Below are 115343 nucleotides of genomic sequence, written 5' to 3'. Positions count from 1 at the left end.
TAGATGATGCCATTCATTTGGCGGCATAATTTCTTCAGATGTTGCCGTCATTTGGTTACCTCAATATTGATTACCCAAGCAGCAACATTATGAAAAATAAATGTGATAGAAAAGTGACTAAGGATTTATAGGCACATCGCTGCTATAGTACCTAAAAGTTTTCGTTGATCTATTATGTTGACGTTTACCCAACGTAAACCGCCCAATCCTGATGCTGTAGTTAGCTTTACCCTTCCTCTAACTGCGGAAGAACGCACCCGCAGTCGTCACCGCTTTGAAACAGAAGATGGGAAAGTTGTATTTTTGCGTTTACCGAGAGGTACGGTATTGCAAGATGGGGATATTCTCGAAGATGAAAGCCAAAGTCATTTAATTAAAATTACGGCGAAACCCGAACCGGTTTTGACAGTTTTCGCCCAAACACCACAGTTACTACTCAGGGCAGCTTACCATTTAGGCAATCGTCATGTCCCTGTAGAAATCACAATTAACTATTTACGCTTATCCACAGACTCAGTTTTACAAACAATGTTAGAACAACTGGGGCTGGAAATTAAAGCAGAAATTTTACCTTTTCAGCCAGAACAGGGAGCTTATGGACATCATGCTCACTGATAGTTCTTTTTTATCAATTTTACAGTTAACTAGTCCCGCTTTACCTGTGGGAGCATATAGTTATTCTGAGGGTTTAGAAACTCTGGTTGAACAAGGTATCATTGTCAATCAGCAAAATCTTCAAGGATGGTTAACTTCACAACTGCGTTATGGTGCTATCAAAATAGAGGCGGCGGTGATGGTTCGCGCTTATAAATCGGTGAAAATGGGTGATTTAGAGGCTTTAGCATATTGGAATCGCTGGTTATCTGCGGCTAGGGAAACCGAAGAGTTACGCACCTCTAGCTGGCAAATGGGGCGATCGCTGATCCAATTACTTGGTAAACTACAACCAGAGATTTTATCTATTACTAATAATATTGGTAATCAGTGCAATTATGCGATCGCTTTTGGCATTGCTGCGGCTCATTGGCAAATAGATATCAAAGCTGCTTTACTAGGATATCTGCATAGTTGGGCTAGTAATTTAATTACTGCTGGTGTAAAAATTATACCTTTAGGGCAAACTGCGGGACAGATGTTATTACTGGATTTGCAAGAATTACTGAGTGTTGTGGGGGTAGAAATTTTAGCTTTAGAGGATGATGATCTTGCCTGTTGTACTTGGGGCTTGTCTTTAGCTAGTATGCAACATGAAACGCAGTATACAAGGTTATTTAGGAGTTAGTGAACCGCCAAGACGCCAAGGACGCCAAGGAAGAGAGGGGACAAGGAGGAAAGATACCCCATGCCCAATGCCCAATGCCCAATGCCCAATGCCCAATGAATGACAAATGACAAACAATACATTTAGAGTAGGGGTTGCTGGCCCTGTAGGTTCTGGGAAGACTGCGTTAGTAGATGCTTTGTGTAAGGCGCTACGGGAGCAGTATCAGATTGCGGTGGTGACGAATGATATATATACTCAGGAGGATGCACAGTTTTTGGTGCGTTCCCAGGCTTTAGCAAGCGATCGCATTTTGGGTGTCGAGACTGGCGGTTGTCCCCACACCGCAATCCGCGAAGATGCATCGATGAATTTAGCTGCAATTGAACAGTTAGAACAGCGATTTTCTAACTTAGATTTAGTCTTTTTAGAAAGTGGCGGCGATAATTTAGCAGCTACATTCAGCCCAGAATTAGTAGATTTAACAATTTACGTTATTGATGTCGCGGCTGGTGATAAAATTCCTCGCAAAGGCGGGCCGGGAATTACTAAATCTGATTTATTAGTAATTAACAAAATCGACCTTGCACCCTACGTTGGCGCAGATTTAAATGTCATGGAACGCGATGCAAAAAAAATGCGCGGCGATAAACCCTTTATTTTCACAAACTTAAAAACCCAACAAGGACTCACAGAAGTAATCGAATTTGTTAGCAAACATATTTAAAACCCAATACAGTTACAGTATTTTTCATATATTTAGACCACATTCTGAAGTATTCCATTCCTTATCTAAAATTATTTTCTTCCTATCTATTTCTTCGTGTACTTCGTGTCTTCGTGGTTCCTTTCCCTTAAAATTGCTGTAAGTTAAGCATCGATTTTTTCTACTATTTCTTCTCTCTGCGTTCTTGGCGTCTTGGCGGTTCAATAAATTAAGGATTTAGGAAATTTTTGCGTAAGTTTTGACATTGAATAACAGATAAATATTTACTCCTCCACTCTTCTCTGCGCCTCTGCGCCTCTGCGTGAGCAAAAAATTAATTTGACATAAAAAACCGGGGTAGCCCCCGGTAGTTATAAATTGATTACGGTTGAATTCTAATTGTCAAAATCACCGTAGTTGTCAGCGTCTTTGGTGCTACCCAAGTCAAGAGCGATCGCCTGATCGTATCAATGATTGTTTCTTCCTTAAAAGTAGACAACTGCTCATCAAGCACCACCTGTCTGACTCGTCCTTTATTTACTTGTAAATCAAAAACTAAATCACCATTAAAACTAGTCACAAACTGCACAGATTGTAAATGTTGAGTCAGTAGAGCAATCATCTGTTGATCCAATCCTGACACACTCAAAATTTGCGGATGACAAACAGGAGCAATTGCTGATAGTTTGCCTTTTAAATCTTCTAACTCTGCATCATAATTTGCTCCACCGGGAACCGCAGATTCAGCTTCCTTTTTAGCCCTTTTTCTTTCTACTTTTGGTAACTCTGTTTGCTCAAAATAAGGCATCGCTGTTGTTGGCATTGCAGCCATTGGCGGAGGAGGAGACATCGGCGCTGGAGATGGTAGCGCCACAGGTTGCATTCTTGCTTGTGTTAAAAACTCAGCTGCATCAGACTGAACACTCAACATTGTTGGCGCAGCGCTACCAAATATTCCCTCATAGCTGATACCTTCCGGCATTTCCACAGGTACTTGCACAGATATAGAAGCCTCAGCAGGATTAACTCGGACATCATCACTCACAGCAATAAAAGCGGTGTACTGCGATAAAAGTTGATAAGTCAGCGCAGTATCCGTCACTGCTTCCACCCCGGATTTAGTTTCCCCATTCATCATCTGATTCATCAAATCCTTGATGCGGGAACGTCCCCAAAGTTGAGCAACAGCAGGATTACCCGTTTCAAAATTCACATTAAAAGTTTGTTGATAGCGCGTACCACCCGCAACAATCCCGCTAACATGCAGTTTACCCGCACGACTATCTGATTTGCGCCCAAATAGTACTAACGGCTGTTCCGCAAATAAATCAGGAGGTGTAGAAGGATACATTACTGGCGCTACACCATCACCTTCCCATTGCAAATTAATGTTGGCGAGAACCGGATTATTAATAGCATGGAAGAATTTGTTCACCACTTCATCAACTGGTTCATCGTGGCGAATCACGCGAGAAATACCCCTTCCTAATTCCGCAATGCGATTGAGTAAGAAGCGATTCACTGAACTACCAGCACCAAAGCTGTGGAGGCGAGTTCCTGGTTTCAGATGACGTTGTACTTCTGCTAATATGTGGTTTTCGTTGCCAATATAGCCATCAGTCAACAGTACAATACTGCGCAACCGTCCGGGATCTGTTACTGGGAAGTTTAACACAGTGCGTATACCGCGTAACATTTCCGTTCCGCCACCTGCGTTTAATCGATTGATGTAATTAATAGCTAAAGTGCGATTCTGTGAAGTATTGGGGAGAGGAACAGGCGAAAGTTGCTGAGTGGTATCAGAGAAATCAATAATACTAAAAGTGTCATGAGGATTGAGTCCATTGATAAATCGCCGCATCAATTCCTGACATTGCATTAATGGTGCGCCACTTTGAGAACCAGATCTATCAATCAAAAACACCATATCCTTAGGAACCAGCTGTTCTGGACGATACTGGAGAGCCGGAATCAGGTATAGTGCAAAGTGTCCCCCACGTTCATCCGCTTGGGTGAGAATGCTTGCTTGAGTGCGATCGCCTGCGACTTGGTAACGTAAAATCAAGTCTTTATTGGGAATTGTATCGCCACCCCCCAGTTTTACCAGTACGCGCTGTTGTGCGTAGGAAATTTGGATTTGATGAGAAGGCGACTTCACATCGTGAATTTCCACACCTGCATCAATTTCTACCGTCACATTAATATCATGACGCGATCGCATCCCCGCAGGCAAAATCGGCGCATTCAACCGCGAAGCATCTGGTACTAAATCCGTATCTTGATTAGACATCATCGGGAAAGAAGCCGAACCACCGCCAACTGCATTTTCCTCAATAGTCGTTCCTGGAATATAACGCGGCCCCACCACCATCGGAAAGACAAATTCGTAATTCCCACCCTCAAATTTCAGACTATCCGAGTAGCGAATAATCACATCAATTTGCTCACCAGGTTTAATATTAGCCAGAGATTGAGTAAAAATATTGTCCCGTTCCTGTTCCAGTAACCCCGCAGTGCGTCCTTGTTGCTTCGCTTGTTCGTAAATTTGCTGTGCTTCTTGGCGCTTTTTGATACTGCCTTTAATAGTTTTATCGCCAATGCGAATCAACATATCATCAACAGCCGCTTCATCCGGTAACGGGAAAATATAAACAGCTTCTAGGGTAGTCGTAAAAGGATTTTCAAAACTTTGGGTAACTTCCACCCGCGAGATATTACCTGTAACCTTAGCTTGTACTTCCGTGTGCTTCAGGGGAAAAGCAATTTGCTGTTGGTTAGCAGTTTGAACATATAAGCCACCAGCTTGGCGTTCTAGAATTTGAGTCATATTAGTAACCTTACGCTATTGTTTTCTACATTCAGCGTAGGTCTGTTTCTCTAGCAGAAGTGCTCAGTTTTGTGCTCACCTCATGCTCAGTCATTAGTTCAGTGTGAAATTCTGCTGTTCCCTGATGTATAGCAATCCTAAATCATTGGTGAAATTTACTAATGCTCTGTTTTTTCTCTTATCCTTGGCGTCCTTGGCGTCTTCTCTGCGAGACGCTACGCGAAGGCGGTTCATTAAAAAAATATTTTCACAACTCAGATAAGATTGCTATATAAATTTCAAAATTAGCTAGATTCATGCCAATTTTTCGGAGAAAATATATTAAATATCCTGCGTATAAAATTAAGTAGAATTTAGTTATGAAAATTGTTCAAGAAGTTTCTTTAATTAGTGTAGGAAGTTTTGAAGAATCAAATGATTGGTCAATTATTCGTAGTGAAATCCGTGATGCTATTTCTTTAATTGTGCATCCTCCTGGTACATCCAGTTTTACAATCAATCCCACAAAGCATGGTAATGGTGTAAAACCCATTAAAGAAGCTTGCACGATCGCATTAAAAGATAGATATGCATGGAATCTAGAAACTCGCATTCAATATGCGACTAAATCACCAGGAAAGGTTGATGCTACTAAAGTAATTGATAATCATCTGTTTGCTCTTGAGTGGGAAACTGGCAATATTTCTTCTAGCCATCGCTCAATCAATAAAATGCTGCTTGGATTAATACGGGGTGTTTTTCTTGGCGCTGCTTTAGTACTCCCAAGTAGGAAACTTTATCCTTACTTAACAGATAGAATTGGTAATTACGAAGAATTAGAACCTTACTTTGATGTTTGGCGTGCAGTGCAGCTACAAGAAGGGTTTTTGGCAATCTTTGTCATTGAACACGATCTCGTGGATAGCAATGTACCAACACTTGCTAAAGGCACAGATGGCCGTGCATTGATTTAGCTATGTTGAGAAGGGAATTGTTAATTGTTTTGATACAGTTGTTTTGCGTTGCTTTGATTTTTTGCTTCCCCTTGCAGATTCCCATTGTTCTACAATTCCGTTAGCCAAATCGGTCAATCGTTCTACTGCTGGATCTGTATCTCCAATTTCACAACCAATCCAGTAACGTTGTAGTTTTTCTGCTGCATAAAATGTAGTCCCAGATCCGCCAAATGGATCGACTACAATTTGTCCGGGATTAGAGACCATTGCAATAATTCGCTCTAACATAATGGGTGCAAGTTCGTTGGGAACTCGTTTTTTGTGCTGGCGATGGCGAACTGGTGGAATATCTGTCCACATTTCTTCTGTTAATGTCCATAAAATTTCATTGGAGTCAGCTTCCGAAGCCTCTTCCCAAACATCTTCTGGCGCATCCCAAACATCCATTAAATTAATACCCTGTTCGTTAAGTTTTTTGCGATGTCCGCCATAGTCACGAATTTCTCCACCGCAATGTCGGCAAACTTGAATGGGTGTGTAAACTTTATTAAAAACTGCTGGTTCCCCTTTGGTGTAATAAAGTAGTCCGTAGTGAGCAGGTGACATCTTCTTACCTCTGGGAAAGGCTTTCGGCATTCTACAAGCAATCCAATGGCGAAACCACATTCCCTGACGATTCAGGTATGCACCATACTCTATGCACCATTTGGGCAAGTTGAAGATAAATAAACTACCACCGGGTTTCAGTACTCTAATGCTTTCACTCAGCCACTTTTGTGACCAGATTAAATATTGATCGGGAGCAATGCGATCGCTTACTCCTTCACCATATTCTTTCCCCAAATTAAAAGGTGGATCGGCAAATACAACATCTACAGACTCATTAGGTAATGCTGACAAAAGTTTCAAACAATCGCCCTGATACAGGATTCCATACTCACTCTTGTACACCTGTTGCAATCCTTGTTGAGTAGCAACATCAGTCGCAATCAGTTGAAAAGGGAGCATCGATTTCACCTTTAGTACGTTTGTATAGTTTGAGTGTAAAAACTCTGTTGTCAATTGTCAACAGAGTTTATTTTCATAGTGGTACTGCGGGGTTGATAAGGTTTTCCCGTAGGCTGATTTTTATATCTGTCTACTTCCGCAGTTTCTATGTAGTAATAACGCCCCAGTTTACAAGCTATGATCTGACCATTTTTAATTAACTCGTGTACTCGCTGACGAGTTACACCAAGTAACTGCGCAGTTTCGGCTACAGAGAGTAAATCAGAACTGTTGTTATCAGCAGAATCCGTCATAAGGTAAAGTCTAAAATAATTAACAACAGTGTTGCAGACTCCTACCAATTTGAAAAATAATGCGCCGCCTTTGATATCAAACCACACCCACCTGAAACACCTTACCAATCACCTCTTCTACAGGCGGTTCAGTTACCTTTAAATCCACAACTTCCAAATCCGCCAAAATCCGCGACACTGTTTGCGTCAGCACCTCTTGCGGAACTAAAAAACTCACACTCCGCCCTTCTAAAAGCTGAACTTCACCATAAATTGCGAGTTTTTCTGGCGGTAAACATTGGGCTAACTCAACATGAATTTCTCGGTAAGGTGCGAAACGTTCTAAAAGTTCATCCAAACTGCCATCGTACATCAGCGTTCCTTGATGAATCAACAACACCCGTTGACATAAAGCCGTAATGTCAGCCATGTAATGACTAGTCAACAGTACAGTTGCTTGATAACGCTGATTGTACTCCCGTAAAAAATCCCGGACTCCCGCTTGCGCATTCACATCTAATCCTAAGGTAGGTTCATCCAAAAACAATACCTGGGGACGGTGTAAAAGTGCGGCTAAAAGTTCCGCTTTCATCCGTTCGCCTAAAGACAGTTTTCGCACTGGTTGGTTAAGCTTTCCTCCCAGAGACAGCATTTCGGATAATTCGCCAACTCGCTGTTTAAATTCGCGCTCTGGGATATTGTAAACAGCAGCGTTAATTCTCAAAGAATCTAAAGCAGGTAAATCCCAAATCAACTGCTGCTTTTGTCCCATCACCAAAGTAATCTTTTGTAAAAAAGCTTCTTGGCGATGAAAGGGAATTTGTCCCGCGACTCTCACCTTCCCGCTAGAAGGGTGAATCAATCCCGTCAGCATTTTTAGGGTGGTAGTTTTCCCTGCACCATTCGGCCCTAAAAAACCGACTACTTCCCCAGTAGCGATTTCAAAGGAAACATCTTGAACTGCTTTAATAGAACGGTAGGTGCGGCGGAAAAAGTGGGTAAGAGTTCCTTTAATTCCCGGTTCTTTTACCGCTACAGGATAAAATTTGCTGAGGTTTTCAGCCACAATTATCGGCATAAGCCTTATTTTAAACGACCCGATCGCAAAATACTCACAATTAGCCACAACCCCAACAAACTAGCTACAGCAAACAGAACGGTACTTAAAAAAGATAGCTGGCTTGTTTGCGCATGATTAGATATAATTGCTGCTCCCATTATCAGTGAACCTACGAGAATGCTAAAAGATAGGCGATTGGCTGCATCATCTACTGTGCGGCGCATACCATCTAAACCCCGCAGGGATAAATTCCACTGTAATGTTTCCGATGTTACTCTATCTAATAACAGTTCAATTTGTCGGGGAGATTGTAATGATAGACTTTTGATATCCAATGCGGTTCTTAAGAGCGATCGCACTGGATTTTCCCCAACCAATTGACGGCGGAACAAATCTGTTAATAACGGCTGAATTTCCTCAACAAAATTCAATTCTGGGTTAAATCCCCGTGCTAGCCCTTCCAAATTCGCTAAGGTTTTAGCATACAAGCCCATATTACTCGGCAAGCGAATTTTATTATTCCGGGCAACTTGTAAAATTTCGTAAATTACTTGACTAAAATTAATTTCCGACAAATTCACATTCAGATATTTGCGCAGCATCCGGTCATAATCATTTTCTAGCCGCGCTAAAATCACTGGTTGGCTAGAATCTGCTAACTGTAAAGTTAACTGGGCACATCGCTGGGCATCTAAATCTACAATCGCTAACAGCATTTCTGTTAAAATCTGCTGGGTGCGGGGATCGAGTCTGCCCACCATGCCACAATCTAACAGCGCTATCCGCCCATCTGTAAGGTAAAATAAATTTCCCGGATGGGGATCGGCATGAAAAAATCCATCTATATATAGTTGTTGAAAAAATACTCTAAATAATAAACTCGTGATCGCTTTGCGTTCTGTAACGGGATCTTTACCATTGTTATTACTATTTAAGCTGGCTGAAAGTATAGGCATACCTTCTAGCCATTCCATCACCATTAATTTTTCTGTAGTTAATTCCCAATAGATTTGCGCTACTACTATTTGCTGGGGATCGTACCATTTACTCTTAGATAAATTCCGCCGCAGTTGGTCTGTATATCCCGCTTCCCGCGTAAAATCTAATTCAGCTTCTAGGGCTTTGGTGAATTCTTCCGCAATCGATTTAATTTCATTATTTCGCCCAAAATCCGTCCTGGCGACTAAATCGGCAATTCCTTGAATTAAAGCAATATCTTGAGCAACTGTTAAGTCGATCCCCGGACGTTGCACTTTTAAAGCGACTTCTCTACCATCAATTAATGTAGCGCGATGGGTTTGGGCAATTGATCCCGCCGCTACTGGTACGGGATTCACCGTTCTAAAAGTTTGTTCCAGTGGCGCTTTTAACTGTTGGCGTAACAGAATTTCAATTTCCGTCCAAGGAACTGGGGGTACTTCATCTTGCAGCGTTGAAAGTTCCTCAATATAGCCAGCACTCAGTAAATCTGGACGGGTAGATAATAGCTGACCGAGTTTGACATAAACTGGCCCCAAATCCACCAGAATATTTTTTAATACTGCCGGTGTAGGTAACTGTGGTTCATCAGCTTTACCACCAGTTAGTAGCCTGCGCATATAGTCCCAGCCATTACGCAGCACTACTTCAATAATTTCTCGTTGACGCGGAACAGTTTGAGTGAGGAACATTTTTTTGGCGATTGGGGAGTAATGAGGCAAAAGAAGATGAGGGAGACGCGAGGAATCTAAAAAAGACAACTAATTATTAAATACTTATAAATGCACCTGATAAATGCACCTAGCCTCTAGCTCTTACCCCTCACCCTAGTTATAATAAAATAAGCAGAATATTAACCTCTGCCAAGGGTTTTAACTTTTACAGCTATAGCAAGTCGGTAAATCGGGGATCGCTTTGGATTGTTTTGAGTATCTGCTTAATTTCCTGGGTACGGTCTTTTTTGACTATGAGGGTGACATTGCGATCGCGCACAATCACAACATCCTCTAAGCCTATGGTAACAATTACATCATCGTCATCGGTGGCGTAAAGCAGTGACCCTTTGGTATCCAGACCTACATGGGTAGCTAGTTCCACATTGGGAGTCTCTTCTGTTTTTAGTAAGCGCTCAATTGCATTCCAATCGCCGAGATCGTCCCAACCAAATGACACTGGTAAGACGTATGCTAAATTGGTTTTTTCCATAAGAGCATAGTCTATACTTTTTTTAGGTAATTGCGGGTAAATATCAGGCCCATTTTGTGCTAGAGGTTCAATAATTTCCGGTGCATGGGTGTAAAGTTCTTTTAGAACTACCCCAGCGCGAAAAAAGAACATGCCACTATTCCAGCTAAAACGTCCCGTTGCTAAAAAAGATTCCGCCGTTTCGCGGTTGGGCTTTTCAGTAAAGCGGTTCACGTGATAAGCTGGCAACTCATTAAAGCTACCAATTTTTGCGCCTTGTTCGATATAACCGTAACCAGTTGAGGGAAAAGTTGGCTTGATTCCCAGTGTGACAATCGCTTCTGTACTTGCCGCTAATGAGGTTGCAGCATGTAATGTGTCTGCAAATGCTTGTTGGTCGTCAATCCAGTGGTCAGCAGGGAAAAAGCCGATAACAGCGTCTTCACCATAGCGCTGTTTGATTTCTAAACTTGTCCAAGCAACGGCGGCGGCGGTGTCTCTTCCCTCAGACTCGATTAATAAATTTTGTGACGGCAATTGCGGTAGTTGTTGTCGCACACCTTCAGCTATCAAAGCAGAAGTAACGACAAACAACGAATCCCATGCGCCGACCACATTTATCAGTCGATCGGCTGTTGCTTGTAGTAGGCTCCTAGAGCTACCATCAAGGCTTAAAAACTGCTTGGGTCGCCTATAACGACTCAATGGCCAAAAACGCTCACCTTTACCACCAGCAAGGATTACGGGGAACAATGGATTAGTCATTTTGTCATACACACCTACTAAAGAACACTACAAGTTTACAGTGGGCTGATCTACTGGCAATATTTGTAGCTTGCATTAACATAACTTTTAGGGAGTGGTTGAGTGGGGAGATAATTGTGATTAAACAAATGCAATGGGCGGAAAATCAAATCACGCCGCAACAAGTAGCAGAATTAGAGTTAAATGGGGTTAAACCTCAACAATTGGCGCGTTCAGAACATCAGGTATCATCGCCAGAAGTACCAGCACCAGCACCAGCAACAGCACCAGCAGCAGAACCAGAAGTTCAACCAGAGGAACAAACTCATGTTTCTCGGGGTGTAGTTGAGTCTGTAGGTGAAATTCCCAACCAGCTTTATGAACGGTTGGGTTTAACAATGCCGAAATGGCTGTTGTGGGTATTAACAGTTGTTTTGGGAATTGTTTTATCTGGGTTACTAGTATCTACTTTGGCGTTGTGGACTCCTTTATGGAGTAATCTCGACCAAACGGAAGAAGATACAGGTCTGGGAGTTAAAGAACAGCAAAAAATTCCTTTACCTGGGGAGCTATGGGGTAAAATCTCCGAATATCAGCTTTCAAGACCCATGAATATTTTAATTATGGGGATTGAACCAGTTAAAGGTACTGTTGATGGCTCACCGGAAAGTTTCGCTGGTAAAAGCGACACTATGCTGATGGCGCGACTTAACCCCAGCGATAAGTCAATTAAAGTGCTTTCCATTCCTAAGGATACTATGATTGCTATCCCCGAAGAAAAGGGATTAACCAAAGTATCCGATGCCAATGCTCAAGGCGGCCCTGTGTTAGCAGCGCGGGTAATCAGCCGGACTTTGAGTAATGCACCAATCGATCGCTATATCCGCATCTCGACTAGTGGCTTACGTCAATTAGTCGATCAATTGGGTGGGGTAGAAGTTTTCGTTCCCCAAGCCATGTCATATCAAGATGCGGCTGGTAAATCTGTGAGTTTGGTTAGTGGTTGGCAAACCCTCAACGGCGAACAAGCAGAACTATTTGTACGTTACCGCGATCCAGGCTTAGGGGATCTTCCCAGAGTCCAACGCCAGCAAGCACTAATCAAAGCCTTGCTAGAACGTTTGAATAGTCCGACTGTGTTACCGAGGTTGCCGCAATTAACCCGAATTATGCGGAAGTATTTTGATACCAACCTGAAAATTGAAGAAATGATGGCATTGGTAAATTTCTCGCTCAATCAAGACCGAGACAATTTCCAAATGACTGTGTTACCTGGTGGCTTCAGCCGTTTCAGCCAAGATCCTAATAGTTATTGGTTGAATATGACTGGACAACAAAGCCTATTGAATGATTATGTTGGGGTAAATGTACCTGGTCTTAAAGCTGATGCGCGACCAGTACCTAAACTCAAAATTGCTATTCAAAATGCTTCTAATCAACCGCAGTTAACTGAAAAAGTTATCAATTATCTCAAACAAAAAGGCTTCACCAGTGTTTACGCAGTGCCAGATTGGCCTGATACCCAACGTCAAACACAAATTATTGTCCAAAAAGGTAACCGAGAAATAGGAGATAACCTACAACAAATAGTTGGTTTAGGTCAAGTTGAAGTTTCCGCTACTGGAGATTTAGAATCTGACCTGACAATTCGTATTGGTAAGGATTGGAAGTAGTCATGAGTTAAGAGTCATGAGTTAAGAGTCATTAGTCAATGGTCAATAGTCAATAGTTAATGGTTCAAAATATATTAAGTAGAACTTTTGATTGTGACTTGGCACTTTTGACTCGGTAAAAATTTATGAGAAATTTCTGGCTACGCCTTTGGAGTTTAATACTTATTTTACTATTAGCTGGTTTATGGGTGATTTTTACTCCTAAACCAGCTTTTGCACAAGAAAAGACGATTAATTACAACAATACTCATTTAGAAAAACGCGATTTTTCTTATACTGATTTAGCTGGTGCTAAATTTGTCGCTGCAGAAATGCGAGAAGCAAATTTTCAAGGTGCTAATTTAAAAAATGCTATTCTCACAAAAGGCGTTTTATTAAAAGCTAATTTACAAGATGCAAACCTGACTGGTGCTTTAGTTGACCGCGTAACTTTTGATAGTGCAAATTTAAAAAATGCGATTTTCATAGAAGCAACTTTGACCAATAGTCGCTTTTATGAGGCGGAGATTACTGGTGCTGATTTTACAGACGCATTAATTGACCGCTATCAAGTATCTTTATTATGCGATCGCGCTGATGGCATTAACTCTGTGACCGGCGTTTCTACACGGGAAAGTTTAGGTTGTAGATAAATATGGGCATGGGGCATGGGGCATGGGGCATTGAGATTTGTCGAAGAACCACATCTTTCGTAGGGGCACGGCACCGATAAAATATCGGTAATACCGAAAGTTTGTAGATGCCGTGCCCCTACAAGTTGGATAATTTATTTTTTGGAGTTCCCATAAAAATCGGTCTTTTCCATGCCCAATGCCCTATGCCCAATTAGAAAAATCTTGACCAAACTGAGACAGTGATATTAGCTGAATACGCTCGCTATTTTGCGCTGCGTCTCTCTCAGCTTGGGTATTATAGCCCCAATCTGCTAAAAATAATTTCACATCTGCTAGGTCTGATTGCTGCTGGACTAACTCCAAAGTTTTCAATCTATCTTCGACAAACCACAAACTTACGGGTTTATATTCAGCATTTTGGATTAATTCCCGAATAATTTCGTATTTAGGGCGCTTCTCTTCCTTACCAAATATGACTATGGGCGCTAAATCTACACCTGCTTGCTGTAATAACTGCTGCACAAAACGCCCTTCTTTTGTGGTGATGATATATAACTTAACTTTACTAGCAACAGTGGCTTTGATTTTATCAATTACGCCAGGATAAAATCTATGCAAGCTTAACCAACCATCTAAATCGTTAGCAATCCAGCGATCGCGAGAATTATCTAAAATGGCTGCAATTTCTCTGGCTTGTAGCTTATAGTCTAATAAAATTTGTGGGGCAATAGTTACCCATTCGTGAAGAATCTTGTCATCATCAATACCATCAACTAAAGCTTTAATTAAAACAGGCATTTCCCAACCTGTTTCAATTACTGGCCTGAGGCGATAAAATCTTGCAGCTAAGTTATCGGCTGGTATTTTATTAGCAGGCGACCAAATTTGACAATAGGTACGCCATGCTACTTCAAAATATTCAATTAATCCATCGCAAATCACTCCATCAAAGTCTAGGGCTAAAATTGTGGGACTACTTGCGGTCATGGGTTTGAGGATGAAAACTGCTTTGGTTAGCTTATCCCATCCAGCCAGAATTTTTCTGTATCATGCTAGTTTGCAGATTCTGCGGAAGAGTCTAACGCTTGTTGATCAGCATCCCTGGAATGAAGAATATCTAACGCATCTTGGTCAGCCATTTCGATAATTGCTGCTACATATTGCTTGACTTGTTCAGCAACATCAGGCTTCCACTGACGCAATTTTGTCTCTAGGGTTTCCACTAAAGCGTCCATTGATACCTCTACCATTAACGATTGTGGTGTTTCTTAATATGTTAGAGTATCCGCGCTAGAGGTTGCTGATAAATTTCTCTGGGCAAGGTTAAATTATACTGCATCTCAGCCGCAAAGCCCTATGGCTGCAAGGTTATACAGCTATTTATGAATTTCTACTAATTTAAATATTGTTTGCAGGACATCAATATATTTTAGAGGGCATGGCAATGCCATGCCCCTACCATTTGTGTTATTACTAATTTTCAAAATAATTAAGTATATTTTATAACTAATTTAATGTATTTTTTCGTAATGCTGTGGATATGCGATCGCAATTTGAAACCCAGATTATCTCTACCTTAATTAAAGGTGAGCAAATGGGGCAAGACTACCTCATCGAAACTTCCTGTAGCATTTTTTCTCGTCAAGGTGACGGTGACATAATTACTTGGGAAGATATTAGTTTTCCAAAACTGTCCAAGTGTGGCTCGTTTTTTGACGGTGCGTACAATGTACCGAAAGCAACTTATGATGATTGGGTATTGATGAATAGGGAAAGATACTCATTAAAAAATGCGATCGCTCATTCTCAAGTCACCCTAATTTCTGACGCAGAAGCTAACCGATTGTGCGCTGACTACAATTATCGCTGGGCTAATTTTTATTGGTTAACTCGACCAGGATTTTCTCCCGATTTTTCCCAAGCATTGATTCAATTAGCAGTATATTGTCCATCCAGTCCAAATTATGCCAGTATTCTCTATCTGGAAAGAAACAATAATCAATGGGAAACCAAGTCATCTTTCGGTTTATACAATCAATAATCAATAGTCAACAGTCAACAGTCAACAGTCAACAGTCAAAACCGATATTTTTTGCCACCCCACTAGGATGCTGTATGTCAGAGAACTCGGATAAACAACTCCGGTTTGCCTATCGGCATAATGGCTAATTAAAAAAAAATTAAGTATACTTTTCTTAATGGTGAATTAGCGTTTCTGTTATGGCTACCCTATTGCTGGATGACGGTACAATCGAGAGCGATTTAAGCGAAATAGTCCGTGAATTGTCTCCTTTGGGCATTCACTTGAAACACTACGATCCAGGAACATCGCTGCTTTTTCCGCACTTAATCGATCAAGACGTAGTTACCGAATCCGAGAAGCGCTACATCTTAGAACTGCATAATGGAGTGTTTGAATTTCTCCAGCAAGAAACAGGCTATCTTTGGTGTGACTTACTGAATATACACCCAGGTTCCCCGCATATTGAGACATTAATAGCCACTTACAGCCGTTATCATACTCATACTGCGGCTGAACCTATCTACGTTTTAGCGGGAGAGATGATTTTTGGCTTTGTCAAACCAGATGGTAGCCAGATTCAGTTATTAGTTCAAGCGCAAGATTATCTGGTGATTCCTGCGGGTGTAGAGCATTGGTGTAGTCCGAATGCATCCTTGAATTTTAAAGCAGTACGCTATTTTATCACCGCAGAAGGTTGGTTACCAAATTACACAGGAACTCAGTTAAGCGACTCGATGAACAAGCCGCGATAATAGTAATAGGGGACTTACAAAAAATAAATTACCTATATTCTCTAGTAGTGCGAGCATCTTGCTCGCTGATGTTTAAAAGCGAGCAAGATGCTCGCACTACAAATTTATTGGGTATTTAAAAAATTGGATGTCCCTAGCTATTCTGGTAATTCCAACGGCTTGGTAAAATTAGCAGCAGCACGTACTACTCGATTACCATCTTTGGTAAGAATTTGACGTATTTGTGTAGGTGTGTTGGGATTTTGCGCGATCGCATAGCGTTCTAGCCAAGAAAAAGAGCGAGCAATTTTGGCTAAAATTCCCTTTGGTGCTTGTGGATTTAATAAAACTGTGAGGCGAGTAGATAGAGGAATTTGTTCCCATTTGCTGAGGAGTTCTCTTTCAGGATAAAGGCTTGATTCTAACTCACCTGGCTGATAATTAGGTGAAGATTCCCAAGATGCTAAAATTGCATCGTCAATACAGGGATTGCTGGCTGCTGCTTTGCGTACATTAGGATGTTCATGGTTAACTAAGACTGCTAAAAGTTCCTGGTTAGCGTAGAGAGAAGCCGCTATTCTTTTCAAGACTGCTAAATTAACTATTCCTTCGTTTAAGTCTTTGAGAATATCTAGTCCCCATATTTGCACAATAAAATTTGGTGTATTAGGATTTTCGCAAGCAGCGTAACGGATAAAGTCTTGTTCGTGTTCTAAAAGTAGCTTTTTTAAAGACTTTTCAGCTAAGTTAGGATGACGAGCAATGGCTGCTAAATTAGAATTAGCAGCATCTTTAAACTGTTTGTGCGATGCTGTCTTTAAAGTATTTTCTTGGCATTCTAATGATTTTTCCAAAAAATTACCTGAAACATGGGGATTCATCATACCAAATTCTTCAACACCAGAATTTAAACTGTATCCGCCGAGATATCTTTGTTCAAACAGGTATAGTAAGCTGAGAACAAGTTGCTTCGGTGTTTTGGGATTGTTTGCAATTCTATTGAGAACAACGTAATCATCGCCGCGATCGCGTGCTAATTTTTCTAGTAAGCTGACTGGTGTATTCGGGTTATAAACTATTGCTTGATGAACATAACCCTTCAAACCTTGATTACTAGCGAGTTTTTCCAGAATATACACAGGTGTTCGAGGGTTAGCTGCGATCGCTTCATGAACTGCATTATGACGATCCGAATCAGCCATCTCTTCTAGCAATTCCAACGGTAGGTTGGGATTCCACGCTATGCGTCTACCTAATTCATAAAGATCCGGTTTCTCAAGAAGTTTTTTTAAGAAATGAACAGGAGCATTAGGATTACTAGCCAGTGCATAGAAGATACTACCATCAGCAGATTCTAGTAATTGTTCCAGAATATAACCAGGGGTATTAGGATGTTCAGCAGCTATTAAGCGTTCTTTTGAGTTAGCTGACTGTGCTAGCTTTTCTAATTCATCAACAGTCTTTTCTAGATATGCTGCGCTTCTGTAATCTACAAATCGTGAAATATGTTTAGGAATATCCGATCGCAATTCCTTAATTTTGGCGATTGGCTGAATTGCATCTTTAAATTTTTCTGAGCAATCTTTTAATATCCTATCTATTGCTGTTTGGGCGATTTCTTGCCAATCTCCACAATTAGCATCATCATTCCAATTAACATGCATTTGCGCCGCTTCTACCACAAGCTGATTGTTACTAGATGCTAAATATTCAAGGGTAGCTTTTGGTGTTTGGCTATTTACCGTGATTGCTAATTTTACTGTTTCCGATGAAGATTTGGCGACATATTCTAAAAGCGAAACTGGCACAAGCTTCCGCTTAATTAAATTAGGTAAAACTGTATCAAAAGCTGTAGCTAGTAAATTGGGATTTTCTAAAATTAATAAATCAATAGCTGGGTTTCTAAATAAATGTCTAGGAAACAGCTTGGCTAAAAACATTAGTCGAGATGGCGGAATGTTAGGATTCATCAGCAAATTCTGTCGCACTTTTGCGTCAGCGTATGAGCCTAATTCATGTAAAATATCCGCATCAGTGCCAGGATTTTGTGCAACTATCCTGGCTAACTCTATACTAAGTTTCGCAAGCTCTCGCAAACGCTCAGAAGGGGTATTTTCATTCGCAGCTTCTTGCAATGCTGTTTCTTGCTGTTGACTCATGGGTAGATGCTTCATAGGTAGTTAATCTCAAGCAAATTCAAAAATTATGCTTCCCTTATTGTTCCCTTTAATGATTTGAGATTTGCTACCCTTGATTAACGATTAGTTAACGATTAGTAAATATTAATAAAAAACAACTACCATTTAATAAAGCCGTAATTACTGCACCAATAATTACCCCTTTCATCATTGCTAGGCGCTGTTGTCTTCTCAGCCAAATACAAACAGGAATTACATATAACATTTGCCAAATAAAAAATCCCCAAGCGCCTACTAACCATATACCTAAATAGTAATAATTATTAGAACCAAATATCTGCACAGAAAGCCAACCCAAGCCAAATATGATCAGTATTGCTAATGAATGTAAACCAACTATCAGAAATAATCCTAATAAAATTTGGAAAATTTCATTTCTTTGAGACATTAATTTAACCCTTTAGATGACACCGTTCGCTCAAATTCAATCAGTACGGTTATTAACCAACTGATATCCAGCACTTCCTGCACGATAAAACATATTGAATGTATCAAATGGAATTATCCTACCATCTGGATGTACAATATGAATACAAGAGCGCTTGACTGAGCGGACATCAAAGTTAAAAGGGTCGAGAAATTGAACTATCATTACTCGAAATACATTTGAGTAATTAATACCTTCTGGTACAGCTATCATGGGTAAACAACATAAAAGCTGCTTGAGTGATAAAGCCGCAGAATTGGGTGAATGGCTGGTAGAAAATAGTTGAAAAATTTGCTGTTTTAGTTCTTCATTTTGTTCATAAAGTACACTATTAGGCATAATTTTTACAAACACATCTGGATTAATTAACCCAGTTAGCGGGATAACTTTACCATTTAATTTCAATGCGTAAGCCATCGCCAAGCAATCAGGATGACAGGGAACTGGAAGAATATCTTCCGGTTTAAAATAAGGACTTTGTTCTAAAATTGAGCGACGAACTTCTGTTAAGGTGTACCTGTCTCGTTTGGGGTTAAATCCTGCTAATCTTCCGGCTGCTTGTATAGGTTGAAAAGTCACACCCCGGATACATTTTTGCTGTAAAGCGTATTCGATGATTTTACCAATTTCGCTGTCATTTAACCCTTTCTTGAGGGTGACAACTAATGTAGTCGAAATATTATATTCATTGAGATTAGCAATTGCTTGTTCTCTGATATGGCGTAAATCTGCACCGCGTAACTCTTTTAAAGCTGCGGCTTCAAAGCTATCAAATTGTAAATATATCTCAATTCCGGGCATGTATTGACTCAAGCGATCGCAAAACGATTTATCCTTAGCGATCGTTACGCCATTGGTATTGATCATTAAATGCTTAATCGGCTTGGTTTTGACAATATCTAAGATTTGAAAAAACTCAGGATGAATCGTAGGTTCGCCACCACTGAGTTGTACTATTTGCGGTTCGCCTTCATTAGCAACTACCGCATCAATCATGCTTTCAATTTGTGCTAAACTGCGATGCAGTCTTGGTTGCTGGGATAATTGAGAAACTTCTTCTGCGCCAGAGTCAGCATAACAAATTGGGCAGGAAAGATTGCATTTATCTGTAACTTCAATTAATGTTAAACAACTATGTTGTTCGTGATCGGGGCAAAGTCCACAATCATAAGGACAACCATATTTAATTGGCGTATTAAACTTGAGAGGCATATCTCCAGGTTTAATAAATTCTAGAGATTTTTTATAATATTCAATATCATCAGCAATTAAAACTTCTTCTTTTCCGTGAGTAGGACAATGTTTAACTAAATAAACACAATCGTCTTGAAAAATAATTTTCGCTTCTACCTTAACTAAACATTTTGAGCAAACACTATTAGTTAAGGCGTAAAATAAATAATCGCGAGTAGGCATGGTATTAAATAAGGCAGAGGGCAGATGGCAGATGGCAGAAGGGAATGATGAAGAAGTTTTGTAGGGTGAGCAATGTCTAGCTGAAAATTATGGAAAATTATGTAAATTATTTATTGAATTGAAACATTTGGGAAATACTGCGGTGATAGTAGAGGATAGTTAGTAAACAAGTAATTTGAATAGCACTCAAGCCCAAAAAGGGATGAAAATCTGGTTTAATGAAATCTATCAGGAAACGAAACCCAAAATAAGAAATTAAATAAAATTTAAATAATTCGCCATTTTCATATTGAAAACGGCTGCGCCAGCTTAAGAATATAATTAACAATAATAAAAATAAGATTTCATACAATTGTGTGGGATGTCGGGGAACACCATCGCCAAAATCTACACCCCAAGGTAATGTGGTGGCGATTCCATAAGTGCGATCGCTCAAACCGGTGAGAAAGCAGCCAATTCTCCCGATGCCTGTTCCCACAATTAAGGGAAATACAAATACATCACCTGTAGACTGATGAATTCCCAGAATTTTTTTGGTAATTTCTACGCCAATTAATCCCCCCAAAAGTGCGCCGACAACTGTTTTACCTTGCAGTAAGAGTAAAAGTAATTGCTGTTGATTTTGCCAAATTAAATCAATATGTTGCAACCAAACCAACATTTTGGCACCAATTAAAGCACCTATCAGCCCCCCAACAATTACAGAAGTACGTTGACTAGGTGTAATTGAATCTTTACGCACGCGGCGGATTAATAAACGAAAAGCAGTAGCATAAGCTAAAGATTCAAATAAAATATGTGGATGAATTCGTAAGGAACCTATCCCGATATAAACAGGGAAAGTCAACATAATTTGTAATTTATAAAGTATCAAGTTGTATTAATAAGTAGTTAAACATAATTAAGTAAGGCGTAGGTTGGGTTGAGGGACGAAACCCAACATTTTCCGCGCTTTGTTGGGTTTCACTTCGTTCAAACGCCAGTTGCTACAACGGTGGGAACCCCCGCAACTCACTGGCTCCCCAACCTAATTTATCCTTAACTGAACGGTATCGTTCTACAAAGTACCCAAAGGCGATCGCTATAATTGTGCAGGCACATATTTTCACCTTGGTAGAGTTGCAGAAGAATTAGGCGAACTGGAATCAGCGAAAGCTTATTATCTGCAAGATTTACAGATTACGGCTGAGTTTAATGATGAGTATGGTTTAGGAATTTCTCGGCGTAATCTTGCCCGTTTCTACCAAGTTACTCAGGATGAGAGTTTATTAGCCGCCGTATCCGAGATTTTGGGGGTGTCGGTTGAGGAATTGCGGCAGAGTTTTGATGAAAATCGTGATTCGTAATTAAGAAAGTAATAAAAAATCGACTTTTATCATAAATATCGTAATGTTTGTTATAAAGATTGTCTTATCCATAGAAAACATCAAGGTTTTTTCGTAAATATTGCGATTTTTATTATAAAGATTGTATTTTCCATAGAAAACATCAAGGTTTTTTCGTAAATATTGCAATGTTTATTATGAATATTGTATTTTTCATAGAAAACATCGCGATTTTTTCGTAAATATTGCGATTTTTATTATGAATATCACAATTTTTATCATAAATTATCGTGATATTCGTTATTCACATCGTCTCATACAGCAAATTGCAATTTGGTAAGGTACAGATAATTATTAGGGCATGGTGAGGTACAGATAATTATCAGGGCATGGCAGTGCCAGTGCCCCTACAATCAACGATAATCTGTACTTCATTGGCTTGCAATCTGCTGTATATTCTAAGAGACATTACTGATGGAATTGTATCAGGCGATCGCACAACGAGCGCAAGCTCATGGGCATTCGGTGAGTCGAGAGACTGTAACATGATGAGAGATAAAGTGTTACGGAAATCTGTGGTGTTATGAGAAATGAAAATTCCCCCTGATGCGATTATTGCAGACGAAAAAATTACCCGCTACTTATTAGTACCAAGAGAACAAGACGATAAATCAAAGTTTCTTGCCCAAGCTGGATTTACCCTCAAACCTAACAAGGAGTCTGCAAATGAACTTTGAACTATACCAACGTGTTGCTTTAAATCGTGACTTGGATGAATATCAATTTAAAAAAGGTGATTTAGCAACTTTAATTGATTTTGTTCCTCATCCCAGCAATGGCGAACAAGGATGTGTTCTAGAAGTATTCAATGCAAGTGGTGAATCAATAGCTGTTGTCATTGTTCCCCTATCTGATATTAAACCACTGCGAAATCATGAAATTTTAAGTGTTCGCTCTTTGGTGGAAATTTAGGTTGTTTAAGTGACAGGAATCATTTATATTGCGATGCCTATGTCAGCATATTAGTTCGCTGGCGGGCGAGTGCCATTATTATCTATATTATCCATAGTTATTCTGGGTTGTTATGGTCATTTGTCAGAGACGCGATGAATCGCGTCTCTACAATTTTATGTAATGATCACTCGATTTCTTCACACAGAATCAATAATTTTTCCATCGCTTCCGCTAAAGAAATTAAATCTATCCACGAGGAACCGCTAACTAAATTTTGTGCATGTGCTAATCGATTACGTAGCTGTTCGGCTGATTTGAGAAACCTTTCGCCAAATCGCTTGGATTTTAATCCTAGTTGTTCTAGCAGTTCTGGCTGATTTAAAACTAACTCGCGCTTATCGCAAAATTGCAGATAATCTAATAAATCTGTAGCTTCATTTCTTTCTTGGCTTTCGCGCCATAATCTTTGTGCGACTTGTAAACGTTCTGGCTTTAAAACTTTCTGCCAACTATTATCTACATAATAAAGCCGCACGAGTCGCAGCAAATTCATTTCTAACAGCGTGACTAAGCCAAATAACAGCATTCTTGCAGGTGCTTTTTGCAAATCGCCACAGGTAACAATTCCCGTGACTTGATTGCAATCCAGCACAAATAATCGGGGAGTTTGTTGCAGAATTGGTAGCAGTTTCATCAGTGGGGTGGAAATAGCGATGAGTTCTCTGGGATGAAATACGCGCTGATAATCGCTGCATACTTTTCCCGATGTTGCTTTGTGTAAGTTGGCGCGTTCTACATAGCCAGTGATGGTATCACCTGACTCAACACCAACGACATCAAAGTCGCGTGCTTGCATCCATTGCAGCACCTCTGTTACCTCAGCTTCCGCCGACACTGCTTTGAGGGGTTCTGCTACATATTCAATGGTGATGTTGTTCTCAAATAAACTCCGCAAATCTTGAGAACGGGATTTAAGGTGCTTCATCCTTATAAATATACTTCAAGCGCCCAGACTTGTTGAGCCTGAGCGCTTGAATATTAGGTTGCAGAGAAACTTCTGCTGGTTATGGAATTTAAGCAGGCATCATTTGCATCATCCGGCAAGTTTCTGCACATTTGCGGCAAGCTGCGGCACATTCCATCATTTTATCACCGCCCATTTCGTCACAAGCCATTGCACAGCGATCGCACATTTCTGCACATAGCATACAAGTACGTCCCATGAATTCGGAACCACTCATCATCATGTTCATGCACATCATGCACATTTCTGCGCAGTCGCGCATCATGCCCATCATGCTCATCATTTTCATGTCCATCTGCTTGCCTTGAGACATGGACATGCAGTGAGTCATGGTTTCCATACACATCTTGTGACATTCCATGCAAGCGTCCATGCAGGTTTGCATTTCAGTTGTCATGGATTCGTTCATCATCATCATCATCATAGGAAAACCTCCTAACTAGCTGATGCTTTTTTGACTCGTCCTGTGGAGGACTTAACTATCAATTTAGACTGAGATTTATAGGGAGTCAATAGTGTTTTTACGAGGGTATTTATATGCTCACTATCTCGATATGCTTACCGCTAATTTGTCTTAATTGCACATAGTTTAGTGATATTTATCTGGTTATTTGCATGAGGATTATTGTAAATAAAGCCTCGGAAACTCCCGTAAAAAATCGGAGTTTTCGCAAATCACTAAATTTGTTAATATGCGATCGCTAATTCGGCTTAAGTCTAAGGATATATTTATGTCAGTTTCTCTTAACAAATATCTATAAAAAGTTGTGAATTGGGCATGGGGCATGGGGCATTGGGCAAAGACGCGATGAATCGCGTCTCTACAATTGTCATTTGTCTGCCTTCCCTAGCTCCTAGCCCCTAAAATAAAAACCGTGAGACTAACAATAGTCCACGGCTTTGGTGTGGTGTGAGGAGACTTAACTATTGCCATGATAAACCGATCTCACGCTATGTAACGCAAGCTTAACAGCTTTGTAACAAAATAGTCTTTTGCTGACAAAAAATTGTGGTGCTAGCAAATAAGCAAATTAAAAATCAATTAAAATTTAGACTAAAGCACCACCGCAACTAGAACCACAACCAGCTGTACAACCATAGCAATAAGCTGCGGTTTGAATCTCATCAATCAAGTCTAAACTACCAGCCGCTAACAAGCTAGCAATTGTCAAAGTTTCACCATTATGGCTTTTTGCTGGTAAATTCATCATTTGGTTAAAGTCGCAATCGTAAACGTTACCTAAATAATCAACCGATAATTGATTACGACACATTAAATGCTCAACTGTGCCAGCATTAAAGTTAGATTCTAAAAACTGCAAATAGCTGGCGTACAATTTTTGACGTTCTAAATACATTTTTGTTCTACCTACTGGTAGATTGGTGATGGTGAAGAGGTTGTTAAATACTATGCCAAAATGTTCTTTTAAGAACATTTTATAAGCTTTCTCTAGGTTTGTTTGTTCGGGAGCTAAAGAAAATTTTTCTGCTTTGGGTAATTGGGGATTATAAACCAAGTCCAAAATTAAATCGGATTCTTTTCCATAGCCAAGATGATTTAGCCATTGCAACGCTTTTATAGAATCATCAAAAACACCAGCACCGCGCATTTTATCTACATTATCTGCTAAGTAGCAGGGTAGGGAAGCAACTATTCTTAATTTATTTTCTGCAAAGTATTCTGGTAAATCACCAAAGCCATCGACAAAATAAATAGTCAAATTAGAACGAACAATTACCTGTTTACCTGTTTTTTTAGCGGCGGCTACTAATGGCTTAAAGCCATAATTCATTTCTGGCGCACCACCAGTTAAATCAATAATTTTAATTTCGGGAAATTTGTCAATTAACTCGATTAATTGTTCGCAAATTTCTGGAGATAATTCTTCTGTGCGTTTTGGACTTGCTTCTACATGACAGTGGGTACAGGCTAGGTTACAGCGTTTACCTAAATTAATTTGTAATACAGATATAGCGGTTTTAGTTAACGGTTGACTGAGTTTTTGTTGAAATGGTGTTACTTTTATATCTCGTGAATTTAACGATTGAGTCTGCATTTTTAGTTTTTCTCCAATAAGATTCACTCTAAATCTTTGTAGTGGCGTGGCAAGCTTTAAATGTTGCAATATAATTTTCTTGTGGGGTGGACATCTTGTCCGCCCAGGACGGGCGAGACGCCCATCACACAAGAGTTTTATTAATGCACCATTTTAGCCTTGTCTCGCCACTACGAATATAGATAGTAATTTGTGGTTAAAAGTTAGCAGCAACCACCACCGTCATAATGCCATGTGGAATCGGTAACTATGATTTCTGTTGGCTTTAAAGCTGCAAGTTTAGCAGCCGTTTTATCGCACACGGCTGCGGGAATCCCACGCTGCAATAAATGTCCTGCTCCGTCATCAAATAAAGATTCTGTACCTGCATAAATTGCGGTTTTACCTGTAAAAATACAGGCTCCATCTGCGGGGATAGCAACTTTAAAAGATACAGAATCTAGACTTTCTAAGAGTAAATTTTCTTCTAGGTTATAAGTTAAAGTATCTAGTAATCGGTAAGGACGACGGGCACGAATTTCTACTTGACCAAAGCCAGCATTAACAATCAATTGTGTATAATCTTGATATGTCAGTGCGCCTGATAAGCACATGGCTCTAAGGCGTTCATCTTGTTGTAGATGTGCAGGTATGGGACGAGTAGCGATGGGATCGCTCATTTGTAAACGTCCGCCTGGTTTTAAAACGCGATATGCTTCTTTTAAAGCGCGGGTTAAATCTTCTGGTTCAAAGATGTTAAAAAGACAGTTTTGCGCTACGACATCTACAGCCGCATCAGCAACGGGTAAGTTAAAGGCGTCACCTGGGTAGATTTGGACAAAACTGGGATCAAACCAGGGATTTTCTTGAGCAGCGATTTCTAAATTGCGTGTAGCTGCTTCGCGCATGGCTTCCACTGGTTCCACTGCAATTACAGCACCGGGACGACGGGAAAAATAAGCAAATTGTAAGGCTTCTAAGCCACCACCCACGCCAACATACAGGACGGTAGGTTGATTAGCTAGTTCAGTTGGGTGAACAGTAGTACCACAACCATAGTTCATTTCTTGCATCGCCAAGGGGATTTTTAGTCCTGGTAGTTGCAGAGGTGTACTTTGGACACAACAAAGTCCCACTTGTGGTGTTTGTGCAACTTCACGATAAAATTCTGCTGCTGTTTCTAAATAGGTCATTGCGATCGCGTAAAATCAACTTTAACTTTACGCATCGTAATACAATTAACTTTCAATTGTATTAGTGTGAGATAAGAATCTAAGCAACCTCTAAACTACTGGTTTTAACGGTTTTGCCGCCAACAAGCATCCCCCAAACACCCACACAATAGGCAGTTTAGGGGATTAGTCAGAGTCAGGATTAATTGTATAATACGTAGCCGATACCATGTAAGGTTTGCAGTAAAGGCTTTTCGTTATTAGCTTCAAGTTTTTGGCGGAGGTAGCGAATAGACATTTCCACGATTTGAGAGTCGGCGATAAAGTTGTGACTCCAGACTTCGGCTAAAATGCGATCGCTTGTGATAATCTGTCGCGGATGTATCAGTAAATATTCTAGTAACTCAAATTCCTGTTCCGTTAAATCAATCAACCTCTGGCCTCGATATACTTTGCGCGTTAGACGATTTAAACTCAGGTCTTCAAATTCTAAAATATCTGCACCATGTTTTACTTGGCTTTTTCGCAGATGAGTCCGGATGATGGTAACTAAGTCTTCGATACAAACAGGTTTAACTAGCCGATCGTCAACATCAGCATCTAAGCCTGCAATGCGATCGCTTGTTTCATCCTTGACAGTTAATAAAATTATTGGTAGTCCTTTGTCAATACTTCGCAGGCGATGACAGGTATCGTACCCGGATAAACCTTGTAAAGTCCAGTCTACAATTACTAAATCTGGATGTAACTTCTGTGCTGCGGTAACGGCAGTTAGTCCATCGTAAGCAACACTGACTTGATAACCCTGATAATTTAGTTCTAATTCTAAAAATCGAGCTAGCTTGACTTCATCTTCAACCAGTAAGATGTGCGTCATAGATGATGTTGATAATTTCAGCAGAATACGGTTAGCACAGATACAGACTCGCCCATTTTAGAGAGGTACTAACTATTAAATAGTTAGACATCTAATTAGTACTCCGTCAGCTTAGTATAGTTCGGATTCAGTAACAACCGTAAATCTGCGGTTACCAATGACTGCTACATCACAAAATCATCACATTTTAGCAGTATACGGCAATATCTTCACCACACTCATCCGCAAGATAACAGAGAGCTTTAAAACGCAAAGTTACCACTTGTTCATAAAGAGGATTTAACTTACACATCGGTGGAATGTGCATTAAAGTGCGACCGAAAAGTGTAATATCTCTCTCAAATGGACATTGGGCGGGAATAGCTTTACATAAGAAATGAGCTAGTTTGCGGTTATGAATTTCTATCCCTTCTAACCATTCACGTACTGGGTAGAGAAGGTCGTGATGTAAGAGAATTTGAGTAAAGCATGACATAATTTTTCTCCTAATATTTTATAATTGCAAAGCCTGCTTAGTTAGTGGATTTAATTCCCTAAAGATATATAGGTTTAGTTAGTTGAGACTTATGCACAGGCTTTGCAGTTTTAGTTAGTTATTTAGTTGGTGCATTTTGCTGTTAGCGATAAATCTAACTACGCACTTAAGTACCTGTATTCCGGATGATTTGTCTGTTGTCGCTCTAATCCTAACGTCTGAAGATAAAATTGCCACGCCAATTTGACGATTTTTCAGTAGGCTTACCCGAACGCGATCGTTCGTCTATGCCTAAATGCAAGACTTTCAGCTTTACGCTAGATTACAAACAGGATATTCTTGACGGTTGACGGTTGACGGTTGACCGTTGACCGTTGACCGTTGACTGTTGACTGTTGATACCAAACTGCAATCTAAAACGTAACATTGAAACTCGCACAAGGGCGGGGAAACCCCGCCCCTACCGAAATCTTAATTACGTCTAAAAACGCGGATTCATATGACTATTGACTATTGACCGTTGACTATTGACTATTGACCGTTGACTATTGACTATTGACCAATGACCAATGACTTCATAACTAACAAAAAGCAAGCTTTTGACCTTTGGGCCCCAAGCTATGACTGGCTTTTACCTTCAGTGTTTTACCAAAGTATCCACAAACGCTTGCTAGAAAATGTTGATTTACCACCCCAACCTCATGTCCTAGATTTAGGCTGCGGTACTGGTCGCTTGCTGGATCGTTTAGCGGCTAAATTTCCTGATTTGCGGGGTATGGGATTAGATTTATCGCCTGAAATGGTGCGCGTAGCTAGACAGAGTAACCGCCATCGTCCCCGGTTGATTTTTGTTGAAGGTAAAGCTGAGTCTCTTCCCTTTGCTGATGGTCAGTTTCAAGCGGTGTTTAACACTATCAGTTTTTTACATTATTTAGAGCCGAAGCAGATTTTTAGCGAAGTTGCGCGGGTGTTATCGCCTGGTGGAAGGTTTTATTTAGTTGATACTACGGTTAAAAGTCAGCCAGAACTGAATGTGACTTTAGGTGCTTTGGGGAAAGTGAGATTTTATAGTCCCGATCAACGGGAACTAATGGGTGCAGCTGCTGGGTTAACTTGTGTCGGTCATTATTATTTATTAGGGCCTGTGTTGCTGACAATTTTGTCTAAACCAAGCTAATTGATGATTTTAGCGGGGTTTGGTGAGATTCCCCGCCTATGTTCCTTGATAATGCATGAAGACTACAGGAACTCGAATCAACTTTCTACCCAATTCCGACCAGCGAAATTTTGGTTTAAGCGATCGCGGTAAATCTTCAAAAGCCACCTGCACAAAACCAAATTGCTGGTAAAATTCTGCCAAGCGCTGACCAAGACATTCTAAATATAACGGCTGAGTGGCTGAATTAATTAAATGCTGGGTGAGAAAACTACCCAAACCGCGATCGCGCCAAGCCTTAGCCACGACTAAACTACCAAGTTCTTGAATATCCGCAAAATTTCGTAACTGTCCGCAAGCTGCTAATTGGCGATCGCATTCAACCACCCAAAATTGCTGCCAGCGTAACTGCGTTGGGTCTAGTTTAGCCGATAAAACCAACAATCGAATCTGCCAATTATCTTCAGCTATTGCTTGGCGGACAATACATCCAGAGGGTAAAGCTAAGTTATTTTGTAGCATTATCAATGCAAATATCAGGATTTTTTACAACCTAATTAAACATTACTTCGGATAGAGAGATAAAGCACACAGAACCATATTCCAGATAGATAAAATTTAACTCCTGTGGTTTTTAAAATATAGCCATAATTAATCACAGGAATTGTCATTATGTCTGAACAGCAAAAGCAAAAACCTAATAGTGAAGCTAATACCCCTAGCGCTTCTGGTGGCTATCAAACCCCCTTAGAAGATAGTATTCGCAAAACAGGTGACGCTGAAAAAAGCGATGCTAAAGAAACAGCCAAGCCAGAAGCACCTGGTGAAGATAATGTAGCAGGTAGTCCAAATCAAGGAACTGAATCCCGCTAATTCATCTTTTTAGCGGAAAATTTGCCTAATTCAACACAGTTTTGTTCTCTTAACCATAAGTCACCAAAATTAGGGTGGAAATTGCCTATCTGAGTGCAATTTTCCACTCATTTTCATCTTCATATACCAATACGGTTCAATTACGAATAATTGTAGGTTGGGTTTCGTTCCTCAACCCAACATTTTCGAGATTTTGTTGGGTTTCACGACCTTATACCCAACCTACACAGTTTAGGCTCATTTTCATGGATATTAAAATTTTTATATTAACTTATATGCACCCAATTTATCCTAAAATAAATTAAATAATTTATGGCGATAAAAAATAAAATTACTTGAATATTCTTTAAATAACGACTGAAAATAAATTTATTTAGGTAAATTTATGATTGCGCTTTAGCATGGACATATTAGCTATTTTTTATCAGCAAAATTACTGGATTTTTTATTAACGCAGTTTTGATTTATTCTAGGAATCTTAATAATAAATTCTGATTTTTCTCCTTTTACAGAATTACAAGTTAATGTTCCTCGATGCAGTTGGGTAATTATTTGGTAGCTGATAGATAAACCTAAGCCTGTGCCTTTACCTACTGGTTTAGTAGTGAAGAAAGGATCGAAAATCTTGCGCAAATGCTTTTCATCTATGCCTAAGCCATTATCGCCGATGCGAATTTCTATATAATTATCTAATAGCTTAGTCTCGATTGAGATTTGATAATCATCTAATAAAGAAGGATGATTTTCCATTTTATTTTCTAAAGCATCAATGGCATTTACTAAGATATTCATAAATACTTGATTAAGTTGACTGGGATAACAATCAATTGAAGGTAAGACCCCATAGTTTTTGATAACTGTAATTCCTGGACGTTCGGGTTTTGCTTGTAACCGATGCTGTAAAATTATTAAAGTACTTTCAATACCTTCATGAATGTTGACGAGCTTAAATTCTGCTTCATCTAACCGCGAAAAATTACGTAACCCAATAACAATATTTTGTATCCTATTGATTCCTCTAGACATACTATCCATACTTTTTTGCATGTCTTGATTGAGATATTCTAAATCTATATTTTCGATATTATTTCTAATTTCATCGCTAGGTTCTGGATATTCCTGTTGATAGCATTTAATTACTTTTAGTAAATCTTCTATATCTTGATTAAGGTAATTTAAATTTCCCGAAATAAAGTTAAGTGGATTATTTATTTCATGGGCAATACCTGCGACTAATTGCCCTAAAGCTACCATTTTTTCATTTTGAATTAGTTGGGTTTGTAACTGTTTGCGCTCGCTTAAAGCTTGTTCTAGCTGCTGTTTTTGTAAACTTAATTGTGCTTCAGCATCTAACCGGACTTGAATTTCTTGTTCGAGGAGGATAGATTGTTGTTTGGTTTGTTCTAGTAATTCCACATGTTCTAAAGCAATTCCTAACTGACTACTAATTTGCACAATAATATTTATTTCTGTTTCTTGCCAATGGCGAGGTGCAGAATTTTGATAAACTGCCAATAATCCCCAAAGTTTGCTATGAGCATAAATTGGGACAATTACATAAGATTTAGCTTGTAGTTTTTCTAAAAGCTCAATATAACAACTGTTAAAATTAGCATGATAAACATCTTCTACAACTCGATAATTGACCCCTTGTCCGTAAATACCTCCCTGTGTAGATTGTAAGTAGGTATCTTGAAGCAAGAAATTATCTTGACTGACATTATTTGATTTGAGGCTGTCATTGTTAAAAATACATTGATTGTCTTGAATTACATTTTCTTGAATTTCCGGATTTTGCGTTTTTGCTTGATTTAAAGCAATCCATCCCTCTGCAAGAGATTCCGCAACAAACTCTCCACTCCAATCTGGATTAAAGCGATAAACAACAACGCGATCGCATCCAATTACCTGACGCAATTCAGAAGTTGTTGCCGCAAATATAGTATCGATATCTAATGTTTGCCGCATTCTTTGAATTGCCATACTTAAAGCTTGTTCTCGTTCCGCACTTTCTTGTAAAGCGGTTTGCCACATTAACTGTTCTGTGTAGCGCCGATCGAGTAAGGAAATAATCAAAGTTGCAACGAGAATTAAAAAAGTCGCAATCCCGATTTGAATTGCTAACCAAGAATTAGGCGATCGCTCATTGCTATCTAAAACAAATTCTGCTAACTTAATAAAGCTAGTCGCCCACATTCCCGTGTAGTGCATACCGCTAATAGCGATTCCCATCACTAAAGCACTAGTTAATTTCAGCCAGTCAAATTTTGACTTTTGCAAATTCCGAAAGTAGAAAGCCAACCACAAAGCCGCACCAGAAGCCAAGATGGCAATTACGACTGATAAAGCCACCAGCCATTGATTGTAATGGATCGTCGCTTGAGACATGCGCATTCCAGCCATACCTAAATAGTGCATAGAAGCGATCGCTAATCCCATCACCACACTACCGCCAAACAGCATTTTCATACTTAATTTGGCGCGGCTGAATAACAATAATGCTAATCCCGAAGCAACAATTGCATCCCCCCAAGAAAGCAGGGTTATTTGCAGATCGTATTCCACGGAAATTGGTAGTTTTAAGGCTAACATCGCAATAAAATGCATTGCCCAAATACCCGTTCCCATTGCTATCGCACCTGCTACAATCCAACTTAATCTGGCTTTTAGTGGTAAATCTGGGGTAACTCTACCTGCTAACTCTAGTGCCGTATATGAGGCAATTGTAGCGATGACAAATGAGATGACTACCAAGAGTATTTCATAATTTCCAAATATCATTTTATTTACCAAATAATAAGCTGTTTATAGCAAAAACCAGAAATCAAACATTGATTGACTGCTGGCAACCGGATTTTTGTTTAATTGCATAATCCGTGATATTACTCACAGTAAAATTATGGTTATCTTATAGTTGATATGAACCAGAAAATTTAGTTTCACCGTGCTTGCTGCATTATACATTTGTATTTGGTTGACCAATATTTAATGTAACTATCATCACAATAAAAATGTATATCAATTGTACAACAGTTACATCGGTAAGCACATATTCATGGCAATTCACCCACAAACTCGGCTTTTAAACCGGATTTGTGGGTTTGCTTTTCATTGCCAATAGTTATATTTTACGCAAAACTGCTCAAGCTCAACATGGTTAGATAAGTATCAATATTAGTAAAATGAATAAAACTTATATTACTCTTATTTAATTAGAAAAAAATTCGGTATAAGTTTCTCACCAGCAAATTTTATGACTAGGGAGTAAATTAACTTTTGGGAAATTTATCACATAATATTCCGGATCGAATTTCCGGGAGATTTTAACTTATTTGGTGACTATAACGATTTTCGAGTGATGATGAAGTGGGTAAAGTGACTGTAAATATACTACCTTCCCCTAAACGCGATCGCACAGTCACATTTCCACCCATACTTTCTACCAAGGTTTTGACTATCGATAATCCCAACCCAGTACCACCTGTAGCGCGGTTACGGGTTTCATCAACGCGATAAAATCTCTCAAAAATCCGCGATTGATGTTTAAGCGGTATTCCATAACCTTCGTCACAAACTTGAATCACCGCCGCATCTTCTTGCTGATATAATTTCACAATGACTGGGGTATCAGCTTCAGAATATTTGACAGCATTATCAATTAAATTTAAAAATACTTGTTTGAGGCGATTATAATCTGCTTTCACCTCAATTGTTTGATGTGTAGCTTCAATGATAATTTCGCGATCGCTAAATTTCTGTGCCATCCCCACAACTTCTACAACTAAATCATTCAGTACGCAAGGATTTAAAGAAAAATGTAAATAACCGCTATCTGCTCTAGCTAAATCTAACAAGTCTTGTAACAGGCGAATTGTATGTTCTGCTTCTGTTGCAGCAGTTTCTAAGGCTTCTATTTGCGTAGTTGTTAAATTATTTTTTCGTCTTAATACGCTTTGTAAATAACCATGAACTATTGTTAATGGCGTGCGTAACTCGTGGGAAACATTACTGACAAATTGTCGCTCTTGCTCCCAAGCTAGGGAGAGACGCGATAATAACATATTAAAAGTTTGCGCTAGTTCTTTAACTTCGCTAGGTGCGCGATCGATAGATAATTGTGCTTCTGATAAATCCGCCGCCGAAATTACTTCTGTCATTTGGCTTAACTGACGTAGTGGCTGAAGAGAACGCTGAATATAAAATGCGATCGCCACAGAAATTACTAAAATAACTAAACTACTAGCAATTCCTAAACTTTGCACCATTGCCAAATACATCTTCTGTTCGCGAGTAACATCTTGTACCACAAATAATTTACCCAATACATTACCCTTCACTGGTAAGGAACCACCGCACAAAACAAAATAGCGTTGTTTCACTTGGGTGACTTGTGGTTTTACAGACATCTCCGTCAACGACATTAATTCCGATGCTGCTGTATCCGATAACTGATTCCAATTTTGCGATTTAGCGATAATTTTATTTTCTGAGCCTTTCACCCAAATAAATATGTCGTTATTCGTTAAACTATCGACAGATTTTTGTAACCCTTGCTCAGGAGGCATCATTTCGCTATAAATTTTTACATCACGGGGTAGGCGATCGGCAATTCTTTCAATATTATATTTATGGCTATTAATTAAAATTTGCTGCATTTTCAAACTAGTCCAAATAGCCAGACTTCCTAATCCCAAGGTTGAGAATGCAGCAATACCAATCGTTAAGCGTACCCTTAATGAACCCGGATCAATTACTTGCCTAAATTTTTGAATTTGATTCACTTTGTTATTTGCGTATTTGGTGGTAAACAGGTTTTATTCACAAAATCACATTGATAAATATAAGGTTCTTGCCAACTCAGAGAAATTTCTAATAAATCTCTAGTTCCAGTCAAACCTTGCCCAATAAATAGTAATAGAGCAAAGCAATTTAAGATTGTATGGGCAATCCGCCAGCGATGGGATCTATCTTGATAAATATCTTGAACAACGGCAACAGAAAAAATCATCAGTAAAGCTGCCGTAATCCCAATATAATAATGCGACCAATACCACTCATTTGTCCGGCGGAAAACACCATCTTGACAACCAAGAATTACTAAATTTGCACCAGTTAAAGTCGCAAAAACTCCCCGCCATAATCGCTGCTTGGCTCGAAATAGTAAGATAAAAAATGCAATAGTAGCAGCAAAAATTAAGCCAATCAATACAACTTGACTAGTTGCAGTAACCCACAATTGATGCTTAATAATATTTTTACCAATTGCATAAGCTAAACCAATTAAAGTTACACCAACAACTGTACTAGCCAGCCAATCACCTAACTGTTTATGTTCCGGCCCCACCAGTGGTGGTATTTTGCTTTTAGCCTTCGCCAAAGTTTGTAAACGGCGTTGGCGCGTTTGCCATGCTAGATTGACAACATTACCCAAAAGTGGGAAGAAAATAACAACCGCGATCGCTGGATGAATCAGCGCCAAAAAATCAGCTAATTGCATATAATACCTATTTACAGAACATCCACAATCTTTAAGTAGTTAGTAATGAAAACTAAACACACTAACTCATACCGCTACTTTCAATATAGCCGCCTAAGAGAAATCAAAAGTGTTGATTATTTTGCGCTCACACTTTTTAAAAAACTATTTTTACTAATTGAATCGAGCTTTAACTACTAGCTAAAGGAGCATAACCAAAAGTAGCATTAAATTTGCGACACCAGATTGCTACTGATTTAAATTCAGCTAAATTCACTGTTTCCGGTACAGCATAACGTTGAGTACCGCTAATTTTTTGTAATCGCGCAACACTCACATAATCCTTTTCTTTAATCCCCGATTGTGGTGGTGCATCAGAACGATGCAAAATCACATATAAATCTGGGCCTTTATCAGTTTTAAAATCTCCATCGAACTCTAAATAACGTTTTCCTTGTTCGCTAATAACTTGTACCCTTCCTTGCGTCGGATGTTCCCCAGCTTTAAAAGCTCCCGCTCCTCCACCAGAACTAGCTATAGTTGATTTAGGGGTTGTTGGGGTTTCGGTTTGCTTAGTATTAGTCTCATTCGCACAACCTACGCTGATAACAGCAATCATACTCACAATAGCTAAATGCTTAAATTTCATAATTTCATCTCTGTAAATTCTGCTTTAATAACAATGTAAAGCTTTGCACTAGGAACAAAATTAATTTAAGCTGAGAATTTATTAAAAATTTAGGCTCTCTATTCTTAGGTTAATTTCAAAATTCCCTTAGCTACTATAGAAACTCAATCAGAGCATCCCAATTTTGCCACAATATGGGCTAGGGATGCTCCTCGTGAGATCCTTCTGCTTTCTCTTACCTTGGCGTACTTGGCGTACTTGGCGGTTTATTTAAAAAAGAAATTGCATCTTCATGGGGAATTGTTTATTACTCATAAAACTTATAATTATGATATTCCTAGAAAATTATGCAAAACATCTTCTTCTCTCTGTGTTCTCTGTCTTGAAAAGTTCAGATCGCCGGAAGCCGGCGCTCCGACTTTTCGCTGCGCCTCTGCGGTTGAAAACTCATTCATTTTCGAGAATGCCATTTAGTAAACTCTTCTATATTTGATATAGTTAAAAAATCAATAGTTTGAAACTGCCTATCAATAGCTGGAAGACTACATATTTTAGCACCAATAGTTAAGTAAGCCTGCATAATATTGGGAATAGAAACATTACATAATTCAGGACAATTTTGTGATATTTCTAGGGAATATTCTGGATTAGGATAAACAAGAATCTGGGGATGCATCCAATTATTACATTGAAAATAATGATAAGCACAAACAGCTTCCCAAGGATTTTGTGTCAGTAAAGATGCACAGCCAAAAAAATATTTACTTTGACTGTAAATTAAATAATTTGCTAGTCCTTCCCAAAGTAATAAAAGTGCTTGAATATTGCGATATTCTTTAGCTATACATGCACGCCCAACCTCTACAGACATTTGCAGAATACTCTCTGGAATACTACTCAAATTAAAAATATCCGCAGCATCAAAACCCAATCCTTGAGAAGCCATTTTATAAGTTTGCATCCGATAAGTACCGATAGTTTTACCAGTCACTTGGGAAATCAGCAGCAAATGATGGCAAACTTCATCAAACCTATCTCGATCCATTTGGTTAATATTAGAATTAGAGAAACCTAAACCTAATTCTAGATTAAACACTTCAAAGCGTAACCGATATATTGATTCTAATTCTGCTTCAGTCGTAGCTAGTTTTAAAATATATTTTTTGTTTTGAAGTACAGGGAAATCTTTTAAGGCTAACGCAGAATTCCGTTGATTATCAGTGTTGGGACAAGAAATTTCCATCTGTCTGATTACTGGAAATGGGAAAATACTTTACTATAATTGAGTATCTGCGGAGATAGTGAATTTGAGAAAATTATCGATACCAAATACCCAAATTCTCAAAGAATTCGGGTGTCTTACATCTCACGAATAATTGAGAAATGTTATAGTTTTTGATGTTTGAAATATGCGAATCTTGGATTATTGTCCAGAAACATCTGGATATATAGGAATTTAGAGAAATTGTCTTTTAACTGATGGTAGACTGACGAACTGATTTTAAGTAGCCGATTTGACAATTTCTCCTTATTTTCAAACAACTAAATAATTTAACGTGTGAGGAATGGGTGTTATTATTATGAGCATAATTGCCTCAAAAATCTGGCAATAAGATACAGAATTTTTTTCTTGGGGAATTTATAAGCCTAGTTATATCCATAAATTGAGCAAGCCTACAAATTTCTCTGTAGACTTGCTGTTTTGACAAGTTAATTTTTACCAATTCTCGAAGATTCAGCGAAAACTCATAACCTAAAAACTTACCTTCTCTGCGAATCTCGTAATTACGAATTGATATTACATTATCGCTTGGGAAAGTCAAGAAACGCAGATCCCAAAAAAGATGAACTTACTGATGAATTTACTATTAATTGCGGTGATTATTACTGTAGCGAACCCTCGTACCTGCCCACAACAATTTTTCGCGTAGTGTCTGGTAGTAGGAGTTGTTTTCCCGCAAAATAATAAATTTGGCTCGACAATCAGCCATTCGCACATCAACGCGGTGTCCTGGCCAAATTGAAGTAGCTAAAACGCCATCTGTCCACAGCTTGGTACTTAAATCGTAATCCCCCAAAGGCCAAACGCTGACCACAGAACCAGGAGGTAAAACTAGGGGACGATTGGAAAGACTCATAGGACAGATGGGAGTGATGGTAACTGCTTCCATACCATCGTGCATAATTGGGCCGTTAGCAGAAACGGTGTAACCAGTAGAACCAGTGGGAGTGGAAACAATTAAACCATCGCCAACATATTGATCGACAATTTCCCCGTCAATTTCCATTTCTAAAATTGAGGTGATCATGCGATCGGCGGAGGCTGGCTTAATACAGAATTCATTCAAAGCCAAATAGCGATCGCTTACTGGTTCTAAATGCGATCCTTGACCTTCAAACACTGCTGCTTGTAACATCATCCGCCGTTGAATTGCATAGCGGTCTTCAAACAGCCGATCCCAAACTTTCTCTGTATCTTGAAATTCTTCCACTGACTCGGTTAAGAACCCCAGATGACCTCCCACATTCACTCCCAGAATGGGGATGCCAGCTGGAGCTAAATGTCTGGCACCGGTTAAAACCGTACCGTCACCGCCGAGTACCAATGCCAGATCGATTGGTTGACCCACCGAAGCCAAAAACACCGGATAAGGGTTATCTTTTGGGCCGCTAGGCCCCATCAACACCTGACATTGGCGATTTTCTAGTTGTTTAGCACAGACTTCTGCCCAGCGTTTACTCTGGGCATCTCGCGCTTTATAAGCAATGATTACCTGCTTTAGTTGCACGCACAATTACCACTTGAGGAGATTAAACTGCTCCATATCGACGGTATCGCGGTTGCGATAAATGGCAAGCACGATCGCTAAACCTACCGCCGCTTCGGCTGCGGCCACGGTAATCACAAATACGGTGAAAACCTGACCCTTAATTAATGTTGAGTCAAGAAAGTTGGAAAATGCCATTAAATTCAAATTAACAGCATTTAGTAGTAACTCAATTGACATCAGCACGCGCACAGCGTTGCGACTAGTAATTAAACCATAGATGCCAATACAAAATAAAGCGGCTGCGAGTAACAAAAAGTACTGGAGTTCCATGAATCTTTTGAGTTTTTATTCAGAATTGAGTTGTGAGTTGGGGTTAGCTAATTATTCGCGCCGAGAACCGCCACGATAGACAGGATTTTCACCAGATTCATTACCAATGTTACCGATTGCTGCCATTTCTCTAGGACGTTCTGGCAAAGTTAACACTGTTTGTGGCAGTTCGGAACTAGTTGGTTCTGGTAAGTATTCGCGACGCGCCAAAATAATCGCTCCCACCATTGCCATCAACAACAAAACGGAAGCCAATTCAAAAGGTAGGAGAAAATCGCTAAAGAAATGCTCCCCAATTAAGACTATGGAACTTTCAATAGTTACCGGAGCGGTTGCATAAGCCCAAGGAGTTGCTAAGATCATTGTGCTTAAAAGCGCAAATAATCCCACACTCACCACAGCTGTAAATATTTTCCGCAGCCCAGCACTAGGAAAGGGTGCAAAATTCTGCCGCTTGTTCACCAACATGATCGCAAACAAAATCAGCACGTTAACTGCACCAACATAAATCAGTATTTGTGCTGCGGCGACAAAATCACCGTTGAGTAACAGGTACATGCCAGCGATGCTGATGAATACGCCACCAAGCAAAAAGGCAGAATAGACGATGCTCGAAGACAACACCACGCCTAAAGCTGCCCCAATCATCATCACAGCCAGTATACCAAAGGAAACAACCTGTACTCCTTCTGCTAGATTCACTGTTTTTCGTCCTCAATTCAGTTGTCAAGAGTCAAGGGTCAATAGTCAATAGTCAATAGTCAATAGTTATGTTTTAACTATGGACTATTAACTGGGGACTTTTGACATTTATTTTTCTGCTTTTTCTACCAAGTCTTGGGGAAGTGCGCCAGCACGGGGAGCATCAGCAGGTAGATCGTGGGGTTCCATTACGCCTTTAGGCAGGTAAACTAGTTCGCGTAATGGTGTCACCATTGGGTCATTGGTTACCTTGTAGGGTAAGCGTCCCAAGGCGACGTTGTCATAGTTCAATTCATGGCGATCGTAGGTGGAAAGCTCGTAATCTTCTGTCATAGACAGACAGTTAGTTGGGCAATATTCCACACAGTTACCGCAGAAGATACAAACTCCAAAGTCAATACTGTAGTGATTGAGCTTTTTCTTTTTGCTGGCTTTGTCAAATTCCCAATCAACAACAGGTAAGTTGATGGGACATACGCGCACGCAAACTTCACAAGCGATACATTTATCAAACTCAAAGTGAATTCTGCCGCGAAAACGTTCGCCAGGAATCAATTTTTCGTAGGGATATTGGACAGTAATCGGCCGCCGCCGCATGTGGTCGAAGGTGACAGATAAGCCTTGACCGATATAACGACCAGCTTGCACTGCTTCTTTGGCGTAATCGCCAACTTGTTTGAGGAACTTTAGCATCGTGTTTTACTCTCTCTGGAATTTTGGATTTTGGATTTCCGATTTTGGATTGGATTTCAATCTAAAATCCAAAATCTGTCTTGGAAAGTTTGCTCAAGTCGGGGAACCCGCCCACGCAACTTTCCGCAAAATCTAAAATTGGTTAACCACCGAAGGCTACGGGAAAAGCTAGTTTCAGGGCTGCGGTTAATAGGAGATTAACCAAACCAACTGGTAGTAAGAATTTCCATCCTAAATCTAACAATTGGTCAATCCGTACCCGTGGTACTGTCCAGCGCAACAGGATGGCGACGAATACTAGCAAGTAGGCTTTGAGTACGGTCATAATGATACCCAAAGAAGCAGTTACTACCTGCAAGACTGGGTTGGCTTCGCTGACTCCTACCCAATTAGCGATCGCACTAATGGGAATGGGGAAATCCCAACCGCCCAGGTATAAAATAGCAACTAGTAAGCTAGAAAGAATTAAGTTAACGTAGGAACCCAGGTAGAATAAACCGAATTTCATGCCGGCATATTCGGTTTGATAACCTGCAACTAGTTCTTCTTCCGCTTCTGGTAAGTCGAAGGGTAAGCGTTCGCATTCCGCTAGAGCTGCAATCCAGAAAATCAGAAATCCAACTGGTTGACGCCAAATGTTCCAGCCTAAGATACCGTAGCCAGATTGTTGGTTAACAATATCAACAGTGCTGAGGCTATTAGACATCATCGCGATCGCGAGTACGCTCAACGCCAAGGGAATTTCATAACTAATTGATTGCGCTGCTGCCCGTAAGCCCCCTAAGAGGGAGTATTTATTATTTGATGCATAACCAGCCATCAACAAGCCAATTGGTTGAATGCTAGACAGGGCAATCCACAAAAATACCCCCATCCCCACATTCGTAATTACGATATTCTGCCCAAAGGGCACAATCAGAAAAGACAGAAACACCGGAATTACAACAATAATTGGCCCCAGGGTAAATAACCAGGGGTCAGATTGGGCTGGGACGATATCTTCTTTAAATACCAGCTTGATACCATCGGCAACCGGCACCAGTAAGCCAAAAGGCCCCATGTATTCCGGGCCAATTCGCTGTTGGGCGGCGGCGGAAATTTTCCGCTCTAACCATGTTGCTACTAATACCCCTACTGTGGCTCCAATGAGCATCAGTATCATTGGCAGAGGCATCCAAATAGCTTTGGCTGCGTCTGGTGGTAGTCCTAAATCCGTCAGGGATTTAATAAAAGTTCCTTGGAGGTCAATTCCTGAGTTCATGTTTCCGCTCTTTAAGTCATCTTGTGATGGCGAGTTACAAAATATTAGTTAAATTAATATCTGTAAGTTCACCCATTAATATCTCTACCGAGACGACGCCTGATTGAATTTTGATTGCTATTTCCCATGCCTAGTATACCGTTGGATGGTTTTAGCCCCTCGCAAATCAACTACAAGTTCTACTTATAGCAATGATTGGGATTCACGCAGCTAACCCCCTAATATCGTTGCCGCAGGACAAAGTTACCGTTTCCATTGTGGCAACGGTTTCTGCTTTCTTCAATGTTTTTGATTCCCTTGGCTCGAAAGCTGCTATAATAAGCAGTCCATCTGCTCATTAGCGTTGGTCAATCGGAGTATAAGCAACTTCGTGACGACCGTTATAAACCTGAGTCGGACGGAAAATGCGGTTTTCTTCTAGCTGTTCTTTCCAATGAGCTAGCCAACCAGCAACACGAGCGATCGCAAAAATTGGTGTAAACAAGTCTGTGGGAATTCCCATTTTTCTGTACACCAAACCGGAGTAAAAGTCAACGTTAGGATAAATTCCTTTGTGACCTAGCTTTTCTGCTACTACCCGTTCCATCTCTTGGGCAATTTCATAGTACTTGTCTTCGCCAAATTTGGAAAACAACTGCTCTGCCAAGTTTTGCAAAATTGTGGCTCTGGGGTCTTTTACCTTATAGACGCGATGCCCAAAACCCATAATCTTGGCTTTACGTTGCAGCAAGTCTTCTACATAGGGACGGACATTTGCCACCGAGCCAATTTCTTCCAACATTTGAATAACTTCTTCATTGGCTCCACCATGCAACGGCCCGCCTAAGGTACCCACTGCACTAGCAACTACAGCATAGGGGTCTGTGAGGGTCGAAGCTGTTACCCTGGCGCTAAAGGTAGAAGCATTCATTGTATGCTCGACATGCAGTATCAAGCAGACATCAAAAATACGGGCTGCTAACTCATCGGGTTCTTTCTCGTTGAGCATGTAGAGAAAGTTAGCCGAGTAGTCTAAGTCATCCCTTGGCCGTACCGGGTCGTTACCCTTGCGCATTAACTGAAAGGCCGCCACCATTGTGGGAATGGTTGCTATCAAGCGAACAACTGCATCCCGAATGTAGACGGGATTATGTAAATCTCGGCGCGAGTAAAACAAGCCTAAGGCTGCTGCTGAGGCTTGTAGCGCATCCATTGGGTGACCGCTTTCTGGAAAACATTTCATCATATCCCGGATGCGATATTTAATCCGCCTGTGGAGACGAACTTCATCCTCGAATGCTTTCAATTCTTCCTTGCTGGGCAGTTCACCCCAGATTAAAAGATAAGCAGTTTCCAAAAATGTACTTTTTGCTGCTAGTTCCTCAATCCGAATACCACGATATTCTAGTATTCCCTTCTGCCCGTCAACATAACTGATACTGGATTGGGCAGCCGGAATGCCTTCCAAACCGGGCTTATATTCGCACACCGACATGGCAACACCATCTGCTTTGTGAAAGATTTGCTCAGGCTAACTTACCAGAAATCGTTATTGCAATAACAGTGACAGTTATAACCTTAAGTCTTTTCATAACCGTTAGAAAACCGTTATAGCAAGTACTTGGGTGGTGTCAACCAATACATCTGACTACGACCCAAAGGAGAACCTATTTCTGGTAGTTTTATCCCGATCATACCTGCTTTTTTCAAGACTAAACTGGCTTTGGCTTCTCCCCAAAGAAGAATTTCCGCCCATTCGCTTAAACAAGGCTCATGTCCAACCAGGGCAATTTGGGTATTTTGGGGATAATTTCTCGGTTCTAGCCAGTCTTTAAGCCAATTATGAATATTTCCCTCAGGTGCAAGGTGATGAGATTCTTCCAGATCCTCGCTTAGTCCTGCTTGAATGAGTATTTCTGCGGTTTGCTGCGCCCTAGCTAAGGGACTTGTCAGGATTAAATCAAAGTGTAAATCTAGCTTAACTAGTCTTTGAGCTACTTTTTCTGTTTTTTGTCTGCCTTCTTTCGTGAGTACTCGCTCCTCATCTTTAATGCTAGGGGTTCTCTCTTCGGCTATCCCATGACGAATTAAATATAATTCCACAACTTTGACCTAAATTCTTGGTCAGTGGTCATTTGTCTGGTTAACAATTGACAACTGTACGGGCGGGTTCATAGATATCCTCACGGATTCATGACGATCTCGCATAAACCCGCCCCTACTGACAACTAACTATTCTGACTGAATCGGGTTGTCTTTAGGATTAACTAACTTCAAGAGCTTTTGCTTGATTTGAGTATCGAATACTTCCCATTTCATTTTTGCATAAGCAGAGTTTTCGTTGCCGCCAGACAAGAAACCCATCGGAATTTCAAATCCGCCTGCGCCTGTGCGTCCTCCACCAAAAAAGCGCCCGTTATTATCTTGTCCGAACGCTTCTTTAATGAATTCATCAGGATCTAGGGTAAGTTTGGTGGTTCTTAAGGAGCCAATCACTACTTCTAGTTCGTCATCCTCATCGTGAACAATACCGTAAACTACAGCCGTATGGACGTTTTCTTCTGTCACAAGGAAATCCGCCGCTTGAGGAATAGCATCGCGGTCATCATAACGAATGTAACCCACACCAGCAATAGAAAAGTTATTTTGGACGATGCGATTTTTGAGCGCGCGCTCAATCACATCCATTACCCGCTTGGAGCGATTCGCTTGTAAAATAGCGTTCAGCAGTTGGGCATCGTAAAATCGACTGAGATACGCAGCAGCCATAAAGTCCTCTTCTTGTGCTTGCATCAGTCGATTTGTATCCGATCGCAAGCCATGCATCAAGGCAGTAGCACACTTGACATGCTGGTTAATGCTGCTATCTAAGGTGAGTAACCCTGCTTGCAGGTACTGGGTAAAAATCGTTGCCGTGGCGCGCACATAAGGACGGACATCGACAAATTCTGACTTGAGATCCGATTGGATGCTGTGATGATCGATCACGGCAACTAGGGGTACACCTGCTTGCTGTATTGCCGATAATAGCTGACTTGTGGTTCCTTGGTTATCAATTAAGATGAAGCCTTGGTAAGATGACAAGTCTTTACCTTTAATGGTTTGTAATGTCCAGCGCTGGGCAGGTAAATTAGTCAGCTTGACTAAAGCAATGTTCTCTTGGTGGCTTAAGGTACCAGCATAGATGATTTCACATTTGATATCATACTGCTGGGCAATTAGCTGGTATGCCCAGGCGCAAGATAGGGCATCTGGATCGGGAAAATCTTGCAGAATTATGAGTTGACGCTCGTGGCGGTGCGCTAGTAGTGTCTTTTGCAGTTCTTCTGACTTCTGAGACACCAAGGAATTACCACGCTGAACTAGATACATACCTCCTTCACTTGTTGATGGCGGTACGGAGGTTTTGCTAACTGGGACTTCCACTATCGGGACTGCGTCTATTTCAGCATCCTCTTGGTTCGGCTCTGTGGTCAATGACAAACTCTCAAACTGCATCAAAGATGGATTCAATTGCATATGGAAGGTTTTTGTAAGCGTGAGGCTCCATTGTTTAGTTAAGAAATATTAAAATCAGTGTTGCACTGATCGGGCCACACATTACGATCTTCGCAAAAATAGCGAATGGTGGCACTATATATCTCGGTCTATTTTTTATCAATGAAAATAGTCAGCATTTACCAAATTCCACCAGTGTATTCAAATCGGTTTTGGTAACTAGTGTACTTAGTATTTCCTAATACAGGTTAAATTAAGAGATTTTTTTCATCTTTGGGTTTTTTCTTTTTTATAAAGAAAATAATGCGGGATTGCTTCGGTTAACTGGACTAATTTTTGACCTTTACACAGCACAACAATTGTGAATCTAGAGGCTGGCTTTGAGGCAGCGTTATTACACAATTATGCTACCAATCGGATCGTGTCGATCTAGTTTTCACATTTTGAGACTGATGTTCTTTCAGCAGGCTTTTAACTTCATATTTCACAGGCAATAGATTGTTAGTCAAATTTCATCGCTGATAGTTTTATACTAGTGAATCCTCAACCATTAACAATTATTTTTATTGTTAACTAAAAATGTCATTTTCTTAACTAAATTAAGATTATTGCTAATTTAGCATCTATACATGCAAATTGGTGAAAAAAGGTGTACAATAAGGGGCTGGCAATTCAAGGTAGCCGCCGAATGACTTAGCAGCAATGTCTGTACCTAAGCCAAAGCGTAGCCACCAGATGTAATTGCTGCATTGCCTGGGCTTGTGAATTTAGACGCCAAATCCAGCACTAGCATCGTTTAGCCATGAGCTATCACTAGTCATTTGGGTTTACCAATGACTAATTTTTAGTCACCCAAGAAAAATGACCAGTATTAGACAAACATTAATTGATTCAGTTGCCTCAAAGACCTATAACATATTTTTTCCACTCTTTATGTAAGCCACTTTTCAGGTGTTTACTCACCTCAAAATAAAGGCTGCTGTAAGGTTGGCGAGGCGGATGACGTAAAAGCATGTGTGCTTCGTGGGGTGTGCGACTTCCTTTTTTGACATTACAACGCACGCAGGCTGTAACCATGTTTTCCCAACTATCACCACCGCCACGCGATCGCGGCATGACATGATCTAAAGTCAATTCATCGCCAGTGTAACCGCAGTACTGACAGGTGTGTCCGTCACGGTGCAAGATATTTCGGCGAGTTAAGGGAATTTCTTTATAGGGAACGCGCACATAATGTCGCAACCGGATTACAGTTGGCAATGGGAAATCCGAGTATAAGAATTTACCGTTATGTTCGACCCGTTCTGCCTTGCCTTTAATTAACAAAACCGCAGCACGACGCCAACTCGTGATATTGAGCGGTTCATAAGAGGCGTTTAGGACTAAAACCTTACCCATTGGTAAACGCTCAAGGTATTAGTTTTACATATATTAACACATATATACCCTAGTTGGGGGATGAGAATAAATTATACTTTCGCCATAATTTACCAACTCTATCTTCTGTTGATGGTAAGAATTTTATCTAATGCTTTACAAGTAACCTAAATGGGGGAATTATTTTCTAGAAATCTGAGGATGCTTGCCTCTAGAGAATGTTTTACTTAGTAACAAAAAATACTTAAAATTAAATTTTTACCCAAAAACAGCATAGAAAAATCTACTTTTAGCAATATATCTTGAGAAAAAGTACAAATTAACTATGTAGGAATCTTGTGAGAATTCCCAAATCGAATGTAAACTGCCAGATTAATCTGATGCCATTGTTGGTAATGGAATAGGTAGATTGTCTAGCAGCCAAATTATTGGTGTGATAGGAGTGAAGGAAAATGTTAAGTAGCAAGCAAATTTCTGGGATCGTTTCCGGGCAAGATTGTGATAGTTATGCTTGGTTCTCGCAACGCGCTTGGATAGAAATTGACTTAGCAGCTTTGTCTCATAATGTCAGACAGTTAGTTGGGTTACTCTCAGCGCGCACTCAACTGATGGCGGTAGTCAAAGCCGACGCCTATGGACATGGAGCGGTAGCGGTGGCGCAAACAGCCTTAGAATCAGGAGCTAGCTGGTTAGGTGTAGCGACAATTCCCGAAGGTATTCAACTAAGAGAAGCGGGTATTCAAGCACCAATTTTAATTTTAGGGGCAACCCACACAGCAGAACAAATTCAGGCGATCGCTCATTGGCAATTACAACCCACAGTTTGCAGTCCTAAACAAGCTTTGGTATTTTCTAACACCTTAGAAGCGATGAACGAGCGTTCACCCTTAGCGGTACATATCAAATTAGATACAGGTATGTCCAGGTTAGGAACTAATTGGCAACAAGCGGGGGAATTTGTCAAATTAGTGCAAAGCTTACCGCATTTGCAGATTGCTAGTATTTACTCTCATTTGGCGACAGCTGATAGCCCTGATACTACGGTAATGGAAGAACAGCATAGACGATTTGAGGAAGCGATCGCCCAAATTCAAGCAATGGGGATAAAAACACCATGCTTACACTTAGCTAATTCTGCCGCCACCTTAGCAGATTCCGCCTTACATTACGACATTGTGCGTGTCGGATTAGCAGTTTACGGACTTTATCCATCACCACATTTACAACCAACAATTAAGCTCAAACCTGTGTTACAAGTTAAAGCCCGTGTCACCCAGGTAAAAACAATAGCAAATGGAACTGGTGTTAGTTACGGACATCACTTTATCGCTCCTCAAGAACTCCGGCTAGCAGTTGTTGGGATTGGTTATGCTGATGGCGTTCCCCGTCATCTCTCCAACAATATGCAAGTGATTATTCGCGGTCAGCGAGTGCCGCAAATTGGCACAATTACAATGGATCAGTTGATGGTGGATGTAACTGCCATAGAAGATATCCAAGAAGGAGAAATAGTTACCTTACTAGGGGAACAAGGCAAAGAAAAAATTTCTGCTGACGAATGGGCAGAGAAAGTAAATACTATTTCTTGGGAAATTCTTTGTGGTTTCAAGCATCGATTACCTAGAATGGCGATGATGTAGCCGTAAAGCATGAGGATGTCCGTAGTTAAGAGTCAATAGTCTACAGTCATTAGACTATTGACCATTAATAATTTGTCTGTTACAATCAATAACTGATGCGGATGTGGCGGAATTGGCAGACGCGCTAGATTTAGGTTCTAGTTCCGAGAGGAGTGAAGGTTCAAGTCCTTTCATCCGCACTTATAATTAAAAAGACAGCCCCAAGTAGAAATTTTCATCACCTGATGTGAAAATTAATATTAAGTATGGGGCTTTATGTCATAGAGTAGTTGTCATCGGGGTGCGCATCATAAAATCTCATACCAATTTCCTAAAAATGCCACAGAAGCATTTTTTGGCTTGGGGTTTCCCTGGCTATGACAACAATCTATATCACAGCAATCATTAGATTACTATTAGTATCAAAAGCTGATTTTGATTGCTATCGTTAGCAGACTGCTGTTAATGATAGTAGATTAAGAGCAGGAGTAATTTACATCACATTTAAGTAAACATACCGAATGTGATGTCAATAGCGATCTGAATTCACGTCCAGTTTTTTCAGTAATAATGCTGATACTCCTAAGTAACTTCTATTTTGGGAGGTAGTAATATTACTTTCAAAAGTTTACAAAAGGCTACTAAAATGCGATCGACTTCATCTAGTCTTTAAATTTGATTTAATCTTTATCCAAGCATGTCTGATAATCTCAGTATAAGTAAGTAAATTGACAATAACTTCATAATTGACTAAGACTTTATAATCTGAAAACAAAGCTACGGTTAACTTTATTTACAAACGAGGATAAATATTTATGTATGTTATGCTACATGGCACTAAGATTGTTTTGCTTGGTGGGGATTGTATCGAAATTCCTGTACAAGTTTAGTCTACAAGTATTGAATTTAGCTGAAGTAAAAGCACAATGAGTACAACTCCTATAGGTAGCTACAAGTTGTTCCAGAAATTACATCCATTATCCCTGTTGGCACAACTCACAAGTCGGCGTGCTACAGGATGCTTAAAGGTATATACAGAGACGACTTCTTGGTCGATATATTTAGAGGACGGTAAACTAACTTATGCCTCTAATTCAGATAAAGTGTTTGAAAGGCTGGATAACCACTTACGGCGTTTGAGTCAGCAAATTCCTACACTCAACAGCGCTGCGAGAGTGCAAATGCGGCTGATGTTTGAAACAAATAATGAAAATCAGTCCACATCAAATGCTGATTATCATGCTATATGTTGGCTAGCTGCTCAGGATTATATTAACCCTATGCAAGCAGCAGATTTAATTGAAGAATTGGCAAAAGAAGTATTGGAGTCATTCCTAGCTTTAAAAGAAGGAAGCTATGAATTTAATTCAGAAATTACTCTAGATGGCTTACCTAAGTTTTGTAATTTAGATTTGCGGGTAATTGTGGAACACTGTCAAAAACAGTTGAGAAATCGTCAATTACCAATCCAATCACCCCTACCTGCGGCGGGGAGTACTTTAAATCCACCGACAAACAAGCTATCTCAAACTCCATTAGCAAAACCTAGTTCTAAACCCACAAATTTTTCTCAGACTGGGGATAAAAATCATACATTCTCCCAAAAACATGCTGGTAAAGGCATGTATACAATAGCTTGTATTGATGATAGCCAGACTGTTTTGAACTCGATTAAACATTTTTTAGATGAAGAAACCTTTCATGTAGTCTTAATTAACGATCCAGTCAAAGCTTTAATGCAAATTCTTCGGAGTAAACCAGATTTAATTTTACTCGACATTGAAATGCCAAATTTAGATGGCTATGAACTGTGTTCTTTATTGCGCCGACATTCGCAATTTAAGGACACGCCGATTATTATGGTGACGGGGAAAACAGGCTTTATTGATAGAGCTAAGGCAAAAATGGTGAGGTCTTCTGGTTATTTAACCAAACCATTTACACAATCAGATTTGCTAAAAATGGTCTTTAAACATATCAATTAATTTTCTCATAGATAGTTAATTTACACTAACTATCTATCAAATAAATCAGGAAATAATGATAATTATTCGGAGATTTAGCAATGAGTTTGACTTTGATTAGCACAATTCTAATTGTTGAAGATTCCCCCAGCGAATTGCAATTAATGAGTTATTTTCTGACAGAAAGTGGCTACAATGTGATCCCAACTACAGAGGCAAAACAGGCTTTAGAGCAAGCTGTGTTACAACAGCCGGATGTCATTGTCACTGATGTAGTCATGCCAGGAATGAGTGGCTTTGAATTATGTCGGTATTTAAAAAAACATCCAGTGACAAAGAACGTACCCATTGTAATTTGTAGTTCTAAAAATCAAGAAATCGATCGTTTGTGGGCAATGAAGCAAGGTGCTAATGCCTACCTCACCAAACCATACACCAGGGATCAACTTATACGTGCTATTAAATCAGTAGCAATTAATCCATGAATAGTTCAAAGAATACTTTAAATGCACAGTCTAGTCCACAAAATTTAGGAGATGGCTATATTAAGTTTCAACTTAATCAACAGACTGCTGCTATTTTATCAATGAGGCATACCCAAGAAGCGATTATTGTACCTGTTGAGTCTGTGACTTCAATGCCAAATATGCCTGCTTGCATCGTCGGCTTAATGAATTGGCGGAGTCGCATAATTTGGATAGTAGATTTGCCAAGAATGCTCAATTTAGAATCTTTAAGCAGTAGGCTGCGGCAATATAATGTAATCGTTGTGCGAGTAGAATCAATGCTGTTGGGCTTAGTTGTACAAGAGATAAAAGGTACAGCTAAGTTTTTGTCCGATGAGATTTGTTCTCCTCTAGGACAAGTTGCATCTAGTTTAGTACCTTATCTTAATGGATGTATTATTCAACAATCTGAGACCTTACTGGTATTAGATGCACAAGCTATTGTGCATTCTTCTATTCTCCGCAGTGATTAGGGTGTACTAGTAATTCACAAATAATAGTGTTCTTATTCACATATTTAGGAGAATTAATATATGTTTCATAAAACTGACACTGCTAAGGGTAATGATGGGCAAAATCGCCCATCATTGATGACATCCCAAAGAGTATTTGAACCAACAATTAAACAATCAATAAAGCCTATTCATTCACCTTACAATTCCTCTCCCTTGAACCAGGTAATCGGTTATTTTCAAAGACTTAGTTTAAATACTAAAACGACAGTATTGGCGATCGCCATTGGGACTTTACCGACATTGGTAATTGGCGCGATCGCTTATAGTTTTGCTAATCACTCAATTAATCAGCAGATTACCCAGTCTCAACAAGCGGAAACGTTGAGCTTGCTAGATAAAGTCAACCGTTATGTGTTGGCGAGATATGGGGATATTCAAGTACTGGCGAATCTCCCATCTTTAACAAATCCGCAAGTAAGAGCAATTATTACTACTCAAGGTAAGCAAGAGATTTTAGACCGCATTATCAAAGCTGATAAAGCTTATGATAGTATTGCGATTTTTGACACGGAAGGTAACGTCATTGCCCAATCTACAGGCGCACCTTTAGAAAATCACAAAAATCGTCAGTATTTTCAAGATGCGCTCAAACAAAATACGGTGATTATTAGTCAGCCAGAAAAGTCAGAAACTACTGGTTTAGTAAGCATTCATATCGCTGCACCTTTGAAAGATGTAGTCAGTGGGGAATATATTGGCGTGATTAGAGCCAGAATGCCAGTAAGTTCTATAGAAGAGATTATTAAAAATTATGCTAGTAAAGGACATGATTATAATTTAGTCGATCCAGCAGGCAAAATTTTTATAGCTACACAAAATAATCAAGAAGGTAGAGAAGCTAAAGCGGATTTTCCGGGGTTGAGCCAACTGAAAGAAAAGAATAAAATTGGTAATTTTGTTACAGTTAACAATCTGAACCGCAAACAGCAATTTGTCAGCTATGTACCCTCAAGGACAATTGACGGTTTACCTGATTTAAAATGGGGAGCGATTATTGCGACAGATACAGATATTACATTTGCGCCCCAAAGACAATTATTGTTGACGATCGCCTTAGGTACAGCTTTAACCGCAGTCATTGTCGCAGCGATCGCGGCTTGGCTAGCAAAACGCGCTACCCAGCCCATTTTGATTGCAGCTGAAGCAGTGAGCAAACTCGGTGACGGTCAACTCAATACTCGTTTAGAGGTGGACAGAACAGACGAGTTAGGCATTCTCGGTGTCAATATTAACAGAATGGCAGAGCAATTACAAGTACTGCTAGGAGAAAAAGAGCAAGAAGCCCTGAGAATCAAATTTATTGCAGATATCACCCTAGAAATTCGCAAAAAGCTGCTAACTGAAGATATTTACAGCACAGCAGTCAACGCAGTGCGCCCAGCCTTAAAAACAGACCGGGTAATTGTTTATCAGCTCAATCCAGGGACTTGGGATGGGGTAGTGGTGGCAGAATCTGTAGCTGATGGCTGGCCGAAAATGCTCGGCGCGCGGATTGACGATCCCTGTTTTCGCGAACGCCATGTAGAACTGTATCAACAAGGCAAAGTTAGAGCGATCGCTAACATTTATCAAGAGCCGCATCTCAATAATGCTAATTGTTACATTCAAAACCTCGAAAAATACGCGGTTCAAGGCAATTTGATCGCCCCCATTATCAGCCAAAATCAACTCTTTGGTCTGTTAATTGCCCATCATTGTGAAAGTCCGCGATTGTGGCAACCAACAGATATTGATTTATTTAAACAAACAGCCATCCAAATTGGCTATGCTCTAGAACAAGCTAGGCTCTTAGAAGAATTAGAACAAGCTAAATCTGCTGCCCAACAAGATACTCAAGAAGAACGCCAACAAAAAGAAGCGCTACAAACCCAACTGTTAGAATTACTGAGTAATGTTGAAGGTGCTGCTAGTGGCGATCTCACAGTGCGCGCAGACGTAACAGCAGGAGAAATTGGCACTGTAGCCGACTTTTTCAACTCCATTGTCGAAAGTCTCCGGGATATTGTCACCCAAGTGCAAAATGCAGCTTCTCAAGTGAATACGGCGATTGGCTCCAATGAAGCAGCCATTCGTCAGCTAGCAGACGAAGCAATGAGTCAAGCGGCGGAAATAAACCGCACCTTGGATGCGGTGGATCAAATGACTCATTCCATCCAAGCGGTAGCGAAAAATGCCCAGCAAGCGGCAGTAATTGCCAATCAAGCTGCCCAAACTGCTACCAAGAGCGGACAAGCAATGGATTTGACAGTACAAAACATTCTCTCTTTACGAGAAACTGTTGGAGAAACTGCCAAGAAGGTGAAACGTTTAGGAGAATCTTCTCAGCAAATTTCCCGTGTAGTGTCCTTGATTAATCAAATCGCCGTCCAAACTAACTTGTTAGCAATTAATGCGGGAATTGAAGCTGCACGGGCTGGGGAAGAAGGACAAGGTTTTGCCGTAGTGGCTGAAGAAGTAGGCGAATTAGCAGTTAGAAGCGCTGCTGCTACCCAAGAAATTGAACAAATTGTTGAGAACATCCAACGGGAAACCAGCGATGTAGTCCAAGCAATGGAAATTGGTACTACCCAGGTAGTTGAAGGTACGCGAATTGTTGAAGATGCTAAACGCAGTCTCAATCAAATTTTGGATGTATCGCGGCAAATTGACAATCTGGTACAGTCAATCTCAGTAGCGACTACATCGCAAGTCGAAACTTCCCACACGGTTAGCAATTTAATGAAAGCAATTGTGGCTGTCTCACAACGGACTAGCGATTCATCGCGCTTAGTTTCCGAATCTTTGCAACAAACTGTGGAAATTTCCCAAGAGTTGCAACAGACTGTGGGTACATTTAAGGTCAGTTAAGTAATTGTCAACAGTCTCCAGTTTCATGACTAATGACCCTTGACATTGACCAATGATTAATGACTAATGACTATTGACTAAAAAATTTATGTCACAGGACAAAGAACTGGAAATCCAGATGCAATTTCTGGAAGAAGCAATTGATTATCTCAATACCTTAGAAGGGGTATTGTTAGAAATTGATACCAGTAATCGCATCGATTCCGAAAAAATCAACGGGGCACTCCGAGCAGCACATTCAATTAAAGGTGGTGCGGGGATGATGGGATTCCGGACGTTGAGCGATTTAGCCCACCGTCTAGAAGATTCCTTTAAGGTCTTAAAAACCCGCAAAAATTCCTTAGAAATTGATACTCAGTTACAAAGTTTACTGTTATCTGGAGTGGACTGGTTGCGGCAAATAGTAGAATTGCTGTCTGAAGGCAGTACTATTGAAGACCAGTGGCTAGAAACTTTTTGTTACCCAGTATTTGATGAACTGCATCAGCGTTTGGGTGACCCGGTACCGGAAGATGTCACAACCATGCTCTCGCCGGAGGACGGGCAAGATATTATACCGTTGCTGTTTGAAACCGAGGTAGAAGGTTGTTTACAGCGTTTAGAAGCGGTATTGGCAGATGCAGGACAGCCTTGTTTGCAGGAAGAAGTTGCAATTATGGCGGCTGAATTGGGCGGTTTGGGGGAAATGCTACAATTACCAGCTTTTACCGAGCTGTGTGCATCTGTAACCCAGTATTTAGAAACAGCACCACCCCAACAAGTACCAGACATTGCTCAGTTAGCCTTACAAGCATGGCGGCGATCGCAAGCTTTGGTACTGACAAATCAACTAGATAGTCTGCCAACAGCGATTTATCTGGGAGATTTGGTGAATTTGGATCTGTCATCCTTCCCCGCAGCAGAATTGCTTCCGGCGGAGACAGCTGCAACCAATTTGTTTGCACCAGAAATTTTCACCGAAGAAACAGAGGAACTAGAGAACCTAGAAGAAGCGATCGCATTCACCCATTTTGCGACTGTGGATGTAGAATTCGCCGAGCCAATTGCCGAGCCTGTTAAACTCGCAGAAACTAGTATAGTCGCTGCTAGAGAAATGTCTCTCGCCGATTATAAATTGGTGGAGCGCAAAGGCGAACCTATTGGTAATGGCAAAGAACGGGAAATTCATGAAAATACAGTCAGGGTTCCCAGTAGCCAATTAGAGCAAATCAATGATTTATTTGGGGAATTGATCGTTCAGCGCAATGGATTGAATTTACAGCTAGAAAGATTACGGAAACTCGTCCGCAATCTCAGCCAGCGCGTCCAAAGTCTGGATCGGGAAAATCAGGAACTGCGTGCGGCTTACGATAGAATTGCTACTCAATCTGTAGGTGTATCTAGCGTTCTGTCTTTTAGCGAGGAACAACCCCATTCTCCAGACATGGATACAAGTTTTGATGTCTTGGAAATGGATCGCTATAACGAGTTAAACCTGCTATCGCAGGAAGTCATGGAAACTATTGTTCAGGTACAAGAAGTTACCACTGACGTACAACTGAGCGTTGATGATACCGATCACATTGCACGGAAGTTAAATAAAACATCAAAGCAGCTGCAAACCAAGTTAACTCAGGTACGGATGCGTCCGTTATCAGATTTGGTAGAACGCTTTCCCCGTGCTTTACGAGACTTGAATGTAGAGTATGGCAAAAATGTGCAGCTGAAAATTGATGGTGGTAACACCTTAATTGAACGCAGCATCTTAGAGGCTTTAAACGAACCATTAATGCATCTGTTGCGCAATGCTTTCGATCACGGAATTGAAGATCCTGCTACTCGCCACAACATAGGTAAACCAGAGCAAGGTTTAATTGAAATTAAAGCTACTCACAGACGCGATCGCACAGTGATTACAATCCGCGATGATGGTAGAGGTATTTCTTTAGAGAAAATCCGCGATCGCGCTTTAGGTATGGGGTTAGATGCTTCTTTATTGGCTAGCGCTAGCGATGAAGAATTGTTATCACTCATCTTTGAACCAGGGTTTACCACCTCCGACCAAGTAACCACTTTATCAGGTCGTGGCGTGGGTATGGATGTAGTGCGTAATAATCTCAAATCCGTGCGGGGAGATATTAAAGTTGATACTGAGTTAGGAGTCGGTACTACCTTTACTTTATCAGTACCATTTACCTTGTCGGTGGCTAGAGTGCTGTTAGTAGAAAGCAATCGAATGCTCTTAGCCTTTCCTACAGATGTGGTGGCGGAAATATTTTTACACCAAACTGAACAGGTATTTGCGATCGCGGGTAACGAATTTATCAGTTGGCAAAATAATATGTTGCCATTTATTCGCCTGGGTAACTACCTAGAGTTTAATGGCCCCCGTTACGATAATCCAGAATTAGAAACTCCCCCGGCGATTAATGCCAGCAGTATTTTAATAGTTAAAAGCAACAATCAATTTGTTGCGCTGCAAATTGACCGTTGTTGGGGTGAGCAAGAAGTTGCGATCCGTCAAGTAGAAGGTAACATACCTTTACCCGAAGGCTTTAGCAACTGTACTATTCTCGGTGATGGTCGAGTAGTAGTACTAGTAAATACCAATGAATTACTCTATAAAATTTCTAGCAATCAGCAAAATTCCCGCAACAATCAATTACCATCAACTCGCTTAAAAACAGCATTCCTCTTCCCCCAAGAAGAAAAACAATTAGTCACGAATTCCCATCAGAAAAATACGATTTTAATCGTCGATGATTCGATTAATGTCCGGCGATTCTTAGCTTTAACTTTAGAAAAAGGAGGCTATCAGGTAGAACAAGCAAAAGATGGTCAAGATGCTTTAGAAAAGCTGCAAAGCGGACTACAAGTACAAGCAGTAATTTGTGATATTGAAATGCCTCGTCTTGATGGTTATGGCTTTTTAGGTCGGGTAAAATCCCTCGATGAGATGAAAAATATTCCCGTAGCCATGTTAACTTCTCGGAGTAGCGATAAACATCGCAAGCTGGCAATTCAATTAGGGGCACGTGCTTACTTCTCTAAACCTTATAATGAGCAAGATTTACTGCGTACCCTACAAGAAATTATTGGTTCTGCTAATGGTAGCGTCACATCTCATAATTAAATTCAAAATTTAGTCATGAGCGAATTTTCTTTACCATGTTTAGCTTTGATACCAAATGGTAATATGTACTATTTTGTGTTCCATATTTCCCAGGTAAAATCTCCAATATTATCTCCAAATTTGGTCTCAATTGTGGATTAATTTGTGCAAATGTTGATTGACAATTAGCAAATGCCAACATTTTAATTAAATCAATTATTCAGCAGCAATAACAGTATTTTCTCTAATAGATATAAGACTATTTTTATACTGTTATCAGGGAAAGCAGATAGCGATCGCTTACGGTAAATTTATCCATCCGCTCTATAAAACTTACTCAAAACTACCCAAATCTAGACTTAACTGGACAACAGTAGTTTTGATGTTTACTTCCTGATTCAACGTAGTCTCAAGATGACTCTTGAGAGGTTTGTCTACTCCACAGGCTGAAACGGTAGAGCTTACCGCCACATCTGTTGCTTTTGGAATAAAGATTCCATCAAACCAACGCTCTAGATTTTTTGATGCGTTTAAATCTCTGTCTTCGGTGTGACCACATTCTGGGCAGACATAAACGCGATTTTTTAACGGCATCTTATGACGATGCTGACTACAGTTAGAGCAAATCTGAGAACTAGGGAACATCCTATCTACTAAGGTTAATTTGCTAGAGAATTTCTCAGTCTTGTACTCTAATTGACGCTTGAATTCATACATACCACAATCAGCAATAGCACCTGCCAATTTATGATTTTTCAAAAATGCTTTGATTGACAAATCCTCTATTTTTATCTCGCTGTGGTTTTTAGCTAAATAGTGAGTCAATTTGTGGATCGCATCTTGGCGAATATTGCTGACTGTGGCGTGTATTCTACCTAGTTTCTTAACAGCTTTGGTTCTGTTTTTAGAGCCTTTTACCTTGCGGCTAACACTACGCTGTAAACGCTTCATGCGTCTATTCATACGTTTGTAAGCTTTGGGATTTTTAAACACCTTGCCTGTGCTGGTTACAGCTAATTCTTTGATACCAATATCAACGCCTACAATCGGTCTATTAGTCGCAACAGATGGTTTTTCAATCTCATATTTGATGGCAATAAACCATCTATTAGCTTGGCGTGAAATGACACAATTATGAATGAGTGTACATGGTAATGGTTCGGCTAAATGCACCCAACCTATAGATGGTAATTTAACGCGCTTACCATCATTTTTGATCAATGGTTTAGCCTTGGTTCCCGCCTCTAAATAAAAGGAATCGTGTTGACCTTTCTTTTTAAATTTTGGTGGTTTTGATACCTTTTTAAAACACCTATCCCAAGCTTGTCGTAAATCCGCTAACGCTTTTTGTGGAACATTTTTATTAACTTCGTAATACCAATCATGCTGTGATTTCACCTCTGCAACTAATCTTTTATGTAAATCAATTGCTGATGGAATTTTTACAGCTTTGTCAGTTTCGCGCTGTTTCAAAACCTCCATAATTGCAGCATTTGCCCAATTATAAGCATGACGCGCCACACCACAAGCTTTTTTAAATGCTGTTTGTTGCTGATTATTTGGTATCAATGCCGTTTTAAAACTGAGTAACATTGCTCGACCTTCAATGCGGGTTATAATATCTAGTATATCAGATATCTTGCTCTTTATATATGCCGAAAATCAAATTCCAGCCTAAGAATAAAGTGGCTTTTGATAAAGCTCCTGTACAGTTCAAAGTTCTGCCAGGTGTGAGGGAGAAATTAAAAACCGTTCCAGACTGGCAGGAACGGTTGAGAGAATATGTTGATCAGTTAATTCAAGATATGGACAATTAGGAAGCTTTGTCTATATTTGGTTAGAATTTATTTAACAGTTTCTACCCCCAAAATTGAGCGTGCAGCATTTTCTATGAATGAAGCACGCTTAAAAGAAACATCTTAGTTGTCACTTATCCATAGCACACCAGATTGGTTCTGTTTCAAATGATTCACCCTTGGTAAGATCATAGCAAGATGAGAATTATATACCAACTAAATTGGTAAAGCTATGCCAAGAAAAGAACAAGGATGGGTAACATTTCAAACCTCAGAAGAGGAACGTAAAATACTAGAAGAGTTCTGTAATCAGTCTCAAAGGACTAAAACAGAAATTCTGCGGGAGTTGGTACGTGGGTTGAGTCATCACCCTTCTCCAGCTGTACCCGCACCAGTCGCCAAATCTGTTTATACGCCTGAGGTAGAAATTACTAGTATCAAAAAACCTTTAAAAGTTAGTTCGCGCAATATTTTAAAAGGAGTTGTCAAACGGGTAATTACAGGAGCAGTAAATACAGAAGTGACTTTAGAGATTGTTCACAAAGTTGAGCTAACTTCGATGATCACCAGAGTATCAGCAGAAGAGTTGGATTTAAAGGAAGGAACAGAAGCTTACGCAGTCATTAAATCCAACGATATCGTCATTGCTAGAGAATAAAAAACGATTTTTCGGCATTTTTTACTGTATTTGACGGTTTAGTAGGTTACGGCGCAAACTCCTTTTCAATGAGAAATACCGATTCTTATTCTGCGCCTAACCACCCTAATCATTATTTAGCTGTTACACAAAGATTATTCAGCAATACTCTGTATATTTTTTAACTAAACTAAACCCGATAGTCGGAACATCCATTTCAATGGCGATCCAAAATTGGCTGGGTTGTTTGATTGTCAGTAGAGATGAAAAACCTTGTTAGCTAAGAGAGTTATATGGAAAGGTTCTGAGCAGAATCAGGAAATAATTCTGTCAATTTCCCGAAATATATAGTCATAGGTATGGTTATTTCTTTACTTCTGTGCTATTCATAACCAGAGAATAATTATGGTTATGTCTCGCAATCCATATTTACACATAGATTCTCTGTGTGTTAAATCTGCTTTGGCTAATGTCATTGCAAGTATTAAATTATTCTAAGCCTATGCTTATAACTGCCATCCTTTCGATACCTTCATTAGCAAGCCCCAAATATTCTCTACCCAAATGTTTTTATGATGTATTCTACAAATGTCTCCTATAACTCTGATATTAAAGAACAAATACCCTATCGTTTATTTACCAGGCGCGAAATTATACCACCACGCAATGATGTATTGTGGCGAATAGAACGCGGTGCAGTGCGTACCTTGACATGGAGTGAGGAAGGAACATTTATTACATTAGGTTATTGGGGTTCGGGTGATTTGATTGGTTCTCCCTTATCCAAAGTCAAACCGTATCAAATTGAGTGTTTAACTAATGTAGAAGTAAGTGTGGTACCGCCTCATCTTTGGTATCAAGATGTCAATGCTTTACTCTCGCACATTCAACAAGCAGAGGAACTGTTAAGCATAGTGCATTGTAAACCTATGTCTGTGCGGTTATGGCAATTTTTACTATGGTTAAGTCGTAAATTTGGTCGTAAGGTAGAAGAGGGAACGCTGATTGACTTGAATGCGACTCATCAAGAAATGTCAGAAGTATTAAATACAACTAGAGTGACTGTTACGCGACTTTTACAGCAATTTGAAGAGGAAAGATTATTATTTCGCCACAAACGCCAGATAATATTGCGATCGCAAAATTAAAAATATGTAAAAATATGGTGGTTGAATTGCATCAACCACCATATCATGAACGGAAATAAATATTGATTTAAGCTTCGACTTTCACACCTCGCCAGAAAGCAACATAGCCTTCAATATTTTTTGCTCTCTCTTTGGTGCTGGGGTAGTACCAAGCTGCATCTTGATTAACTTGCCCATCTACTTCAATACTATAGTAACTGGCTACACCTTTCCAAGGGCAAGTGGTGTGAGTGTTGCTATCTTGAAAATACTCTTTGTTAATAGCATCCGGTGGAAAGTAATGGTTACCTTCTACAACTACAGTTTTATCACTCTCGGCTAAAGTAGCGCCATTCCAAATTGCTTTCGGCATAAGTAATGTGACCAATAAACTTGCAGAAATAATTACTAATTCGTAATTCGTAATTCGTAATTCGTAATTAAAACATTAGATAACTAACAATAAATTGTTAATTGATTGGGCTTACTTGAGTACCCACATTTATTTCAACTACAAATTACAAATTATTAGTGACGAATGATATTGCTATTTGCCACCGTAGAAAAAGGCGATTTCCTTTTCTTTTAAAGGTGCAAAACCAGCATCAACTAGCAATGTATCTAGTTCGGTTTGAGGAATATGCTTTGCGCCAATGCGGACAATGCGCGATCGCATGGTATTGGAGACACCACTACGCTGTCTGTTTGCTTCTAATGCCATGACTTTGGTATATAGGTCTAATTTGGCGGTTGGTATAGGAGAACCGTCAAAATCAATTCCCCGTGCGATCGCTTCGTCAATAGCATCAGCACCTGTGGTTGTTTGATTTACTTGATTAGTTTCAGCAGTCATCAGAAAAATGGGTAGAAACCCCGTCTTTTTAGGACGGCTTTACAGTTTTAGAGCTACTGCCTTAGGGTTGCTCGACTTGGTGTACTTTTGTAATGCACTTTCGACAGGACAGTTACCGTCTCAAGTTTGGCAACCCTGTACACATAGCGTTTTGCGCTTTTTTGCGCCTCCCTTGCGGGGTAATGTTAGCTTCGACCTGTTACAAGAGCTTTTTAGGCTTGCAACACTGTTCCAGTGACCTTAGAACTGTTTAGTCACAAGCGACAGAGCGGGGGACTAGCTACGCATCCCAAGGTGTCGTGACTCAAATAACGTTTACCCAACGACTGCGAAGGGTGGTCTGGTCAGGATGGCTTGCTAGATTTCTCTTACAAGCCTCATGCCTTTAGGCTGAGGTTCCTGACGACAATTGACTCATAAGGCTATAAGTAGATTTTACCAGCCATGCTGACGCCAAAAACTACTGGCTAAATTTCCTGGCTGTCGGGGAGTAAGGTGGCTATACTCTTGTCACTTTTAAAGATTTTGGTTTAATCTCAAACCATCGGTATAGCTAAAGGTGACGCTATGTCTGAAGCCCAAACTCCTCAAAACCAGGATCGTAAGCTCGAACAAGCTCTGACTAACAAAATTATTAATGATTATTTTGACAACTCCGAAAGTTGGCTCAGAGCCATCTTGCGCATGTGTATATTCTCTTTGGGTCACCTGGATGGAAAGTCGGTTTTCGTCGTTGAGTGTCCAAATCAAGCTGTAGCCAAGCGACTCAGCCGGAAAATCTATCCTTTTCGCGGAATTGTCTATTATTTAACTGATTATTTAGATGGAGAGGAGCGGACTCTGTTTTGCTACCAAGAAGTTAAAAGCGGAGAATGGCACTGTTACGACACGAGTACACAATCTTGGAAGGCTATGAAACATTTGCAAATGCCTACTAATAGTCATTAGTCATTGGTCATTTGTTAGTGAATGATGGACTGTTGACTGTTGACTGTTGACTAATTTCGATTCTGGCTGGTTGCCATACCAGCGACAAATGCGCCTAAAATTGTACCCATCCATAGTCCTGTAGTGCTACCTTGCCATATTGCTCCTGGCGTTACCCAAGTGTTGCACAATTGCTGCATACCCCAAGTTTGATTTTGACACTTTTGACTATGTAGCATGAGGGTAGTTTGTCCGGAAATATAAGCACCAATAATCCCTGACGCGATCGCTACTAATGAGCAGATAAAAGTTCTATTTTTCATTAGTCAATAGTCAATGGTCAATAGTCAATAGTCAATAGTCAATAGTCAATAGTCAATAGTTATTATTTTCTTGACTATTGACTATGTAATATCAAGGTTGGGTAAGAAACTATTGATTACGCAACATAAGTACACCTCTGACAACTGTACAGACGCGATTAATCGCGTCTCTAGCAACTGACAACTGACTCAACCTGTATTTCTCATTCCCGCCGCGATTCCGTTAATAGTTAACAAGGCTCCTCGCAGTAACTCGCCTTTACTGTAACGGGAGTGAATGACGCCAGAGGGAGCTGCATTCCGTGATTGTCGCAGGCGCTTGAGTAGAGAAACCTGGATAAACCCTAAAGGTACAATTGTGCCATTGCGTAACTGAACTGAACGCTGTAATACTGGGTCACCATCTAATAGACGATTGTGTCCGGTAATTTTTAAGACCAAATCTTTTGTCTGGTAGTATTCGCTAGAAATTTGCTCAAATACCTTGGCAAATCTCGGTCTATCTTCAGGATTTGAAAGTTCTTGGACGTAATGTTGCGCCATTTGCATGTCTACTTTCGCCAAGGTCATTTCGGCTTTAGAAATCACCATTTTGAAGAATGGCCATTTCACATAAAAGTATTGCAATAGCTTTAAGTGTTCTTCTGGTTCTTCTTGCAAAAATTCTTGCAAAGCTGTACCTACACCATACCAGGAAGGGAGTAAAAATCTGGTTTGTGTCCAACTAAATACCCAAGGAATGGCGCGTAAGCTGCTTAAATCTTTCTTACCAGAGGGACGACGCGCGGGACGAGAGCTAATTTGTAACTGGCTAATTTCTTCGATGGGGGTTACTTGGTGGAAGAAGTCGATAAAATCGGGTTGCTCATAAATCAAGGAGCGATAATGAACACGCGATCGCGCTGCTAGTTCTTCCATGATCTCGTTCCAAGGTTCGATATCATCAAAGCCTGTACGCAGCAAGCTGGCTTGTATTACCGCCGTGGTAATGGTTTCTAGATTGTACAATGCCAAATCTAGCAGGGAATATTTAGAAGCGAGTACTTCCCCTTGTTCGGTAATTTTGATTCTGCCGTTAATACTGTGGCCTGGTTGGGCTAAAATCGCTTCATAAGCAGGGCCTCCACCCCGACCGACGGAACCGCCTCGTCCGTGGAAAATCCGCAGGTTAACGCCATATTGTTCGGCTATTTGTTGCAGGGATTTTTGGGCTTTATGAATTTCCCAGTTACTGCTTAAAAAACCAGAGTCTTTATTACTGTCAGAATACCCCAGCATGACTTCTTGGAGATTCAGGGTTAACGGACAGGTGGCGACGTTGGCTTGATCTGTTTCTCCCTTGTCTTCAAGCTGTTGATAACCTCCTGCTAATAAAGCACGATATAAAGGTAATTCAAACAGCTGACGCATGACGCTGCGGGAGCGTTGTAAGTCTTCTACCGTTTCAAATAAAGGTACAACTTGAATTGTCCCCACAGCGATCGCTGGATCGAAAAGTCTCGCTTCTTTGGCTAAGAGTAAAACTTCTAGTACGTCGCTGACTTCGCGGCACATACTAATAATGTAAGTTTGGCAGATGTTCACACCAAACTCTTGCTGGAGCGATCGCACTACCCGGAATGTTTGAATCACATCGTTAGTTTTCTCAGAAAATGGCAATTCTGAGGGAATTAACGGTCTGCGGGTTTGTAATTCTCCTGTTAGCCAAGCTACTCGCTGTTCTTCTGTCAAGTCATTATACGCTTGTGGTAAGACTTGTAAATATTCGAGAATTTCATTGAGTGCATCGGAGTGACGGGAAGATTCTTGACGAATATCTAATTGGGTGAGGTTAAAGCCGAAAATTTCTACCTGGGAAATCAAATTATCCAATTCTCGACAGCTTAAACCTGTTTCCGTCAAGTTGCGTTGAATTAACCGCAGTTCTACCAAAAAATCCGCCCCCGAACGATACATCGGTTGGTCTTCATTTTTGGGCGTTTCGCGGTTATATAATGCCAAATTGCGATCGCGGGTATTTTCTAACCTTCTGAGGATATAAGCCAGCTTTAAGCGATAGGGTTCTTGCCGATAACGCAATGCTAAGGCATCATACACATCACTCAGCTGGGACTGATCCAACTCCAGGGATTCTAATAAATCTGGTAATACATCACTCCAGTGCATCGACACGCTTAATAATTCCACCAGCTGCTTGACGGAGTTAATATATCTACCTAACACCATTTTGCGCTGATAACAAGCTGTCTGCCAAGTAATTTCTGGCGTAACTGAGGGATTCCCATCACGATCCGAGCCTACCCAAGAACCAAAGGAACAGAAGTTTTTCTGCGGTGGTTCCAGCCAAGGAAAGGTTTTGCTCAAAGCGTATTTGAACCGCTTATGTAGTTGGGGAATTCCATCAAATAAAACTTCTTGGAAGTAGTGCAGAGCATAGTCTACTTCATCTAAGACTGTAGGCTTAAATTGATGAAGTTCATCGGTACGCCACCACAGACGAATTTCTTCGAGTAATTTTTCTCTTAATTCTGCTGCTTCCCAAGGATAACCCCCGGTTGCATTCCCGGCGCGATGTTCGATGATATCTAGCTGCTGTAGGAGGTTTACCACCTGGCGTTGCTTATCCCGAATTGTATGGCGCACAATTTCTGTAGGATGAGCCGTAAACACTAAACGCACATCTAATTGGGCGATTAGGCGTTGAATTTGCTGGGGTGGTACATTCAATTTAAATAAATGGGGGAATAAAGCTGCAAAAGTCCCTTTTTGATTCTCCTTTTGCTTGGCTACCCAACTCTTTGCTAATAAATCTGCGCCTATTCCCCGATTTACAGGAGCATCATTTTCCCGTTGATTAGAGGAATAGGTAATATTAGGGAGAATGTCCGGATCTTCTATTTGCATCTCGGCTTCAGAATAGCGAGTCAGCTGCTGCCGTTGTTCGTATTCCTGCTCTATGATGTTAATCAACTGAAAATACAGAGCAAAAGCACGAGCCGCACGAATGGCTTCGTTGATGTTGAGTTGTTCAATCAACTTGACAGCTGATGCAGCTTGGTCATGAGTAGCTTGTCCCTCTGGCGAACATAGATCGCGCAGTTGACCTAATAAATCTACCATTTGTTGCCCACATTCTTGCCGGAGTACTGACTCCCACAACTCCTCCACTATTTGGAGGCGGTGACGCAAAAACAATTCCGATGCGGGGTAGATGTTCGCCGCCTGAGACAAAGAGTATAAAAGGGAACTCATATTCTCTATTCTTGCAAGACAATTATTGTTTTGAATGCTATGTTCTGTAATCAACACTCAAGGAAGTAGTCCAGAGTGACTTAATGTCTAAGAGTAAAATTTTTAACTGTTGTTTATTTCGTTATCTTCTGGAAAGTCGAGTATGGGTAGGCGATCGCCCCGAAATAATTCCACACTTGCTTGTCCCATAGCTTCTAGGGCTGTAGTCGAAGCTTTGCTAGCTGTCAACAGCATCAGCATCGAAGCTGTTCCTAGCTGTACAAGCAAAGATTGGGGAATGCTAAATAGCAATAAATTTAATTCCGGATTAGCTGAGGGTTTGTGGTTAGCAGAAGACATTGTTAATTCCTGGGAGTTTGCAGATTTGTAAAATCAACGGAAAATTTAACATAGGCGAAAATCACAAATGTTCATGAATATCTATTTTTGCCCATATTGTCAGCCAAGAAGGTAACAAAAGTGTTAAAACCAAACGTCAGGGTGTGATAAATGTATGGTTCTAGTTTACAAGTGCAGGCACTATACCCCAATACTCGCTTCCTCTCAAGTTAATTGCCCATGAAAACAGCATCACTAGATCGCCAGCAATCCATAGTGCAATGGGTAAGCCAAGCAACTGGAATTAACACTTTTGGGGTGAAAGTCCGGTTGCAGGGAAATGACCTACATATCCTTTGTGAAGGGACAGAGTGCCCGCGACGTTGGCGCATTTTATCTGACTTGTTGCAAGCACTCCAACAAACAGATTTAGATATCCTCACAAACAGCGAACAAACCTCAATATACCAAGTATTTGTCTACGGTAGAAAAAAAGGCGAATCGCGAGCGCAATGGTGTCATCGAGTTTACTTAAATCAACTCGAAAAACACTTGGAACAGGTGAAACAAGCCCTGTTAGAAGATGAGAGAAAATCCCAATCAACGGGCGGGGCGCTGATTCTTTCTAACGAAAGCCTAGCTAAACAAGGACATCCAGATGGCATTGCCCGCTATCTCAGCGAAACTCTGAGTACCTTGGGTGTGGCTGTAGAGGTAAAAGTCAAGCCGCAACAGGGACAACGGTTGTGGATTTTTTGTCAATCGGGTTATAGTCCCGATGCCACATTGCTAGCGGAACCAGTAGCTAAGAAGTTAAGACATCTGAAGCTATCAGGCTATGAAGATGCGATTATTGTTTCGCAAGTAAATGGTGAAACTACCCCTGATTGGTTGCTGCGGGTGGATTTAACGCCACCAGAGGTGATGCTCAAGGAATGGGCACGCTGGGGAGATGTGCAAGCGATCGCCAGACTGTTAACTGAGATGTTATCAGAGTTAAAAGTGGCTGTCCAAGCTTCTTTGCAAGAATCAACATTACATATTTTTTGTACCCCATCTGTCGATCCTTTAGAAACCGCCCCAGCACCAGAGAAACATTTATGCTTACCGCTCATTATTTCTCAACTCGAAGCGATCGCCCCCCAAGGCATCAAAGCCGCTACTATATATGGTAAAAAAACCACCGACAAGCAACCAGCTTGGATTGATTGGATTTCTTTACCCGCTACCCAGCATCCAGCCCTAGCGCCATCGGCTTTGGAATTAGCTACTGCTGGCGATCAACCGGCGATCGATTTTTTACTAGAAAGGTTATTAAATCCTGACTTAGATTGGCGGCTGAAAACAGGCGGGATGCGTGTCATGCCCCTAGTGAAAGGTGATTTATTACACGTGATGTGTGATGCGCCTGTATGTCCAGCCCGGAAAAAAGTAGCGACCAAAGTTGTACAGTTAATCAGGCAGTTAAAAGTGCCGGGAATTTTAGGAGTACGGGTTTATGGGCGGCGTGCAGGTGATAAAGAACCAGCATGGCATCACGGTGAAGATTTCCAGCCCCGCCAACGTTTAGTTCCCGAAGCGACTCCCGAATTTGCTGCCACAGCAATTTACATTAAAGATTTGGTACATTCCCAGCCAACTGAACCCATCTTGCGTCCCGACTTGACAACAGAGGAAGTACAAACCTTTATTCAAGAAGTGACGCGGGATTGGTGGACAACAACCACTACCAAAGTTAAAAAGTTACTTTTACAAACTCAGCTATTTTCCGAAATTGGTCAGCCCACAGACTATAACTCTGATGGACAAGGAATTAAAATCGCCCTGGTATGGGGGACTTTAGGATTATTGCTAACTATGCAAACTGATTGGGTATTGGGGCAAATCATTACCCGGAATTTACCCAGTTCACCAGCAACAGTTACTACTGTTCCCAGTCCATCATCTACGGCGCAAAAACCATCCCCCAAGCCAACTGTTAATAATAGTCAGAGAACAGCATTTTTGGCGAATACCGATAACAATAAAACTCGTCAGAGTAAAACTTCTGTATTTAATGCTTCGAGCTTTACTCAAAATGAGGATATTGAAACCCAGAACTTAGAAGCTGCACCATTAAAAGAAAAAGCTACAGCCACAGCAATTTTACTAGCAGCGCGATCGCAAATGCCTAGTTATAATGCTCGGCAATTAGATGAGCAAATCGCCCTATATAAAGAGCGATTGGCGAAAACTGGTAATCCTCCCCACGTGTTGATTATTGGTTCATCCCGCGCCCTCAGAGGCGTAGATCCCGCCGCCCTGTCTCAAACTTTGGCAACACAGGGTTACCCTAACATTGATGTATTTAACTTTGGTGTCAATGGAGCCACAGCCCAAGTTGTAGACTTTATTGTGCGTCGGGTATTAGAACCAGAAGAACTACCAAAACTGATTCTCTGGGCGGATGGTTCCCGTGCATTTAATAGCGGGCGCAAAGATATCACCTTTGCGGCGATCGCTTCATCACCAGGCTATAAAAAAGCGTTAGAAAAAGCGATCGCTACGGGTACGACTGATGACTTGCTCAAAGATCCCGCCAAGCCAGCGCCAGCCGAAAAAACCAAAATTCAAAAACCAGAAATGACTAGCTATCAACTAGCTAATCACTGGCTCAATCAAGCTGTTGCGGCTGTTTCTGCTAGCTATCCCAACCGCGATCGCATTAAAGAGTTATTACAAAAACAACTTAACTCCTTACCCTTAATGAGCGATCGCCCCCGCCAAGGTAAAGCATCTATACAGTTAAGTAACGATGCTCCCGAAGAAGAAACTACTCAGCAATCCGTTGATTTTGATGGTTTCCTCGCTTTATCAGTCCGCTTCCATCCCGCCAGATATTATCAAAAACACCCCAAAGTTACAGGAAATTACGATAACGACTATCAATCATTTCAAATAGAAGGCGAACAAGATGCTGCTTTCAACGCCCTACTAGAGTTTACTCAGGCGCGGAAAATTCCTTTAGTATTTGTCAATATGCCCTTAACTGCCGATTATTTAGACCCAATCCGGCAAAAATACGAGCAGCAATTTCAACAATATATGTTACAGATGTCTAACAATCCCAACTTTATTTATCGAGACATCAGTAAACTCTGGCCTAAAGTCAATGACTACTTTTCCGATCCCAGTCACCTCAATCGATTTGGAGCCTACGAAGTCTCGAAAAAGCTAGCTCGCGATCCGATGATTCCTTGGTCAGCAAAATAGAAATGGTGATAACGCAAAAGAAAAATCACTATTGTCCATCACCTTCTTGACAAATGACAAATGACAAATGACTATTGACCATTGACCATTGACTAAAAAATGAATTTCATCTCTATTTTCTATGGACTATTTTTGCTCAGTGTCCTGGGAATTTACTGGACTTTGCCAGAGCAGAAATTACGATTGTGGACTTTGTTAATCGCCAGTCTCATATTTTATGCCTCTCTCAATGCTCAGTACATACCGCTATTATTAGCGCTGACCTTTATTAATTTTCGTTTGGGATTGGAGATTAGCAAAAATACTTCACCTAGTCAACGTTCGCAGAATAGCAAAATTTCTAATGAAGAATGGCTATTTGTCCAAGCTGACTGGAACCTCAATCGTTTAAAGCTTTTGTGGTTAGGAATAGTTTTAAATGTTTTACTATTACTGGGATTTAAATATTTACCGGGAATTTTAAAAGCTGTTTTTACATTACCAACAACATCACCAGATGGAGCTTTTAAATTTATTACCCCTTTAGGAATTTCATTTTTTACCTTTGAATGTATCGCCTATTTAATTGATGTTTATCGCGGTGCGCCAGCCACAAATCAATTTATCAAATTTGCTGCCTATAAATTATTCTTTGCTAAACTTATCTCTGGCCCAATTACGCGCTATCACAACTTAGCAACTCAAATTAATACACTACAATTACCTGCTGCTGCCCAAGTCAGTGAAGGACTGTGGTTAATTGCTAGAGGCGCAGTTAAAAAAGGGATATTAGCAGATCATTTAGGAATTTTTGTAGATTTATGTTTTGGCAACTTACAACGAGCAGGTAGTACAGATTTATGGTTAGCTACCTTTGCCTATGGCTTACAGTTATATTTCGATTTTAATGGTTACGTAGACATTGCTCGTGGCAGTGCCATGTTATTCGGCTTTGTCTTACCCGAAAATTTTGATTCTCCTTACTTCAGCACCAGTATTGCAGACTTTTGGCGACGCTGGCACATGACTTTGGGCGATTGGCTGCGTAACTATATTTACTTTCCCTTGGGTGGTTCCCGTAGAGGCTTGACGCGCACCTGTGGGAATTTACTCATCGTCATGCTAATTGCTGGTATTTGGCATGGTTCAACCTGGGGTTTTATCGTCTGGGGTGCTTATCATGGGATAGCTTTGATTGTTCATCGCCTTACCGATGCATTAAGCGATCGCTATGAAAGTTTAGAGCATTTTTGGCAAAAGCCTATCGGCATATTTTCCGCTTGGTTCTTGACTCAAGTTATGGTGTTCACATCTTGGATTTGGTTCCGACTACCCAATCTCCAAGAATCTACTTTAGTATTTCGCCATCTCTGGGGTTATCCAGGCGACGTACAGTTTGCCCAAAAAGTCTATGTAGAAGCCTTAAATCTCAGCCAATCTCAACTGAGTGGCAGATTAATATTTTTAGCTCTACTAATGGCAATAGTTTACGGGTTTAAGAATCGCCTGAAAATAGAATTCAACTGGCCTGTGAAGCTTGTATTTGTACCGCTTTGCTTCTACGCAGTATGGCTATTAGCTCCTGAAGGTAGCTTGCCATATATCTATTTCGATTTTTAATGACTTGCTTCTAAGCAATATCGGAAATCTAGAGTCTGCTTAGATCCTTGATACCAATTTGAAAAAACAATGCCACGGGAGCATCCCAATATTGACGCAATACCCTAGAAGGGTATTGCTATACCAACAAAGCCTGCCTTCGCAGGCTAAAAGTTTGATAGCCTGCGAAGGCAGGCTTCGTATTTCTAGCCCCACCCTTATAGGGTGAGGGCGTTTTTGCACATTTGGGATGCTCCCCCTAACCCTTGAAGTGTGGGGATTTTGGCATCAAACAAACCCATTTTTCTTGTAAAAAAGTTGTAAAAAACAGAAAATTATTGTTTCATAAATACATGAAAAGAAATATAACTTTACGAAAGTTAATATTAGCTATTTACATAAATTTACATAAGCATTCTTAATGTATTGTGAAGAATTTTATAAAAAAATAAATTACATTTTTAACCTAAATTCATGTAAAGTTATTAAGTATCGGTGAATCAATTTTCACCGAAAATTATTTACTCAAAAATTGCACTCATAAAACAATGACAACAACCTTACAACGGCGCTCTGGCACCAGTGTATGGGATCGGTTTTGCGAGTGGATCACCAGCACTGAAAACCGTATCTATATCGGTTGGTTCGGTGTATTAATGATCCCCACCTTGCTAGCCGCTACCGCTTGCTTCGTAATCGCTTTCATCGCTGCTCCTCCTGTAGACATCGATGGTATCCGCGAACCAGTTGCAGGTTCTTTGATTTACGGAAACAACATCATCTCCGGTGCAGTTGTTCCTTCTTCTAACGCTATTGGTTTACACTTCTACCCCATTTGGGAAGCAGCTTCCTTAGATGAGTGGTTGTACAACGGTGGCCCTTACCAATTGGTAATTTTCCACTTCTTACTAGGTTGCGCTTGCTACCTAGGTCGTCAGTGGGAATTGTCTTACCGCTTGGGTATGCGTCCTTGGATCTGCGTAGCTTACTCTGCTCCTTTGGCTTCTGCTACCGCAGTATTCTTGATCTACCCCATTGGTCAAGGTTCCTTCTCCGACGGTATGCCCTTGGGTATCTCCGGTACATTCAACTTCATGATTGTGTTCCAAGCTGAACACAACATTCTGTTACACCCCTTCCACATGTTGGGTGTAGCTGGTGTATTCGGTGGTTCCTTGTTCTCCGCAATGCACGGTTCTTTGGTAACCTCCTCCTTGGTTCGTGAAACAACCGAAACCGAATCTCAAAACTACGGTTACAAGTTCGGTCAAGAGGAAGAAACCTACAACATCGTTGCGGCTCACGGCTACTTCGGTCGTTTGATCTTCCAATACGCTTCTTTCAACAACAGCCGTTCTCTGCACTTCTTCTTGGCTGCATGGCCTGTAGTCGGTATCTGGTTTACCGCTTTAGGTATCAGCACCATGGCGTTCAACTTGAACGGTTTCAACTTCAACCAATCAGTAATTGATTCTCAAGGTCGCGTTATCGCTACTTGGGCAGACGTAATCAACCGCGCTAACTTGGGTATGGAAGTAATGCACGAGCGTAACGCTCACAACTTCCCCTTAGACTTAGCTGCTGCTGAAGTTGCTCCTGTTGCTTTGAGCGCTCCTGCTATCAACGGCTAATCTTGAAGCCTTAGCAAAATAAAAAAAGCGCCTTCCAGAAATGGGAGGCGCTTTTTAGCTTGTTTATTTTTACTTTAATGAATTAGGATCGGTAATATTTTCAAACTGTTGCTTGAGTAATGCAGTTGCACTCTCACTATCTAAGGGTTTAGAAAAGAAATAACCTTGACCATACTCACAACCTAACTTTTTCAGCTTTGCTTTTTGTTCAGCTGTCTCTACACCTTCGGCGACTACATCCATTCCTAATGCATGGCTTAACATAATCACTGTCTCAACAATAGCTGCATCTTCGTTTGTATCCTCCATTCGGCTAACAAAAGCTCGGTCTATCTTTAAAGTATTGACCGGAAAGCGATGTAAATAACTTAAAGAAGAATATCCTGTACCGAAATCATCAATACTTAGCCGTAAATTTAAAGTTCTCAGTTTTAGCAATATACTAATTGCAGCTTCAACATCATTCATTGCTACAGTTTCAGTAATTTCTAATTTTAAATTTTCTCCATCTATGCTTTTTTGATGTAGGATTTTTTCAATGTATTCCACCAAATCTGGATGACTCAACTGATGTCCAGAAATGTTAATACTCATCATCAATGGTGGATTGGAAGGAAATTGCGCCTGCCAAATTGATAATTGATCGCAAGCTGACAGTAAAATCCACTTACCTAAAGGGATAATTAACCCTGTTTCTTCTGCAACCGGAATAAACTCAGCTGGCGAGACAAATCCATGCACAGGATGTTGCCATCTGACAAGTGCTTCAAAGCCAATAATCTTATCTGTTGCTAGAGAGACTATTGGCTGATATTGGAGATATAATTCTTCCTTTTCGATGGCTCGACGCAAATCTATTTCTAACTGAAAACGCTTAAAAATTTGTGTATGCATCCCTGTGGCAAAGACCTCGTAACGCCCTTTACCTTGGTCTTTAGCTCGATACATAGCAGTATGAGCATCGCGTAACAAAGTCACTGGTTCAGATTCAAGTTCAGTTTGACTAAAAGCAATACCAATACTAATACTAGTGAATATTTCTTGGCCATTATTGTAAAATGGCAAGCTCATCGCCTTGTGTATTTGATCGGCTATGCAGTTTACCTCTTGACTATCGGTAATATTTTCTAGCAAAATAGCGAACTCATCTCCACCAACTCTTGCTATTTTGCCTCTGCGTCCTAAACCAGCTTTTAATCTTTGAGTCGCCTGAATTAGTAACTGGTCGCCAACCTGATGACCAAGGCTCTCATTAATTACCTTAAAGCGGTCGATGTCTAAAAATAGTAGAGCAAAGCGAGCATTTTGACTGAGTTTTGTATCCGCGATCGCCCATTCTAATTGTTGCAAAAATAGATCGCGATTTGGCAGATTAGTTAAGGCATCATGCAGCGAATTGTACCTCAGCTTATAAGCCAAAACACTTCCGCCTGTAACTACAAACCCTAACATTGCTGGTATTATAGGTATCCAGCCAGCTTGTGTAAATATACTAAAGCAAATAATACATAGAACGCCTAAAGAAATTACTTCCATGACTCCCAGGATTAAGGGCTGACGAATTCGCCAGACTATAACACCCCCAATCAATGCCCAAGTCCATACCCATAAATATTCTGCCCACTCCGACCAAAACCAGAAAATAGGCTGTCTATCTAAAGTAGTACTGAGGAGTTGACTGACCAGTTGAGCATGAAGTAATACCCCAGGCATTGCTGGATTTGCAGATTCGCTAGCACTGTAGGGAGTGAAGAACAAATCCTTTAAGCTAGAGGCAGTTGTACCAATTAATACTACTTTGTCCTTTACCCATTCTGGCTGAAACTCACCCCGCAGCACTTGTGTTAATGACACCTGACGAGCAATTTGCTTAGGCGATCGATAGGAAATCATGATTTGATTGCCTGCATTATCAATATTGTGATATCCACCAGAATTAGAATTTAATGGAGGGAATATAATATTACCTAACTGTACATTTGGATGAACTTTAGCAGTTACACCCTGTTGCTCGAGGTACTTCAAGGTTAAACGCAGCGAAAAAGAATAGTATTGTTCCTGACCTTGGTAGGCGTATATCAAATTCCGGCGCACAACTCCATCTGGGTCAATCACAAAATCATTGAAACCAATATGTTCTGGAGATAAGCCAGGAATGGGAGAAACTCCTTCTGCATTAGTATCACCAAGATTAGTAATAGTAATAACATTAGGCGCTTGCAGTTGCTGCATCAGACTTTCATGTCCCGGTGGTTGTGGGAGATTGCGGTAAAGGTCTAAGCCAATCGCTGTAGGCTGAGACTGTTGCAGCTTTGTTAATACTTCAGCCAGAGTGCGATCGCTAAGAGGCCACTGTTTCTGTTCTTGAAGATCTGCTTCTGTAATTGTCACGACTAACAATCGTGGATCGGGGCCTGTATCGCCTACAAGACGCACCATATTATCAAAACAGACCAATTCCAAGAACTCTAACCAGCCCAGTTGTCTGACACCCAGCACTAATCCAGTAATCAGAATGCTAGTTACTAAAACCGATTTCCCCAAACTCAGTTTAAAGATAGATCGATAAACCTGACGTTGGTAATTTTTAGTAACAACGGATACTAGAGACAAAAATTTTCTGGAGTATTTAGCAATCACCGCAATACTAGATTGATAGAGTGGACTGTAATCAGTGAACGCTCAGATGAAGTGATGTCTACCGTATCAATCCCGGCAAAAACTTCTACAAACTGATGCTTTCCTTGTATAAGATTGTTCCCTAAGAATCTACAGAAAACTCATGTAAAAGTAATCTTGTACTTGGTTTGATGGTTTTTTTGAGTGCAAAAATTGCTGGTTAGATTTTCCGAAAAAGTATTTTCAAATCATCATAGGCTGCGTTAGCAACATAACGCAGCCTATGATGATTATTCCCGGTATTGACACTAGTATGAATGAATTGCTTAGTGAGAATATAACTGTGTTAGTAATTAGGGCTGTTTGTAGACTTTGATACTCAATAGTGGCTCTTGAGCGATCGCATTTAAATTCTCTGAGTTTAATAACTGTGTCCAGCTAGCAGCCAACTTTGTATCGCGAGGTTGATTGTACCGGAGTTCTGCTAACGTAGCTAGTGCATCTTGCCACAAGCCAGCTTGAGCATAAAGATGAGTGCGCTCTAACACAGATGCTCGCTCTAGCTTTTGCGCCAAGTTTTTGTCAACAGCTACTCGTTGAATCCATCCATGTACAACAATGTCGTTAGCTCTATTTTCCCGATCGCAAATAATCGATAAATACCAATGGTATTTCTGATTGATTCTCAGTTCAGGTAGGGATTGAGAATCCAGCGACATGAGATTAATCACTTCTCCAGAATCGGTTTTAGTTTCCGAAGCATCTTTAGTGAAAGTTTTTTCATAAACTAATTGACGCTTATCATCTTTAAGCACAAACTCTATTGCTGTTGGCTTAGAAGTTTGCGGTATATAAAATAGGATATTTGGATAAGCTTGTTGGGTTAAAACCAGATTATTTTCTGGAACCAACGCCATTAATTTTCCTGCATTACTGTAGCATTCTCCACGGGTTCCGCCGCCAACTCGACGTCCAGGTATGCCCTCTTTTGGTTGATTGTCATCAGCCATTACCTGATGAGGAATAGCACAGGAAAGGGTAATTAGAGATGTCAAACAGAGAGCAGTAAATGCTTTGCGATTCATAATTATCTTCATCAGCCTAAAGCTTGATTTAATTTTTTTCTCTGGGTTATACATATTCCATAAATACTCTATTTGTTAGTAATTTACTATCATTAAATTACTGACTTTATGTTAACAATGACTTTTTATGTATAAGTATATTCCGCGATACTACTTAAGTAAAAAATAAAAACTTAAATAAGTTTAATAAATAATTTTTTAATTTTTTATTTTATTAGCTAATTACCAATTGTAAGATGTTAATCATTTAGACTATTTAATCGTCTACAACTTTTAAATAACCAGCCCAGTCCCATTAATCCTAATATTCCCAAACCAGAGTTAGTTTTTGGCTCTGGTACAGAGACAACATCAGGCTTGTTACTAATAGAGTTGAGATTCAAGTTGGCATTTTGGATCATGTCATCTATTATAATATCTTGTTTTTGGTTTGCGTCATATTCATCTAACGATAAATAATTCATAGCGAATGCTTCTAAGTAAGTCATTCCACTAGCTGTAGAATTTCTCCCACCCCTAAAAATATAATTTTCCAGAAGACTGCTAATACTAGTATTAGATAAAAGTTTTTTTGCTGGGTTGGTATTGACATCTACTGCAATTGTATCTAGAGATTGAGAATTGATATCCCAACCAATTACATCTAGTAATTGTAAATCAAGATTTGATATTTCTAATTTTTCGCCTGTTTTCAGCACGGGGTGCATAATTCCTAAAATCTCACCTTCACTAGCACTCCAGTGGCTTGTTTGATAATCTCCACCATCAAAATTAGCTATACGAGTTTTACCACCATCAAGAGAAAAGTACTTGCCATTTCCATAAGACCAATCAAAAATTCCTTGATTTTTGCTAATGTTAGAATAGCGAAACAAATCTATGGGCGAGACAAATGTTAAATCGTTATCTTGTAAAGATAGACTATTATCTGGAGTAACTGTATCAACCAATGATTCCAAAACATCAACACCGCTAACTACACCTAATACATGGCCTATTTCATGTTGAGCTATGCTAAGGAAGTCAAATTTGTTACTAGCAACAGTAGCCTCTGGAGAATAAACTCTTGAAAAGTCCCAAATAGAATCTTGAACAAAATTAGCTACTCCTGATTGCTGCGCTAACCATTGGGAATAGTTAATTAATTCTCCATTACTATTTAGCATTGATTTCCCTAGATAAATTTGGGCATCAACTCCACTCTCATTACCAGCAATCAGATTTAAGGCTTTGGCATTAGCAGTACTCAGCCAAATAGTTTTATTATTATAATTATCGTTATTATCTAATATCCGATTACCGGCTGGTGTTATCGGTTGGGAATTAGGGACATTTACGGCTCCAAATTTATCCATGATCATACTGAATTCTGAGCCAAGAAAATTAATGGATTTTCTGTTAATAGATTGCAGTTCAGTTAAGGTTTTGTTAGCAAAAATACTTTTATCGATATTATTGATTTGCATATTTTTCATTGCTAGCAAATCATCATTGGAAGTAATATTTTGAAAGCTGCTTGTAAGATAATTATCATAGTCAACCTTTAGCATAGTTGGAATTGTTCCTGCTAAAGCTTGATTGTTAGATAATTCTTGAAAATTGATATAAATATTGACTGTGTTATCACGATTACACAAGCAATTGATATCAAAATATTTGTCCTTTAGTTTAGAAGCCCAAATATTACCAGCTTGATCAAACCCATCTATAATTTCTTGAGGAGTATTTGCAGCATAGGTAAAGTTGAATTGTATCGCTTGGGCTGGAGCAATAGTATTTAATGTAACTAAGGTTAGTGTAAGTTGCGTAAACAGATTTGCTTGGTACTTGAGTTGAGATTTCATGATTTTCTTTTTAGATTGCAAGTAAACAAGTTTTTTTGAACATTTTGCTCAAGTGATTGGCTCATATTCGATGTTAGAGATGCTCAATCAGAACATCTGAAAATAGCCTTAATGCTCAAATCTTGTGCAATGAAGCAATTAAAAAGTATGATGCTTACTAATTTTTTGAGTTAAGGAATCAGAATACTTACTTATGCACATCTGTAATTTAACTTTATATCAGTTGCAAAATATATAACAGAGCAATTTCTCTGAGGTGATAATTAGAAGACTTCACTACAGTTTTATCAAAATTAATTAAAACTATAGACAAAAAGTATTATTTTATACATTTATGTTGAAATAAATCTGTTTAATTCTTGTTATGTCAACACTTAGACAGTAATACATACTCGGTTACATGTCTTTTTCGTCACACATAATGCTTTACTTTAACTTCATAATAGGAATTAATTGTGTTCGGTAAATATATATCCATAACTAAAATTTAAATTTTTACACGTTAATGCATCCAGCAAGAGTTGTTCATCATTGCCTTGTACTTAGTTACTTTACATACATATGCAAGCGTGAAACAACATGTTAGTTAGACTCAATCTCCGGGAAATATAAAGCCGTAAGTAGAAGTTAAAATTGTATTTCTCTATACGGAGTTGTTTGTATGGTTTATCAGGGTAATGCTTCAGTTCAGCAGTCTAAACAGCAGCGTGCATTTACCAAAAACTCTCGAAATGTGATGGAAGTACTAGTTGTAGAGGAAGTAGAGCAACAATTTCAAGCTTTACCTGCGAAAACTGCCAAATACACTAATCCATCAGAGGTAATTGCTTATGCATTAAATCGCCTACCTGCGCTGTATGCGACGAGTAAGCGGGGCTGGCAAAGGCAATGGCATCGGGGGAAAACTGAGTTGCGCCCACAAATTGTCACAGCTGTGAGGCAGGGAATCATGGCTGTACAGCGAGATCCCTTGCGGGGAGATGGGCCTCTGTCTTTTGAGGAGGAGAATGCAGCAATGACGGCTTTGCAAAAGCTCAAAGTTTTGCTGCAACGTGAGGATCTATCTTGGGATAACTTAAATGATGTGGTTGAGCAAACTTTATTAGATACATTGCGAGGGAGAATTACTTGGCGTCAGTCTGGTGATGCAGACGAAGACATCTTTGATTGGGAGAAACATCCACATTATCAGAACGGATAAATTGATCGTAAATTTTGGTCAATCAAGCTCTATTTTCTCTCAAATGTTTTTAGGTAATGCGCAACCAAGCAATGATTCCAGCGCTGAGACGTTATTATTCCCACCTGCCATTAGTAGGTGGAATTACTCTTAGCTGTTTCTGCCCCATCAACCCAACAATTGCCCAAATTTCTCCAGATAATCAGCTGCCTGATGGACAAACTGTTGTTTTACCAGGTACTCAACCGGGATTGGATTTTGTAATTACGGGCGGAACCCAAGCAGGTAGTAACCTGTTTCACAGCTTTAGAGAGTTTTCTGTACCTCAAGGTGGTTCTGCTATTTTCAATAATTACAACCGAGGAATTGAGAACATTATTAGCCGTGTTACCGGTGGCTCAAAATCTCAAATCAATGGTTTAATCCAAGCGAATAAAAACTTATTTTTGATCAATCCTCATGGTATTGTTTTTGGCGCGAATGCTTCTTTAGATATTACAGGCTCATTTATTGCCAGTACTGCTAGTAGTTTAAAGCTGTCTAATGGAGATGTATTTAGTGCGATTAATCCTGCGCCACCTTTACTAACTGTCAGTGTTCCCTTGGGTTTACAATTTGCTGGCAAATCTGGAGATATCACCGTAGAAAGTCCAGACTTAGCTACACCAAAATTGTCAGTCCAGCCCGGTCAAACTTTAGCTTTAGTTGGCGGTGATATTTCTATAGCTAGCAAGTTACTAGCTGCGCCTGGTGGTCGGGTGGAATTGGGTAGTGTGGGGGATGAAAGTTTTGTTAGCCTGACTCCAAGTCCTCAAGGATTTAGTTTGGGATATACAGGTACGAATAAGTTTCAAACAATTCAGCTAGATGGGGCTGAGATTAAGGTTAGCGGTGCTGGTGGTGGGAATATCCAAATTCAAGGTCAATCAATCACCTTAAATCAAACACTACTTTTAGCTAATACAGATGTGAATGGCACCGAAAGCGGTGGTGGAATCAATATCCGAGCTAACCAACTAACGCTGAATGATTCTATGATTCAGGCGCTGACATCTGCTTCAGTGCGCGGTGGAGATGTCAACTTGGAAGCTGTGAAACTAACAGTTCAAGGCCCCTTTGCAATGGTTTCTGCGGAAACAGAAGATATTGGACTTGGTGGTAACTTAACTATTCGCGCTGATGATGTGAAATTGGCAAACTTGAGTATTTTAGGCACAGAGACTAGAGGACTAGGTGCTGGTGGAGATGTGAGAATTGCAGCTGGAAAATTGAGTATTGAAGATGGCGCAAAAATAGTAGCCAATACTCGCGATCGCGGTTTTGGTGGTTCAATCATAGTTAAAGCAACTGAGTCTATTGACTTACGCGGAACAGGAGAAATATTTAATACGCTTTACTCTAGCGGTTTGTCCGCAGAAACTACTGGTTTTGCTCAGGCTGGGGAAGTCATTGTCGAAACCCCAATCTTGAATATCCGTGATGGTGCCAGGATCTCAGCTTCGACGTTTGCTGAGGGAGCAGCAGGCAGTATTAAAATTTACGCTCCAGTAATAGATATCCTCAGTTCTCCTACTGTTGCTCAAGCTAGCGGTGTATTTAACCAAGTTGAGTTAGGAGCTACCGGTCAGGGCGGTAATATTCTCTTGGTAACTAACAAATTATCGCTCCAAGGTGGAGCGCAAGTATCGGTTAGTACTTTTAATACTGGCGACGCAGGCAGTCTTTCTGTAATTGCTCCGCAGATGTTAACAATCTTGGGAGACTCTACGGATATCACCTTTAGTGGCTTATTTGCTCAGGTAGAACCTGGTGCTAAAGGTCGAGGAGGAAACGTATTTATAGATACTGGAGAATTGCTACTTCAAGGAAATACGGCACGAATTTCTAGCTCTACTAGAGATGAGGGCTGGGGTGGTAATGTCACTATTAATGCGAGGGAATTAACTGTTCGGGATGGGGCGCAGATTCAAGCGGGAACTCAGGGATACGCCCCTGGCGGTACCCTCAAGGTGACAGCTACAGACACAATTCGATTGCTGGGGACTTCTCCAAGGGATCGATCATCTAGTGGTTTATTTACCGCTACATTTGGTGATGCTCCGGCTGGTAATTTGAGTGTTGATACAGGTAATTTATTTATCCTAGATGGAGCGAGGATTTCTGCTTCTACCTTGGGTGCAGGTACTAGCGGTAATGTAACTATTAATGCCTATGATACTGTCAACTTAATTAATCGCTCTCCTAATGGTCAAGTAAACAGTGGCTTATTTGTCCAAGGAATTGGAGATGGAAAAGCGGGTAATATCGATTTAACAGCCCGTAATCTGTTACTCGATCGCGGTGGAGAAATTTTAGCGGAAACTACGGCTGATGATGGGGGGGAAATTGCGCTAAAAGTCAGCAATATTCTGCAACTTCAGAATCATAGCTTGATTTCTGCTACTGCTGGTACTGCTAGCAAACAGGGTAATGGCGGAAATATCAAGATTAATACCACTTTTTTAATTGCAGATCCTTTAGGAAATAGCGATATTACGGCTAATGCATTTCAGGGATGGGGGGGTAACATTCACATTCAAGCTGAAAATGTATTTGGGCTGGAATTCCGCGAACAACAGACTGCTTTAAGTGATATTACTGCTAGTTCTACTTTTGGTGTTAGTGGTGTGGTTGAAATTAAAACTTTGAATGCTGATCCTACTTCGGCTTTATTCAACTTACCTCTAAAAATTACCGATACTTCTAAATTGATCTCTCAAGGTTGTACTGCGAGTTCGTTCAGTCAGCAACAGCAAATTGCTAATCGGTTTGTTGTGACTGGACGAGGAGGGGTATCACCAAATCCAGAAGCTTTACTGAGTAGTGATAGTCTGCTTCAAGATTTAGTGACTAATCCGATCAAAAGTGAGCGAAATATTGCTGAAAGACCTTCTCCAACCTCAGATATTTCTAGTGCTAATTCCATCGTCGAAGCCCAAGCCTTAGTAGTAAATTCACGTGGTGAGGTGTTTTTATCAGCACAGTCTGCTACTGCAACTCCCTATAGTACTTGGTCGCCCTCAACTAATTGTTATGCAGATTAATCTCTATTATTTTTTCAAAAAAACTAGCTGGAAACGATTATATATTCGGTTAATTGTCTTGATATTCTGGATAATCTTAGGGTTAGTTGGGAGTTTATTACCTGCGATCGCCAAAATTGATGCTTCGCCACCATCACTGATGCAAGTATCATCTAATCTGGCACAGCAGGAGGAGCAAGGCAGACAATATTATGATGCTGGGCAATTTTTAGCAGCAATTAAAATCTGGGAGCAAGTGCTGCTGGTTTATCAATCACAGGGGGATAGACTCAATCAAGCCAGAGTGTTGAGCAATCTATCACTGAGCTATCAGCAATTAGGTTTATGGACTGAAGCTACCCAAGCAATTACTCATAGTCGAGAATTGTTACAGGGAAAACATACAGAGCCAGAATATTTAAAAGTCTTGGCTCAAGTTTTCAACACTCAAGGTAGTCTGGAGTTAGCAACGGGAAAATCGGAAGCTGCACTCTTGACTTGGCAACAAGCCACGGCTACTTATACTCAGGCAAAAAATGAGACTGGGGTATTGCGTAGTTTGATCAATCAATCTCAGGCTTTAAAGGCGCTGGGATTATATCGCAGAGCTTTATCTACCTTAAATCAGGTAAATAAAATTTTACAAAAACAACCGGATTCACCGATCAAAACGGCTGGGTTACGCAGTTTAGGAGCAAGTTGGCGATTAGTGGGGAATTTGACAGCAGCACAGCAGGTATTACAACAAAGTTTAGCGATCGCCCAAAAGTTACAATCGCCAGCAGATATCAGTGCGACATTGATTGATTTAGGGAATGTGGCGCGCGCTAACCAAGATACAACATCGGCTTTGGCTTTGTATCAACAAGCTGTAGAGATTGCGCCTTCTTCAATGCTGAAAATGCGATCGCAATTAAATCAACTGAGTACTTTAATAGATACTAAGCAATGGACACCGGCTCAAGCATTATGGAGTCAAATTCAACCACAATTGGTGAATTTACCCCCTAGTCGGACAACAATTTATGCTCAACTGAATTTAGCTCAGAGTTTAATTCGCCTCCAACAAGCAAATCTTTCCAATGCGCCAACCACAGAAAATATTGCTCAATTAGTCGCGAATAACCTCCAACAAGCAAAAACCTTGGGAGACAAACAAGCACAAGCCTATGCTTTGGGGAAACTGGGGGGACTTTACGAGCAAACTCAACAATGGGCGATCGCTCAAGACTTAACTCAACAAGCGCTGGTGCTAGCACAGTCAATTAATACACCAGAAATTGCTTATCGTTGGCAATGGCAATTAGGGCGATTATTAAAAGTACAAGGAGATGAACCAGGCGCGATCGCAGCTTACACCCAAGCTGTGAATACTCTACAATCTTTGCGTAGCGATTTAGTTGCCATCGATCCAGATATTCAATTTAGTTTTCGCGAAACTGTAGAACCAGTATATCGAGAACTAGTTAGTTTACTTTTATCGGGAACATCGTCACCTAGTCAAGAAGCACTCAAGCAAGCTCGTCAAGTAATTGAGTCTTTGCAATTAGCCGAACTCGATGATTTTTTCCGCGAAGCCTGTTTAGATAGAAAATATACTCAAATCGATGAATTAGATCCCTTAGCAGCAGTCATCTATCCGATTATTCTGCCAGATCGATTAGAAGTTATTGTCAGCTTGCCAAAACAACCTTTACGCCACTACGCGACTTCTTTACCGCAAGCCGAACTGGAAAGTATTGTCGAAAAATTGCGGAAAACTTTAGTTATTCGTTCTAAAGAAGACTTTTTACCCTTATCTCAACAAATATATGACTGGTTAATCCGTCCAGTGGAAACTGATTTAGTGAAAAGTGGGATTAAAACCTTAGTATTTGTACCGGACGGTGTATTACGAAATATTCCTATGGCAGCTTTGCATGATAGTAATCAACAATATTTGGTGGAAAAATACAACATCGCTTTAACACCCAGTCTTCAATTACTACCCCCGAAAACATTAGCACAGCATAACTTTAAAGTCCTGGGTGCAGGCTTAACTGAAGCCAGACAGGGTTTTTCGGCTTTGGAATATGTTGAACAGGAAATGAAGGAAATCAAGTCGGAAGTTCCCAGTACAGTGCTGCTAAATCAGGAATTTACCAGTAAAAATTTGCAAAATTACTTGCAATCAGCGATTTTCCCCATAGTTCACATTGCTACTCATGGTAAATTTAGCTCTAAAGCCATCGAAACCTTTATATTGGCTTGGGACGATCGCATTAGAATTAATGACCTAGATAATTTACTACAGATATCCGAACAGAAACAGCAACAAGCAATTGAACTGCTGGTACTTAGTGCTTGTGAAACAGCAGTTGGCGATAAACGTGCGGCTTTAGGTTTGGCGGGAATAGCAGTTAAGGCTGGAGCTAGTAGTACTTTAGCAACATTATGGTCGGTGAATGATGAAGCAACCGCCAATTTAATGCGTCAGTTTTACAAGCATTTGAGCAGTACCAAAGAAACCAAAGCAGAAGCCTTACGTCATGCGCAAATTGCGCTGTTAAAAAATCCTCAATCAGAGCATCCTGTCTATTGGGCACCTTATATTTTAGTTGGCAATTGGCTGTAGATATAGAGGCGATTTAGGGACTTCCAAGAAATAAATTATCCAATCTTGTGGGGTGGGCAGCGTTCGACTGAGCGCTCACGCCGAAGTCTTGCCCGCCTTTGACTATGGGCGGGCGAGACGCCCACCCCACAATAAATAGTTGTATATTTTTTTATCTGACTTTTCTTAACATTCAACATTTCTGGTTTTATGGCAAATATGACCATTGACAAATAGTAACTGACTACAGCACATCCTAAAATAATAAACAGGATTTAGTTTGGCATCTATCTACCGTTTTGATAGCAATGACTGAGCAACGTGATGCTGATTCCTTACCAGGAGATTCTCAGCAAAGTGATACTCCAGGCGATCGCCTAGAATCGGAAAATCTCACTCCGGCGCTACCTGCTGAAAATTCTTGGAAAAACCGGATTGCTGATGTTTGGCGCAAAGCAACACCGCGTCTAGGACAATTATTACCCGTAGAACAATTAGCACAGACGGTTGTGCAATGGTTTAGTGTCAGCGAAACTCAAATTGCTGAGATTTTAGAGACGGTGCGCCGCGAACTACCAACTACGGAAGCTTTGTTAATTGGTAAACCCCAAGCGGGTAAAAGTTCGATTGTGCGGGGATTAACAGGAGTTTCCGCCGATATTGTCGGTCAAGGATTTCGCCCTCACACCCAACATACTCAGCGCTACAATTATCCTGCTGATGACTTACCTTTGCTGGTTTTTACGGATACTGTAGGCTTGGGAGATGTCAAACAAGATACGCAAGAAATTATTAATGAATTGGTTGGCGATTTAGAAAAATCAACTCGCAGCGCCAGAGTTTTGATTCTGACTGTAAAAATTAACGATTTTGCTACTGATACATTGCGTCAAATTGCTCAACAATTACGTCAACAGTATCCAGATATTCCCTGTTTGTTAGCAGTTACCTGTTTACATGAGGTGTATCCGCCGGGGACAGTCGATCATCCAGCTTATCCGCCTGATTATGAGGAAATTAATCGGGCTTTTGGTGCGATTCAAGAAGACTTTACCAAGATTTGCGATCGCTCAGTTCTCATTGACTTTACCTTAGAAGAAGACGGTTACAATCCAGTATTTTACGGCTTAGAAGCATTACGCGATAACTTAGCCGAATTACTTCCCGAAGCCGAAGCCAAAGCAATTTATCAATTATTAGATCGGGAGGAAACTGGTAAGCAACTGGGTAATCTTTACCGCGATACGGGACGACGCTACATTTTACCCTTTGCAATTATGGCTGCAACTGTAGCTGCTATACCATTACCTTTTGCAACCATGCCAGTATTAACAGCTTTGCAAGTATCTATGGTAACAGCATTGGGTAACTTATACGGCAAGCAATTGTCACCATCTCAAGCCGGGGGAATTGTGAGTGCGATCGCAGGTGGTTTTCTCGCTCAAGCCATAGCCAGGGAATTAATTAAATTCGTTCCTGGTTTTGGTAGCGTAATTGCTGCATCCTGGGCTGCTGCTTACACCTGGTCACTTGGTGAAACAGCTTGTGTCTACTTTGGTGACTTGATGGGTGGGAAGAAACCAGACCCGAATCAGATTCAATCTGTGATGCAAGAAGCTTTTAAAGCAGCACAAGAAAGGTTTAAGGGAATTAAACGTTAGGGTAGTTGAAAAATTTCCCCATTGAAAACCTATAGCAATCCTATTTGATATACGAACAAAAAAGACAAGGGAAGGGGGACAAGGAAGATAGGTGTTTGTAACTAATTTAGGATTGCTATAATACCAATTGAACTTAAAAAAACTCTGCGTACCTTTGCGTTAACCTTAGCGTACCTTTGCGTTCAAAAAATTATATCTTTGTGCAACTTCACAAATAAATCCTATAACTCCGCTCTTTGTTATAACTCATCTTCTTCTTTTTGGAATTATCAAACTGAGTAAATAAACTATAACTCCCACAAATCCTAACTCATTCCATAACCATTGCCATAGTTGTTTACGATTACGAATATTCTGGAAGTTATTTAAATAATTTTCAAACCCTTGCACAGCAATCATTTGTTGTCGCGCCGATAGTAATTGCTGTTCCGAATTATGCATTTCTAAGCGAGTATTTCTGATATCTTGAATGAATTTTTGAATTTCTTCTACACCCCCAATCGTTTGTATAACTAGATTTAATTCCTGAATCAAACTTTGGGTATATCGATTTTGTTCATCGTATCTATCTATGATATTTCTGATTTGTATCAGCTTATTATCTATATCTATATTTAAGGTTTCAATTACTTCTTTTTTACTCTGCAATTCTTGAACTATATCCTGAGATTCTTGCAGATAATTTTGTACTTGTAATAATATATTGTGAGATGCTTCGGTTGAAGATTGATTTTCTATTTTAGCATGATTAATTTCATTAATTACTAGTTGTAAATCTTGCAAAATATCTTCTCTTATACCAAGTTCATGCAGTTGTTTTGGTATTTCTTGTAAGATTTGTAGTTTATCTTGAAGTTCTTTCGCTGCGGATAAATAATTTGATACTTTATCTTCATGTTTCTTTAAATCATTATTTACTTTTAATAGTTCTTCCCGGCTCAAGTGAATTTCATGAATCAGTTCTCTAACTTCATCAATTTCCTTAGCTTCTTCGAGAATATTTTTGGCTTTATCTATAGATTGATTAATAACTATAGACAAAGCTTCAAGTTCTTGGGAAACTTGTAAATCTGTGGGAGATTTATCATTCATAATTCACCTGTATGAGCAATCTTGTCTATAGCTGCATTGCAGAGTAGGGATACTAAATTTCCTTCCTGATTTGATATTTCCTGTCTAAAGGGAAAATCTTCGGGGATTTGCATTCCAATTTTTGCGCGTACTCTAGCAGCTTCATATAAAAGTCCTTTTTGTTGCAGCGTAGAAGCAATTCTTAATATTAAGTCTTGATATTCTTGAAGATTAACATCTTGCAACTCAGATGCAACTTTAACTGCTTCCCAAGAACTACCCAAAGCCCTTAAGAGTAAGCATTGCAGAGGAATGCGATCGCTAGGGCTATCAATTTGCTGAATTTGCTGCAATTCTTCATATAAAATTTCTCTAGAATGATTTGCAAGGATTTTAATTGCTTGCTCTTCAATTTGGGTAACTGTGTCATTATCAATTCTTGCTAGCCTGAATGCAGCATAAGTATCCCAATAAATTTGTACAGGTAGATTACTCAAACCTTCATAAATTATGTTACATAATCCTGTAATATCTTTAAATAAATGTTCTCCATTTGCCCACTCTGTAATCCAATCAAGAGTATCTGCATTTGCACTATTAAAAAACTGACATTCTTGAAAATGTGATCTTCCAATTCTTTCGATTTCATTAGTAGTTGCAATTACAAGTAATCGGTAACGCGGCCTAGTAAAAATCGTGTACCAATTATTAGCTTCTTCAAATGATGGTGTTCCCGCTCCTGCAAATACACAAAAAGCAACACAAGCATCAAATTCTCTTCCTTTAGCTTGATGGAATTTTATATAATCTAATCCTGGAAGATTACTGTATTGTTCGGGAATATCTTGATAAATTAGCTTGACTTGGCTAGAAAGAAGTCTCAATATAGAACGCTGTTCTAAAGAGCAGGTATATCTTACTTTATCGCTTAAATCGTTAATAATTTGTAGCGCTTCTTCTTGTGATGTGCATTCTAAAATTCTCACAGGTTCACCTTGTTCAAAAGCATATTCAGGCTGACTGACTTCAGGTAATTTTTTACCTCCTGAATTGGCTTTTTTTGCAAATGCATGAAAACTATTAGCGAATTCTAGAATATATTTTGTATTGCGATAATTATATTTAAGATTGTGTCTTTTATTCAGTTGTAAATGTCCCCAATTAAAATCTATGGGTGTAATTCTTTGATTCATATCACCCAATAGAAAAAGTATAGAAGTGTGATTATTATCCTGTTGCCATCTCTCCAGCATTTTAACAATAGCATTAATTTCATCTATGAGATAATCTTGAGCTTCATCAAATATGAACAGTGTTGTATTACTCTGCTGTAAAGGACGAGCATTTTCTGTAATTGCATTTACTCCATCTATCCAGATTTTTTTATTTCCTAATCTCTGCTGCAATTTAGGTAATGTAATATTTTTAAGTTCTCCAATCCAATGCTTATTTTCTCGATAAATGGGGTGATTGGATTGTTCATGCTTGTGTTTATTGGCTATGAATCCTCTAAATAAAATTAAATCATTTATATTCAAATCTTCATTGTTATCAATCACATGAATTTTTCGCGCTTCTGCTTGTAGAGCCTGTAACTCTTCCGATACAGTTGCTACTGTCTTATATATATCTGGTGCAGCTTGATGCAACCATTCTGCAAAAGTTCCGACAAAAAAATTAGGTTCTCCAATCTGTAAAATTTCTTTAATTTCAGTGAATTCTTTAATTTCAGCAGATAGGTTTTCGGGCAGAATTAAAGCAATATTCCAATAGTTTTTTACATATAATTCACAAGCCATTAAAGCTGCACATACTGTTTTACCTGTACCTGGGGCACTTTGTAATAAAAGGCTATTAATATTACTATGGTTTGATACAGGATTGCGTGAGGGATTTCTTACTTCCTGAAAAATTTCTTTTTGTTCTTGAGTCAAAACAGGTGAATATAAATAACCACCATAAACAAATTGATTCCAAGAATTAATTTGTTTAGGATTCCATTCATAAGTAGGAATATGTTCTACTGTTTTTTCTCCAAGTTCAAGTACATCAGATATATCTATTTCTGGCTTTCTATTTCTATCCTCAATAATTTTTTTATAAATATCTTTACGTTGTCCGGCTATTAATATTAATATTTCTTCTTGATTTCTTGTCCAAATCACTCTTACATCATGTTTCTTAGTTCTCCATAAATCTTGATAACCTTCTAATTTTCGATAGTCTCCCAGGTTACCTTCACTAATTTTTTTAATTATTTCTGCTACCAGCTTGAAATATTCATGTGGTAATTTCTGGATTTCTCGAACAGCAGCGCGAACAATTTTAACGAGATAAACAGGCATGAATATACCTCATATAAAATATGATCATTACATTAATTATTTAAACAATATTGATTTTGATAATTGTGAAATTAAAATATTTAATGATATGAGCATTTTGCATAATACTATTCATCTTTATTCACCCTGTTTAATTGGGAAAAATTAGTTGCATATAAAGCTAACTAGAACAAGAAAAATGCTTGTTGAAGTTGTACTAAGTGAGTATTTTGCATCGAATGTGACTGCTTTAACAAAGAGTTAGCCAAAAACGATAGTATATAAATATACTATATTAATATTGCCCTCCAGAAAGCATTGATTACTGGAAGAGTGTTTAGCAAATTTTTATACTTCGCTCACAATATAATAGCCTACTAAAAAGCCAATTGCCTAGTAAGCAAATGATATTTGAATTAAGCGTGACTCACGCAAGGCTAAAACTCGATTTTTCGTGATTTTACTTAGTCTGAAAGATATTTTGTACCATTTTTTTGTCTACACTGGCAGCAGCTTGATCGAGTGTAGCTATCTCGCCAGAGTCTAACAGCCAACCTAAAGCACCAATATTCTCTTGCGCCTGTTGTACAGTCTTTGCGCCTGGGATGGGAATCGTTCCTTTACAAATACACCAGTTAATTGCTACCTGTGACATAGTTTTGTTTCTTGATTGTGCCACTTCTCGTAAACAGTTTAAAAGTGGGTCAATCCCTGGTAATAGCTGCCTAAATAATAAACCACGGATACCTTTGGGAAAAGGGCCTGTTTTTGAGTATTTTCCTGTTAATAGCCCTAATCCCAAAGGGCTATAGGCAATCAATTTTATACCCATGTCGTCGCAAACTTGCTTGAGTTGTAGTTGCGTTACTGGATATGTGGAGAGTAGAGAGTATTGTACTTGCAGAGTTGCGATCGCAACTCCCCGTTCCTTAAACTTTTTATGCACCCGTTGCAAACGTTTTGGCCCGTAATTAGATAATCCTACAGCCTTAACTAATCCTTGCTCGTAAAGGTCAGCTAATCCATCCCATAGCCTTTCCTCTTGCCAAGGTGCGTAGTTAGCTGTAGACCAGTGCATTTGTACTAAATCGACATTTCTGCCTAAGCGTTGGGCTGAGGCTTTACCAGCTTGTACCATTGATTGACGAGTCCATCGCCAAGGATAAGCCGCTAGCTTGGTAGCAATGCAAATTTTTTCTGTGTTGATACCCTGATATGCTCGAGAAAATTTGCCGAGAAGTGTCTCACTGCGCCCTTTGAGTTGACCAGTACCGTAAGAATCGCCTGTATCGAATAAAGTCACACCGTTACTGACACAAAGGTTAAACACTGCTTGCAATTGATCGTCCATACTGCGATCGTATCCCCAGAGCAGTTGGTTTCCCCATGCCCAAGTTCCACAGCCCATTGTTGGCAGTGATAGTTCCTGGCTAATTTGCATACTCACTCGCTGTAGATTTCCTGATTAGCTTGCGATCGCCTCTCTAAAATTTTATTATCAGGCAATTAATAGCCACTTTGCTTAACAGGTTTGAGTTGAGGGTAAATCTCTACTGAATAGTTTATGAAAACAAGCCTAAGCGAATCCAAAGCCCTCGCGCCATAATTTGTGTTTGGCTATTCATTTCCAAACAAGCAATGGTTACTCTTCCAATGACTGTTTTACCCTTGATTGTGGCGGATTCAGTTTCTACTTGAAAATGATCTTTCCACTCATCTTGTCTAGGATTAAACAGACGAGCTTCTGTATCAGATTCTGGATCGATTCCACTGCTACGAGTACCTTTACGAAGATTACAGGAACGACAAGCAAGGGCTAAGTTGTTCTCAGCATTAGCACCGCCTTTGGAAATGGGAACAATATGTTCAACTTCAAATGGGAAATTGAATACCATTTCTGGTGCATGACAATATTCACAGCAATGAGCAGCGCGATCGGCAACTAGGGTATAAAAAGGATTCATTGGCCGATCTGTTGTAGCAAGGCTGCTGAACGAGCTGTTGCAGCTTTTAATTCAGCCTCAACAAGGCTATCTAACTCTGCTTGTTCCACTGGAGTTAATTCTTGTCCGCGATCGCGTGCTGTTCGCCATAGACTCATCAACTCTGATAAGCGCTGTTGCTGTTGGGCGCTAAAAAACCAATCGGGACGAAAACTCTGTAGTACCAACAGAGTGCTAAATTCTTCATCTTCGAGTTGTGCTGTTAAAGCATCCAACGCTTCACCCGCAGTTCTACCTGTTGATTGCTTATCACCTGCGATCGCTCGATAAATTTTCTTTCCACTAGCATCCGATATGGGCAGGATTGCGACTGTGGTCATACCCTTAACATGAGAGCTTTCTGCTTAATTATTATAGTTTGATTCACCTTTTAGTTTTTAACTGAAGGGCTAAAACCCTGTGACCAGATCGGAGAATTCTGTCCAAATATAGAAACGATAGACTTGAGACAAGCGTAATTTTTATCAAAGAAGCTGATTATAAGTAATTTGTGATTGAGGTAGGTATCAGGTAATGGTGCGTTTAAAACTGTGGCAATGGGTTATATTAGCAGCGCCGATCGCATTAATCGTCACTTTCTTACTGGTAGCCGCAGGTTCCCAGATCCATACGTGGGGAATTAATTGGATTTGGGCTGTATTTACCCTACTATTTGTCGGGTGGCGTTGGTTGCTGGTTAAATGGACTAGACCAGAGGTAGAACAATTAGAGGCGGTATTAGCTCAAGTTAATGAAGAATTAGCTGCTACTGTAGATGATAACCAATTACCTGCCGGAAATGACGCTACTAATCAAGCTCAAGCAGTTTTGAATGAAGTTTTGCAATTATCTCAAAGCGATCGCCCGATTTGGGAAGATTGGGTAACTTTCTGGACGCGATGCCAAAATTTAGTGGTAGCGATCGCTCATATTTACCATCCTGAAGTTAAATATCCCCTATTAAATATTTACGTTACCCAAGCCTACGGGTTAATTCGGGGAACGGTGGATGATTTGGATCTATGGATGCAAAAGCTATCACCTGCTTTAAATCAGGTGACAGTTGGGCAAGCTTACCAAGCTTATGAAGTCTATCGCAAGTTAGAACCATCCGCCCGCAAACTCTTTCAAGCTTGGAATTGGGCACAATGGTTATTAAATCCGGCTGCGGCTGTGGCTAAAAAAGCGAGTCAGCGCTCTACAAGCCAAGCAAATCAGCAATTATTGGTGAATTTAGGACAAATGCTGCGAGAAGCGGCTTTACGTAATTTGTGCCGTCAAGCGATCGCTCTTTATAGTGGTACTACTTTACCAAAGGCGGAATTTTCTTCTTCAACTCCTACCCTTCCCAAAGCGAAAACGCAAACGTTAAAAGAAATCCTCGCCCAAGCTGAACCTGCTGAAACTGTAGCGCAAAAACCTGTCAGTATTCTGCTGGTAGGGCGCACCGGTTCGGGAAAAAGCAGCTTGATTAACAGTTTATTTTCCTCAGAATTAGCTGCTGTTGATGTCTTACCTAGTACCGATAAAATTCAAAATTACCAATGGCAAACTTCCAATAAAGAAACCCTGACATTATGGGATACTCCAGGGTATGAGCAAGTTAACCGCGTAGATTTTCGCGATTTAGTTTTAGACTATGCGACAAAGGCAGATTTACTATTATTAGTTACCCCCGCTTTAGATCCCGCCTTGCAAATGGATGTAGATTTTCTCAAAGATATGCAGGCGGAAGTTAAAGATTTACCTGTGATTACTATTGTTACCCAAGTCGATCGCCTGCGTCCGCTTCGTGAGTGGGAACCGCCTTATGATTGGGAATGGGGCGATCGCGCCAAGGAAATTTCCATCCGCGAAGCTACACAATATCGGGCGCAATTGTTGGGGGATTTCTCCAAGTTAGTTTTACCTGTGGTGACAAGCGATAGCAAAACTAATCGCACTGCTTGGGGAATTGACGCTTTATCTTTAGGATTAGTAGCAGCGATCGCACCTGCAAAACAACTGCGTCTGGCGCGTTTTTTACGTAATCTCGAAGCCCGTACCGTTGAAGCTGCCAAAATTATTGATAATTACACCTTCCAGATGGCGACAACCCAAGGACTGACATCGCTGCTGAAAAGTCCCGTTCTCCAGTTCATTTCTACCCTATCAACCGGTTCGCCCACTCTGGCATACTTGTTAGCAGAAAAAATTCCCGTGGAACAGTTACCCGTTGTCATTGGGAAGTTGCAAATGGCTTATGACCTTTTCTCTCTCTTAAATACTGGAAAATCAAGCAATTTTGATTTATTAACCCTTTGGCCGTTATTGGTAGAAAATACAGCCGCCAGCGATACCTGGGCTTTTGGTCATGCTTTAGTTGAATACTGGACTCAAAATCTCACAGTTGAACAATTGCGCGATCGGTTTAATTATTATCTCAATTTGTCGGCGAGCAAATAAGGTTCAGTGTCAAGGCTTCGGCTACGTTCAGCCTTGACTGTTGACTGAATAATTTTTTCGCTTTAGCACATTAATATTTGCCATAAAGTATTGTAGTATACACTTTTCTTTTATAAGAGTGACATTACTGCCTTATTTTTTCATGGTCAGTGATTGAGATCACTAGTAATTTCTTGGCTGTAATGTAAGCAATTAATGACAGTTATGCAAGTTTCATGTTTTCATTCAAGCTGCGGTTATTCAGGAAAAGTGTTTCATTTCTCTACTAGCGTAAACAGTATTCTTGCATAGCGCTAAACAACGAATGTTATAGGTTTTGTCACCTGCTTTATCACTAATTTATCTAAATTCAGGCTGATATGTAAAAAATTTATTTAAATCAGATAAAGCAAAATTAAAGTTATTCGTCTAAATTGGGCTTAAAGCCAATTACACCTAAGAATTACTTAATTATTTTTTTAGTTTTTTATCAAGAAGTCCTTTAAATAAAACCCAAATTTCTTAAGTCAAGTTTTATATAAAAAGACGTACAAATACAGTTCTGTTTTTAGTAGTAGAAGTTACACAATATTCGGTGTGAAGGTTTGTTACGAAACTTAAGAACCGAAAGACATGACTACAATTTCTCACTTAAACAACTCAAACAACGCAAACAACGGAATTTTTACTGTAGGTTCAACAGGTACAGTTAGCGTCGATTTTCTCTATGATGGTGGGCAGAAGAAAGGAGAGATAGCTATCTTCAGCCTTGAAGGTATGGAAAATCTGGAGATAGGTTCCACAGAATTTATTCAGGAAGCTACAAGACGCGCTCTCAGCAATTCTAGTTCTGGTTATGTAGTCGTAAGAGATGAAATTGATCGCGCTCGTTTCACTAACCTCAATGATGAATTAGCTTGGGAAAAAGACTATAACGGCGGTATTTACCAAGGCGCACCAAAGTTTCAGATGGTTGCTGGAACTAAGTTTGCGATGATGTTAGTTACCGATACAACAGTTGCTAATATTGCCCAAAGTTCCGCTTCTAGTGCCAACAACGTTCTGTTTTCTTTCGGTTCACTCAACTCAACCACAGGACAACTTTCAAATCAAATTGCAGACATCACAGGTAAGGGAAATACCTTCGGTTGGGAAGATATTAATACATTGAACTCCAACTTAACCGATCGCGATTACAACGATATGGTAGTTCAGGTGTTGGGTGCAACAGCTACCGCTACCAGTTTCCAAGATTCCATTTACTCTAATCGCAACTGGTTAGATACCAATGTTGGCAAAGAATTAACACAATATGCGAATCGTCCTCAGTTTGACACAGGTACTTTCACAGTTGATGGTACAGGCCAAGTTAAACTGGACTATCTTTATGATGGCGGTTGGTATCAAGGGGAAGTAGCTGTCTTTAGCCTCAAAGGTATGGACAAATACCAACCAGATTCCTTAGAGTTTCGCCAAGAAGCGATCGCGCGTGCTTTAAGTAACTCCACACAAGGTCGGATCTTCATTAAAGATCAGGCAGAAGGCGCACGTTTTAGCGAAAATAATGCTAGTTGGGAAGATAACTTCGGTGCTGGTGCTTACCAAGGCGTTAAGTCATTTCAGATGAACGCTGGCGACGAAGTAGCATTTATGCTGGTGCAAAATACCACCTTTGAGGAAGTTTTTAACCAACCCTCTGTTACTTCTGAATGGGGTAAAGATGTTATTTTCTCTACCAATCAAAGACAAATAGTTGCAGTCGATAATTATGGAACGATCGCCTTTGAAGATAACAACGTTAGTGCTGGTAAGGGTGACCAAGATTTTAATGACCTCATCTTCCAAGCCAAAGGACTTACAAGTAATAACACCGCCAGCATCAACACAGAAATTAATTCCACCAGAGATTGGCGAACCACTACTAGCGGACAAGAATTACTCCAATATGCTAGCCGATCTACATATAGTGAAGGTGTATTTCAAGTTGGTGAAACTGGTCAAGTCACCTTTGATTTTCTTTACGATGGCGGCTGGTATCAAGGAGAGATGGCTGTATTTAGCCTCGCTGGAATGGAAAATTACCAAGCTGGCTCTCAAGCTTTTATTCAAGAAGCATCTAGACGTGCTCTCAGCAATTCTAAATTAGGTTACGTCTTATCTGACGACTCTTCAGAAGGTGCGCGGTTCACTGAAAAAATGCCTTGGGAAGACAACTTTAATTCTGGAACTTATCGAGGAATAACAACTTTCGAGATGGAAGCAGGAGATAAGTTTGCCTTTATGTTTGTACCCCATACAAATGTTGAGGAAATCAATAATGCTCCTTGGCTCGATAAAGACAGTCACATGTGGCAATATGGCAAACTTCCCCTATTTTCCATCCCTGAGGCTAATCCGAATATGGCTGTCGGACAAATGGTTGATGTAGATGGTAACGGAACTTTTGCTTTTGAAGATATTCCCACTGGTTCTAGTACTTCCGATCGCGATTACAACGATTTTGTTTTCCAAATCAAAGGCGCTAAAGGAATCACTCAATCCATTGATAATTTCTCCAACTCCGATCGCGATTGGCGCAACACAACTGTCGGACAACAATTACTCGAATATACCAACCGCGCGATTTTTGATGAAGGAGTTTTTGTTGCGAATCAAACTGGTCAAGTTAAAGTTAACTTCCTTTATGACGGCGGTGATTATCATCAAGGGGAAGTAGGTATTTTTAGCCTTCGGGGAATGGATATGTACGAAATCGGCTCTACAGCTTTTATGACAGAAGCAGTTAGCCGTGCTACTAGTAATAAAGACAATATTGGCTATATTGTAGCCCAAGATGCTGTAGAGGGAGCGCGTTTTACTGATAATAGTGCCATTCTTAACTGGGAACCGAATTTCAATAATGAGGAGTATAAAGGCGAGAAAATTTATCAGATGCAAGGAGGAGATACTTTTGGTTTTGTTTTCGCTGCCAATGGAACTCTTCACGATGCTTTAACTGGACAAGGTGCAGCCAGCAATAAACTTTTCTTCTCAATGTCTGCTGCTAATTTAAACGATACTGTACAAGTAGCAGATTTCTTGACAGAAGCTAAAGGCGCGGTTATCGGTTTTGAAGATGTGGCTATTGATAGTGGTTCTAATCGCGACTACAACGATTTTGTGATTAGTCTTGGTGGAATTAAAACTGTCGGTCTTCCTACTATTCAAGATGTAGCGATTTACAATCACAATTGGGCAAATACACAAATAGGTACAGCAATTACCAACTACTTTAATAATATGACAGATGAGTAAACCCACCTAGTTTCAGCATCTGTGTTTGACTTTAGACTTGCGGTATGAGAGGCTGCTTTGTTTGTTATCAGGTTCGACTAATCTCTTCAATGGTCTAAAATGTGCAATACCAAATACTATCCGAATCAAATATTAGCCTTGTGATTAATTTCGGAGTTAGGACTTGAGTTCTAACTCCGAAAATTATCAAAGAGAAAACTGTATTTACAGTGTTAAATGCGCTGCACCCCAGGACGACCGTTTTCAACAATGAATGAAGCTTTGGTACTAATAGTACCAGATGGGGTTGTTACTTCTGACATTGCTAAATAGTCTGACCTCCAGAGAGTTGGAGTCAATGTACAGCGAACATACCCACGACGATTGTTATAGAACTTAATGTGTGGATTATCAGCATCATTGATGTAGGCGGGTATATTGTCGTTGCCATCTCCACCAGAACTAATTGAGGAACAGACAAATTCACTACCGACTATGGCAGATTTTGGGTCATTAAAATCAGCTTTGAGATCCATTGCCCAATGGTTATGCACATCCCCTGCCAAAGACACTGGATTAGAAGGTTTTCGTTTAGCGAAGAAATCCATTAGGCGATCGCGATCTGCTAAATAAGCATCCCATTTATCCATACTAAAGGTTTGCCCTTCACCTAGTCTCGTGTCTCTTTGGGCAATAGGAACCTGTTGAGCTAGGATGTTCCATTGACCTTTTGAGCGACTTAAACCTTTGTATAACCAATCTTCTTGTGCTTGTCCGAGAATGGTTGCTTGCGGATCGAAGACTTCTGGACAACGTTCTTTCGTACCATCTCCACAGGGTTGATCTGTACGATATTGGCGAGTATCTAAAACATGAAATGTCGCCAGATTACCATAATTTACCCGGCGATAAAGTTGCATATCGGGGCCGACTGGTCGCGAGAAAGGACGCAGTGGCATGTGTTCGTAGTACACTTGATAAGCAATTGCTCGCCGTTGGAGAAAAACTGCCGGATCTTGATCTGGTTCAGTATCAATCTCAGAAATAAAGTTGGCGTAGTTATTTTCTACTTCGTGATCGTCCCAGGTGACAATCCAAGGAAAGGCTGCATGAGCAGCTTGGAGATTTGTATCTAATTTATAGAGGGCGTGACGGTTGCGGTAGTCTGCCAATGTGAGAATTTCGGCGCTATTATGCTGTCTAGGCCCAGTGGTACTGATTCCTCCCTCATAGATGTAGTCACCAACATGGACTACTAAATCTAGGTCATCCTCAGCCATGTATTTGTAAGCAGTATAGTATCCCTGCTGATAGTTCTGGCAGGATGCTAGAGCAAACTTCAAGCTATTGGTGTATCTACCTCTACCCATTCCTGGAGTAGTACGAGTCCGACCAATTGGGCTAGCTTCTTTACCAACACTAAAGCGATACCAATACCAAGTATCTGGAGAGAGTCCTTCAACTACCACCCGAACTGAATGGCCTAGTTCTGGCCGAGCCATGACTGTACCTCTAGACAATATCCGCTTCATATTGCGGTCAATTGCTACTTCCCAGCGAACTGGCACATTCATCGCAGGCATTCCACCACCATTTAGGGGTTCGGGCGCTAGACGAGTCCAGATAACTACACTATTGTCATCAGGTTCACCAGAGGCTACACCTAGCGTAAAAGGATTAGTAGAAAATTTAGTTTTAGCGATCGCTCGTTGATGAGAAAATTGGCTAGCGATCGCCAAACCAGTAAATGCTCCTGCCCCGATAATCAGATTGCGTCGCTTGATGGAACTGTGCAACAACCGCTCAAAATTCTCGTACTTGAACATCCTTACTCAATCCCTGATTATATTAAGTGAATCAAAGTAGAGAAATATCTGACACCGTAAAAATAGAGCAACAATCGGTAAACGCTCCCAAGGATAACTCTATTCATTAGAATGTGTCATGTATAGCAATCCTATTTCAGTTGCGAAAAATATCGGTTTTGGCTGTTGACTGTTGACTGTTAACCGTTAACAGTCAACAACCCTGCTTGTAATATTTCACAAATCATTTAGGATTGCTGTATTACTTTGATGTTCCAACAAATATAGGGAAGATATTAATTCTGTATCAAGGAGGAGTTAATATAAACTTAATTTTTGGATATTAAAAGATTATGCTTAATGGAACAATAACACAATAATAAGTGTAGCAAGTTAAATAGAAAGTTGCCAAATATCGTTTATCCAGGCTTAATTAATTATTTCTAAAAATTTTATTTAAATTGCCCTTTATATCAATTTGAACAGTCAACAGTCAACAGTCAACAGTCAACAAATATATTTATATTTAATTTCCAATCCCAAATTAAAAACTGCTCTTGCTGAAGGTAAAATCAAGAGCAGTTTTTCATAATAGACCAATGACTTAAGGATGCAGTAAATGGAAATTTATACATCTTCCATTTCAAATTGAGCCACCGTAATTGCGTTAAATGCAAAAGCAAATACTAATGGCATGGGGCACTTTAATACTACTGTAGATAAAACAGCTACCACTGTGCCCATGATTGCTGATATCGACCACCATTTTTCTTCAGCAGTCAGCCCTTTTTCGGCTTTAATCAATCTCAGGGCTTGTACGGGAATTGGTTCAGGCATTACACAGCCTGGAGGAAACGCCCAGTAGTTATTGCGCCGCTCGACGAATAAATCTGTCCAGCCATTTTCTCGGCACCATGCCTCAATCCATTCGATAGCGTAATGATTCATCATCTGGTTGCTAGTGTAATTTGTGGAATTGGTGTAGTTTTCTGAATATCAATACTTACTAGAATCAAAAGTAGCTGTCTAACTGCATAAACATAAGGCTAATTTTCGATTGAAATCCATATATCAATTAACTCAAACAATCCTTAGCTTGATTACAAGGCTAACAGGCTATTGAGGCTGGTTAGCTCAAAATACAATAAACTTAACCAGAATAGAAATAAGTAAAGGAATGTAAATAAGTCTTTCAATAATGTTTGAATTCTCAAGTAGACCTTAAAGAAATATATATGCTAGAAATCTGCTAAAAACCTATTTTTAAAGTCAAGAATTGTAAACATAAGCTGTCAGCTATCTTAGTAAATTGCAACAGACTTTAATATAAGCATTTTCATGAAGATGCTGTTATCTGCTTGCAGGCATATTTTAGCGATCGCGTAAAAATGTAACGAAAGATGAAGTAAGTGGGGCATGGGGCATGGGGCATTGGGCATTGGGCATTGGGCATTGGGCATTAAAAACAATTTTAGATTTTGGATTTGCGATTTTGGATTGTATTTGAATCTAAAATCCGTCTTGAAAAGTTCAGATCGCCGGAAGCCGGCGCTCCGACTTTTCGCAAAATCTAAAATCTAAAATTCCTAACCCCTAACTTGGTTTTGATGTAATTACCTCTGTGGGGCGGAGAATCTTTTCTTGTAAGCGAAAGCCTTGACGGACGATTTTAGTGATTGTTTGGTCTGCGAGGTCGTTGCGGACTTCGCGATCAACGACTCGGCATAAAGTAAAATCTGGTTGGGTATCTTGGAGTTCTATCGGTAAAACTTGACGCTTTTTTAAGATACTCAAAAACTTGCGATGTACTGCGCCAACAGATTTAGGTAAACGTTGGAGAAACTCTTGATTGGGTTCATTATTATTTTCTAAATATTCTAATAAATTTTCTAAAGCATCAGAAACTTCTAAAAGTTCTAAAAATAAATCCTCGGTTTTGGCTGCGGTTTGGGTTTGCTGTTCTCGCAAGGATTGCTGTAATAAAATATTTTCTTTTTGAATTGTGCCAATTTCGTGAATGAGTAAATCGCGTTTTTCTTGGGTAATTAGATAGTGATTTGTATTAGATAATGTTGTATTTTCACCAGACAAAGATGCTGGAGAATTAAAACCGAGAATTTTCGATTTTATCCAATCCCAAAATTTGCTGGCGTTTTGGGGCGATTCAGACATGAGAAACCTCTTGAGATAGCATAGATAAAGTTTTCTTTACCCAAGTTTGTACTTGAGTGTGGGGATGATTCCTTAATAGTTGACAAAGGGCGATCGCTCTTTGCAAATCTCCACCCAGATGATAAGCTCTAATTAGCCACATTTGGGCTTGAATATAATCTTTGTGATTTTTATCTGTACAGCCTTCAGTATATTCTTCTAAATATTTAATAGCTTGACGATAACGGCCTTGTTTGCAAGCAGCGATACCTTCTGTCATTAATTCTGATAAGCTCAAGGGTATAGACTCTCGTTCTATAAGCTCTTGTTGGCTAGCTTGAGCGATCGCTTGCTCTAATCCATCTAACTGAGCTAATAATACCAATTTTGGTACTGGTTGTTGTAAAGCCGATAAATCGCTATTTTTGAAACGCTTAACCGGCGGTAATATCGGACGTAAATAATCAGCGAGAATCCGTTCTTCCGGCTTCATTAAGCTTTTTTGCGCTTTAGCAATGACATCTACAGGATATTGCTTGCGCTTCATGGCTAAGGCGACAGCTTTAGTAATTTCGGCTTTTGAGGCGACTGGGGTAACGCCTAAAATATCATAGGGATTGTGTTCCATAAGATCAGGAAAGGAAGGAAAGGGAAGGGAAGGGAAGGGGGAAAATTGTAGAGACGCGATTAATCGCGTCTCTAATAAATACCCAATGCCCATTTTCAAGTTAGATATCACCTTGAGTTAACGTAACTTGAGGCTATGGAAAATTTCTTGAAAAGCAGGTTCGTTAGGACAAAGTTCGTAAGCCCAAATTCCTAACTGCTTAATTATTTCCCAAGATAAATCTTTCTTTTGAATACCTTTAACTATGGTCATAATAAATAACTCTGCGACATAATGGCGAGTTGATTCATGTTGTGATTTTTGGGCTTTGCGAATTGCTTCTTCAAAGCGATCGCGCTTCATAAGTTCCTGAATTTCCTTCAGTTCTTGACTAAAGTGATAGATTTTCTTGATGTTATCTTGTTCGGGACAAAGTTCGTAAGCCCATTGACCTAAATTAGAAATTTCTGGAATACTTAATTCTCCATTTTGAAATCCTTTAAGTAATATATCAATACAAATTTCTGCCACAATATAACGGATGCGTGGTTGCTGAGATTTTTTAGCTAATTTAACTGCTTGATCGAATTGATTAGTTTTCAACAAGTTCTCAATTACTTCTATTTCTTGCTGAAATTCAATCATGGCGATTAAATCCAGTACTATCGGATTTTTCGGGTCGATTTTTTTGATTTCTTGCAATTCCTTTGTAGCCTCATTTAAAGAAGTTTTTCTTTGATAAATTTGCTCGCGGATTTTCTCAGCTTTGTATTCGGCTAAATAACTTCTAGCAGGTTGACTACCTAAAATTTCATACCAAAATTGAGCAAATTCTAAATGTTCTTCAATTGCTGATATGGTTTGACGTTGCAATCCAGCTAGTCTATCTATTTCTTGTTGCCAATCTAGATGATTGATAATTGCTGATTTTGCTGTTGTTAAAGGAGTAATTGCTTGACGCCATTGTTTATGACTCAGATAATGGCAACCTTCATGATAAGCGATAAATTTTTGAGAAAATTGTTCAATGTCATCAAGATTATTAGTAGTTTTTTGTAAGGTTTTAAGTTGAATTGCTCTTTGACTATCTGCTGCTACACAAGCAGCTATTGCTAATCCCCAAGGTGTATACAGAGAACGGAGAAGTTGATTTTTTATATCTATACGTTCAATTACTTTATCTCGCCAATGAGAAATATAATGCTGATAACAACCTGGTGTGATAAATAGATTATTTACTGTCATTCCTCTTTGCGCAGGTTCGCCCATGAATTTTAAGGCTACTGATTCTAAACGATATTTATCGCGTAAATTTAAATAGGTGGGAATATCTCTATCTTTATAGCTATCAATTGCTGCTTCTAATCGTCGTTTTAATTCTAAGGATATTAATTTAAAATCAATAGATTGATTCCCTAGCCAAGGTATATCTTGCAGCAGAGGATCTGCCGTTAAATTTGCTAAGGCTGTAGATAAGATAACTATCAAATGTGAGAGATGGAGAAAATCGTAATGCTCCCTGTAATAAAGAGCTACTAATAAATTATGTAAATTGGTAATATTAGGTTGAGCAATCCAATTTTTTTCAATTTGTTTAACGATTTTATGGCGCTCGGAATTTTGCCAAAGTTCCACATCTATTCTGGGTATAATGTGTTCTTTGAGATTGGTTTCTACTAAAGGCTCAAAACCAAATGTATGACTAAATTCTGCACTCGCAGCTTTCGCGAGTTCCAAATTTCCCAGATTCACAAATTCCTCAATATTCTTTAGATAAAGCAGGCGTTGACGCTGCGCTAAAGTGTTGAGAATTTCTCTTTGGGCACTAATTTCATTAAAAGATATTCCTTGCCATTCTCGATAAGCTTGTTGTAAATTCTTTTGTTTAGCATAGACAAATCCCCGCAGATAAGCCGCTTGTTCTCCTGGTAAATTGAAGAGATGAGATAAAGCAATAGCCCAATTTTCGGTTTTAATCGCAATGATTCCTAACCTGATTTGACATTCTGTAGAATTGGGTAGAAGGGTTTTCGCAGCTTCATACAAAGATGTCGCAGCTGGTAAATCGTTGACTTTCTCTGCTGCTAACCCTTGACGGTACTTTTCTTTACCTTTGATTGTTTGTTGTAATTCTTGTAATAATTTCCATCCATCCTGACGGGGAAAACTACTCAAAGCAGTTTCTAAAACAGCGATCGCTCCTTTTAATTTTCCTTGATGTTGGGCTTGTTGCGCCCTTTGCAATGCCGAAGTATAAATTTTTTCCTGCTCTACTTGGGATTTAGCCGCCGCGATCGCCTCTTGTAAAGCCTCTGTAGAATATAATTCTTCGGCTTTTTGATAAACGGCGATCGCATTTTGAAAATATTTATTCTCCGCGTGTGACTGTGCTTTAGTTACCAACGTCTGAAAATGCTGTCTGCGTTGTAATTCCTGCTGACATCGGTTGATGAGCTTTAATACCCGCTCATCATGGATAATTTGGCTACAGCTTTGATAAATAGCGATCGCCTGAACAAGAATTTGAGTTTCCAGAGGATCGCCACGATCTTCTTTCAGCACCATATCCCCTTGCAAAGCAAGTTTATCTGCTTCGCGGATTTGTTGATTCCACTGTTGTAATTGCTGACTTAAATTGTCTAATAAATTACTCATTAACCATTGACGCAGCAACCGTTCGCCAAAACCAGGTTTTTTTGACCATACAGCTAGAGATTTTTGAATAATACTAACTGCTTCTCGTAATTGCTTGTTTTGCGCTAATTTTTCGGCTCTTTTCTGAATTTGTTGAGATTGCTCTACGTATTTCCAGCCATCAACTATCCCTACACCCAGCAAAATTTTACTGAAGGTGTTGAAATTATCAAGGATGCTCATAAGTCATTTGTCATTTGTCATTTGTCATTTGTCATTTGTCATTGGTTAAGGTTTCAAGTTGATTTGCGTTTTGTAATATAGTTTGCTGTAATTACTGACTTACGTTTCGACTCATTAACTCTTGACAATTGACTATTGACCATTGACTTTTGACTCCTTACACTTGGGTATATTTAATTCCTCACCGATATTTATGTGATTCTCGCGATTTTGCAGTTGGGGGTTAGCTGTCACCATGATTTCCCAAGGTGTTCCTCTACCGCAAAATTTTTCGGCGATCGCACTCAGATGATCTCCAGATTGCACGGTATAGGTAATTGTGTTCATGACTACCGGAGGCTGATTAAAGGGTGGGTTGAGACTGACGCGACTGTTGACAATTGGGTGGGGAGAAGGAACTGTTAAGGCGTGTAATTGGGTTGTTGGGAAGATAAACCGACTTCCAAATCCCAAACAAATACCTAAAAGCAATGTCAACAACGCAATTGCTAAAGGTAAAGCGTGAAATTTGGCTGCGGAAACTGTGGTTTTAACAGCAGGTAATTCTTGGAGAATGCGAATTACAGATAAGTCAGTATCGCAGTTGGGACAAGTATAACTGGTAACTTCTTGATAACCGCACACAGGACAGTTAAGGATAGTCTTCATTTTGTCAATCCTGTGACAATAGTTCTACCAGCAGATTCCTCATTTAACCAACGCTGTACATCTGGTTGTAGTTCACTCCACAAACGTTCCGCTTCTGGTTTTTCTTCCCGTTCCATCGCATCCAGCATTCGCAACAGCTTGTCATACATCCCGTTGGCTTGGGTGGGTGAAACTGAATTGGCTTGGCGGATACTTGCGAGACTAGCTTGAATGATTTTGACTCGATCGGGGAGATTGCTGAGTTCCCTTTCCGCATTTTCGCTGTGATACTCCATCCCAGATACATCATTAGCATCCATTGCGGCTTGTAAATCTTGACTCAGCCTTTTTAAGCGTTCTTGCTGGGGTTCGGAAATTAAAAAGCTACAAAGTTGGACGATGCGATCGCATTCATTTATCAAGTAATCAGCCGCTAGGCGTTGCTTAGACATGGATACTTGAAATTTTTGCAGATTGTACGCCGCGCGATCGCGAATATCGCTGCGTTCTTCTCCTGTGTGGTGATCAATAATTTGGTTACTTAACTGCACCACTGGTAAAGCTAACTTCAGCGCTTCTTGAACGCCAATATCCGTTAAATCTTGATCGTTGAGTTCTGCGATCGTCGATTCCAATTCCTGATATATTTTTTCATCCGATCCACCGCGCGAGAAAGTACAACTAACTCTTTCTGAAGGGTCATTTTTTAACGTAGCAGTCATCTTTAACACGCCGTTTTTTTCATCCAACGCCAAATTGACGATAATTTCTGTCCCCTCTGGATAATAGTGATTTAACCCTAACCACATATCGCCGATACTTTCAAAATATTCATTCTCATCGGGACTGAAAAACTTAAAGTGAATTAACCTCTGTCCATCAGCCGTAGTTTTAAAAGTGTGCGATGTGGCGACTGGGAGAATATCACCTCGACTAATTACTTTATATTGTCCATCTAGTAACTGAATATAATAATCGCGAGAAACTGTAGTTACTTTATCTGTTTGTCCAGCCGCTACAATTGCTGCACCTTCAGCTACAGCGTACATTGGCCGGGGATGTATCAATACTTTATTATTACCAAAAGCTTCTTTAACTTTGCGTTGAACTAAGGGAATTTGTGAAGAACCCCCCACCATCAAAACGACATCTACCATTTCTATATGATGTTCGGCATATTCTAAAGCCTTGCGACAAATTTGCAGCGAACGGTCTACTAAATCAGTAATTAAACTCTCAAATTGTTCGCGGGTAATAGTAACTTCGATGGGAATTGCTATGCCTAATTCGTCTAATAATGCGGTCGCTGGGACAATTTGTGCTGCTGTCCCCGTGCTTAATTCTGCTTTGGCTCTTTCTACAGCTATTTTCAAATCAGCATTAAATCTGACTCGTTGATAGTGGGGCATTTTGGCAATTAAACCATCAATATCAGCGATTTTTTCTTGTTGGGAAACTTGCGCTTTCACAAAATTAATCATCCGCGAATCGATGTCATCTCCACCTAACCATAAATCCCCAGCTTTCCCCGATTCAATAAAGGAAGTTCCCGCCGCTTGAATTAAAGAAGCATCAAATGTCCCGCCACCAAAATCAAAGACTAATATTGTTTTAAAATCGTCGCCATTGGGAGAAAAACCATAAGATATTGCTGCTGCTGTCGGTTCTGGGAGTAATTCTAAAGGTTTAAGTCCGGCTTTAAGAGCAGCTATACGGGTAGCATGGCGTTGTTGGTCGTTAAAATAAGCAGGGACAGTAATTACAGCTTGATCGATAACTTCGTCATTTTTACTAATAGCTTGACGATAATTTTGGGCATTTCGCACCACTTTTTTGAGAATTTCCGCCGAAATATCCTCTGGCTGATATTCTTTACCCCCTAGCCATACCGTAATCCCGTTATCTGTTCCTTGCGTTGGGGGAGTAATTTTGTAAGCAAATTCTCTTTGTTGTTTCTGCACAGAGGGATCGGCAAAACCCCTACCGATGAGACGTTTAATCGAAATAATTACATTTTCCGGGTCAGCACGTAGCTGGTTATATGCTTGCTCACCTACTAATAATTTACCTTGCTCGTCAGCCACGAGCGATCGCGTTAGTTTTCTATCTGGGGGTGTATTATCATCTGCTGTCACCACTTCCACTTCTGCTAATTTAAAAGCGGCGACAGAATTAGTCGTTCCCAGATCAATTCCTATAGCCTTACCCATTGCTAATTGCCACCCTTATTACTTATATCAATTACCCTGTAAATACATTTGATTAACTGCTGTATCAAATAAAAATTGCCCAGCAGAAGCTAATAGCCTATTTCGACTATTACAGATGAAATTGGTAAAATCCCACAGAGTAAGTACGTAAAACAGTTAAATTTTTACTTAAGTATTTAAGTGATTTTTGGCAGAAAAAAATCGGTGTCTACAAAATCGCAGCCACCGAATTTTTCTTTTTTATGTAAAAAAATACTGATCAATATTTTCTCTAAGAAATATTGTTTGTAGTCATGATTTTACTCATCACTACAAACTTACACTTCCTTTTGTTGGATAGGGATACAAATATATTTTTCAATATTTGCTGATGTTCAACAGCCAAGAACATCAATTTATCTCACAATCATCATTACAATTACATCCTGCCTTTGAAGATTTAGCCTCAGCATTATTTCGTAATTTAGCTTTTGTTTTTGTTTCCCACCAAACCAGATGAATAAAAAATTGTACAGACGCGATTCATCGAAATTGTAGAGACGCGATTCATCGCGTCTCTCATAATAGACACAATTCATCGCGTCTCTACTTCCCAATATCCTCATTCCACAGTTCGGGATTAGTTTCGATAAACTCACTCATCATTTGTTCGCATTCATCCGATCCCAGGTCAATGACTTCGACGCCGTGAGATATCATAAATTCTTTAGCACCAGGAAAAGTCCTCGATTCTCCGGCGATGACTTTTTTGATGCCAAATTGCACGACTGCACCAGCACATAAGTAGCAAGGCATTAAGGTGGAATAGAGTGTTGTACCTCTGTAATTACCTATTCTGCCAGCGTTGCGCAGACAGTCAATTTCGGCGTGGGTAACCGGATCGCTATCTTGTACCCGCTTGTTGTGTCCTCTACCAACAATTTTGCCATCTTTGACCAGTACCGAACCAATAGGAATTCCCCCTTCTTGTCTACCTTGTCTTGCTTCTTGAATCGCAGCTTGCATAAATTCATCCATGATTAATCCTCCAGCTATGTCTAAACAACTTGTCTTAATGGATCACGATGGCGGTGTAGATGATTATCTAGCAACTATGCTATTGCTGACTATGGATCATGTGGAATTACTCGGTATTGTGGTGACACCTGCTGATTGCTATGTGCAACCTGCTGTGAGTGCTACAAGGAAAATTTTAGACTTGATGGGAAAATCCCATATCCCGGTAGCAGAAAGCACGGTGCGGGGAATTAATGCTTTTCCTTATCTTTATCGTCGCGATTCTTATGTTGTCGATCATCTACCAATTCTCAATCAAAGCGACAATATTCAGACAGCGTTGGTAGCGGAAACAGGCCAAGATTTTATGGTGAAGGTTTTGCGTGAAGCTACGGAACCAGTTACGCTAATGGTAACCGGGCCGTTGACGAATGTAGCTGTGGCGCTAGATAAAGCGCCAGATATTGAGGCGAAAATTAGCAAAATTGTTTGGATGGGGGGTGCGTTAAATGTCCCCGGAAATATTGAGAAGAATTGGGAACCAGGACAAGATGGTACTGCGGAATGGAATGCTTATTGGGATGCTGTTTCTACTGCGCGAGTCTGGGAAAGTCAAATTGAAATTATTATGTGTCCTTTGGATTTAACTAATAATGTGCCGATGACATCAGAGATGGTGCGCAAAATGGGAAGACAACGCCAATTTCCCGTTTCTGATTTGGTGGGACAATGTTATGCCTTAGTTATTCCGCAAGATTATTATTGTTGGGATGTCTTAGCAACGGCTTATTTAGGACATCCAGAATTTTATCAATTACGTGAGTGGGAAACGGAAATTATTAGTAATGGTGTTAGTCAAGGACGAACGAAAGTTGTTGCCGGTGGGAGGAAGATTTATGCAATGGATAAGGTGGATAAGGAGGCTTTTTATAGTTATATTTCGCAGCAATGGGCGAGATGAATTTTTGAAGTTATACCATTTCGCTATGATGATGTAATTAATATTTAATTAACCGCCAAGGACGCCAAGGACGCCAAGAGAAAAGAAGAATTAGTAGGGTGTGTTGTCGCGCAGCGCAACGCACCAAGGTGGAGAATAATAGGGTGTCAAGGTTAAAATAGTGCATTAATAAACCGCAGAGGCGCAGAGAACACAGAGAGAGAAGAAGAAATTTATTGCAATATTTAAGGCCAATACGGTTCAGTTAAGGATAATTGTAGTAGCGTGTCTAGCTTTCAATGTGGCAATATAATTTTATTGTGGGGTGGACAGCGTTCGACTGAGCGCTCACGCCGAAGTCTTGTCCGCCCAGGACGGGCGAGACGCCCATCCCACAAGAGTTTTATTAATCCACTATTTTAGCCTTGACACGCCAGTAGGTTGGGTTGAACGAAGTGAAACCCAACATTTCGAGGAGTTTGTTGGGTTTCGTTCCTCAACCCAACCTACACAGATGTTTTACTTAAATAACATCATATTGATAATCGAGAATGGGTGAGTTCGCTTTCAAAGCGGCTGTAAACAATTTCGATGGGATACCAAGTTGAAAACCAGTATAAATCTTGGATGACTTTGGACGAGTTATTATTATCTATTTCAAAATGGACTAGGGCTAAATTATTTAAACCTATGACTTCTCGTCCATCTTGAAACCAGGGTAGTTTCCAAAAGGTTAAATACTGAAATAATTCCCATTTTAGGTTTCTCGCATGTTGTTCGGCAGTCATTAGCCAAGAAATATTATGACCAAATTCGGCAGTTTTGGTGAATTTGCGGTGAACCCATTCCATTAAACCATGCCATTCGGGGGGACGATGTGACAGAGATTCGCGGTAGGATTTTTTGCTAGATATTTCTAGCATATATGGGGGATTTTTCCAGCCTATCCATTGGCGATTTTTTTCGGGTAATAGCCATTGTTTGAGTCGGGTATGAATGATTTCTGTAATTTTTTCTTCGTTTTTAAAGGCGCTAGCTGTTAGTTGCACTAATACAGATTTTTTCTCGGAACCTAAAGATTTTCGGGTATAAGTTAAACGGACAACAGAACTGTAATGAATGTCTCCAGATAAGACTATTACTTGGCGGCGTTGCTCAAATAATGTGGTGAGAAATTGTGCTAAGGCTTCGTAATTAATATTCCAAGCATCGCCGACATCGACACCATAAACTTTATCTCTTTTTAAATGCCAATGATGAATCCAATCTATTACTTCTAAACCAAATAAGTTGGTCGGTGCAATCACAAATGTAGCTTGCAGTTGCGATCGCCCTTTTGGTTTATGATTTACTTGTTCTAAGGGCTGGGATAGTTGCTGGGTAAAGGCTGGCGGTGATAGCAGCATTGGCGGCGCGATGGGTTTTTGGTCGGCAGGGTAACCGCGCCAAGTGCGTGTATCTAAAACTATGACTTCATGGCAAAAACTACGGATTGTATAATGCCAGGTCAAGGCTTCTGGGTCGCGGTCGAGGACTAAAACTGCATCATATTGCACAAATTCCGGTAAGTTTGTACTGGGATTGAGTGGCGGCATTCCTAAATAACGGGCGATCGCATTTTCCGCTACACCATTCATTCCCCCAGATGCAGACCAATCCGCCGCCGCTTGTAATAATTTCTCCCCTGGTTGACCGGCGGCAAATTGCTGGGGTGTGTTTCCCCAGGCTTGAAATACTGCATAGGCTAACAAAGCATTTTGCACTGTTCTCCGTCCCAAGGGTTGTCCTAAAACCCGCAGACACCAAGCTTGGTTGAGGTTCCAGTCGTCGCTGACATCATGGTCATCGAAAATACTATACATGGGAACGTTCGCCAGCGCCCGCCGCACTTTCCACAGGGTATGGGTAAATTGCTGCATATCCCGCACTTCTTTATCCCAACGGCGGCTGACTCGATGTCCATGCATTACCTCGTGTCCTTGGGGTATGCTACTCGGCCAGCAAGCAGGCGACCATGACAATATATAAGATGCGTAATATTCACCTAAACTCAGCAGGTGACTGCTAACTTTGGCGGTTTTATTATGCAAGCCGGCGGTGAAACCAGCTTGATTTGTGGCGATATCTGCGCGATGTCCGGGAAGCAGTTGCTTGGGGGTGTAATAACTGGGATCGGCGGCTGTGTACTGGGTGACAGGTAACCTTTCCTCCCAACCTAACAGCGCATCGCCTAGCTGACTGGACACCCACAACAGGGGATCGGCGACATCATCACCATAAATTTGGTCGCCTGTGAGAAAAAGCTGATGGGGTCTTTTGTTTGGCTGGTTGGCGGCGGACTCAATTAAGCAATCGAGAATCGGTAACGCATCAAAGCCATCACCGTGAGGTTTGCGACAGGAACCATGCACGATGCGTAAATCTTGTAAATCGGTGGGGGGGAGGGCAAAGGTAGGTTTTTGATGGTCGAAATAGCTGATATTAACGGTGGGAAAGCGGCGAGAACATAAGGCTGTGGCTAAAGTTTGCTGCTGGGTAGATGATTCAATAAATTGTAAGTCGTAGGCATAGATGCGATCGCTACTTAATAAATGACTACCCGCAGATTCCGCCGTGACTGCCACAATATGCAGGAATTTCCCCAGGGCAAAAGTCCGGCGTCTTCCCTCAAACAGCAAATTTGTAATTAACTCACCGCGATTTGCTGTGTCATAAACCTGGAGTACCACCTCACAAGGACGTTTCAGCGCTATCCAGACTGTAACGGCGTCCGATTCTGTATGCTGCAAGATAGGCCCCGCCAAAATTAGCGGCAATTCTTGTAAAAACTCGTCACTAAATGGGTGCTTCATTGCCAACTATGCCAGCCTTGTGAAAACCGGAGTACGACAGTAGGTATTTCTCACTGCAAAGTCTTGACGATCAACCGCTTGCATGATACAAATGTACTAATAAGCGGTGCGATTTTGCAGCAGAATTTAATCCTATCAACCGAAAAATAACATTTCTACGCCCACAGGAGAGCAAATTTAATGAGACTATCAAAAATGGACTTGAGTAGCCTAATTGCGATCGCTCATTCTGACGGACATTTACAATTATTGCTCGATCGCGGCGAGGAAATAGAACTTTTAGAGATTCCCGCACCAGTTCAAGCTTTTGAGGGGTTGGTAGAACTCAACGAGATTGTGGCGGAACCTGTGGCGTTTCCGGAATATGAAGAACCGATTGCGCTGTTACCTGTGAGTTCTTCAATGGCGGCTAGCATTGCTTACGATAGTCACGAGCAAACTTTGCAAGTTGAGTTTAAGAATGGGGCGGTGTATGAGTATTTTGGGGTAGATGAGGAGACTTGGGAGGATTTTTACTCGGCTGATTCTATTGGTAGCTTTTATAACGACTATATTAAAGGGCAATTTGACTGCGAACGGATAGATTGAGATTCAAAATATAGGAATTGTCGGTGATGTGATGTAAGTTATGGGGGCATGGCAGTGCCATGCCCCTACGTGTGGTGGTAGGATTTGTGACGAAGATGGATGTGGAGATGAATTATGCGATCGCATTTGGTCAAAATTTCGCCCAGATAGATTTTGCGTGGGGGCGAAGAGGGCATGGCAGTGCCATGCCCCTACGTGGGGTGGTAGGATTTGTGATGAAGATGGATGTGGAGATGAATTATGCGATCGCATTTTGTCAAAATTTCGCCCAGATAGATTTTGCGTGGGGGCGAAGAGGGCATGGCAGTGCCATGCCCCTACGTGTGGTGGTAGGATTTGAGACGAAGATGGATGTGGAGATGAATTATGCGATCGCATTTGGTCAAAATTTCGCCCAGATAGATTTTGCGTGGGGGCGAAGAGGGCATGGCAGTGCCATGCCCCTACGTGGGGTGGTAGGATTTGTGATGAAGATGGATGTGGAGATGAATTATGCGATCGCATTTGCCAAACATCGCCCTTCAGATAAATTTTGCGTAGGGGTTTAGCACTGCTAAACCCTCATTCGCCTACGGGTAAGGTTATATGACCGAAATAACATAATTCGCCGGGAAAAATCACCAACTGTTGAACCTCTGAAGGTGGAATTTGCACTTCAAAGCATGAAGCTTGCGCCTTTTATCCTCAATGTTGCGGCTTTTATCTCGGAAGTTGCGCCTTTTATCCTCAACGTTGCAGCTTTTATCTTGGAAGTTGCACCTTTTATCCTCAACGTTGCAGCTTTTATCTTGGAAGTTGCGCCTTTTATCCTCAATGTTGCGGCTTTGATGCGGAAAATTGCGGCTTTTATCTTCAACGTTGCGGCTTTTTGCTGGAAAGGTGAGAAAATTAGCAAGAGCGCTCGCACTTTGATGGCGGCTGATGAGTGAATTAGCAACAGTCATGGTGATGGGAAGGAAATTAAAACAGGCGATCGCACAATTCGCGGCTTGTTTTGCTTGGATAATACCAAAAAATCAATGATTCGCCCTGTAGGGGCACGGCACCGATAAAATATCTGTTTCACCGAAAGTCTTTGGATGCCGTGCCCCTACAATTTGGGTATGTTTTTAATTGGATATTTCTCGGCTGGCAATTATAATTATCTAACCGGACTCCATATTATCCCCATTCGCCACAACTGACTCAAACAAAATCCGCATTTCTTAATTACGAATTACTATTTTGTGACTTGCAACCGCAAAAAATGCACCTGTCCTGATGCATCACCAGCAACAACTCCCATTCCATCAGGTGCAACAGCACAGCAAAATATTCTATCTTCCCCTGTGAAAGTGGCAATTAATTCACCAGTTTGCCAATTCCAGACTTTGAGGGTCTTGTCATCGGAAGCAGAAATCGCGTATTTGCCATCTGCACTCAGGGCGATCGCATTTACCCAGTCACTATGACCTTCTAGAGTCCGCAGTTGTTGTCCGGTTTGCCAATCCCAGACTTTGAGGGTGTTGTCACCGGAAGCAGAAATCGCGTATTTGCCATCTGCACTCAGGGCGATCGCATTTACCGAGTCACTATGACCTTCCAGGGTACGCAGTTGTTGTCCGGTTTGCCAATCCCAGACTTTGAGGGTGTTGTCATAGGAAGCAGAAATCGCGTATTTGCCATCTGCAC

At 40.2% G+C, this 115343-nt stretch carries 96 protein-coding genes and 1 tRNA gene (1 of these 97 running past the window's edge); 37 read left to right on the top strand and 60 right to left on the bottom strand.

What is annotated here, in order from left to right:
• Window positions 1–51, bottom strand: the 5' portion of a protein-coding gene (locus tag AACW45_RS10580) for a cation-translocating P-type ATPase (protein ID WP_190632940.1). It extends 2688 nt beyond the left edge of the window; the window shows 51 of its 2739 coding nt (coding positions 1–51); the start codon lies at window positions 49–51; the stop codon falls past the left edge of the window.
• A gap of 123 nt (window positions 52–174) precedes the next feature.
• Here AACW45_RS10580 and ureE point away from each other — a divergent pair, with 123 nt between their 5' ends.
• The 4 genes from ureE to ureG are packed head-to-tail and all read left to right on the top strand — an operon-like array spanning window position 175 to window position 1988.
• A complete protein-coding gene (gene ureE, locus AACW45_RS10575) occupies window positions 175–615 on the top strand; it encodes an urease accessory protein UreE (protein WP_190632939.1) in 441 nt (146 codons plus the stop codon).
• The gene (locus tag AACW45_RS10570; RefSeq protein WP_190632938.1) at window positions 596–1282 is read left to right on the top strand and encodes an urease accessory protein UreF; all 687 of its coding nucleotides are present in this window, start codon (window positions 596–598) and stop codon (window positions 1280–1282) included. The genes ureE and AACW45_RS10570 overlap by 20 nt, the downstream gene beginning before the upstream one ends.
• Window positions 1248–1385, top strand: coding sequence for a hypothetical protein (locus AACW45_RS10565; protein WP_190632937.1), 138 nt, complete (start codon window positions 1248–1250; stop codon window positions 1383–1385). The genes AACW45_RS10570 and AACW45_RS10565 overlap by 35 nt, the downstream gene beginning before the upstream one ends.
• Before the next feature lie 3 nt (window positions 1386–1388).
• Window positions 1389–1988 (top strand): urease accessory protein UreG, encoded by a 600-nt coding sequence (gene ureG / locus AACW45_RS10560; RefSeq protein ID WP_190632936.1) that lies wholly within the window; start codon window positions 1389–1391, stop codon window positions 1986–1988.
• Between the two features lie 361 nt (window positions 1989–2349).
• Here the strand turns inward: ureG and AACW45_RS10555 are convergent, their stop codons facing one another.
• A complete protein-coding gene (locus tag AACW45_RS10555; protein ID WP_190632935.1) occupies window positions 2350–4794 on the bottom strand; it encodes a VIT domain-containing protein in 2445 nt (814 codons plus the stop codon).
• A gap of 359 nt (window positions 4795–5153) precedes the next feature.
• Between AACW45_RS10555 and AACW45_RS10550 the strand changes: the two genes are divergently transcribed.
• Window positions 5154–5747 carry a restriction endonuclease gene (locus AACW45_RS10550; protein WP_190632934.1) on the top strand — a complete coding sequence of 198 codons (594 nt, stop codon included), beginning with the start codon at window positions 5154–5156 and terminating at the stop codon, window positions 5745–5747.
• Here the strand turns inward: AACW45_RS10550 and AACW45_RS10545 are convergent, their stop codons facing one another.
• The 5 genes from AACW45_RS10545 to AACW45_RS10525 form a co-directional block, all read right to left on the bottom strand.
• On the bottom strand, window positions 5748–6737 hold the full coding sequence (locus AACW45_RS10545; protein ID WP_190632933.1) for a DNA-methyltransferase: 990 nt from the start codon (window positions 6735–6737) through the stop codon (window positions 5748–5750).
• Window positions 6738–6787: 50 nt separating this feature from the next.
• Window positions 6788–7030 carry a helix-turn-helix domain-containing protein gene (locus tag AACW45_RS10540; protein ID WP_190632932.1) on the bottom strand — a complete coding sequence of 81 codons (243 nt, stop codon included), beginning with the start codon at window positions 7028–7030 and terminating at the stop codon, window positions 6788–6790.
• A 76-nt stretch (window positions 7031–7106) separates the two neighbouring features.
• Window positions 7107–8087, bottom strand: coding sequence for an ABC transporter ATP-binding protein (locus AACW45_RS10535; RefSeq protein ID WP_190632931.1), 981 nt, complete (start codon window positions 8085–8087; stop codon window positions 7107–7109).
• A 5-nt stretch (window positions 8088–8092) separates the two neighbouring features.
• On the bottom strand, window positions 8093–9739 hold the full coding sequence (locus AACW45_RS10530; protein WP_190632930.1) for an ABC1 kinase family protein: 1647 nt from the start codon (window positions 9737–9739) through the stop codon (window positions 8093–8095).
• Between the two features lie 193 nt (window positions 9740–9932).
• Window positions 9933–10997 (bottom strand): mannose-1-phosphate guanylyltransferase, encoded by a 1065-nt coding sequence (locus AACW45_RS10525; protein WP_190632929.1) that lies wholly within the window; start codon window positions 10995–10997, stop codon window positions 9933–9935.
• Between the two features lie 116 nt (window positions 10998–11113).
• Here AACW45_RS10525 and AACW45_RS10520 point away from each other — a divergent pair, with 116 nt between their 5' ends.
• Together AACW45_RS10520 and AACW45_RS10515 are read left to right on the top strand one after the other, a co-directional pair.
• Window positions 11114–12649, top strand: a complete 1536-nt coding sequence (locus AACW45_RS10520; RefSeq protein WP_190632928.1) for an LCP family glycopolymer transferase — start codon at window positions 11114–11116, stop codon at window positions 12647–12649.
• Between the two features lie 125 nt (window positions 12650–12774).
• Window positions 12775–13281, top strand: coding sequence for a pentapeptide repeat-containing protein (locus AACW45_RS10515; protein WP_190632927.1), 507 nt, complete (start codon window positions 12775–12777; stop codon window positions 13279–13281).
• 183 nt (window positions 13282–13464) lie between these two features.
• Here the strand turns inward: AACW45_RS10515 and AACW45_RS10510 are convergent, their stop codons facing one another.
• Entirely contained in the window at window positions 13465–14250 is a 786-nt protein-coding gene (locus tag AACW45_RS10510) for an HAD family hydrolase (protein ID WP_190632926.1), read from the bottom strand.
• Between the two features lie 65 nt (window positions 14251–14315).
• The gene (locus tag AACW45_RS10505) at window positions 14316–14498 is read right to left on the bottom strand and encodes a hypothetical protein (protein WP_190632976.1); all 183 of its coding nucleotides are present in this window, start codon (window positions 14496–14498) and stop codon (window positions 14316–14318) included.
• Between the two features lie 305 nt (window positions 14499–14803).
• On the opposite strand from AACW45_RS10505, the gene AACW45_RS10500 reads away from it, so the two are divergent.
• Entirely contained in the window at window positions 14804–15304 is a 501-nt protein-coding gene (locus AACW45_RS10500; protein WP_190632925.1) for a hypothetical protein, read from the top strand.
• A gap of 179 nt (window positions 15305–15483) precedes the next feature.
• Window positions 15484–16038 (top strand): 1,2-dihydroxy-3-keto-5-methylthiopentene dioxygenase, encoded by a 555-nt coding sequence (locus tag AACW45_RS10495; RefSeq protein ID WP_190632924.1) that lies wholly within the window; start codon window positions 15484–15486, stop codon window positions 16036–16038.
• Window positions 16039–16175: 137 nt separating this feature from the next.
• Here the strand turns inward: AACW45_RS10495 and AACW45_RS10490 are convergent, their stop codons facing one another.
• The 4 genes from AACW45_RS10490 to AACW45_RS10475 all read right to left on the bottom strand — a co-directional run bounded on the left by AACW45_RS10490 (window position 16176) and on the right by AACW45_RS10475 (window position 20905).
• A complete protein-coding gene (locus tag AACW45_RS10490) occupies window positions 16176–18191 on the bottom strand; it encodes a variant leucine-rich repeat-containing protein (RefSeq protein ID WP_190632923.1) in 2016 nt (671 codons plus the stop codon).
• Window positions 18192–18282: 91 nt separating this feature from the next.
• Window positions 18283–18603 (bottom strand): hypothetical protein, encoded by a 321-nt coding sequence (locus AACW45_RS10485; RefSeq protein ID WP_190632922.1) that lies wholly within the window; start codon window positions 18601–18603, stop codon window positions 18283–18285.
• A 36-nt stretch (window positions 18604–18639) separates the two neighbouring features.
• Window positions 18640–20058, bottom strand: coding sequence for a radical SAM protein (locus AACW45_RS10480; RefSeq protein WP_190632921.1), 1419 nt, complete (start codon window positions 20056–20058; stop codon window positions 18640–18642).
• A gap of 106 nt (window positions 20059–20164) precedes the next feature.
• On the bottom strand, window positions 20165–20905 hold the full coding sequence (locus tag AACW45_RS10475; RefSeq protein WP_190632975.1) for a prolipoprotein diacylglyceryl transferase: 741 nt from the start codon (window positions 20903–20905) through the stop codon (window positions 20165–20167).
• 1068 nt (window positions 20906–21973) lie between these two features.
• Between AACW45_RS10475 and AACW45_RS10470 the strand changes: the two genes are divergently transcribed.
• Window positions 21974–22120: a hypothetical protein gene (locus AACW45_RS10470; protein ID WP_190632979.1), complete on the top strand. Its 147-nt coding sequence runs from the start codon at window positions 21974–21976 to the stop codon at window positions 22118–22120.
• Window positions 22110–22355 carry a DUF4926 domain-containing protein gene (locus AACW45_RS10465; RefSeq protein ID WP_190632920.1) on the top strand — a complete coding sequence of 82 codons (246 nt, stop codon included), beginning with the start codon at window positions 22110–22112 and terminating at the stop codon, window positions 22353–22355. Before AACW45_RS10470 ends, AACW45_RS10465 begins: the two co-directional genes overlap by 11 nt.
• Before the next feature lie 166 nt (window positions 22356–22521).
• On the opposite strand, the gene AACW45_RS10460 is transcribed toward AACW45_RS10465, so the two are convergent.
• The 7 genes from AACW45_RS10460 to AACW45_RS10430 all read right to left on the bottom strand — a co-directional run bounded on the left by AACW45_RS10460 (window position 22522) and on the right by AACW45_RS10430 (window position 27921).
• Window positions 22522–23322, bottom strand: a complete 801-nt coding sequence (locus AACW45_RS10460) for a hypothetical protein (protein ID WP_190632919.1) — start codon at window positions 23320–23322, stop codon at window positions 22522–22524.
• 88 nt (window positions 23323–23410) lie between these two features.
• Window positions 23411–23782 carry a four-helix bundle copper-binding protein gene (locus tag AACW45_RS10455; RefSeq protein WP_190632974.1) on the bottom strand — a complete coding sequence of 124 codons (372 nt, stop codon included), beginning with the start codon at window positions 23780–23782 and terminating at the stop codon, window positions 23411–23413.
• A 201-nt stretch (window positions 23783–23983) separates the two neighbouring features.
• Window positions 23984–24148, bottom strand: coding sequence for a hypothetical protein (locus AACW45_RS10450; protein ID WP_190632918.1), 165 nt, complete (start codon window positions 24146–24148; stop codon window positions 23984–23986).
• A gap of 262 nt (window positions 24149–24410) precedes the next feature.
• A complete protein-coding gene (gene arsS, locus AACW45_RS10445) occupies window positions 24411–25418 on the bottom strand; it encodes an arsenosugar biosynthesis radical SAM (seleno)protein ArsS (RefSeq protein WP_190632917.1) in 1008 nt (335 codons plus the stop codon).
• Window positions 25419–25621: 203 nt separating this feature from the next.
• A complete protein-coding gene (arsM, locus tag AACW45_RS10440; RefSeq protein WP_190632916.1) occupies window positions 25622–26590 on the bottom strand; it encodes an arsenosugar biosynthesis arsenite methyltransferase ArsM in 969 nt (322 codons plus the stop codon).
• 181 nt (window positions 26591–26771) lie between these two features.
• Window positions 26772–27446 carry a response regulator transcription factor gene (locus AACW45_RS10435; protein WP_190632915.1) on the bottom strand — a complete coding sequence of 225 codons (675 nt, stop codon included), beginning with the start codon at window positions 27444–27446 and terminating at the stop codon, window positions 26772–26774.
• A 187-nt stretch (window positions 27447–27633) separates the two neighbouring features.
• Window positions 27634–27921, bottom strand: coding sequence for a Mo-dependent nitrogenase C-terminal domain-containing protein (locus AACW45_RS10430; protein ID WP_190632914.1), 288 nt, complete (start codon window positions 27919–27921; stop codon window positions 27634–27636).
• A 562-nt stretch (window positions 27922–28483) separates the two neighbouring features.
• Between AACW45_RS10430 and AACW45_RS10425 the strand changes: the two genes are divergently transcribed.
• Window positions 28484–29098, top strand: coding sequence for a class I SAM-dependent methyltransferase (locus AACW45_RS10425; RefSeq protein WP_190632913.1), 615 nt, complete (start codon window positions 28484–28486; stop codon window positions 29096–29098).
• 36 nt (window positions 29099–29134) lie between these two features.
• Here AACW45_RS10425 and AACW45_RS10420 read toward each other — a convergent pair whose 3' ends face one another.
• Window positions 29135–29599, bottom strand: a complete 465-nt coding sequence (locus AACW45_RS10420; protein WP_190632912.1) for a GNAT family N-acetyltransferase — start codon at window positions 29597–29599, stop codon at window positions 29135–29137.
• A gap of 150 nt (window positions 29600–29749) precedes the next feature.
• Between AACW45_RS10420 and AACW45_RS10415 the strand changes: the two genes are divergently transcribed.
• Complete coding sequence (locus AACW45_RS10415) at window positions 29750–29950, top strand: hypothetical protein (RefSeq protein ID WP_190632911.1); 201 nt, start codon at window positions 29750–29752, stop codon at window positions 29948–29950.
• Between the two features lie 414 nt (window positions 29951–30364).
• Here the strand turns inward: AACW45_RS10415 and AACW45_RS10410 are convergent, their stop codons facing one another.
• The 14 genes from AACW45_RS10410 to AACW45_RS10345 form a co-directional block, all read right to left on the bottom strand.
• Window positions 30365–32731 carry an MHYT domain-containing protein gene (locus tag AACW45_RS10410; RefSeq protein ID WP_190692800.1) on the bottom strand — a complete coding sequence of 789 codons (2367 nt, stop codon included), beginning with the start codon at window positions 32729–32731 and terminating at the stop codon, window positions 30365–30367.
• A gap of 542 nt (window positions 32732–33273) precedes the next feature.
• Window positions 33274–34731, bottom strand: coding sequence for a sensor histidine kinase (locus tag AACW45_RS10405; RefSeq protein WP_190632909.1), 1458 nt, complete (start codon window positions 34729–34731; stop codon window positions 33274–33276).
• On the bottom strand, window positions 34728–35447 hold the full coding sequence (locus AACW45_RS10400; RefSeq protein ID WP_190632908.1) for a DUF4079 domain-containing protein: 720 nt from the start codon (window positions 35445–35447) through the stop codon (window positions 34728–34730). The genes AACW45_RS10405 and AACW45_RS10400 overlap by 4 nt, the downstream gene beginning before the upstream one ends.
• 169 nt (window positions 35448–35616) lie before the next feature.
• Window positions 35617–36075: a DM13 domain-containing protein gene (locus AACW45_RS10395; RefSeq protein ID WP_190632907.1), complete on the bottom strand. Its 459-nt coding sequence runs from the start codon at window positions 36073–36075 to the stop codon at window positions 35617–35619.
• A gap of 430 nt (window positions 36076–36505) precedes the next feature.
• Window positions 36506–37297: a GNAT family N-acetyltransferase gene (locus tag AACW45_RS10390; protein ID WP_190632906.1), complete on the bottom strand. Its 792-nt coding sequence runs from the start codon at window positions 37295–37297 to the stop codon at window positions 36506–36508.
• Window positions 37298–37922: 625 nt separating this feature from the next.
• Window positions 37923–38843 carry an NAD(+) kinase gene (locus AACW45_RS10385; protein ID WP_190540449.1) on the bottom strand — a complete coding sequence of 307 codons (921 nt, stop codon included), beginning with the start codon at window positions 38841–38843 and terminating at the stop codon, window positions 37923–37925.
• A gap of 6 nt (window positions 38844–38849) precedes the next feature.
• Window positions 38850–39155, bottom strand: a complete 306-nt coding sequence (gene nuoK, locus AACW45_RS10380; protein ID WP_096645689.1) for an NADH-quinone oxidoreductase subunit NuoK — start codon at window positions 39153–39155, stop codon at window positions 38850–38852.
• A 51-nt stretch (window positions 39156–39206) separates the two neighbouring features.
• Window positions 39207–39857, bottom strand: a complete 651-nt coding sequence (locus AACW45_RS10375) for an NADH-quinone oxidoreductase subunit J (protein ID WP_190632905.1) — start codon at window positions 39855–39857, stop codon at window positions 39207–39209.
• Between the two features lie 108 nt (window positions 39858–39965).
• The gene (gene ndhI / locus AACW45_RS10370; protein ID WP_096645691.1) at window positions 39966–40550 is read right to left on the bottom strand and encodes an NAD(P)H-quinone oxidoreductase subunit I; all 585 of its coding nucleotides are present in this window, start codon (window positions 40548–40550) and stop codon (window positions 39966–39968) included.
• A gap of 142 nt (window positions 40551–40692) precedes the next feature.
• Window positions 40693–41811 (bottom strand): NADH-quinone oxidoreductase subunit NuoH, encoded by a 1119-nt coding sequence (gene nuoH, locus AACW45_RS10365; RefSeq protein WP_190632904.1) that lies wholly within the window; start codon window positions 41809–41811, stop codon window positions 40693–40695.
• Window positions 41812–42148: 337 nt separating this feature from the next.
• On the bottom strand, window positions 42149–43285 hold the full coding sequence (locus AACW45_RS10360; RefSeq protein ID WP_190632903.1) for a citrate synthase: 1137 nt from the start codon (window positions 43283–43285) through the stop codon (window positions 42149–42151).
• A gap of 113 nt (window positions 43286–43398) precedes the next feature.
• On the bottom strand, window positions 43399–43893 hold the full coding sequence (gene sixA, locus AACW45_RS10355) for a phosphohistidine phosphatase SixA (protein WP_190632902.1): 495 nt from the start codon (window positions 43891–43893) through the stop codon (window positions 43399–43401).
• A 129-nt stretch (window positions 43894–44022) separates the two neighbouring features.
• The gene (locus AACW45_RS10350) at window positions 44023–45309 is read right to left on the bottom strand and encodes a DHH family phosphoesterase (RefSeq protein ID WP_096645697.1); all 1287 of its coding nucleotides are present in this window, start codon (window positions 45307–45309) and stop codon (window positions 44023–44025) included.
• An 879-nt stretch (window positions 45310–46188) separates the two neighbouring features.
• Complete coding sequence (locus AACW45_RS10345; protein ID WP_096645698.1) at window positions 46189–46686, bottom strand: HNH endonuclease; 498 nt, start codon at window positions 46684–46686, stop codon at window positions 46189–46191.
• A 431-nt stretch (window positions 46687–47117) separates the two neighbouring features.
• On the opposite strand from AACW45_RS10345, the gene alr reads away from it, so the two are divergent.
• The 7 genes from alr to AACW45_RS10310 all read left to right on the top strand — a co-directional run bounded on the left by alr (window position 47118) and on the right by AACW45_RS10310 (window position 57228).
• The gene (gene alr, locus AACW45_RS10340) at window positions 47118–48305 is read left to right on the top strand and encodes an alanine racemase (protein WP_190632901.1); all 1188 of its coding nucleotides are present in this window, start codon (window positions 47118–47120) and stop codon (window positions 48303–48305) included.
• A 97-nt stretch (window positions 48306–48402) separates the two neighbouring features.
• Window positions 48403–48484 (top strand) — tRNA-Leu (locus AACW45_RS10335).
• A 726-nt stretch (window positions 48485–49210) separates the two neighbouring features.
• A complete protein-coding gene (locus AACW45_RS10330) occupies window positions 49211–50269 on the top strand; it encodes a response regulator (RefSeq protein WP_190632900.1) in 1059 nt (352 codons plus the stop codon).
• 80 nt (window positions 50270–50349) lie between these two features.
• Window positions 50350–50733: a response regulator gene (locus tag AACW45_RS10325; RefSeq protein ID WP_096645701.1), complete on the top strand. Its 384-nt coding sequence runs from the start codon at window positions 50350–50352 to the stop codon at window positions 50731–50733.
• Window positions 50730–51227 carry a chemotaxis protein CheW gene (locus AACW45_RS10320; RefSeq protein WP_190632899.1) on the top strand — a complete coding sequence of 166 codons (498 nt, stop codon included), beginning with the start codon at window positions 50730–50732 and terminating at the stop codon, window positions 51225–51227. The genes AACW45_RS10325 and AACW45_RS10320 overlap by 4 nt, the downstream gene beginning before the upstream one ends.
• A gap of 60 nt (window positions 51228–51287) precedes the next feature.
• Window positions 51288–54116 carry a methyl-accepting chemotaxis protein gene (locus tag AACW45_RS10315; RefSeq protein ID WP_190632898.1) on the top strand — a complete coding sequence of 943 codons (2829 nt, stop codon included), beginning with the start codon at window positions 51288–51290 and terminating at the stop codon, window positions 54114–54116.
• Window positions 54117–54204: 88 nt separating this feature from the next.
• Window positions 54205–57228 carry a hybrid sensor histidine kinase/response regulator gene (locus AACW45_RS10310; RefSeq protein WP_190632973.1) on the top strand — a complete coding sequence of 1008 codons (3024 nt, stop codon included), beginning with the start codon at window positions 54205–54207 and terminating at the stop codon, window positions 57226–57228.
• A gap of 312 nt (window positions 57229–57540) precedes the next feature.
• On the opposite strand, the gene AACW45_RS10305 is transcribed toward AACW45_RS10310, so the two are convergent.
• Window positions 57541–58800, bottom strand: coding sequence for an RNA-guided endonuclease InsQ/TnpB family protein (locus AACW45_RS10305; RefSeq protein ID WP_190632897.1), 1260 nt, complete (start codon window positions 58798–58800; stop codon window positions 57541–57543).
• A gap of 59 nt (window positions 58801–58859) precedes the next feature.
• Between AACW45_RS10305 and AACW45_RS10300 the strand changes: the two genes are divergently transcribed.
• The 3 genes from AACW45_RS10300 (at window position 58860) to AACW45_RS10290 (ending at window position 60788) form a co-directional block, all read left to right on the top strand.
• Complete coding sequence (locus tag AACW45_RS10300; protein WP_190632896.1) at window positions 58860–59024, top strand: hypothetical protein; 165 nt, start codon at window positions 58860–58862, stop codon at window positions 59022–59024.
• 211 nt (window positions 59025–59235) lie between these two features.
• Window positions 59236–59661: a TOBE domain-containing protein gene (locus tag AACW45_RS10295; RefSeq protein WP_190632895.1), complete on the top strand. Its 426-nt coding sequence runs from the start codon at window positions 59236–59238 to the stop codon at window positions 59659–59661.
• A 551-nt stretch (window positions 59662–60212) separates the two neighbouring features.
• A complete protein-coding gene (locus AACW45_RS10290) occupies window positions 60213–60788 on the top strand; it encodes a Crp/Fnr family transcriptional regulator (RefSeq protein WP_190632894.1) in 576 nt (191 codons plus the stop codon).
• A gap of 67 nt (window positions 60789–60855) precedes the next feature.
• Here the strand turns inward: AACW45_RS10290 and AACW45_RS10285 are convergent, their stop codons facing one another.
• Entirely contained in the window at window positions 60856–61140 is a 285-nt protein-coding gene (locus AACW45_RS10285; RefSeq protein WP_190540404.1) for a DUF427 domain-containing protein, read from the bottom strand.
• A 174-nt stretch (window positions 61141–61314) separates the two neighbouring features.
• Entirely contained in the window at window positions 61315–61620 is a 306-nt protein-coding gene (locus tag AACW45_RS10280) for a small RNA NsiR4-regulated ssr1528 family protein (RefSeq protein ID WP_190540402.1), read from the bottom strand.
• Between the two features lie 567 nt (window positions 61621–62187).
• Here AACW45_RS10280 and AACW45_RS10275 point away from each other — a divergent pair.
• Window positions 62188–62568, top strand: coding sequence for a hypothetical protein (locus tag AACW45_RS10275; RefSeq protein WP_190632893.1), 381 nt, complete (start codon window positions 62188–62190; stop codon window positions 62566–62568).
• 50 nt (window positions 62569–62618) lie between these two features.
• On the opposite strand, the gene AACW45_RS10270 is transcribed toward AACW45_RS10275, so the two are convergent.
• From AACW45_RS10270 to AACW45_RS10260, 3 genes are all read right to left on the bottom strand, one after another.
• On the bottom strand, window positions 62619–62870 hold the full coding sequence (locus tag AACW45_RS10270; RefSeq protein WP_190632892.1) for a hypothetical protein: 252 nt from the start codon (window positions 62868–62870) through the stop codon (window positions 62619–62621).
• A 189-nt stretch (window positions 62871–63059) separates the two neighbouring features.
• On the bottom strand, window positions 63060–66122 hold the full coding sequence (gene ppc / locus AACW45_RS10265) for a phosphoenolpyruvate carboxylase (protein WP_190632891.1): 3063 nt from the start codon (window positions 66120–66122) through the stop codon (window positions 63060–63062).
• A 102-nt stretch (window positions 66123–66224) separates the two neighbouring features.
• Entirely contained in the window at window positions 66225–66461 is a 237-nt protein-coding gene (locus AACW45_RS10260) for a hypothetical protein (RefSeq protein WP_190632890.1), read from the bottom strand.
• Between the two features lie 219 nt (window positions 66462–66680).
• Between AACW45_RS10260 and AACW45_RS10255 the strand changes: the two genes are divergently transcribed.
• The 3 genes from AACW45_RS10255 to psbA all read left to right on the top strand — a co-directional run bounded on the left by AACW45_RS10255 (window position 66681) and on the right by psbA (window position 72901).
• The gene (locus AACW45_RS10255; RefSeq protein ID WP_190632889.1) at window positions 66681–69692 is read left to right on the top strand and encodes a DUF1574 family protein; all 3012 of its coding nucleotides are present in this window, start codon (window positions 66681–66683) and stop codon (window positions 69690–69692) included.
• Window positions 69693–69791: 99 nt separating this feature from the next.
• Window positions 69792–71291, top strand: coding sequence for an MBOAT family O-acyltransferase (locus tag AACW45_RS10250; protein WP_190632888.1), 1500 nt, complete (start codon window positions 69792–69794; stop codon window positions 71289–71291).
• Between the two features lie 527 nt (window positions 71292–71818).
• Window positions 71819–72901 (top strand): photosystem II q(b) protein, encoded by a 1083-nt coding sequence (gene psbA / locus AACW45_RS10245; RefSeq protein ID WP_190632887.1) that lies wholly within the window; start codon window positions 71819–71821, stop codon window positions 72899–72901.
• 69 nt (window positions 72902–72970) lie between these two features.
• Here the strand turns inward: psbA and AACW45_RS10240 are convergent, their stop codons facing one another.
• From AACW45_RS10240 to AACW45_RS10230, 3 genes are all read right to left on the bottom strand, one after another.
• Window positions 72971–75445, bottom strand: a complete 2475-nt coding sequence (locus AACW45_RS10240) for an EAL domain-containing protein (RefSeq protein ID WP_339385078.1) — start codon at window positions 75443–75445, stop codon at window positions 72971–72973.
• Window positions 75446–75873: 428 nt separating this feature from the next.
• Window positions 75874–76605, bottom strand: coding sequence for a DUF928 domain-containing protein (locus tag AACW45_RS10235; RefSeq protein ID WP_242045544.1), 732 nt, complete (start codon window positions 76603–76605; stop codon window positions 75874–75876).
• 239 nt (window positions 76606–76844) lie between these two features.
• Window positions 76845–78449: an NF038122 family metalloprotease gene (locus tag AACW45_RS10230; RefSeq protein WP_190632884.1), complete on the bottom strand. Its 1605-nt coding sequence runs from the start codon at window positions 78447–78449 to the stop codon at window positions 76845–76847.
• Between the two features lie 661 nt (window positions 78450–79110).
• On the opposite strand from AACW45_RS10230, the gene AACW45_RS10225 reads away from it, so the two are divergent.
• The 4 genes from AACW45_RS10225 (at window position 79111) to AACW45_RS10210 (ending at window position 86945) form a co-directional block, all read left to right on the top strand.
• Window positions 79111–79650: a late competence development ComFB family protein gene (locus AACW45_RS10225; protein ID WP_242045545.1), complete on the top strand. Its 540-nt coding sequence runs from the start codon at window positions 79111–79113 to the stop codon at window positions 79648–79650.
• Between the two features lie 56 nt (window positions 79651–79706).
• Entirely contained in the window at window positions 79707–82712 is a 3006-nt protein-coding gene (locus tag AACW45_RS10220) for an S-layer family protein (protein ID WP_339385077.1), read from the top strand.
• On the top strand, window positions 82702–85305 hold the full coding sequence (locus tag AACW45_RS10215; RefSeq protein WP_190632882.1) for a CHAT domain-containing protein: 2604 nt from the start codon (window positions 82702–82704) through the stop codon (window positions 85303–85305). The genes AACW45_RS10220 and AACW45_RS10215 overlap by 11 nt, the downstream gene beginning before the upstream one ends.
• A gap of 287 nt (window positions 85306–85592) precedes the next feature.
• Window positions 85593–86945, top strand: coding sequence for a GTPase family protein (locus AACW45_RS10210; RefSeq protein ID WP_190632881.1), 1353 nt, complete (start codon window positions 85593–85595; stop codon window positions 86943–86945).
• A 246-nt stretch (window positions 86946–87191) separates the two neighbouring features.
• Here the strand turns inward: AACW45_RS10210 and AACW45_RS10205 are convergent, their stop codons facing one another.
• From AACW45_RS10205 to AACW45_RS10185, 5 genes are all read right to left on the bottom strand, one after another.
• Window positions 87192–88037, bottom strand: a complete 846-nt coding sequence (locus tag AACW45_RS10205) for a hypothetical protein (RefSeq protein ID WP_190632880.1) — start codon at window positions 88035–88037, stop codon at window positions 87192–87194.
• Window positions 88034–90361: a hypothetical protein gene (locus AACW45_RS10200; protein WP_190632879.1), complete on the bottom strand. Its 2328-nt coding sequence runs from the start codon at window positions 90359–90361 to the stop codon at window positions 88034–88036. Before AACW45_RS10200 ends, AACW45_RS10205 begins: the two co-directional genes overlap by 4 nt.
• A gap of 439 nt (window positions 90362–90800) precedes the next feature.
• Window positions 90801–91781, bottom strand: a complete 981-nt coding sequence (locus AACW45_RS10195; RefSeq protein ID WP_190632878.1) for an aldo/keto reductase — start codon at window positions 91779–91781, stop codon at window positions 90801–90803.
• A 121-nt stretch (window positions 91782–91902) separates the two neighbouring features.
• Window positions 91903–92304, bottom strand: a complete 402-nt coding sequence (locus tag AACW45_RS10190) for an HNH endonuclease (protein WP_190632877.1) — start codon at window positions 92302–92304, stop codon at window positions 91903–91905.
• On the bottom strand, window positions 92301–92663 hold the full coding sequence (locus AACW45_RS10185) for a hypothetical protein (protein WP_190632876.1): 363 nt from the start codon (window positions 92661–92663) through the stop codon (window positions 92301–92303). Before AACW45_RS10185 ends, AACW45_RS10190 begins: the two co-directional genes overlap by 4 nt.
• A 193-nt stretch (window positions 92664–92856) precedes the next feature.
• On the opposite strand from AACW45_RS10185, the gene AACW45_RS10180 reads away from it, so the two are divergent.
• Together AACW45_RS10180 and AACW45_RS10175 are read left to right on the top strand one after the other, a co-directional pair.
• Window positions 92857–94767, top strand: a complete 1911-nt coding sequence (locus AACW45_RS10180) for a GTPase family protein (protein ID WP_190632875.1) — start codon at window positions 92857–92859, stop codon at window positions 94765–94767.
• A gap of 612 nt (window positions 94768–95379) precedes the next feature.
• Window positions 95380–98040 (top strand): DUF4114 domain-containing protein, encoded by a 2661-nt coding sequence (locus AACW45_RS10175; RefSeq protein ID WP_190632874.1) that lies wholly within the window; start codon window positions 95380–95382, stop codon window positions 98038–98040.
• 212 nt (window positions 98041–98252) lie between these two features.
• Here AACW45_RS10175 and AACW45_RS10170 read toward each other — a convergent pair whose 3' ends face one another.
• From AACW45_RS10170 to AACW45_RS10130, 9 genes are all read right to left on the bottom strand, one after another.
• Window positions 98253–99845, bottom strand: a complete 1593-nt coding sequence (locus tag AACW45_RS10170; RefSeq protein WP_190632873.1) for an alkaline phosphatase D family protein — start codon at window positions 99843–99845, stop codon at window positions 98253–98255.
• A gap of 606 nt (window positions 99846–100451) precedes the next feature.
• On the bottom strand, window positions 100452–100772 hold the full coding sequence (locus AACW45_RS10165; RefSeq protein ID WP_190632971.1) for a hypothetical protein: 321 nt from the start codon (window positions 100770–100772) through the stop codon (window positions 100452–100454).
• 353 nt (window positions 100773–101125) lie between these two features.
• Complete coding sequence (locus AACW45_RS10160; RefSeq protein ID WP_190632872.1) at window positions 101126–101263, bottom strand: hypothetical protein; 138 nt, start codon at window positions 101261–101263, stop codon at window positions 101126–101128.
• Between the two features lie 154 nt (window positions 101264–101417).
• Window positions 101418–101996 carry a nucleotide exchange factor GrpE gene (locus AACW45_RS10155; protein WP_190632871.1) on the bottom strand — a complete coding sequence of 193 codons (579 nt, stop codon included), beginning with the start codon at window positions 101994–101996 and terminating at the stop codon, window positions 101418–101420.
• On the bottom strand, window positions 101989–102603 hold the full coding sequence (locus AACW45_RS10150; RefSeq protein ID WP_190632870.1) for a molecular chaperone DnaJ: 615 nt from the start codon (window positions 102601–102603) through the stop codon (window positions 101989–101991). Before AACW45_RS10150 ends, AACW45_RS10155 begins: the two co-directional genes overlap by 8 nt.
• A gap of 117 nt (window positions 102604–102720) precedes the next feature.
• Window positions 102721–105459, bottom strand: coding sequence for a tetratricopeptide repeat protein (locus AACW45_RS10145; RefSeq protein ID WP_190632869.1), 2739 nt, complete (start codon window positions 105457–105459; stop codon window positions 102721–102723).
• A gap of 132 nt (window positions 105460–105591) precedes the next feature.
• Window positions 105592–106107: a LysM peptidoglycan-binding domain-containing protein gene (locus AACW45_RS10140; RefSeq protein ID WP_190632868.1), complete on the bottom strand. Its 516-nt coding sequence runs from the start codon at window positions 106105–106107 to the stop codon at window positions 105592–105594.
• Complete coding sequence (locus tag AACW45_RS10135; protein ID WP_190632867.1) at window positions 106104–108296, bottom strand: Hsp70 family protein; 2193 nt, start codon at window positions 108294–108296, stop codon at window positions 106104–106106. The genes AACW45_RS10140 and AACW45_RS10135 overlap by 4 nt, the downstream gene beginning before the upstream one ends.
• Window positions 108297–108881: 585 nt before the next feature.
• Window positions 108882–109313, bottom strand: a complete 432-nt coding sequence (locus AACW45_RS10130) for a nucleoside deaminase (RefSeq protein WP_096645736.1) — start codon at window positions 109311–109313, stop codon at window positions 108882–108884.
• A gap of 16 nt (window positions 109314–109329) precedes the next feature.
• Between AACW45_RS10130 and AACW45_RS10125 the strand changes: the two genes are divergently transcribed.
• Window positions 109330–110253 carry a nucleoside hydrolase gene (locus AACW45_RS10125; RefSeq protein ID WP_190632866.1) on the top strand — a complete coding sequence of 308 codons (924 nt, stop codon included), beginning with the start codon at window positions 109330–109332 and terminating at the stop codon, window positions 110251–110253.
• 512 nt (window positions 110254–110765) lie between these two features.
• On the opposite strand, the gene AACW45_RS10120 is transcribed toward AACW45_RS10125, so the two are convergent.
• The gene (locus tag AACW45_RS10120; protein ID WP_190632865.1) at window positions 110766–113084 is read right to left on the bottom strand and encodes a PhoD-like phosphatase; all 2319 of its coding nucleotides are present in this window, start codon (window positions 113082–113084) and stop codon (window positions 110766–110768) included.
• Window positions 113085–113264: 180 nt separating this feature from the next.
• On the opposite strand from AACW45_RS10120, the gene AACW45_RS10115 reads away from it, so the two are divergent.
• From AACW45_RS10115 to AACW45_RS10105, 3 genes are all read left to right on the top strand, one after another.
• Complete coding sequence (locus tag AACW45_RS10115) at window positions 113265–113672, top strand: KTSC domain-containing protein (protein ID WP_190632864.1); 408 nt, start codon at window positions 113265–113267, stop codon at window positions 113670–113672.
• 59 nt (window positions 113673–113731) lie between these two features.
• Window positions 113732–114220 (top strand): hypothetical protein, encoded by a 489-nt coding sequence (locus AACW45_RS10110; RefSeq protein WP_190632863.1) that lies wholly within the window; start codon window positions 113732–113734, stop codon window positions 114218–114220.
• A 114-nt stretch (window positions 114221–114334) separates the two neighbouring features.
• The gene (locus tag AACW45_RS10105; RefSeq protein ID WP_190632862.1) at window positions 114335–114601 is read left to right on the top strand and encodes a hypothetical protein; all 267 of its coding nucleotides are present in this window, start codon (window positions 114335–114337) and stop codon (window positions 114599–114601) included.
• A gap of 290 nt (window positions 114602–114891) precedes the next feature.
• Here the strand turns inward: AACW45_RS10105 and AACW45_RS10100 are convergent.
• The coding region (locus AACW45_RS10100; RefSeq protein WP_190632861.1) for a WD40 repeat domain-containing protein at window positions 114892–115343 on the bottom strand (452 nt) is incomplete at its 5' end.

Origin of the sequence: Calothrix sp. FACHB-168 (assembly GCF_963889195.1) — a bacterium.
Lineage (GTDB): Bacteria > Cyanobacteriota > Cyanobacteriia > Cyanobacteriales > Nostocaceae > Aulosira > Aulosira anomala_A.
The sequence above is the reverse complement of the archived record's forward strand: the minus strand, read 5'-3'. Positions and strand labels throughout refer to the sequence as shown.

Excerpts from the sequence above, each read along its gene's own strand:
- AACW45_RS10125 (WP_190632866.1), top strand. The coding sequence starts at position 109,330 with ATGTCTAAACAACTTGTCTTAATGGATCACGATGGCGGTGTAGATGAT.
- arsS (WP_190632917.1), bottom strand. The coding sequence starts at position 25,418 with ATGCAGACTCAATCGTTAAATTCACGAGATATAAAAGTAACACCATTT.
- AACW45_RS10215 (WP_190632882.1), top strand. The coding sequence starts at position 82,702 with ATGCAGATTAATCTCTATTATTTTTTCAAAAAAACTAGCTGGAAACGA.
- AACW45_RS10135 (WP_190632867.1), bottom strand. The coding sequence starts at position 108,296 with ATGGGTAAGGCTATAGGAATTGATCTGGGAACGACTAATTCTGTCGCC.
- AACW45_RS10395 (WP_190632907.1), bottom strand. The coding sequence starts at position 36,075 with ATGAAATTTAAGCATTTAGCTATTGTGAGTATGATTGCTGTTATCAGC.
- AACW45_RS10410 (WP_190692800.1), bottom strand. The coding sequence starts at position 32,731 with ATGATATTTGGAAATTATGAAATACTCTTGGTAGTCATCTCATTTGTC.
- AACW45_RS10155 (WP_190632871.1), bottom strand. The coding sequence starts at position 101,996 with ATGTCTGAATCGCCCCAAAACGCCAGCAAATTTTGGGATTGGATAAAA.
- AACW45_RS10285 (WP_190540404.1), bottom strand. The coding sequence starts at position 61,140 with ATGCCGAAAGCAATTTGGAATGGCGCTACTTTAGCCGAGAGTGATAAA.
- AACW45_RS10105 (WP_190632862.1), top strand. The coding sequence starts at position 114,335 with ATGAAGCTTGCGCCTTTTATCCTCAATGTTGCGGCTTTTATCTCGGAA.
- AACW45_RS10430 (WP_190632914.1), bottom strand. The coding sequence starts at position 27,921 with ATGTCATGCTTTACTCAAATTCTCTTACATCACGACCTTCTCTACCCA.
- AACW45_RS10495 (WP_190632924.1), top strand. The coding sequence starts at position 15,484 with ATGGCTACCCTATTGCTGGATGACGGTACAATCGAGAGCGATTTAAGC.
- AACW45_RS10280 (WP_190540402.1), bottom strand. The coding sequence starts at position 61,620 with ATGACTGCTGAAACTAATCAAGTAAATCAAACAACCACAGGTGCTGAT.
- AACW45_RS10170 (WP_190632873.1), bottom strand. The coding sequence starts at position 99,845 with ATGTTCAAGTACGAGAATTTTGAGCGGTTGTTGCACAGTTCCATCAAG.
- alr (WP_190632901.1), top strand. The coding sequence starts at position 47,118 with ATGTTAAGTAGCAAGCAAATTTCTGGGATCGTTTCCGGGCAAGATTGT.
- AACW45_RS10565 (WP_190632937.1), top strand. The coding sequence starts at position 1,248 with ATGAAACGCAGTATACAAGGTTATTTAGGAGTTAGTGAACCGCCAAGA.
- AACW45_RS10425 (WP_190632913.1), top strand. The coding sequence starts at position 28,484 with ATGACCAATGACTTCATAACTAACAAAAAGCAAGCTTTTGACCTTTGG.
- AACW45_RS10345 (WP_096645698.1), bottom strand. The coding sequence starts at position 46,686 with ATGGGTAAGGTTTTAGTCCTAAACGCCTCTTATGAACCGCTCAATATC.
- AACW45_RS10115 (WP_190632864.1), top strand. The coding sequence starts at position 113,265 with ATGAGACTATCAAAAATGGACTTGAGTAGCCTAATTGCGATCGCTCAT.
- AACW45_RS10295 (WP_190632895.1), top strand. The coding sequence starts at position 59,236 with ATGCCAAGAAAAGAACAAGGATGGGTAACATTTCAAACCTCAGAAGAG.
- AACW45_RS10290 (WP_190632894.1), top strand. The coding sequence starts at position 60,213 with ATGATGTATTCTACAAATGTCTCCTATAACTCTGATATTAAAGAACAA.
- AACW45_RS10490 (WP_190632923.1), bottom strand. The coding sequence starts at position 18,191 with ATGAAGCATCTACCCATGAGTCAACAGCAAGAAACAGCATTGCAAGAA.
- AACW45_RS10175 (WP_190632874.1), top strand. The coding sequence starts at position 95,380 with ATGACTACAATTTCTCACTTAAACAACTCAAACAACGCAAACAACGGA.
- AACW45_RS10165 (WP_190632971.1), bottom strand. The coding sequence starts at position 100,772 with ATGAATCATTACGCTATCGAATGGATTGAGGCATGGTGCCGAGAAAAT.
- AACW45_RS10470 (WP_190632979.1), top strand. The coding sequence starts at position 21,974 with ATGAAAATTCCCCCTGATGCGATTATTGCAGACGAAAAAATTACCCGC.
- AACW45_RS10200 (WP_190632879.1), bottom strand. The coding sequence starts at position 90,361 with ATGCCTGTTTATCTCGTTAAAATTGTTCGCGCTGCTGTTCGAGAAATC.
- AACW45_RS10305 (WP_190632897.1), bottom strand. The coding sequence starts at position 58,800 with ATGTTACTCAGTTTTAAAACGGCATTGATACCAAATAATCAGCAACAA.
- AACW45_RS10225 (WP_242045545.1), top strand. The coding sequence starts at position 79,111 with ATGGTTTATCAGGGTAATGCTTCAGTTCAGCAGTCTAAACAGCAGCGT.
- AACW45_RS10145 (WP_190632869.1), bottom strand. The coding sequence starts at position 105,459 with ATGAGCATCCTTGATAATTTCAACACCTTCAGTAAAATTTTGCTGGGT.
- AACW45_RS10220 (WP_339385077.1), top strand. The coding sequence starts at position 79,707 with ATGCGCAACCAAGCAATGATTCCAGCGCTGAGACGTTATTATTCCCAC.
- AACW45_RS10195 (WP_190632878.1), bottom strand. The coding sequence starts at position 91,781 with ATGCAAATTAGCCAGGAACTATCACTGCCAACAATGGGCTGTGGAACT.
- AACW45_RS10205 (WP_190632880.1), bottom strand. The coding sequence starts at position 88,037 with ATGAATGATAAATCTCCCACAGATTTACAAGTTTCCCAAGAACTTGAA.
- AACW45_RS10485 (WP_190632922.1), bottom strand. The coding sequence starts at position 18,603 with ATGTCTCAAAGAAATGAAATTTTCCAAATTTTATTAGGATTATTTCTG.
- AACW45_RS10515 (WP_190632927.1), top strand. The coding sequence starts at position 12,775 with ATGAGAAATTTCTGGCTACGCCTTTGGAGTTTAATACTTATTTTACTA.
- AACW45_RS10540 (WP_190632932.1), bottom strand. The coding sequence starts at position 7,030 with ATGACGGATTCTGCTGATAACAACAGTTCTGATTTACTCTCTGTAGCC.
- AACW45_RS10535 (WP_190632931.1), bottom strand. The coding sequence starts at position 8,087 with ATGCCGATAATTGTGGCTGAAAACCTCAGCAAATTTTATCCTGTAGCG.
- ppc (WP_190632891.1), bottom strand. The coding sequence starts at position 66,122 with ATGAGTTCCCTTTTATACTCTTTGTCTCAGGCGGCGAACATCTACCCC.
- nuoK (WP_096645689.1), bottom strand. The coding sequence starts at position 39,155 with ATGGAACTCCAGTACTTTTTGTTACTCGCAGCCGCTTTATTTTGTATT.
- AACW45_RS10350 (WP_096645697.1), bottom strand. The coding sequence starts at position 45,309 with ATGCAATTGAATCCATCTTTGATGCAGTTTGAGAGTTTGTCATTGACC.
- AACW45_RS10315 (WP_190632898.1), top strand. The coding sequence starts at position 51,288 with ATGTTTCATAAAACTGACACTGCTAAGGGTAATGATGGGCAAAATCGC.
- AACW45_RS10480 (WP_190632921.1), bottom strand. The coding sequence starts at position 20,058 with ATGCCTACTCGCGATTATTTATTTTACGCCTTAACTAATAGTGTTTGC.
- AACW45_RS10465 (WP_190632920.1), top strand. The coding sequence starts at position 22,110 with ATGAACTTTGAACTATACCAACGTGTTGCTTTAAATCGTGACTTGGAT.
- AACW45_RS10460 (WP_190632919.1), bottom strand. The coding sequence starts at position 23,322 with ATGAAGCACCTTAAATCCCGTTCTCAAGATTTGCGGAGTTTATTTGAG.
- AACW45_RS10530 (WP_190632930.1), bottom strand. The coding sequence starts at position 9,739 with ATGTTCCTCACTCAAACTGTTCCGCGTCAACGAGAAATTATTGAAGTA.
- arsM (WP_190632916.1), bottom strand. The coding sequence starts at position 26,590 with ATGACCTATTTAGAAACAGCAGCAGAATTTTATCGTGAAGTTGCACAA.
- AACW45_RS10570 (WP_190632938.1), top strand. The coding sequence starts at position 596 with ATGGACATCATGCTCACTGATAGTTCTTTTTTATCAATTTTACAGTTA.
- AACW45_RS10120 (WP_190632865.1), bottom strand. The coding sequence starts at position 113,084 with ATGAAGCACCCATTTAGTGACGAGTTTTTACAAGAATTGCCGCTAATT.
- AACW45_RS10210 (WP_190632881.1), top strand. The coding sequence starts at position 85,593 with ATGACTGAGCAACGTGATGCTGATTCCTTACCAGGAGATTCTCAGCAA.
- AACW45_RS10320 (WP_190632899.1), top strand. The coding sequence starts at position 50,730 with ATGAATAGTTCAAAGAATACTTTAAATGCACAGTCTAGTCCACAAAAT.
- AACW45_RS10230 (WP_190632884.1), bottom strand. The coding sequence starts at position 78,449 with ATGAAATCTCAACTCAAGTACCAAGCAAATCTGTTTACGCAACTTACA.
- AACW45_RS10180 (WP_190632875.1), top strand. The coding sequence starts at position 92,857 with ATGGTGCGTTTAAAACTGTGGCAATGGGTTATATTAGCAGCGCCGATC.
- AACW45_RS10330 (WP_190632900.1), top strand. The coding sequence starts at position 49,211 with ATGAGTACAACTCCTATAGGTAGCTACAAGTTGTTCCAGAAATTACAT.
- AACW45_RS10160 (WP_190632872.1), bottom strand. The coding sequence starts at position 101,263 with ATGCCCAATGCCCCATGCCCCATGCCCCACTTACTTCATCTTTCGTTA.
- AACW45_RS10110 (WP_190632863.1), top strand. The coding sequence starts at position 113,732 with ATGCCCCTACGTGTGGTGGTAGGATTTGTGACGAAGATGGATGTGGAG.
- AACW45_RS10420 (WP_190632912.1), bottom strand. The coding sequence starts at position 29,599 with ATGCTACAAAATAACTTAGCTTTACCCTCTGGATGTATTGTCCGCCAA.
- ureE (WP_190632939.1), top strand. The coding sequence starts at position 175 with ATGTTGACGTTTACCCAACGTAAACCGCCCAATCCTGATGCTGTAGTT.
- AACW45_RS10450 (WP_190632918.1), bottom strand. The coding sequence starts at position 24,148 with ATGCCCCATGCCCAATTCACAACTTTTTATAGATATTTGTTAAGAGAA.
- AACW45_RS10415 (WP_190632911.1), top strand. The coding sequence starts at position 29,750 with ATGTCTGAACAGCAAAAGCAAAAACCTAATAGTGAAGCTAATACCCCT.
- AACW45_RS10185 (WP_190632876.1), bottom strand. The coding sequence starts at position 92,663 with ATGACCACAGTCGCAATCCTGCCCATATCGGATGCTAGTGGAAAGAAA.
- AACW45_RS10130 (WP_096645736.1), bottom strand. The coding sequence starts at position 109,313 with ATGGATGAATTTATGCAAGCTGCGATTCAAGAAGCAAGACAAGGTAGA.
- AACW45_RS10260 (WP_190632890.1), bottom strand. The coding sequence starts at position 66,461 with ATGTCTTCTGCTAACCACAAACCCTCAGCTAATCCGGAATTAAATTTA.
- AACW45_RS10190 (WP_190632877.1), bottom strand. The coding sequence starts at position 92,304 with ATGAATCCTTTTTATACCCTAGTTGCCGATCGCGCTGCTCATTGCTGT.
- AACW45_RS10390 (WP_190632906.1), bottom strand. The coding sequence starts at position 37,297 with ATGGAAATTTCTTGTCCCAACACTGATAATCAACGGAATTCTGCGTTA.
- AACW45_RS10555 (WP_190632935.1), bottom strand. The coding sequence starts at position 4,794 with ATGACTCAAATTCTAGAACGCCAAGCTGGTGGCTTATATGTTCAAACT.
- AACW45_RS10270 (WP_190632892.1), bottom strand. The coding sequence starts at position 62,870 with ATGAAAAATAGAACTTTTATCTGCTCATTAGTAGCGATCGCGTCAGGG.
- AACW45_RS10325 (WP_096645701.1), top strand. The coding sequence starts at position 50,350 with ATGAGTTTGACTTTGATTAGCACAATTCTAATTGTTGAAGATTCCCCC.
- AACW45_RS10400 (WP_190632908.1), bottom strand. The coding sequence starts at position 35,447 with ATGCAATTAGCTGATTTTTTGGCGCTGATTCATCCAGCGATCGCGGTT.
- AACW45_RS10300 (WP_190632896.1), top strand. The coding sequence starts at position 58,860 with ATGCCGAAAATCAAATTCCAGCCTAAGAATAAAGTGGCTTTTGATAAA.
- AACW45_RS10435 (WP_190632915.1), bottom strand. The coding sequence starts at position 27,446 with ATGACGCACATCTTACTGGTTGAAGATGAAGTCAAGCTAGCTCGATTT.
- AACW45_RS10525 (WP_190632929.1), bottom strand. The coding sequence starts at position 10,997 with ATGACTAATCCATTGTTCCCCGTAATCCTTGCTGGTGGTAAAGGTGAG.
- ureG (WP_190632936.1), top strand. The coding sequence starts at position 1,389 with ATGACAAACAATACATTTAGAGTAGGGGTTGCTGGCCCTGTAGGTTCT.
- AACW45_RS10275 (WP_190632893.1), top strand. The coding sequence starts at position 62,188 with ATGTCTGAAGCCCAAACTCCTCAAAACCAGGATCGTAAGCTCGAACAA.
- ndhI (WP_096645691.1), bottom strand. The coding sequence starts at position 40,550 with ATGCTAAAGTTCCTCAAACAAGTTGGCGATTACGCCAAAGAAGCAGTG.
- AACW45_RS10255 (WP_190632889.1), top strand. The coding sequence starts at position 66,681 with ATGAAAACAGCATCACTAGATCGCCAGCAATCCATAGTGCAATGGGTA.
- psbA (WP_190632887.1), top strand. The coding sequence starts at position 71,819 with ATGACAACAACCTTACAACGGCGCTCTGGCACCAGTGTATGGGATCGG.
- AACW45_RS10310 (WP_190632973.1), top strand. The coding sequence starts at position 54,205 with ATGTCACAGGACAAAGAACTGGAAATCCAGATGCAATTTCTGGAAGAA.
- AACW45_RS10510 (WP_190632926.1), bottom strand. The coding sequence starts at position 14,250 with ATGACCGCAAGTAGTCCCACAATTTTAGCCCTAGACTTTGATGGAGTG.
- AACW45_RS10550 (WP_190632934.1), top strand. The coding sequence starts at position 5,154 with ATGAAAATTGTTCAAGAAGTTTCTTTAATTAGTGTAGGAAGTTTTGAA.
- AACW45_RS10505 (WP_190632976.1), bottom strand. The coding sequence starts at position 14,498 with ATGGACGCTTTAGTGGAAACCCTAGAGACAAAATTGCGTCAGTGGAAG.
- AACW45_RS10140 (WP_190632868.1), bottom strand. The coding sequence starts at position 106,107 with ATGAAGACTATCCTTAACTGTCCTGTGTGCGGTTATCAAGAAGTTACC.
- AACW45_RS10360 (WP_190632903.1), bottom strand. The coding sequence starts at position 43,285 with ATGTCGGTGTGCGAATATAAGCCCGGTTTGGAAGGCATTCCGGCTGCC.
- AACW45_RS10235 (WP_242045544.1), bottom strand. The coding sequence starts at position 76,605 with ATGAATCGCAAAGCATTTACTGCTCTCTGTTTGACATCTCTAATTACC.
- AACW45_RS10545 (WP_190632933.1), bottom strand. The coding sequence starts at position 6,737 with ATGCTCCCTTTTCAACTGATTGCGACTGATGTTGCTACTCAACAAGGA.
- AACW45_RS10150 (WP_190632870.1), bottom strand. The coding sequence starts at position 102,603 with ATGGAACACAATCCCTATGATATTTTAGGCGTTACCCCAGTCGCCTCA.
- AACW45_RS10455 (WP_190632974.1), bottom strand. The coding sequence starts at position 23,782 with ATGATGATGATGATGAACGAATCCATGACAACTGAAATGCAAACCTGC.
- nuoH (WP_190632904.1), bottom strand. The coding sequence starts at position 41,811 with ATGAACTCAGGAATTGACCTCCAAGGAACTTTTATTAAATCCCTGACG.
- AACW45_RS10250 (WP_190632888.1), top strand. The coding sequence starts at position 69,792 with ATGAATTTCATCTCTATTTTCTATGGACTATTTTTGCTCAGTGTCCTG.
- AACW45_RS10500 (WP_190632925.1), top strand. The coding sequence starts at position 14,804 with ATGCGATCGCAATTTGAAACCCAGATTATCTCTACCTTAATTAAAGGT.